Annotated in this window: 26 protein-coding genes and 4 pseudogenes (1 of these 30 only partly in view); 13 read left to right on the forward strand and 17 right to left on the reverse strand. The window is 71.7% G+C overall.

Annotated elements, in window-relative coordinates; genetic code table 11:
• Window positions 1-124 precede the first annotated feature (124 nt).
• Window positions 125-616 (reverse strand): MarR family winged helix-turn-helix transcriptional regulator, encoded by a 492-nt coding sequence (locus ACH4U7_RS01840; RefSeq protein WP_398526058.1) that lies wholly within the window; start codon window positions 614-616, stop codon window positions 125-127.
• 195 nt (window positions 617-811) lie between these two features.
• Between ACH4U7_RS01840 and ACH4U7_RS01845 the strand changes: the two genes are divergently transcribed.
• The 3 genes from ACH4U7_RS01845 (at window position 812) to ACH4U7_RS01855 (ending at window position 5,674) form a co-directional block, all read left to right on the forward strand.
• Window positions 812-2,107, forward strand: coding sequence for an amidohydrolase family protein (locus ACH4U7_RS01845; RefSeq protein ID WP_398526059.1), 1,296 nt, complete (start codon window positions 812-814; stop codon window positions 2,105-2,107).
• 125 nt (window positions 2,108-2,232) lie between these two features.
• A complete protein-coding gene (locus ACH4U7_RS01850) occupies window positions 2,233-4,752 on the forward strand; it encodes a tetratricopeptide repeat protein (protein ID WP_398526060.1) in 2,520 nt (839 codons plus the stop codon).
• A 100-nt stretch (window positions 4,753-4,852) separates the two neighbouring features.
• Entirely contained in the window at window positions 4,853-5,674 is an 822-nt protein-coding gene (locus ACH4U7_RS01855) for an APH(3'') family aminoglycoside O-phosphotransferase (protein ID WP_398526061.1), read from the forward strand.
• Window positions 5,675-5,808: 134 nt separating this feature from the next.
• Here the strand turns inward: ACH4U7_RS01855 and ACH4U7_RS01860 are convergent, their stop codons facing one another.
• A complete protein-coding gene (locus ACH4U7_RS01860; protein WP_398526440.1) occupies window positions 5,809-7,140 on the reverse strand; it encodes a phosphatase PAP2 family protein in 1,332 nt (443 codons plus the stop codon).
• Between the two features lie 522 nt (window positions 7,141-7,662).
• A complete protein-coding gene (locus ACH4U7_RS01865) occupies window positions 7,663-8,196 on the reverse strand; it encodes a hypothetical protein (protein WP_398526062.1) in 534 nt (177 codons plus the stop codon).
• Window positions 8,197-8,246: 50 nt separating this feature from the next.
• Here ACH4U7_RS01865 and ACH4U7_RS01870 point away from each other — a divergent pair, with 50 nt between their 5' ends.
• Window positions 8,247-8,600 carry a hypothetical protein gene (locus tag ACH4U7_RS01870; protein WP_398526459.1) on the forward strand — a complete coding sequence of 118 codons (354 nt, stop codon included), beginning with the start codon at window positions 8,247-8,249 and terminating at the stop codon, window positions 8,598-8,600.
• Between the two features lie 176 nt (window positions 8,601-8,776).
• Here ACH4U7_RS01870 and ACH4U7_RS01875 read toward each other — a convergent pair.
• Together ACH4U7_RS01875 and ACH4U7_RS01880 are read right to left on the reverse strand one after the other, a co-directional pair.
• Window positions 8,777-8,980 (reverse strand): annotated as a pseudogene (locus ACH4U7_RS01875) (3-hydroxyacyl-CoA dehydrogenase); the annotation flags it as partial.
• An 87-nt stretch (window positions 8,981-9,067) separates the two neighbouring features.
• Complete coding sequence (locus ACH4U7_RS01880; protein ID WP_398526063.1) at window positions 9,068-10,567, reverse strand: tryptophan 7-halogenase; 1,500 nt, start codon at window positions 10,565-10,567, stop codon at window positions 9,068-9,070.
• A 145-nt stretch (window positions 10,568-10,712) separates the two neighbouring features.
• Here ACH4U7_RS01880 and ACH4U7_RS01885 point away from each other — a divergent pair.
• Together ACH4U7_RS01885 and ACH4U7_RS01890 are read left to right on the forward strand one after the other, a co-directional pair.
• A pseudogene (locus tag ACH4U7_RS01885) lies at window positions 10,713-10,967 on the forward strand (acyl-CoA dehydrogenase family protein); the annotation flags it as partial.
• Window positions 10,968-10,994: 27 nt separating this feature from the next.
• Window positions 10,995-11,827 (forward strand): annotated as a pseudogene (locus ACH4U7_RS01890) (hypothetical protein); the annotation flags it as partial.
• Here ACH4U7_RS01890 and ACH4U7_RS01895 read toward each other — a convergent pair.
• Window positions 11,802-12,432 (reverse strand): annotated as a pseudogene (locus ACH4U7_RS01895) (O-methyltransferase). The pseudogenes ACH4U7_RS01890 and ACH4U7_RS01895 sit on opposite strands and share 26 nt — an antisense overlap.
• A 162-nt stretch (window positions 12,433-12,594) precedes the next feature.
• Here ACH4U7_RS01895 and ACH4U7_RS01900 point away from each other — a divergent pair.
• The 3 genes from ACH4U7_RS01900 to ACH4U7_RS01910 all read left to right on the forward strand — a co-directional run bounded on the left by ACH4U7_RS01900 (window position 12,595) and on the right by ACH4U7_RS01910 (window position 15,226).
• Window positions 12,595-12,951, forward strand: coding sequence for a hypothetical protein (locus ACH4U7_RS01900; RefSeq protein ID WP_398526064.1), 357 nt, complete (start codon window positions 12,595-12,597; stop codon window positions 12,949-12,951).
• Between the two features lie 131 nt (window positions 12,952-13,082).
• Window positions 13,083-13,247, forward strand: coding sequence for a hypothetical protein (locus ACH4U7_RS01905; protein ID WP_398526065.1), 165 nt, complete (start codon window positions 13,083-13,085; stop codon window positions 13,245-13,247).
• Window positions 13,244-15,226 (forward strand): HEXXH motif domain-containing protein, encoded by a 1,983-nt coding sequence (locus tag ACH4U7_RS01910; protein ID WP_398526066.1) that lies wholly within the window; start codon window positions 13,244-13,246, stop codon window positions 15,224-15,226. Before ACH4U7_RS01905 ends, ACH4U7_RS01910 begins: the two co-directional genes overlap by 4 nt.
• 29 nt (window positions 15,227-15,255) lie before the next feature.
• On the opposite strand, the gene fxsT is transcribed toward ACH4U7_RS01910, so the two are convergent.
• From fxsT to ACH4U7_RS01950, 8 genes are all read right to left on the reverse strand, one after another.
• Window positions 15,256-19,761: an FxSxx-COOH system tetratricopeptide repeat protein gene (fxsT, locus tag ACH4U7_RS01915; RefSeq protein WP_398526067.1), complete on the reverse strand. Its 4,506-nt coding sequence runs from the start codon at window positions 19,759-19,761 to the stop codon at window positions 15,256-15,258.
• Complete coding sequence (locus ACH4U7_RS01920) at window positions 19,754-20,899, reverse strand: AAA family ATPase (protein WP_398526068.1); 1,146 nt, start codon at window positions 20,897-20,899, stop codon at window positions 19,754-19,756. The genes fxsT and ACH4U7_RS01920 overlap by 8 nt, the downstream gene beginning before the upstream one ends.
• The gene (locus ACH4U7_RS01925) at window positions 20,896-22,440 is read right to left on the reverse strand and encodes a hypothetical protein (RefSeq protein WP_398526069.1); all 1,545 of its coding nucleotides are present in this window, start codon (window positions 22,438-22,440) and stop codon (window positions 20,896-20,898) included. Before ACH4U7_RS01925 ends, ACH4U7_RS01920 begins: the two co-directional genes overlap by 4 nt.
• Window positions 22,441-22,611: 171 nt before the next feature.
• The gene (locus ACH4U7_RS01930; RefSeq protein WP_398526441.1) at window positions 22,612-23,346 is read right to left on the reverse strand and encodes a thioesterase II family protein; all 735 of its coding nucleotides are present in this window, start codon (window positions 23,344-23,346) and stop codon (window positions 22,612-22,614) included.
• Window positions 23,347-23,407: 61 nt separating this feature from the next.
• Window positions 23,408-25,768, reverse strand: coding sequence for an SDR family NAD(P)-dependent oxidoreductase (locus tag ACH4U7_RS01935; RefSeq protein ID WP_398526070.1), 2,361 nt, complete (start codon window positions 25,766-25,768; stop codon window positions 23,408-23,410).
• Window positions 25,762-27,075 (reverse strand): class I SAM-dependent methyltransferase, encoded by a 1,314-nt coding sequence (locus ACH4U7_RS01940; protein ID WP_398526071.1) that lies wholly within the window; start codon window positions 27,073-27,075, stop codon window positions 25,762-25,764. Before ACH4U7_RS01940 ends, ACH4U7_RS01935 begins: the two co-directional genes overlap by 7 nt.
• Window positions 27,041-27,361 (reverse strand): alcohol dehydrogenase catalytic domain-containing protein, encoded by a 321-nt coding sequence (locus ACH4U7_RS01945; RefSeq protein WP_398526072.1) that lies wholly within the window; start codon window positions 27,359-27,361, stop codon window positions 27,041-27,043. Before ACH4U7_RS01945 ends, ACH4U7_RS01940 begins: the two co-directional genes overlap by 35 nt.
• Before the next feature lie 231 nt (window positions 27,362-27,592).
• Window positions 27,593-28,195 (reverse strand): LuxR C-terminal-related transcriptional regulator, encoded by a 603-nt coding sequence (locus ACH4U7_RS01950; RefSeq protein WP_398526073.1) that lies wholly within the window; start codon window positions 28,193-28,195, stop codon window positions 27,593-27,595.
• Between the two features lie 768 nt (window positions 28,196-28,963).
• Between ACH4U7_RS01950 and ACH4U7_RS01955 the strand changes: the two genes are divergently transcribed.
• Window positions 28,964-30,001, forward strand: coding sequence for a GDP-mannose 4,6-dehydratase (locus ACH4U7_RS01955; protein ID WP_398526074.1), 1,038 nt, complete (start codon window positions 28,964-28,966; stop codon window positions 29,999-30,001).
• Between the two features lie 386 nt (window positions 30,002-30,387).
• Window positions 30,388-59,331 carry a type I polyketide synthase gene (locus ACH4U7_RS01960; protein WP_398526075.1) on the forward strand — a complete coding sequence of 9,648 codons (28,944 nt, stop codon included), beginning with the start codon at window positions 30,388-30,390 and terminating at the stop codon, window positions 59,329-59,331.
• 221 nt (window positions 59,332-59,552) lie between these two features.
• Here ACH4U7_RS01960 and ACH4U7_RS01965 read toward each other — a convergent pair whose 3' ends face one another.
• From ACH4U7_RS01965 to ACH4U7_RS01975, 3 genes are all read right to left on the reverse strand, one after another.
• Window positions 59,553-59,744: a ferredoxin gene (locus ACH4U7_RS01965; protein ID WP_398526076.1), complete on the reverse strand. Its 192-nt coding sequence runs from the start codon at window positions 59,742-59,744 to the stop codon at window positions 59,553-59,555.
• Between the two features lie 20 nt (window positions 59,745-59,764).
• Window positions 59,765-60,940, reverse strand: a complete 1,176-nt coding sequence (locus tag ACH4U7_RS01970; protein WP_398526077.1) for a cytochrome P450 — start codon at window positions 60,938-60,940, stop codon at window positions 59,765-59,767.
• 67 nt (window positions 60,941-61,007) lie between these two features.
• Window positions 61,008-62,369: a glycosyltransferase gene (locus tag ACH4U7_RS01975; protein ID WP_398526078.1), complete on the reverse strand. Its 1,362-nt coding sequence runs from the start codon at window positions 62,367-62,369 to the stop codon at window positions 61,008-61,010.
• Between the two features lie 341 nt (window positions 62,370-62,710).
• On the opposite strand from ACH4U7_RS01975, the gene ACH4U7_RS01980 reads away from it, so the two are divergent.
• A complete protein-coding gene (locus ACH4U7_RS01980) occupies window positions 62,711-85,258 on the forward strand; it encodes a type I polyketide synthase (protein WP_398526079.1) in 22,548 nt (7,515 codons plus the stop codon).
• 42 nt (window positions 85,259-85,300) lie between these two features.
• Window positions 85,301-115,343 carry the 5' portion of a type I polyketide synthase gene (locus ACH4U7_RS01985; RefSeq protein WP_398526080.1) on the forward strand. Its footprint extends 2,567 nt past the window's final position, so 30,043 of the gene's 32,610 nt are visible here — the first part of the coding sequence; the start codon lies at window positions 85,301-85,303; its stop codon lies beyond the right edge, outside the window.

The following is a 115,343-nucleotide window of genomic DNA, read 5'->3' on the forward strand; positions in this document are numbered from 1 at the left end:
CCTTCGGCGCCCCCCACACGCCGGTCCTGTCAGCTGCATCGCTCCGTATCCGGGCCGGTTGACGGGCAGGTCGCCGCCGGGGCAGAAGATTCCGGGCTCGGTCCGCAGCCTTCGGCAACACTCGTCAGGCGGCGTCGTTGCCGGTGTTCTCGCTGCGGCGCGGCGGCTCGATGCGGTTGATCGTCTGCTCGCTCCAGGCTCGGACAGCCGCGGTCTGCTCGGGCGTGAGCGGGTCGAGGAAGTGACGGCGGATGTTGCCGGCGTGTACGAGGATGGCGCTCTGCGCGGCGCGGCGGCCCTTGGCGGTCAGTCCGATTCCGGTGCGGCGGCCGCTGGCCCCGCATTGGGTCCGCTCCACGAAGCCGCGGTTCTCCATACGTGTCAGCTGGTGTGAGACGCGGCTCTTCTCCCAGTCGAGCGATTCGGAGAGCTCGCCGACGCGCATCTCGTGCCCGGGCGTCTGCCACAGGGTCACGAGCACGCTGAACTCGGCCTTTGAGATACCGCAGTCGCGCTGCAGACCACGATCAAGCTCCCGGGCGAGCAGGCGCTGCGCGCGCATCCAGGTGTCCCAGAGCTCCCACTCCTCGGGTTCCAGCGCAGGGGTCTCGGTCATGGCGCGAATCATACGGTGCAAGGGAGTTGACGCGTCAACTTCGCACCCCTAGGGTCCTTGTCGCACGGTGTTGACACGTCAACTTCTTCGAAGGAACGCCATGGCACTTCGCATCGACATCATCCTCAGCAGCAGGCGCCCCGGACGACGGGGCGAACGCATCGCCTCCTGGGCAGTCGAGGAGGCGCTGACCCGATGAGGACGCTGTTGCGTGGCGGCATGGTGGTCAGCGTGGATCCGACCGTCGGCGATCTCCCGCAGGGCGATGTGCTGATCGAGGGCGGCCGGATCGCCGCGGTCGCCGCCACCGTCGACGCGGCCGACGCCGAGGTCGTGGACGCCACGGGCAAGATCGTGATGCCCGGCTTCGTGGATACCCACCGGCACACCTGGCAGACCGCGTTCCGCGGCATCGGCGCGGACTGGACGTTCGACCAGTACCGCGTCGCCATGCACGGCACGCTCCGGCCGCACTACCAGCCGGAAGATGTGTATCTGGGCAACCTGCTCGGCCGGATCGAAGCCCTCAGCTCGGGCGTCACGACCATGCTCGACTGGTTCCATTGCTCTGACCGCCCGGAGAACGCCGACGCCGCGATTCAGGCGCTGCGTGAGGCGCCCGGCCACTCGGTGTTCTGCTACTGCGCGGGCGCCGCTGATGAGCCGGACATCGCACCGGAGATCAGGCGCGTGCGGGCGCAACTGCCCGACGACGGCATGGCGCTGGGCCTGCGCGGGCCGCAGCTGACCACCATGGACACCACCGCCACCGATGTCGCGCTGGCGCGGGAACTCGGCCTGCGGGTGAGCGTGCATGTGCACGGCGCCACCGGTTGGCCTCGTGGTAGCCGCCCGATCGCGGAGATGCGTGACCGCGGGCTGCTCGACGACCGTACGACCTTCGTGCACTGCAACGGCATCTCCGACGACCAGGTGGCGATGATGGCCGATGCGGGCTGCTCGGTGTCGATCAGCCCGGACGTCGAGCTGAAGATGGGTTTCGGCCGGCCCGAGACCGGCCGGATGCTGGCCGCCGGAATCCGCCCGTCACTGTCGATCGACGACAGCCCGTCCGCGGGCGGGGACATGTTCGCCACCATGCGTACGGCGTTCGCCGTGCAGCGCGGTCTGGACGGTGGCCTCACGGCGCGCGACTTCGTCGAGTTCGCCACAGTGGACGGCGCCCGAGCGTGCGGACTTGACGCCCGTACGGGCAGCATCACCGTCGGCAAAGACGCCGACCTGATCCTTCTCGACGCCGAGGATCCCTCGGTCTTCCCGGTCAGCAACCCTGTCGGCACGGTCGTGGCGGCCGGCCACCCCGGCCTGGTGGACAGCGTCTTCGTCGCCGGAAGGGCGGTCAAACGGGACGGTCGGCTGCTCGGGGTGGACCTGCCGACGTTGCGCGCACGGCTGCTGGAGTCGCGCGACCGGATCGCCGCGGCCGCCGGCATCGCGGTCGACGGATCGTGGGTGCCCCCGACACAGTGAGTGCGTGGAGGCGGTGATCAGGCCGCGATCGGGGCCGCACCGAGCGTCGTTGTCAGATACGACACGGCCGCACGACCGCATCCCGGGCTGGCCGCGGGGTGTTGTGGTGCGCTAGAAATTCCGTCATGGGGGATGCCCGCGACGAGTTCAGCGGAACGGATTTCGGCCCGGTCGTTCAGACGGGCGGCATCAGCAGTGTTCTCGTCACCGCCTTCCCGGCTTCTTCCCGGGAGGCTGACGGCCTGCCGCCCGGGCCGGATGTTTTCGTCGGCCGCGCACACGAACTTGAGGCGCTGCTGGCGGACCTCAGCCCCCGAAAAGCTCCTAAGGCTCCTAAGGCCCCCAAGGCCCCGAGAATGCCTCCGCATGTGCGTACCACGCGCGCGGCCAGGCGGCAGGCGCAGCGGGCCTGGGCGGCAGAACACAGCGTGCTGGTGTTGTCCGGTCCGGCCGGGGTGGGGAAGACGGCGCTGGCGCTGCGTGCTGCCGGGGAGGCGGTCCGGCGCCACTGGTACGTCAAGGGCATCTACGTGGATCTCGGCCGCGCCGCGGAAACTTCGGCGGAGACCGCCGTGTTCACCGCGCTGGGCGGCCTGCTGCACTCGCTGGGAGTGTCTGCGTCGCAGCTCGCGGCGGCGGCCGACGGTCGCGTGGCCCAGTACCGGTCCGCGGTGAGCGCGCTGGCCAAGCGGGGCAAGCCGGTGCTGGTGGTGCTGGACAACGTTTCCTCGCCGGCCGAGGCGGAGCCGTTGCTGCCGCCGCATCCGCGTAACTGCGCGGTCGTCCTCGGCCGACACCGGCTGACGGGCGGCGCGTTTGCGGGGGCGTGCCATCACGCTCTGGGCCTGCTGGAGCCCTTGGAGGCCGTCGAGTTCGTGGAGCGTGCGCTGGCGGCCGCGGACGAGCACGACCGTCGGGCGGCCGCCGACCCGGAGGCGGTCCGCGCGCTGTCAATGGCCTGCGGCCGGCTCCCGCTCGCCCTGGACCTGGCCGTTGGCCAACTGGTGACGGACCGACGGTTGCCGGTGCCAACGCCGGCCGACCGGCTGCAGGACACCCCGCGACTGTCGGCGCCGGATCTGCAGGCGGATCCTGTCCGACCGGTATTCGCATGGTGCTACAGCCGACTGCAGACCGGACCGGCCCGGCTGTTCCGGCTGTTGTCGCTGTACCCCGGTGCGCACTTCGGAGCTGAGGAGGCCGCGGCGCTCGGTGGACTGCCGGTTGCCGAGGCGGCGGACGGGCTCATGGAACTGTCCCGGGCCCGCATGCTGGCGGCAAGCGGGCCGAGGTTCGGTGGTTACCGCATCCAGGGCCTGCTGTCGTCCTACGCCACCGATCTGGCCCAAACCGAGGAGTCCTGCATACAGCGCAAGGACGCCGTCGAGCGGCTGCTGCGGCTCCACGTAGCGGCCACCGCCGAGGCCGATACGTGGCTGGACCCGGCCGCCGCACCCGCGGAGGGCGACCGTTTCACGGGCGTTGGGGAAGCCGTCCGATGGCTGGACGAACACCGCCCGATCCTGATCGAGTCGGTGCGGACCGCGATGGCCCTGGGATCACACGGCTTGGCCGTACAGCTGGCCCTCGGGCTGACGAGGTATCTGGAGCTGCGCGGTCGCGCAGCCGACCGGATGGCCGTCCTGGAGCCGGCCGCGTCCGCGGCGCACTCGGCGGGGGACCGGGGCGCGGAGGCGGAATGCCGGCGTCGGCTGGGCCATATCCACGCCCAGTCGTTCAGTGTTTCGTCCGCCCTGCCGTACTACGGCAACGCCATGACGCTCTTCCTGCTGGCCGGTGACGCCAGCGGGGCCACAGCGGTGGTCGGCGACGTGCTCGCGCTCCTCGACCGATACCGTGCGCGCGAGCGGGACACCGCCACTTTGATCATCCGGTACGAATCGGGGCTGGCCATCTGCCGACGCGGCGGCGATCCGGCCGCGGTCGCCACCATCCTCGACACCCTGGGCAACCTCCACCAGCGCACAGGCGCTCACCACCGGGCGGCCGGCTGCCACGCCGAAGCCCTGGGGCTCCGCGAGCAGACGCACGACCCGGGCGGTGTCGCCGAGTCGCTGGCGAACCTCGCCGACGCGCAGCGCGCCGGTGGCGACGAACAGAACGCCGCGGCGAGTTACGAGCGGGTGGCCGGGCTGTTCCGCGACCTGGGAGACAGCCGCCGGGAGGCCCAGTCCTGGGAGAACCTTGGCCTGGTGCATCTGCAGGCGGGTCGCATTCGGCCCGCGCGGCAGGCGTTCGAGCAGGCTGCTGAGGCATTCGACCGGGGAGGTCTGGTGCAGGACGCCGCGCGGGTACGCGGCCGCCTGCACCAGCTCCGCGGCTGGGGCTCTCGCCGCCGGGCCGTCGATGCGGCCCGGAGGCAGACCGCCCATGCGCCTGACAGCCAGGGGGTGTGGCGCGCGAGTGGTGAGGGTGGCCACCATGGGGCCGCGGGTACGGGTGGCCGGCGCCCGGACCACGCCGACGCCGATGTGTCCGATGTCCCTGATACGGATGGTGTCATCGACTTCGCCGTGCTGTGGACCGTAGCGGACTTCGGGCTGGACTACGGCGACGACACTTTCGACGACGGACTCGGCGATGACTTCGACGACTCCGACGACTTCGGCTTCGACGACGACTAGGCCGTTTCGCACGGAACACGCCATGCCGCACGCCGGATACGTGGCAGGAGCGGAAAATATGGCCGACGGCTGGGATGCCGGGCTGGTTAGAGTGGCCGCTATGAGTGATCACTCCGGATCCCAGGTCGTATCGCCGGTGCTGCTCGGCGTGGATGGCGGCGACTGGTTGCCTGTCACCGCGGGCGAGTCGGGAGCCTCCGTCTTTCGCAGTGCGGACGCCACCCGGTACGCCAAGTGCGTACCCGCTGCGGATGCGGCCGGCCTGGGGGCCGAGCGCGACCGGATCGCGTGGCTCAGCGGTCAGGGCGTACCGGGCCCGCGGGTGCTCGAGTGGTACTCCGGTGACGCGGGCGCCTGCTTGGTGACCAGTGCCGTCTCCGGTATACCTGCCGATCAGGTATCCGCTGGGGATCTGCGAGTCTCCTGGGGACGTATCGCGGACGCGGTCCGGCGACTGCACGGGCTGCCCGTGCCGGAGTGCCCATTCCGCCGGGGCCTGGACGCCATGGTCGCCGTGGCGAGCGACGTCGTGGCCCGTGACGCCGTAAACCCGGAGTTTCTTCCAGTCGAGCAGCAGCACACGCCCGCCGCGGAGTTGCTGATCCGTGTTACCCAGCAGGTACCCCGCCGACGGGAACAGGAGGCCGCCGACACGGTCGTGTGCCATGGGGACCTGTGCCTGCCGAACATCATCCTCGACCCGCAGACCCTGGACGTGTCGGGCTTCATCGACCTGGGCCGCCTCGGACTAGCCGACCGCTACGCCGACTTGGCACTGCTGCTCGCCAATGCGCGGGAGACATGGACGGACGAGGAGCAGGCACGGGCAGCGGACGTGGCGTTCGCCGAGAGGTACGGCATCGCGCTGGACCACGACCGCCTGCGCTTCTACCTTCATCTCGACCCGCTCACCTGGGGCTGAACGATCCCTGAGGAGCCTCGCGTGGGCCACCTCCCTACGGTTCGCATTTTCGGCCGTCTGCCGGAAAGCGGGCTGGTCACGTCCTTCCGGGCGTGACCAGCGAGATTCATCTGGCCTGCGACGGGCAACACGATTCAGACCAGTTCGGGTTGCCGTTCCGGTTGCGGCGCTGGTGTGGCCTTAGTTTCCCACCGTTTGGTGGTCCGTACGTAGCCGTAGATCACTGAGGTCATCGCCAGAATGAGAAGTGGCCCGAACACCCACGGATATTCGGCCATCTCCATCGGCAGATAGCGATACGACAGCAATAGCGCGGCGAAGACCGTTGTGCCATAAGCGACCAGCTGGATTCCTGACCGGTCCCAGCCGCGTTCGTGCGAGCGCAGAGCTGCCTCGATTGTGAGCGTGAACACCACGCCGGCAATGAGGTCCACGCCGTAGTGGTAGCCGAAGCCCAGCGTTGCGCCGAGCGTGGCAATCAGCCAGAAGGTGCCCGCGAATCGCAGAATTCGTGGGCCCTTGCGGGAGTGAATGAAGATGGCGGTGGCCCACGCTGTGTGCAGGCTGGGCATGCAGTTACGAGGGGTGATCGCGTCGTATGGCACCGGGTGCGGGGTAGCGATCGGCGGCGGCGTGTCCGGCCACAGATCGGCCACCGCCCAGTGCAGGCCGCCGGTGCCGTAGGCGCCCGGGCCATAGGCGAAGATCGGCCCGACCACCGGGAAGATCATGTAGATGGCCGGTCCGACGAGGCCGATCACCAGAAAGGTGCGCACCAGATAGTGGCTCGGGAAGCGGCGCTCGACCGCCACATGGCGCAGTTGGTACAGCGAGACGACGACCGCGGCCACCGCAAGCTGTATGTAGACCCAGTCGAGAAGGTGGGTGCCGATCGGGTCGGTGGCCCTGACAATCCGGCCTACCACCCACGACGGGTTGCTCAGCGCGTGATCGGCGGTTGCCACGTACTCGTCGAGCACGTTCGGGCGGGTCTTCGACGTGATGAGGAGCCAGGTGTCGCCGGTCTTGCGGCCGGCCACCAGCAGCAGCCCGAGCCCGACGCCCTTCAGCAGCAGGGCACGTTCCCGGCCGGTGCGGCGCGTGACAGCGATGACTCCGTAGCCCAAAATCACCCACAACGCGCCGTTGCCGAAGGGGTGGCCCTCAGTGATCTTGGCGCCGACCGCCCACCGCACCAGCACGAAGACGATGTCGATGCCGATCGCGACACCAGCCGCGATGAACCGTTGCCGCCAGGTGAGCACCACCATCATCAATGCCATACTGGCGTACAACAGCGGCCCCGATTTGGGGGCGAATATCACCTCTTGCGCCTGGGTGGTCATCGGCCCCGGTAGGCCGTAGTGACGCGCGGCGATCTCCAGCGTGATGAGGAATCCGAGGGTCACCACGCCCGCCGTGGCCCACAGTATCGCCCGTGGTTGACGCAACGCGGTGAACGTAATTCTGCTGTTTATTCGCGAAAATATCCGCGATGATGTCGATATCAATTGTTTGGCCGATTTGATAGGTTTTGGTTGAGTAGGTGACTCATCGTGCTGGATGGTGTGGTTTTCCGGTGCAGGACGGGCGATGAGGGGATCGTCGTAAGCCCGAACATGCTACCGGAGCGGTACGCCTGGGTTTCGCTGGTCACGGGTGGCGCGAAGGGCGAAGTGTCAGGGGAGCCATGACCGTCGTACGAGACGGACTCCGGGGGGCGGCACGGAGCATGCGCTGCGACGCGGGAACCCGCGGCATTGCCGCACGGCCGCAGTGCACACAGTGTGCCCTTCATCCGCCGAGCATTGCTCATCTCGTGCGTGTGCTTTGTTCGCCGGACTGTCCAGTCTCTCCTGGAACCCATTCCGACGGGGAACACTTCTCTTCGCTCCGAGTCCTCACCAGCTACTAAGGAATTCCGATCCATTTCCAATCCGGCCAGTCAGGATTACACGCCCCCGGAGCTTCGGTCCGATTCCCTGGTTTCAGTCGACGTCTCCGGCGAGATCAGTTGCGATTTCTTGAAGGTGCTCGTCGTGGAGCGGGGTAATTTCCTTCCGGGTGAGCCGGAGAACTCCCAGCCGACCGAGATGTATATCAAGGGCCGGTACGAGAACGCGGGTTACTGGTATGACGGCAGCACGGGTAAACCGTTCGCACCGGGCGTCTATTACTGGGTCGGTGGGAATACCCGCTTCTACGGTGCCATGCGGCCCCGTTTCCGGCGCAGTGACTTCACCGAAGTGGAACACCACGAGGGTGTCTCGCGTGCCTGGCCTTTCAGCTATGACGATCTCAAGCCCTTTTACACCTCCATGGAGCAGCTGCTCCAGGTGCACGGGCAGACCGGCGAGGACCCCTGCAGATGCTGGGCAAGCTGCAGGCCTCATGCTCAAGCCCGTTCGTTCGTGGGAGCCGATGTGGGCCCTGAAGTTCATGTCGGACAGGAGCATCGACATCTGTCTGACGACGGCATTGGGGGTGTTCCTGTCGCAGTATCTGCAGATCAGCCTCGGCAAGTCGCCGACGGTCGCCGGGTTGATGACACTGCCGCTGGAAGGCGTTTCTCGTGGCCGGAGCCGTGCTGATGACCGTCGGGGTGCTGTTGTTCAGCTTCATCGACGCACACACCAACGTGCTGCTCCTGAGCGCCTACATGGTGGTGTTCGGCGCCGGTATCGGCCTGCTCCTCCAGAACCTGGTCCTGGCCGCGCAGAACGAAGTGGCCGCGAGCAACCTGGGCACCGCCACCTCGACCGTGAGCTTCTTCCGCAGCGTGGGCGGCGCGATCGGCGTCAGCGCCCTCGGCGTGGTGCTCGCCAACCGCGTGACCTCGAGTCTGCAGGACCGCTTCGGATCGTCCGTCACGGGAGACTGCACCATGAAGCTCCCCGATCTGGCCCTGCGCATGGCGCCACGGTGATCTGACTCCGTATCCGAGACGGGATGGGATGGGGCCCGGCCGACCGGCCGGGCCCCATCGCAATGCGTCACTGAAGGCGTCCAGGGGGAACGGGCCGTCCTGCCGACGGACTTGACGGCGTTGCCGGTCCCGGCGCAGTTCACCGCGATACGCAGCGTGCCCAGGCTCGCGGCGAGCTCGATCGCGGCGACATCCTCTTCCCTGATCACATCGCCGGGAACACCAACGCGCTCACCCAGCTCCGCCGCGATGTCCTTGCCCCGTGCGGATCGGGCGAGGATGACCACCGACGCGACCCGGTCGTGCAGGTTGCGTACTGTCGCCAGGCCAAGTTCGGACGCACGGCCGATGACCAGCGCGACACTTCCCCCGATCCGCACGTGTCACTCCAGTTCTGTGTTGTGGCCGTTGCTCTGCCGAAGTTGTCGTGCCGGTCGTACTGGTCGTGCCGTGGCGGTGTCGTACGGTCACTGGGTCGGTGCGTGTACCCAGCTCAGCCCGTCGGGCGAGGGGATCAGGCCGCCCTCGAACAGCGGAGCCTCGTCCTCGGCGTCCTCGCCGAGCAGCGCCTGTATCTGGACCTTGGAGCCCTCGACCATCGCCTCGCGGACGACCGACGAGTTCACCAGGTTTCCCCAGCCGCCACCGTTGGTGCCGCCCATCTGGTCGACCGCGTCGGAGAATTCCTTGGTGTGCGACTGCATGCGCTCCGCCAGCGCGTCGGCCGAGGTCAGCGCGGCCTCCCCGGAGGAGACACCGCCCACCAGGTCGACGAACGACTCCAGCTCGGGGCGGGTGGCGTTGGTGACCTTCTTCGCCTGCCAGAAGTAGGAGTTCTCGTCGCGGTGCATGTCGTAGAAGGAGACCAGGAACTCGTAGAACACGCTGTACTCGCGGCGGTAGCGCGCCTCGAACTCCTGCATCGCGGCCTTCTCCTCGACCACGCCGTCCAACACGCTGTTGATCGACCGGGCGGCCAGCATGCTGCTGTACGTGGCCAGGTGTACGCCCGAGGAGAACACCGGGTCGACGAAACAGGCCGCGTCACCGACGAGCATCATGCCCGGGCGCCAGAACGTCGTGTTGTGGTACGAGTAGTCCTTGCGGACCCGGATCTGCCCGTACTGGCCCTCGGTGACCCGCTTGGCGGGGGAGAGGAAGTCGGAGATCTTCGGGCACTCGTCGATCAGCGCCTGGAGCGCCTTCTCCGGGTCGCCCTGTATCTTCTCGGCCATCTCCCGGCGGACCACGGCGCCGACGCTGGTCAGCGTGTCGCTCAGCGGGATGTACCAGAACCAGCCGCTCTCGAAGGCGACGCAGAGGATGTTGTAGCGGGTGGGCTCGGGCAGCCGCTTACCGCCCTCGAAGTAGCCGAACAGCGCCAGGCTGCGGAAGAACTCCGAGTACTCACGCTTGCCGCCGGCCCGCTTGTACAGGCGGCTCTTGTTGCCGGAGGCGTCCACGACGAACTTGGCCACCGCGTGTCGCTCCACGCCCTGGCTGTCGGTGTACCGCACGCCGCTGACCCGGTCGCCGTCCTCGACGACGTCGATGACGTCGCACTCCTCACGCACCTGCGCGCCGACGCGGCGGGCGTTTTTGAGCAGGATCTCATCGAACTTCGAGCGCTCGACCTGGTAGGCGGTGGACGTCGGACCCGCCATCTTCGGCGACACCGAGAACGAGAACGTCCACGGCTCCGGGTTGGCCCCCCAACGGAACGTGCCACCACGCTTGAGCGGGAAACCCGCCTTCGCCAGCTCGTCCGCGGCGCCGGTCAGCCGACAGATGCCGTGGATCGTCGACGGCAGCAGCGACTCCCCGATCTGGTACCTCGGGAAGGACTCCTTCTCCAGGACGAGCACCGAATGGCCCTTTTTGGCCACGAGCGCGGCCAGTGTCGAACCGGCTGGGCCGCCACCCACCACCACTACGTCGAATTCTTCGAAATTATCCGCGTTATCCATGTTGTCGGCGCTATCCGTGTCTTCTGCGTGACCCACGTGCTTTCCCCCTGGTTCTCTCGCTGAGCATGGCGATGTCGTATACGGAGGGCGGTGTCGGGATTAAGTCTGCTGCTCCGATCTCATAATGCCGGAAGGGCAGACGGAAGAGCACGCCAGCGCCTGCTGGAACGCCGGGTCGCCGGACATGGCGGTCGCGACCGTGCTGGCCAAGCACGTCGCCGCGACCAAAGCCGCCACCTCCGCCGCCTCGGCAGTGCAGGTGCTGGCGTCGGCGGCCGCCCGCGACGGACATGTGGTCGCCCGCGCCTACCGGGACGCGAAGCTCATGGAGATCATCGAGGGCAGCAATGAGATGTGCCAGCTGATGCTGGCCCAGCACGCCCTCGCCACGGCGGATTGAACGAATCGGGGAGGATCCGTGCAGGACGACCTGGCCTGGGCCAAGCTGGAGGAACTCGGCGTCGCCGAGTACTTCGTACGGCCCCGGATCGGTTGGGGCCCCACGCCGGAGTCCGTGCGCGCGATCGCCGACCGGCTGCGGTTCGCGCACCGCGTGGTCGCCTTCGTCGACCGGTGGACGCCCGGCGGCGCCGCCAGATGTACCAGGCCGGCTTCGAACGGCAGGCGGCCCAGTCCTCGTTCACCGGCCCGACGGAGGAATTCCTGCGCTCGCTCGACCTGCGGATGCGGATCGAGCGGGCGACCGACGAGCAACCGCTCCGGGTCGAGGAGCTGACGCTGCGCACCAGCCGGATGAACGCCACCGGGGTGCACTACTCCGACGCCGCGCTGCGCGGGCTGATCGCCGACCCGCACACGAGGTCCTGGTCGCCTCGCTGACCGACCGCTCCGGGCCGCATGGCGCGATCGGCGTGATGCTGCCGGCGACCCACCCGGGCGCCTGGCATCTGAAACGTGCCGGGTGGTCTCGTTCGGCGCCGGGGCGGCGATCATCAACGGGCCACCGACCAGGCGGCGCGCGCCGGGGCGCACCTGGTCGCGGCCTTCCGGCCGACCGATCGGAACCGCATGGTGGAGATCGCCTACCGGTTCGCCGGCTTCGGCGACGAGAGCTGCGACTGCCTGGGCGTGCTGCCCGAGACGGACGTCGACGGCCCGCGGCGGCTCCACCTGGCCGCGGACCGGCGGGAGCCGCAGGCGACGATCGACCTGACCGCCCCGGACCTGACCGCGGAGCGCATGGCCCCCGCGGACGGCCGGGCGGCGGCGGACGTCAGGGCCGCTTCCGCACCAGCGTGATGCCGTCGGCCATCGGCAGCAAGGAGATGTCGGCGCGGTCGTCGTCCCGCAGCGCGGAGTTCAGCTCGCGGACGGCGACCGTGTCGGGGTCCTGAGCGGCAGCGTCGACGACCCGCCCGAAGAAAAGCGTGTTGTCGGCCACGATGAGACCACCGGGCCGAAGCAGTTCGAAACACTTCGCGTAATAGGCGCGGTAATTCGCTTTGTCGGCTTCTATGAGAGCGAGGTCGAAGGCGCCGGCTCCGCCCTCGTCGAGCAATGTCGTGAGCGTTTCCGTGGCGTCGCCGATACGGACCTCGATTCGATCGGCTACGCCGGCCCGCTTCCAGTACTCGGTGCCGATGTCGGGCCATTTGGTGCTGATGTCACAGGTGACCAGACGCCGCCGGAGGGCAGGGTGCGCGCCATGCACAGCAAGCTGTAGCCGGTGAAAGTCCCGATCTCCAGCACCTCGCGGGCTCCAGTGATCCCGACCAACAAGCCGAGGAGCTGACCTTCTTCGGCCATGACCTGCATCGCCCGCCCCATGGGCAGTCCGTCGGTCAGCTCGCGCAATTCACGAGAACGTCGTCCTCGCGCAGCGACACTTCCCGGATATGGGACATCAATTCCGATGGGAACTTCACCTGATCTGCCGCGACTTCACGCTAACGGAACCGTTCGGCGGTGTTGCTGAAAAGTACGACAACGGATCGGTTCGTGAAATCGTTGTTGGGCTTCGTCATCGGCGATAGAGTCCATTTCCGGGCGTCGAAGGGGGCGAACGGATGCCGGAGCGAGGACACGGCGGGGGTCAGGGCCCACAGCCGCCCGCGAGGCCGGGCGCCCGGCCCGGCCTCGAGCAGCGCAAGCGACTGGTTCTGGCGCTGGAGGCGGTCCCGGTGATGTCCGATCCGGCCGCACGCGCCCAGGTCCTCGGACTGCTCCCACCCGAGATCCACGGCAGTCTGCCCCGATCGCCGATCACCCGGGTGGACCTGGTGGGCGTGGTGGAGACCTGTTTGGCCTTTCCCGGCGGTCTCACCCTGCTGTGGCAGGCCGTCGAGATGGTGGACTCCGGGTCGTACGCGCTGGGCGAGTTGGCCGAGTTGCTGGCCGAAATGCCGGGTTTCGATGCTGGTTGAGTATGTGGCCCTGGTGAAAAGGTGTCCGAGACGCGGCTACCCGTCGCTCCCGCGCTGGGACATGATGGGCGGACGGGAGAGGTCAGGCCCGGAATCGGGGAGGTCAGCACGGGATGGATCGGCCTGGGACCGTGATCGAGTCGGAACTGCTCGATCTGACGGGTGTCAGTTTTGAGAACCTACGCGCACATCGTGGTCTGGAGTGGGATCAGATCGAAGCGCAACTGCTGCGGAAGCTGTGCGGTTCGGGCGCTTTCGTTGCCGCTGACACCAAGACCCCCAATTGGACCATGTGACGCCAGTCGGCAGCGGCGGCGAAGATCCTTTCCGGCGGCACCGTCCTCCGACTTCGGCGCGCGCTCCGCGGCATGGGCTTCCCCCGCGCCACTTCGACGCCCTGGCCGCCGGTGGCGGTGGGGCTGCGGTCATCGCCCACCTCTGGGACGCGGAGCGCAGCCATCGGCTGCTTCTGCTGGGACTGCTCATGACCATGGCGGCCGACCGCCCGGATGCCATCGGCGCCCTGGAACACCTCGACCACGCATGGGAACTGCTCAGCCGGACCGAGCGGCTGAGCCGCGCGGTGACCGACGACCTCCTGCTGCTGCCGGAGACCGGCGTCTGGCTCCAGCACACGCTGCGCCGATTACGTGAGGATGGGGTTCCGCCGGACGAGGATCCGCCCCTGTGGGTGGACACCGGGCAACTGCATCTCATCGCCGCGGCTTCCGCGATACGGACCGGCCTGTCCTTCTCCCTCCACCTCCCCTCGCGTTCAGGGACGGTCTGGCTGCCCTCGCTGGGCCGCGCCACCCTCCCCGGCTCAGCGGGTCCGGGGGCCGTACAGGCGGACTTCGACGGCACTGCGCTGACGCTCCGCCACGGCGGCGAAACGCTCCACGTGGCCTTTCCCTGCCGACAGGCCGCCCCCGGATGGCAGCCGCCGACCACGTTCGTACTCGAACTCCCCGAAGGGCCGAAAGAGGTTCACCTCAGCGACTTCGGCCCGTTTCGCATCTTCCCCGCGGACCCCGCCGCGGAGCATTCGCCGTCTCCGGGCGAGAAGGCCGACCGGTGGGGTGAACTGCTGCATCGTGCCTGGCGGTTGCTGGGGCGTGCGGATCCGCAGGCGGCCGAGGACGTCGCCGCCTGCCTCCGCTCCATCGAGCCGCTGCCCGCGTCGACGCCCTTCCGCTGGCACAGCGCCACCATGGGCGGCGGCATGGGTGGCCTCGCCGCCTCGGAACCGACGGCGGTGGAGCCCGCTGCCGCGGCTCAGTTCGCGGCGATCCTCACGCATGAGACCCAGCACAGCAAACTCAGCGCCTTGTTGCATATGTACTCCCTGCACACACAGGAGAACCGGCCGCGGCTGTACGCGCCGTGGCGGGACGACCCGCGGCCACTCAACGGGATGTTGCACGGGGTCTACGCCTTCTCCGCCGTGGCCCGGTTCTGGCGCGGGTATGTGCTCGGCGGTGGTGCGCCGCCGGACGAGGCGGCGCTGGCCCAATTCGAGTTCGCCCTGCGCAGGGAGCAGTTGCTGCGGGTGCTGCCTCCGTTGGGCAAGGATCGGGAGCTGACCCGGCTCGGCCGCCGATTCCTGGGGCAGCTGGCCGAGACCGTGTCGGACTGGGCGGACGCCCCCGTCCCCAAGGCGCTTGTGGGCGAGGCCGAGCGGGTGGCCGAGGACCACGCCGTGAGCTGGCGGCTGCACCATCTCGCACCGGATCCCTCGCTGGTGGCAGAGCTGGTCGAGCACTGGACCACGGGCGGCCACACCGGCCGCCCGTTTCCGCGGGTCATCCCCTGGCAAGGCTGCCCGGCGCCGCGCCTGGTGCCGGACCTCACCGCCAGGAACCTGGACGCCCGGGCCGTCCTCACCCGGATGCGGCTCATGGAACCCGCACTCGCGAAGCTCCGAGCAGATCCCGAGCGCCTTGCCGCGACCGTCGAGGGAGCCAGGCCCGCCGATCTCCTCCTGGTCACCGGGGACGCCACCGCCGCGAGGGAGCTGTACGCGCGGGAGATCAGCGCCGGGCCGGGCCCGGCGCCCGGCGGCGGGGCGGTCTTCCACTCCACCGCCGGCGCCTGGGCGGGGCTGCGGGTCGCACTGGACTCTTCCGGCGGGCACGGGGCGGCCGGCCTGGCGCTGCTTCGGTGCCCGGAACTGGTCCGTGCGGTGCACCGGGCGATCGGGGACACGACGGGAGAGCCCGCGGACCCCGTCGCGGTCGCCGCATGGATCGGCCGTGCGTCCGAGTCGCCGGCCTGAGGCCGACGCCCGGCTCGCGGCCGGTGACCTCAGAGCGGCATGGGGTCGGCATCGCAGTTGCCGCGCCGCCAGGCCGCCGTGTCGGCACAGGCGGGGTGGTTCTCGCCGAGTTTGGCCTGGAGCTCCTTGACCGCCGTGGCATGCAGGGTCTCGGCTTTGTCGTTCCGGCGCAGCGCCCTGAGATCACAGGCCAGGTTGCCCATCACAACCAGTGCCGTCGGATGTGTCTCACCCAGGGTGGCATTGATCACCTCAAGGTTTTCCCGGTCGAGTTCGGCGGCCGCGGCGGCATCACCTTGCGCAAACATGTCACTGGCCAGATTGGCGGAGGCGATCAGCACATAGGGGTGGGTGTCGCCAAGGGCCTCGCGGGCCCGCCGGAGCGCCGACTCGTTGATGGCACGCGCGGTGTCCACCTCGTTGAGCAACCGCAGGGTGATGGCCAGGTCCACATCGGCCGCGGCGGTATCCGGGTGGTCCTCGCCGAAGACCTCCGCGTAAAGCTCCCCGGTCGACTGCCCCAGCCGCATGGCCTCGTCGAGGGTTCCCGTCTGCCGTAGATCCACGGAGAGATTGAGAGAGGAGATCAAGGAGTCCGGGCTCCGCCTGCCGTAGCGCTCGGTGAGGGCCTTGCGCACCGGCCTGCTGAGCTCCAGCGCTCCGGGGTGATCCCCTGCCTTGCGCCGGGAGACCGCCAGCCGTCCTACGGTGCGCAGTGTGTTCGGGTTCATCTCGCCGAAGAGTCTGCGAAACTTGTCGACCAGTTCCTCGAACATCCGGGCCGCCATGGCGTATTCGCCGGCCTCCCTCCGGTCGAGCGCCAGGCCCGTTTCCGAGAGCAGGCTGTCGTAGCTCTCCTCGCCGTAGAGCAGCACATTGCGCCGATAGGTCTCCTGGTCAAGCTCCAGGGCGCGTTGGTACTGGCCGAAAGTCCGCCGCGCCACGGCCATGTTGTGGGTGTGGATCAGCGTCAGCGGGTCCTCGTCGCCGTACGCCCGCACGGCTCGCCCGTACACCTCCTCGGAGATCTCCAGCGACCCCCGGAAGTCACCCTGGGCACGGCGGTCGGCGGCCACTTGGCCGAGGGTGGAGAGCAGTTCCTCCTCCGCGTCGGTGCCGAGCTCCCGCACCTGTGCCAGCATGCGCTCGCTCAGGTCCGCGGCCTCCTGGTAGCGGCCCATCCGCCACAGCACATACCACAGATCGCGGCAGAGCAGCAGGGTGTGCTGATCGCCCTCCCCGTACTTCTCCCGCCAGATGTCGTACGCATGCTGGCCGAAGTCGCGTGCGGCCTCGTGGTCGCCCCAGAAGTAGAGGTACTGCGCGAGGTTGATGACCATCTGCCGCACGTTCCGGGAGTCGGACTCCACGGCCCTGGAGACCACCACATGCGGATACAGATCGGCGAACCGCGCCCAGTGCTCGGGGTCCCGTGGGTCGCGCGGAGCGTTGGCGGCGAGCAGCATATGTGCGCCGCGCCGCATCCGTTCACGCTGTTCCTCGGTCATCCGGGCGATCAGCACGGACTGCACCAGTCGGTGCATCTGGATGGAGTTGTTGCGGTGGTCGATCTTGGCCAGGGAGTAGCGGTTGATCTCCCGGATGGCGCGGCCCAGCCGCAGCGGGTCGGTCAGCGCCCGGTCCAGGTCCGGGGCGATGGGCTCGACGGCGGCGCCGGAGAACAGCGACCGGGCCACCGGCTCGGAGGCGAAGTAGGCACAGATCTGCAGCAGTTGCAGCGCCGCCGGGTTCTTGCTCGCCAGGTGGTCCAGCGAGACGTTCCACGCGGTGGCCACCGTCTGCTCGTAGTGGGTCGGCGGGGACACCGACATCAGTTCGGCCCGCTTCTCCTCGAAGAGCCGCAGATATTCCGCCGCCGGCATTCCGGTCTCCGCCCGCCAGGCCGATGCCTGCTCGACCGCCAGCGGCAGATCGCCAAGGACCTCCGCGAGCTGGTCCGCCTCGACGTCGGGGAGGTCGGGGTTGCGACGCTGCAGGAGCTGAATGCTCTCGGAGCGTTTGAACACATCCACCTCCAGCGGATGGGCCAAGGTGTTCCACTGGGGGTTGCGGGAGGTGACCAGAATGGATCCGGAGGGGCCGCCTGCCGGGCTGCTCGGGAAGAACTCCTGCACCGATTCCGGACTTTCCGCGTTGTCGAACACCAGCAGCCAATTTCCGTAAGGGTTCCCGGTCCGCAGCGCCTCCAGGACGGCAGGCACCGCGGTGATGGCCTCAGCGGTCACCGGCAGGTGCAGCCGCTGGGCGAGTTCCACCAGCGCCTGGGCGATCTGGGTGGGTCGCTCGGCCGGAATCCACCAGACGACGTCGTATCGGGCGGCATGTCGATAAACGTATTCCAGGGCCAGTTGGGACTTTCCGACACCGCCCATGCCGTGCAGCGCATGCGGAAGCACCGCGGTCGGGCCGTCACGGAGATCACGTTCCAAACGCTCGAGCAGTGCCTCGCGCCCGGTGAAAACGAGGTTCCGCGGCGGCATGTTCCCCCAGACGGCGGGGCGTGTCGAGGGTCCGGAGGAGCCTCGCTCGAGCGACGCGCCCGAATCCGGCGTCGTCGCGCCCCGGGAAACCGCGGTCAAATTCGTACCTCCTCGAAGTGCGCCGTCGCCGCCTACACCTCCCTGCTGTGAGGGGACAGGCGTCTCGGGCGTTCCTGGAATATTCACTGTGACAGGGCCTTCGTTGTGTTCGGCAGGGTTGCTCTCTCCGCGCGCCGTTGGGGCAATCCTTTGATCCGATGAAGCGCGGGTGGTGCGGATGACGTGCTGGATTCGGCGAGCCCGACGCAAATGGGCCCCGGACAGCGCCTCCAGTACGACATGTTCTATTTCTCGGAAACGGAGGTTGTCCCCGGTGACCTCGGGATCCGGTGGAACGTCCCCACCGCTGAGGTGGATCAGCAGCTCACGGGCCGCACCGCTGTGTGGTGCCAGGAACTCCGCGGCGATCCTTGACGCCATTTCCGTCGCCTGCCGGGTGCTCGAGGCAAGCAGCTCCTCACGTACTCCCTGGCCGAAGAGAAAAGAATTTCCGCCGCTCTCGGGCACGGGTTCGACAAGACCGCTCATAAAGAATTCAGCCAGATGGGCCGGGCCCGTTCGAGGTGGGGTGCGGCGCTGAACGGCGTACATGACGGGAAGGTCGAGCGGGACAGCGGCCAGCCGGGTGGCGAGCGAGAAGGCCTCCGGTGAGGCCCACACCCGGAAGCGGGCGACGCGCTCCGCGGCGCCGGCGGGGGACCTGGTGCGCTCCGGCCGCGGCGCGGGGGCCTCGGATCGGCCCTGGGACACGAGAAGCGCGGCCACCTCGGTCCAGCGCGGCCCCTCGCCGCCGATGAACCGGGCCCAGGGGGCGATCCACTCGTCGGCGACCTCCAGGACGGGCACCGGGACCGGGCGCCGACCGCGAGGCGCTTCCGCGGCCGACTCCGCGAGAGGGGCCTCGGTGAACTCCCAGTCCATTCGCGCGCTCCCGGCCCAGGGGCCGGAGGCGCGCAGCCGGACCCGCCGTGGGTCGAGGGCGGTGCGGTGCCACAGCCGCTGCGGGAGCGTCGCGAGTACCGCCACGGGCTGATGCCGGCCCCAGATGGCCAGCGCCTCCTGGACGGCGCCCGCGCGCCAGGCGGGGGCGAGGCCGTCGGTGAGGACGAGCACGATCCGGCGCCCGGAGGGATCGGCCAGGCTCCTCGGTGGCTGGGGCCTCGACCGGCGGTTCGGGCCCCGCAGCACGACCTCGCCCGGGCGGTCGGAGTGGGTGTCCATGAAGCGCAGCCGCAGATCGCGGAAGCCGCCGTGGTGGCGCAGCGCCGCCATGAGGCGCCGGGCGAGGGCGGCCCAGAGCGTCATCTGCGGGCCCGCGTCCACCACCAGCACCGCGTCCCAGTGGCGTTCGTTTCCCGGGCCCATCGCCGGGGGCAGCCCGGGGGCCTCGGCCAGCCGCTCGGCGGTCGCCTCCTCGTCCAGCTCCTGGTGGTGCGTCGAACGCGTCCACTGGCGCAGGGGGCGTAACGCGGACGCCACCTCGGCCGTGGGGAGGCCGTCGGCGGCGCCGGGGCGCGGTGAAGGCCACCGCCGGACGGCATGGGCGTCGGATAAGCGGGCCGATCGCGCGGGGGCAGGGTCATCGGCGGGAAGGACCACGGGGGATGGCGGCGGCTCGGGCTGTGGAAGGCCCTCCGGTAACCGCCCTTGTGGTTCGCTGCCGCCGCCCGTGGGCGGCGTGGAGCGCCCAGCGGCCGGAGGCGGGATCTCGGGCTCCGGTGTCGGCATGGCGGGCGGCGTCGGCATGGCGGGCCGCGGCTCCCCGGGCGCCGGTGGCTCGTCGGCCGGCGGCTGAGCGTCGGAGTGCGACGGCCCGGCCAGCTCCGGGTGGTGGCGGGCCAGCCACAGCGCGTCCGCGACCTCCCACCACCGCAGCCCGCCGACCGGCAGACGTCCGTGGCCCGGGGAGGTGGCAGGGCCGTCAGCCGCACCGTCCGCCCCGGGCCGCTCGGGAACCGGCGGACGTTCAGGCACGCGGTTCCGCCCCGTCGGCGCGTACGTCGGTACTCAGCGGGTGCCAGATGGCGCTGAGCAGGGCCTGCCACTCGGCATCGTCGCCCTCGGCAGGCGTATACGCGCCGGAGGTCGCCAGATGGGCGGCGTTGAGCAGTTGATCGGCGGCCAGGCCGTGCACCTGCTCGCTGCGTGTCATGAAGTCCCGGACCAGCCTGTCGTGCATATCGCCCAACTGGTCGGCGAAGTGAGCGGCGACCAGCTCGCCCAGTGCCTCCGGGCCCGGGTCCGGTATATCGAATCGGAGGCTGCGACGCATAAACGCCTCCGGGAACTCACGCTCCCCGTTCGAGGTCATGATGATCAGAGGGAATGATCGAGTGGTGACAAGGCCGTCCACAATGGGGGCGGTTCCGCCCGGATCCGCGGTGTGGACGATCACTTCGGGGGACCGGCGCTTCACCCGGACGAGTGGGGGCACGGCGTACCAGCCGTCCTCGAAGAGCGTGAGCAGATCGTTCGGCAGGTCGGCGTCGCCCTTGTCGAGCTCGTCGATGAGCAGGACCCTCGGTAAGCGGTGGGGGAGCAGCGCGGTGCCCAGCGGGCCGAGCTGGATGAACTCGCCGATGTCCACGCGGGCTTCGTCACCGGAAGCCGGGTCGCCGCCCCCGTCCGGGCCGTCCGCCGGGCCGCTGTGCTGCCGCGCCGCGTACCAGGCCTGGCCCGCCTGGGCGCGGCCGATCACATCGTATTCGAACAGACCCGAGGCGAGGGTCGTCCGGGAGGTGATCGGCCACTGAAGCACCCTGCCCAGCCGCAGCTCACGGGCGATGCGATAGGCGAGGGTGGACTTGCCCACGCCGGGGCGGCCGGTGACCAGCAGTGGACGCCGCAGCAGAATCGCCGCGTTGACCAGGCGGACCTCCTCCGCCGAGGGCCTGCGCACCGCGCCGATGGGGCCGAGCCGCCGGTCGGCCTCGTCGTCGTCGGGCGGCTGAGGCAGACAGGGTCCGCCCTGGAAGGTCCGCCAGCGCGGCCCGTCCGGCCACTGGCGCTCCTCGTACGGGACGTCGGGCAGCACCGCTCCCGTCCCCTGGTACCGGACTGCGGCGGTGGCGGCCGGCCCGTCCGCCCCTCCGGTTCTCTCGGACGTGTTCAATCGATCCCCCCTACGAAGGTGGCGGGAGCACACGGCCCACCGTCCAGGAGCAGTTCGGGGTTGTCCCAGATCACGCTGAGATCCCTGACCGGGTCATCCTGCGAACCGATGCCACCTGCGGCGCAGTCGCTCTTCCACTGTCTCGCACGCTCGGGAAGCTTCGACAGACCGTCCTCGGCCAGTCCTTCGCGGACCACGCTGCGGAAGGCCTCCGACAAGCTGTCCGCACGATGGTGGATCAGCACGGGGACCCCGAGATCGAGCCCGAGCCGCAGCTCGCGCAGCCCCAGCCCGCTTCTCGGCCTCGGGGGCTCGCTGAGCACCATCGCCACCACCTCGTCCCGCCGCCCGATCCGCGCGTCCAGCAAGGCGAGGTGTTCATCGGTCGAGCGCCCCTCGGCGTCGCACCAGTGGACGTCCGCCTGCTCGGGCCGACTCCGCCACCGGGCCCAGCGCATACGCCAGGCGTGATGGAGCTCGCGCCGCTGCACTCGCTCGAGGCTGTGGATGAATATCTCGTGGTACTTGCTCAAGAGGGGGTTGGCATAGCCTAGTTGGGGGTTCCGATTCCACCACTCGACGGGTTCGTTCAGCAGTTCCGTGGGCAAAAAGAACTCCAACACCACGTCTTCGGCACGCGACTGCCACAGCTCCGCCATCCGCGTCAGCAGCTCCGCGACCGCGACGGGGATCCTGCTCCGTGTCACCAGTTCGCCCGGCTCGCCCTGCGGCTCCCGGTGCAGCCCGGAGGACTCCGCGTAGCGCACCCGGGCGGCGAGCGTGTAACGCGCCTCTCGGCGGCCCTGCTTTCTCCCCTTGGCGTCCACCGGGGTCAGATCGGGCGCCACCTTGACGTACAGCCTGATCACCGGGCGCTCCGGTTCGGCATCCAGCCCGTCCACGCCTCGGACACCAGGGCCGCCGCAGGGCAGAACATCAGCCGTACGGCCACCGGCCAGGCCCGCGCGCATCGCGATCAGCCCTTCCTCGCCGTCGGCGAGATCCCACTCATGGGCGAAGTGCTCATTCCAGGCGTATAGCTCGCCGACCGAGGCCGCCAGATCGGCGTGCAGGGCAAGGTGCTCCAGCAGCACCATGCTGGGCGGCAGACCCCCGGGCGGGGTGTTGCGGCAGGCCAGATGGAGAAAGGCATGCCAGGCGGTGGTGCAGTGGGGAGGGAGGCGGAACCGGTCCCCGCAGACCTCGGCGACGATCGCGTTCAACTCCGGTATGCCGATGTCGAGCGCCTGCCGCAGCGCCGACCAGTCGCGCCCCCGGTACAGATCGGCCGCGTCCCACTCGTCGACCAGGGGCAGCAGCCGATGGGGGAGTGCCGGGGCCACGAAGCCGGTGATCTCCACCAGCGTCTCAAGGCCCCCGGGGCGCTCGCCGCAGGCGCGCACCGCCTCGAAGAACTCCTGATGAGCGGTCGGATAGGGCTCCAGTTCCAGCCCGCCGAACGCCTCGGACAGCTCACGCCGCCACTGATGCCGCCCCCGGGCGTCGGCCAGTGCCGCCGAGTCTCCTAAGACATTCACCATCTCCCCCAGTACCCGGCGCCGCGCACGGTTTTCCGCGAACCGCTCCGACACGTGCGTCCCCCCTCGCACCCGACAAACGCGTTCGTGCATCGCGCTTGTTCGGCATACCCATCGTCACGAGCGTTTAGCGTAGAGGCACAATCGGCTGGCTGGGCACGATCCGCGCATGAATCACACGGACCCCGGACGCTGAGCCGGATTCCGGTACGCGGCGAGCAGGTCCTGCGTGAGCTGAGCGACCACCTCGGGGATTTGGGTGCGCAGGTAGTGGTGGCCTCCGGGATAACGGTGGACCCGGGTGCCGGCCGTCGTACACGCGCTCCATTCGTACAGCGACTCGGGGTCGACCATCGGGTCGTCATTTCCGCCGAAGACGCTCAGCCGCGCGCGCAGCGTCGGCCAGATCTGCCGTGTGTGTTGCAGCAGGGCGACCGCATCCGCCAGGAAGGGGGTGTAGACGGTCCGGGTGAGCGCGTCGTCGGTCGGCTCCTCCCAGCCCATGATCTCGGTGATGGCGGCGATTCCGGAGCCGAGGTTGCGCGCGATGTGGTCGTCGAGACCGTCGTGGTTCGGCGGTGGAACGGCGGACAGCGCGAGCAGATCCGGTTCGGTGCGCAGGTCCGCCCTGAGCCGGTGGGTGGCCTCGAAGGCGAGCAGCGCGCCGAAGCTGTGGCCGAAGACCGCGTAGAAACCGTCGGCGGGTGGCCGATGGCTCAGGTCCGCGGCCATCGCTTCCGCGATGCCTGCGGTGGCCCAGTTGATATCGGTGATCGACGGTTCCCCGACGCGGTTGCCGCGGCCGGGCAGTTGGACGGCGACCAGGTCGATCAGCTGGGAGAATTCGGCGACCCAGGGCAGGAAGAACTCCGAGCCCGCACCGGACGGCGGAACGCAGTACAGCCGGATCCGAGCTGTCTGCCGGTCGGTGAGGCGGTTGAGGTCGACGGTGGGAAAGGCGGGGGCATGGTCACGCGCCCCGCCTGATACGTCCGAGAATGCGCGGGGCGAGCTGCCGTACGCCGGCCGCGGTGGCCAGCTCCATCGCCGGGACGACGCAGCCCAGCCTGCGCTGCAGTACGGAACTCAGCTCGGCCGCCATCAGCGACTCCAGGCCGAGCTGGTCGAGCCGGGTGTCCGGATCGATCCGCTCCGATGTGGTTTGCAGCACCGTGGCCAGTGCCGAGACCAGCACATCGGTGACGAGGCCCAGCGCCTCCGGCTCGGCCAGCGAACGCACCAGCTCCGGTATGTTCCCGTCGGCATCATGGGAGTTGTCGTCGTGCGCGGGCAGCACCTCGGCGAAGCGCGGCGCGGCGACGGTGGGCAGGAGTTTCGCGGTCTGCGCCCAGTCCGTGTTGCCCACCATGATGACGTCCACATCGGGATCGGTGATCAGCTCGCCGAGCACCCGGGTGGCGGTGACGGAGTCGAGCTCCCCGAAACCGGCTTGTCGCATGGTCCCGACCATCCCGGCGCGGTCCGCGTAGCCGGTGTCGGAAATGGCGCACCACTGCACGGCGAGTCCTGGCAGCCCCGCGGCCCGGCGCTGTCGGACGACCGCCTCGCCCGCCAGATTGCCGGCGGCGTAGGTGCTCTGCCGGAGATTGCCGGCGAGCGCCGAGATCGAACTGTAGAACACGAAGAAGTCCAGGGGCAGTTCGCGGGTGAGCCGGTCCAGGTGTGCCGTCCCGGCGAGTTTGGGGCTCACCACCGCGCGGGTCCGCTCATCGTCGAGCTCCACCGCGGTGGCGTCGTCGAGGACGTCGTCGAGCACCATGGCGGCGTTGACGACACCCCGCAGCGGATGGCCGGTGGCCTCGATCGCGTCCAGCAGATCGCGGGTGGCCGCGGGGTCGGTGATATCGGTGGCGTAGGCGGTCGCCGTCGCCCCCTCCTCGGCGACGCGGTCGAGCACGGTACGGGCCTCCGGGTGGGCGGCGCCGCTGCGGGAGGCCAGCGCCAGGTGCCGGGCCCCGCACCGGGCCAGCCAGCGGGCGGTGGCCGCGCCGAAACCGCCCAGCCCGCCGGTGACGAGGTACGTCGCCTCGGGGTCCAGGGCGACCGGTGGCCGCGGACCGCGGACCGGAACCGGTTCCGTGGGGTCGAAGGTGATGACGATCTTGCCGATGTGCCGGAAGTCCCGCAGCAGTGCCATCGCCTCGGCGATCTGCTGCGCCGGGTAGGTGACATGCGGCAGCGGCCGGTAGACCCCGGACCCGACGCGCTCGGTCAGTTCGGCGACCATCTGCTCGGCCACCGGGCTGTCGCCCTGGAGCAGACTGGTGAGGTCGACACCGAAGAAGGAGAGGTCACGGGAGAACGGACGCAGGGCGAGCGCGTTGTCGGCGAGAATGTCGCGCTTTCCGAGCTCCACGAACCTCCCGTGCGGGCGCAGCAACTCCATTCCGCGGCCCAGCGCTTCTCCCGCCACCGAGTTGAGCACCACGTCCACCCCGCGCCCCGCGGTGATCTCGCGGACCTCGTCGGCGAAGCCGAGGCTGCGCGAGTCCAGCACATACCGGTAGCCGAGCAGGCGCAGCAGCTGGCGCTTGGCGGGGCTGCCCGCGGTGGCGACGACGGTGGCCCCGACGTGTTCGGCGTACCGCAGCGCGGCCAGCCCCACCCCGCCGGCGGCCCCGTGTACGAGGACCGTCTCGCCCGCGCGGAGCCGGGCCAGATAGTCGAGGCCGTAGTGCACGGTGGCGAACACCGTCGGGATGGTGGCCGCCTCGGTGAACGGCATGCCCTCGGGGATCGGGATGGTGAGCCGGGCCGGGCAGCGCAGATGTGAGGTGAGGCTCCCGGAGTGCGCGACCATCACCCGGTCGCCGACGGCCCGGTCGGTCACACCGGCGCCGACGCGGCTCACCACTCCGGCGCATTCGAGGCCCAACAGGGGAATTCCCGTGTCCGGAGCCTCGGCCATGGGCGGCACCAGCCCCCGGGAGACCATCACATCGGCGTAGTTGAGCGCCGCCGCCCGTACCTCGACGACCACCTCTCCCGGTTCCGGTGCGGGCACGGTCACCGCCGTCCAGGCCGGTCCGTCGTCCGCCACGGCCAGCGCGAAGGGGTGGCCGTGGCGGGTGGCGGGGCGGCGCTCGGTCATCCGCGGTACGAAGCGTCCGCCCGCGGTGAGCACCACCTCGTCCTCGTCGGTCTCGGCGAGCAGCTCCGCGCACACGTCCGCTTCGGTCGCCCCGCGGGCCACCGCGACCCTGCGGACCCTCAGCAGAGGGTTCTCGCTGGTCAGGGTGCGCGCCTGGGCCCAGGCGGCGGCCGGTACGGGGTGTTCGGGGACCGCGGTGCGCTCGCCGCCGGTCAGCACCCAGGCGCCCGCACCTCACGGCTCTCCGGCAACGCCTGGCAGGCGGTGACCATCGCCCTGAGGACCGCCGCCTGCCGGACCACCGGATCGACGGCGCGGGCCGCGTCCCCATTGGCCTGCTCGCCCAGCATGACCACGATCCCCACGCTCTCCTCGGTGCCGCTGAGCGCGGCGCCCCAGCGCGCGGAGTCGGTGGCGGCGTCGACGCGGCTCACCGAGCGGCCCAGTGTGCGCAGCCGCGCCACCACGGCGTCGGGCAGGCCCTCGACGCCATCCGCGGCGACGAGGAAGTGACCGGGAGCCGCGTCCGAGGGTGTCGGTGGGTGTTGTTCTCGCTCGCCCCGGTCGGCGAACAGCACCGAACAGGCCGGCTCCTCGCCGAGCTGGACCACGCTGGTGAACCCACCGGAGCGCAGCACCTCGGGCCACTGCTCACGGGCGAGCAGGGTGTCCTCGCGCAGCTCCGTGTCGGTGAAGCCGGAGGCCGACCCGAGCAGCCCGTAGCAGGGGGCGAAGAGGTCGTTGTCGTGGAACTCCACGGCGAGCAGCCGGCCACCGCTGTCCAGGAGTTCGGCGACGTGGCCGACGGCGCGGCGCACATCGGTGGTGGCGTGCAGGACGTTGGCGGCGATCACCAGATCGAAGGAAGCGGCGGCGAAGCCCTGTTCGGCGGGGTCGCGGTCCAGATCCAGCGTCCGGTAGTCGAGGTACCGGTATGCGGCGAACCGGTGGCGGGCTCGGGGGAAGAACGCGCTGGAGACGTCCGTGTAGGCGTAGGTGGTGCGATCGGCGGGCAACCGGGGCAGCAGCCAGGCGGTGGTGGACCCGGTACCCGCGCCGACCTCCAGAATCCGCAGTGGCCGGTCCGCGGGCCAGGCATCGACCAGCCCGGTGAGCAGTTCCCTGGCCATCCGGTTCAGATACTGGTGTGCCACGGAGGTCGTGTAGTGCAGCTCGGCCAGCCGCTCGGTGTCCGAGAACAGCAACTGCATCGGATCCACGTCCCCGGTGAGCACCCCGGCCAGTTGCGGACCGCACCGGGCGTACAGCAGCAGCTCCGGCGCCATGGCGGGGAAATCCCGCAGCAACTCGGCGAGCAGTCGGCCCGGTTCCGGTGTCCGGCCCGGCACACCTTCCCGCTCGGCGAGCGCCCGCAGCTTCTCGTACAGCCGCCGGTTGCCCGGCCGTGCGCCGCTCGCCTTCAGCTCGGCGACCGCGGCCGCCACGAAGTGGCCGGTCAGATGGGCGACGCGGCGGACGAACGAGGGGCTGTCATAGCGGCGGGCCGCCGCGGTCAGCGCCGCCACCTCCCCGGCCCGCGCTGCGGCGAGCTCGGTGGCGGTCGGCAGCCCGGTCGGGCCGGTGGCCCCGGGCAGCGGAGCCGCCCGGAGGGTGCTGACGATGCGGTCGACGCCGCTCCCCGCCGCCTTGTTCCTGCGTACGCGGACAGACGACGCCGGCGGCCTCGTAGCCGAGCGAGGAGGGGAAGGTCGGCTCGTAGAAGTAGCCGCCCTCGCGGAACATGACCTCGGCCCGGTTGAGGCCGATCGCGTCCACGCGAATGCGAAGCTCACCGGCGCCGGGAGCGCCCACTTCGACATTGCGCAGGGTCAGGACCTCGGGGCCGCGAACTGTACGGGCTTTGCCATGGGTGCTGCTGCCGCCGCTCCTCAACGTGATGGTTTGCTCACGGTGGGTTTCGGTTGTGTATGGGCGATGGGTCCCCCGGCTTCGGTTCGCCGGGGGCGTCGGCGCCAGGTTCGGCGAAGGTGTCGCCTGTCCCGTCCCAGGGGATGACTGACAAAGTCCGTCCCGGAGGTTGCCCTACTTCACGAAGTCCGAGACGACCCGGGCCGGCCAGGTGCCCACGGTGAGCATGCCGGCCGCGTATGCGCGGGATATCAGGGCCGCGCGGTTACGGGCCTTCATCTTCCGGAGCATCGAGCCCACGTGGTATTCGACGCCCTGCCTGCTGAGATAGAGGTTGGAGGCCATCTGGATGGTCGAGGCGCCGGTGGCCACGCCTTCCAGGATCCGGGCCTCCAGGGGTGAGAGCAACAGGCGGCGCTGGGTGCCGGGTTCGTCCTCTGGTGTGTGGTTGTCCGGTTTGACGAGGACGACGATGGCGGGCAGTCCGTCCGATGAGCCCTGGACGGCGGTGGCGGTCAGTACGCCCGAGAACGGGTGTCCGCTTGAACGGTGCCCCACGACCCGTTCGCTGAAGCGGGTCCGCCGGCCGTCGTGCAGCCTCAGGAAGTGTTCCCGGAGGACTGCGGGCGAGCTGGGACGCAGCAGCTCGAACAGGTTCCGCCCACACAGCTCGGCCGAGGATCCGGCGAAGCAGCGGAAGAAGTCGTCGTTGCCCGCCTGGACCCGCAGGTCCGAGTCGAGGGTGGCCATGCCCGTGCCGTGCTCGGTCGTGGACACGCGGGTCCGGATCCCGTTGTCACTCTGACCGGAGGTCGAGGAAGTCACCGGGATGGTGTGGGAGAGAGCCAAGAGGAGTCACCTCTTTCGGTCGTTTCAACGACGACGCGAGGGGTGTCGCCCGTGAATTGATCAGGGCGCTGACCTGATAATCAGCCTCGACGACGTCAATTGTCCATGCTTTAAGTCGGCTTTCCGTGACAGCTGTGCGGTCACGTTTCGTGCTGCCCCCGTGAGCGTCAAACTGGTCGTACCGAAAAGGAGCACAGTGACGGGTGTTAGGTTCAGTTCCAAGTGTATATCGGAACCGTGCCCTCTTTCGCTGCCCGTATGCCACGTTGTGGTGACCGTTCTTGCCCGATTGCCCGCGTCGGTCACCCGTACGGGCCCCTTGTTCATGGGGTGTTGAGTGTAAGAGGAGGGCATGATCGCGGTGTGCCGGGAGTCTCGGTGCGTGGACCTGATCACGATCACTTACGGGCCTTGAACTGGCCGGTACCCCCTCGCTGCCTGCAAGGACGCGGATAGTGGCGAACCCGGCGACGCGCCCCAAGTCTCGGAAATCCCCTAGCGTATTCGCGCTTCCTTGACATCATTCCGGAGCGGCTGTGAAGGTTGAGCTAGACAACCTCGCATTCGGATCCGGGCAGCCGACCCATGGCCATTGCGGGTGCGCCTCAAGCAGTGGAATGCGTCGAATTCCCTGTGCCGCCCACTGCGTGAAAAAACCACTCGACGGTCTTTCCGTGGTCGTGGAAGGGATCCTTTATGTCCAAGTGTGCGTTGATCACCGGAATTACCGGCCAGGACGGCTCGTATCTGGCCGAGCACCTCCTTGCGCAAGGGTATCGAGTCTGGGGATTGATCAGAGGCCAGGCCAATCCCAGAAAGCTGCGGATCAGCCGGCTGGCCTCGGACGTCACCTTTGTCGACGGCGATCTGATGGACCAGGCGAGCCTGGTGGCGGCCCTCGACGCGGTGCAGCCGGACGAGGTGTACAACCTCGGCGCCATCTCGTTCGTACCGATGTCCTGGCAGCAGTCCGAACTGGTCACCGAGGTCAACGCCATGGGCGTGCTGCGGATGCTGGAGGCGATCCGCATGGTGAGCGGGCTGGACAAGTCCCGCGGTGGCGGCGGTGGCAGCGGAGGGATCCGCTTCTATCAGGCGTCGTCGTCGGAGATGTTCGGCAAGGTCACCGAGACACCGCAGCGGGAGACCACGATCTTCCATCCCCGCAGCCCGTACGGCGCGGCCAAGGCGTACGGCCACTTCATCACCCGCAACTACCGTGAGTCCTTCGGGATGTACGCCGTCTCCGGGATGTTGTTCAACCATGAATCGCCGCGCCGTGGCGCGGAGTTCGTGACCCGGAAGATCTCGCTGGCGGTGGCCCAGATCAAGCTCGGGCTCCAGGACAAGCTCTTCCTGGGCAACCTGGACGCGGTACGCGACTGGGGCTTCGCCGGCGACTACGTCCGTGCGATGCATCTGATGCTCCAGCAGGACGAGCCATCCGACTATGTGGTGGGCACCGGCCGCATCCATTCGGTACGCGACGCCGTGCGCATGGCCTTCGAGTCCGTGGACCTGGACTGGGAGGACTACGTGGCCATCGACCCGACCCTGGTCCGCCCCGCCGAGGTGGAGACGCTGTGTGCCGACAGCACACGGGCCCGCACCGAGCTGGGCTGGGAGCCGACCGTGGACTTCCGTGAACTGATGAGCATGATGGTGGAGTCCGACCTCCGCCAGGCCTCCCGTGAACGCGACTACGGCGATCTCCTCTCGGCCACGAGCTGGTGAATGCCGCCGCATAGGTTGCCCGGTGGTGTGTCCAAACGCCACCGGGCATTGTCGTGTTCCCCCGTGTTCCCCTCGCAATCCCAGGTATTCCCTGGTGTTCTCGCGCGTTCCATCGGTTCCCCGGTCACTGGGGACGAGGAACTAGGGGTTTCCTCGCGGGCCCGTGATGACACTGGGCGAGGGGAGCCCTTGACCGCCATCACATGCGGCCACCCCGAGGGGCCGCCGACCGCCGTTTCCCGAGTGGGGGGAAACGGCCGGTCGCGGCCCCGGTCGGTGGCCCCGGCGCCACCCCGGCCGCGTATGTCCGGTGGGTTCGGTCGCGACGAATCCCTCCCCTGCCTGTGCGGATTGCCTGCCGCCAGCGTCGAGACGGGTTGAGTGAGATGGACAACGAACAGAAGCTCAGGGACTATCTCAAGCGGGCGAGCGCCGATCTGCGGCGGACCCGACGCCGGCTGGGCGAGATCGAGGCCGCGGCACAGGAGCCGATCGCCATCGTCGGCATGAGCTGCCGCTACCCGGGCGGGGTGAATGGCCCGGAGGACCTGTGGCACATGGTCGAGTCCGGTGCGGACGGCATCACCGCCCTGCCGACCGACCGGGGCTGGGATCCTCGCGAGCTGGCCGGGACGGCCGTCTCCGGCGGATTCCTGGACTCAGCTACTGAGTTCGACGCGGACTTCTTCGGCATCTCGCCGCGCGAGGCGCTGGCGATGGACCCGCAGCAGCGGGTGCTGCTGGAGGCCGCCTGGGAGGCGTTCGAGCGGGCCGGAATCGAACCGGGCACCCTCCGCTCCAGCCGGACCGGCATGTTCGTGGGCGCGATGGCGCAGGACTACCGGGTGGGCCCGGCCGACGGTGTGGAGGGTTTCCAGCTCACCGGCAACACCACGAGCGTCATGTCCGGCAGGCTCTCGTACACCTTCGGTGTCGTCGGACCGGCCGTCACCGTGGACACGGCGTGTTCGTCGTCGCTGGTGGCCCTGCATCTGGCCACCCAGTCGCTGCGCGCGGGGGAGTGCTCGCTGGCCCTCGCGGGCGGCATCACCATCATGTCGAGCCCGGCCACCTTCATCGAGTTCGGCCGCCAGGGCGGGCTGTCGGCCGACGGCCGCTGCCGTTCGTTCGCCGACACCGCGGACGGCACCGGCTGGGCCGAAGGCGTCGGCGTACTCGTCCTGGAACGGCTGTCGGACGCCCAGCGCAACGGACACGAGGTGCTGGCGGTGGTGCGGGGCACGGCCGTCAACCAGGACGGCGCGTCCAACGGCCTGACCGCGCCCAACGGCCCTTCGCAGCAGCGGGTGATCGAGCAGGCGCTGATCAACGCACGGCTGTCCGCCGATCAGATCGACGCGGTGGAGGCGCATGGCACCGGTACGACGCTGGGCGACCCGGTCGAAGCCCAGGCGCTGCTGGCCACGTACGGTCAGAGCCGCGGCGACCGGGGGCCGTTGCTGCTCGGATCGGTGAAGTCGAACCTCGGGCACACCCAGGCCGCGGCCGGTGTCGCGGGCATCATCAAGATGGTCATGGCGATGCGGCACGGGGTGCTGCCGCGCACTCTGCACATCGACCGGCCCTCGACCCATGTGGACTGGGAGTCGGGCGCCGTGGAACTGCTGACCGAGCCGACCGCCTGGCCGGTCACCGGCGAGCCGCGCCGGGCCGGGGTCTCCTCGTTCGGCATCAGCGGCACCAACGCACACACCATCATCGAACAGGCCCCCACCGAGGCACCGGCTGAGGACGAGCCGACCGGGTCCGACGGCGCCGCGGCTGGGCCGGGCGGCGCCGCGGGCGGGCCGGGCGGCGCCGCGGCTGGGCCGGATGGCGTTGCGGCCGGGCCCGGCCCGGATGCCGACCCCGCCGAGGTGCCCGAACCCGTCGTGACCGTCGGCCCGGGCGTGGTGCCGCTGCCGGTGTCGGGCCGGACCCCCGAGGCGCTGCGCGAGCAGGCCGCCCGGCTCCACGCCCACCTGGACGCCCGCCCCGGGCTCGGCCTCGCCGACCTCGCCTTCTCGCTGGCCACCACCCGCGCGGGCTTCGAACACCGCGCCGTCGTCACCGCGGGCGACCGCGCCACGGCGGCCGCCGCGCTGTCCGCACTGGCCTTGGGCGATTCCCCCGCCGGCCTGGTCAGGGGCACCGCACGAACCACACGGAAGCTGGCTTTCCTGTTCGCCGGGCAGGGCAGCCAGCGGCTGCGCATGGGGCGCGAGCTGGCGGAGCGTTTCCCGGTGTTCGCCCAGGCGCTGGACGCGACCGTCGCCGCGCTGGACACGTGGCTCGACCGCCCGCTGCGCGACATACTCTTCGCCGCCGAGGGCACCCCGGAAGCCGCCCTGCTGGACCGCACCGCATACGCCCAGCCCGCGCTGTTCGCCGTCGAGGTCGCCCTGTTCCGGCTGGTCGAGTCCTGGGGCATCACCCCCGACTTCCTGGCCGGGCACTCCATCGGGGAAATCGCCGCCGCCCACGCCGCCGAGGTGTTCTCGCTGGCCGACGCGGCGCGGCTGGTCGTGGCGCGCGGCCGGCTGATGGAGGAGCTGCCGTCCGGCGGGGCGATGGTGTCCGTACAGGCCACCGAGTCCGAAGTGGCGCCGCTGCTGACCGGGCGCGCCGACCACGTCTCCATCGCGGCGGTCAACGGCCCCTCGGCCGTCGTGGTGGCGGGCGACGAGGACGCGGTGGCCGAGATCGAGGCGCACTTCGCGGGCGAGGGCCGAAAGACCAAGCGGCTGCGGGTCAGCCACGCCTTCCACTCGCCCCGCATGGAGCCGATGCTCGAGGAGTTCCGCGCCGTGGTCGCGGAGCTGTCGCCGCGGGCGCCGGCGGTGCCGGTCGTATCGAACCTGACCGGCGCCCAGGCCACCGTGCAGGAGCTGACGTCCGCCGACTACTGGGTGGGCCACGTACGCCAGGCGGTGCGGTTCGCCGACGGCATCGGCTGGCTGCACGGACACGGCGTCGACACCTACCTGGAGCTGGGCCCCGACGGCGTCCTGTCCGCGCTGACCCGGACCTGTCTCGACAACACCGCCACCGACGGGGACCTGGCCGAGGACGCTGAGGGTCCCGGCGCCGCCGTACCGCTGCTGCGGCCGGGCCGCCCCGAGCCGGTGGCCGTCACCACCGCGCTGGCCGTGCTCCACGTACGCGGCGTGCCGGTCGACTGGGACCGCTACTTCGCCGGGACCGGCGTCCGGCGGGTGGACCTGCCGACCTATCCGTTCCAGCGCCGGCGGTACTGGCCCAAGGGCCTCGCCACTCCGGCGGGCGACATGCGGGCCGCGGGCATGGGCGCCGCGCACCACCCCCTGCTGGCCGCCGCCGTGTCCCTGGCGGACTCCGACGGCTTCCTGCTCACCGGCAGGCTCTCCCTGCGGACCCACCCCTGGCTGGCCGACCACGCCGTGCGCGGCACCGTCATCCTGCCCGCGACCGCCTTCCTGGAGCTGGCCATCCGCGCGGGTGACGAGGTCGGCTGCGACCGGGTCGAGGACCTGACCCTCGCCGCGCCGCTGGCACTGCCCGAACACGGCGGCGTCCAGGTGCAGATGTGGGTCGGCGGTCCGGACGAGTCCGGCCGGCGGACCCTGAACCTCTACTCCCGGCCCGACGGCGAGGGCGAGGGCACCGACGAGCTGCCGTGGACCCGGCACGCCACGGGCGTGCTCACCACCGGCGGGCACGACATCGCCTTCGACACCGCCCAGTGGCCGCCGGCCGATGCGCAACCCCTCCCGCTCGACGGCCTCTACGACCGGCTGGCGGCGGACGGCCTCGAGTACGGGCCGCTCTTCCAGGGGCTGCGGGCCGCCTGGAGACGCGGTGCGGACACGTTCGCGGAGGTGGCGCTGGAGCCTGCGGCCCAGGCCCCCGACGGCTCGTTCGGACTGCACCCCGCGCTGCTCGACGCCGCCCTCCACGCGATGCTCGCCGACCCCGGCCGGGACCCGGACCCCGACGGCGGGGGCACCGCCCTGCCGTTCTCCTGGGAGGGCGTGTCCCTGCACGCGACCGGCGCGTCCGAGATACGCGTACGGATGTCCCGAGCCGCCGACGGCACCCTGTCGATCGCGGTCGCGGATCCCTCCGGCCAACCCGTCGCCTCCGTCGAGGCGCTGACGCTGCGCGCCCTGCCGGCCGGCGGCCCCGGAGAGGGGACAGTGGCCGGGCGGGACTCGCTGTTCCGCGTGGACTGGACACCGCTGCCTGCCTCGGCGACGGACGGGACAGCGGCGGTGGCCGCGTCCGGGCCCGTGGTGGTGCTCGGCCCGGATGTCCTGGGCCTCGCCGAGACGCTACGGGCCGCCGGCACCGAGGCGCGGGTCCATGACGACCCGGCTGACCCGGCTGACCCGGCCGTGCTGACCGGGCCGGATGGCGTATCGCCCGGTGCGGTGCTGGTTCCGATGCTCGCCGACACCGCCGGGGAGATGGCCGACGCGGTCCGTACGCTGACGTCACGGGCGCTGGACCTGCTGCGCGTCTGGTCGGCCGAGGAGGGGCCCGCGGGCACCCGGCTGGTCTTCGTGACCCGTGGGGCGGTGGCTGCCGACGGCGGAGCAGCCACGTCCGGGGAATCTCGCGGCGAAGAAGCGAGCGCGCCCGTCGACCTCGCCGCGGCGGCCGTCTGGGGCCTGGCGCGCTCCGCGCAGGCCGAGGCGCCCGGCCGGTTCACCCTGGTGGACCTGGACCCCGAGGACCCCTCGACCGTCCTTCCCGCGTCGGCCCTGACGGCAGACGAGCCCCAACTGGCCGTCCGCCAGGGCACCGTGCTGGCCCCGCGGCTCGCCCGGGTCACCGCCCCCGTGCCGGACGCGGCGGACACGGGCAACGCGGCGGATCCGGAGCCGGGCTGGAACACCGACGGCACGGTCCTGATCACCGGCGGCACCGGCGGGTTGGGCGCCCTGGTCGCCCGGCATCTGGCCGCCGAACGCGGCGTACGCCATCTGCTGCTGCTCAGCCGCCGCGGCGACGCGGCCGAGGGCGCCGCCGACCTGGTCGCCGACCTCGCCGACCACGGGGCGGACGCGACCGTCGTGGCCTGTGACGTGGCCGACGCCGCCGCCTTGGCCGCCGTACTGGCGGGGATCCCGGCCGAGCATCCGCTGACCGCGGTCGTGCATGCGGCCGGAGTGCTCGACGACGCCATGATCGGCTCGCTGACGGCCGAGCGTATGGACGCCGTGCTGCGGCCCAAGGTCGACGCGGTCTGGGCCCTGCACCGGGCGACCGACGGGCTGGAGCTGTCCGCGTTCATCGTCTTCTCGTCGCTGGCCGGCACCGTCGGCACCGCCGGCCAGGGCAACTACGCGGCGGCCAACGCGTTCCTGGACGCGCTCGCCCGCCACCGCAGGTCCCAGGGCCTGCCGGCCCAGTCCCTCGCCTGGGGGCCCTGGGCCCTGTCGGACGGGATGACCGGCGCCCTGACCGAGACCGACCTGCGGCGGCTGGCCCGTATGGGCACCCCCGCCCTCTCGCCCGAGCAGGGCCTCGCCCTGTTCGACGCCGCGGTTTCCAGCGGCCACCCCGTCCTGCTTCCGGTACGGCTCGACCTGGCGGCGCTGCGCGCCTCCGCCGACGTACCGCATCTGCTGCGCGGACTGGTCCGCAAGGCCCACCGCCGGACGGTGGTGGCGGGCTCGGGGACCGCCTCGGGGCTGGCGCAGCGGCTGGCCCGGCTCGACGGCGACCAGCGCACCCGGGCCGTGGTGGACGTGGTCCGGGCCCAGGTCGCCGCCGTGCTCGGGCACGCGGGTCCCGAGGCCGTGGACCCGGACCGCCCCTTCCAGGACCTGGGGTTCGACTCGCTGACCGCGATCGAGCTGCGCAACCGGCTGAGCGCGGCCACCGGGCTGCGCACCTCGGCCACCGCCGTCTTCGACTACCCCACGGTCACCGCGCTCGCCGTCCATGTAGTCGGCGTATTCGATGAACTCCTCGGCAGCCGTGCCGCGGCAGCCCCCGACCCGGCACGGCCGAATCCCGTCACGGCTGTCGAGGACCCCATCGTGATCGTGGGCATGGGCTGCCGCTATCCGGGCGGCGTCGGCTCGCCCGAGGAGCTGTGGCGGCTGGTCAGCGAGGGCACCGACGCGATCTCCGGGCTGCCCGCCAACCGCGGCTGGGACCTGGAGACGCTGTACGACCCGGACCCCGACCACCACGGCACCACGTACACCCGTGGTGGCGGATTCCTCCACGACGCGGGCGAGTTCGACGCCGCCTTCTTCAATATGAGCCCGCGCGAGGCGCTGGCCACCGACACCCAGCAGCGGCTGCTGCTGGAAACCTCCTGGGAGGCGGTCGAACGGGCCGGGATCGACCCGGTGTCGCTGCGCTCCAGCCGGACCGGCGTGTTCACCGGAGTGATGTACAACGACTACGGCACCGTGCTCGCGGGCGGCGGCGACTTCGAGGGCTTCCTGGGCAGCGGCACGTCCCCGAGCGTGGCCTCGGGCCGGGTGTCGTACACGCTGGGCCTGGAGGGCCCGGCGGTGACCGTGGACACCGCGTGTTCTTCTTCGCTGGTGGCCATGCACCTGGCGGCGCAGGCGCTGCGGGAAGGCGAATGCTCGCTCGCGCTCGCCGGCGGCGTCACGGTGATGTCGACACCCGCGTCGTTGATCGAGTTCTCGCGGCAGCGGGGGTTGTCGCCGGACGGGCGGTGCAAGGCGTTCTCGGAGTCGGCCGACGGTGTGGGCTGGTCCGAGGGCGTGGGCGTGGTGGTGCTGGAGCGGCTGTCGGACGCGCGCCGTAATGGTCACGAAGTGCTCGCCGTGGTGCGGGGCTCGGCGGTCAACCAGGACGGCGCGTCCAATGGTCTGACGGCGCCGAACGGCCCGTCCCAGCAGCGGGTGATCCGTCAGGCGCTGGCCACTGCCGGTCTGTCGGCCGCGGACGTGGACGCGGTGGAGGCGCACGGCACGGGCACCACGCTGGGCGACCCCATCGAGGCGCAGGCGCTGCTGGCCACGTACGGGCAGGATCGCGAACGACCCCTGTGGCTCGGGTCGGTGAAGTCGAACATCGGGCACACCCAGGCCGCGGCGGGCGTGGCGGGCGTGATCAAGATGGTGATGGCGATGCGGCACGGTGTGCTTCCGGGCACGCTGCATGTGGACGCGCCGTCGTCGCATGTGGACTGGGAGGCTGGAGAGGTCGAACTGCTCACCCGGGCGGTGGAGTGGCCGTCGACCGGCCGGGTGCGCAGGGCGGGTGTGTCCTCGTTCGGGATCAGCGGCACGAACGCCCACCTGATCGTCGAACAGCCCGCGCCGTCGGACCCCGAGCCCGAGGAGGCCGCACCCCGGGGTAGCAACGGCTCCGTCGTCTGGCTGCTCTCCGGTCGTGGCCGCGCGGCGCTGCGGGCCCAGGCCGCCCGCCTGGCGGCCCGCGTGGACACCGACCCTGGGCTGGACGCCGCCGATGTCGCGCTCTCGCTCGCCACCACCCGCTCGGCCTTCGAGCAGCGCGCCGCCGTGGTCGCGCCGGACCGGGACGGGCTGCTGCGCGCGCTGGCCGCGCTCGCCGAGGGTCGTCCCGACCCCGCCGTGATCGAGGGAGAGTCGGGCGGCACGGACAAGCTGGCGCTGCTCTTCTCCGGCCAGGGCAGCCAGCGGGCCCGGGCGGGCCGGGAGTTGTACGCGGACTTCCCGGTGTTCGGCCGGGCGCTGGACGAGGTCTGCGCCCAGCTGGACCCGTACCTGGACCGCCCCCTGCGCGAGGTGCTGTTTGCCGACGAGGGCACGCCCGAGGCCGAGCTGCTGGACCTGACCGGCTGGACGCAACCCGCGCTGTTCGCCGTCGAAGTGGCGCTCTTCAGGCTCATGCTCTCGTGGGGCATCCAACCCGACTACGTCGCCGGCCACTCGATCGGCGAACTGGCGGCGGCCCACGCCGCCGGTGTGCTGTCCCTCCAGGACGCCTGCGCCCTGGTGGCCGCGCGGGCCCGGCTGATGCAGGCCCTGCCCGCCGGCGGGGCGATGGTGTCCGTACAGGCCACCGAGGACGAGGTGGCGCCGCTGCTGGCCGGCCGGGACCACGAGCTGGCGGTCGCCGCCGTGAACGGCCCGTCCGCGCTGGTCCTCTCCGGTGACGAGGAGGCGGTTCTCGAGGCCGCGGCACACTTCCGCGACCTGGGCCGCAAGACCAAGCGGCTGCGGGTCAGCCACGCCTTCCACTCGCCCCGCATGGACGCCATGCTCGACGGCTTCCGCGAGGTGGCACAGGGCCTGGTCTACGCGGCGCCGACCATCCCGATCGTCTCGAACGTGACCGGCGAGATCGTCACCGAGGAGCAGATCTGCTCCCCGGACTACTGGGTGGAACACGTCCGCGGGACGGTCCGCTTCGCCGACGGCGTACGCACCCTGCGCGACGCGGGCGCGACCACCTTCCTCGAACTCGGCCCGGACGGCGTCCTGTCCGCGATGGCCGAGGACACGCTCGGCGAGGAGTCCACGGCCGAGGCGGTGCCCGCCCTGCGGGCCGACCGCGCCGAGGAGCTGACTGTCGCGGCGGCTCTGGCCAAGCTGCACGTCCGCGGGGTGCGCGTGGACTGGCCCGGGTACTTCGGCGGCAGCGGGGCACGCCGTGTCGATCTGCCGACGTACGCCTTCCAGCACGACTTCTACTGGCCCGACACCGCCACCGCCGCGCCCACGGGCCCGGAGGCGGTGGCGGATCCGGCGGACGAGCGGCTGTGGAGCGCGGTCGAGCGCAGGGACGCGGCGGAACTGGCCACCGTGCTGGGACTGGAGGACGAACACCACGCGTCGCTCTACGCCCTGCTGCCCGCGCTCTCCTCCTGGCGCCAGAACCGGCATGAGAAGGCCGTGCTGGACTCCTGGCGGTACCAGGTGGAGTGGCAGCCGTTGCGGGTGTCCACGGCACCGGTGGCGGCCGGCACCTGGCTGGTCGTCACCGCGGACGGCACGCCCGGCGACCCGTTCCAGGACGATGTGGTGAACGCGCTGCGCGGGCACGGCGCCCGCGTCCACCGGGTGGTGCTGGACGACACGTGCGCCGACCGTGCCGTCCTGGCCGCACGGCTCGGGGACGTTCAGCCAGATGTTCAGGGGGACGCCGAGGAAGGGGTACGCCTCGACGAGGTGTCCGGAGTGCTCTCGCTGCTGGCCGTCGCCGAGCAGCCCGCCCCCGCCCATCCGAACGTGCCCGCCGGACTGGCGCTCACCGTCGCCCTGGTGCAGGCGCTCGGCGACCTCGGCGTCACCGCCCCGCTGTGGAATGCCACGCGGGGCGCCGTGTCCACCGGGCCGTCCGATCCGGTCATCAGCCCGCTCCAGGCGGCCATCTGGGGCCTGGGACGGGCCGCCGCCCTGGAACACCCCGGGCGGTGGGGCGGACTGGTCGACCTGCCCGAGGTGGTCGACCGGCCCGCTGCCCAGCGGCTCATGAGCGTGCTGGCCGGATCCACCGAGCCCGCCTCAGCGCACCACGACGAGGACCAGGTGGCGATCCGCGCCACCGGAGTGTCCGCGCGCCGACTGGCCCACCGTACGGTGGACGATCTGCCCGCCGCCCGCGACTTCACCGCGCGCGGCACCGTCCTGGTCACCGGTGGCACCGGCGCCCTGGGGGCCGAGGTCGCCCGGTGGCTGGCGCGCGCCGGCGCCGAACACCTGGTGCTGACCAGCCGCCGGGGCGCACAGGCCCCCGGCGCGGATGAGTTGCGCGCCGAACTGGAGGCCCTGGGGGCCGGGGTGCGCATCGTGGCCTGCGACGCCGCCGACCGCGACGCGCTGGCCGCCGCCCTCGCGGACCTCCCCGCCGACTCCCCGCTCACCGGGGTCGTGCACACCGCGGGCATCGCCTCCGCCGCGCCCCTGGAGGGCATGGCGCCCGCGGAGTTCGAGGAGGCGGTCGCGGCGAAACTGGCCGGGGCCGCCCACCTCGACGCCCTGCTGGGCGACCGCGACCTGGAGCTGTTCGTCATGTTCGGCTCCATCGCGGGCGTATGGGGCAGCGGCGGCCAGAGCGCCTACGGCGCGGCGAACGCCTACCTGGACGCGCTGGCGGAACACCGCCGCGCCCGCGGACTCGCCGCCACCTCCGTGGCCTTCGGCCCGTGGGCCGAGTCCGGTATGGCCACCCACGACGCGATGGCGGACGGCCTCAAACGGCGCGGCCTGCGCTTCCTGGCGCCCGAGCGGGCCATGGCCGAACTGCGCCGCGCCGTGGTGCACGGCGACACCACCGTGACCGTCGCCGACGTCGACTGGGACCAGTACCTCCCCGTCTTCACCTCCGTACGGCCGAGCCCGCTGCTCGGCGACCTGCCCGAGGCCCGGGAACAGGCGCGGCCACAGGCGGGTCAGCGGTCCGCGTCCGAGGCCGCGGACGGCGCGTCGGAGCTGGCCCGGCGGCTGCACGGGCGCACCGAGGCCGAGCAGGAGCGGCTGCTGACGAGCCTGGTACGCGCCGAGGCCGCCGCCGTACTCGGGCACGCCTCCGCCGACGGCGTACCCGAAGAGCGCGCCTTCCGCGACCTGGGGTTCGACTCGCTGACCGCCGTCGAGCTGCGCAAACGCCTGGTCACCCTGACCGGCCTGAGCCTGCCGAACACCACGGCCTTCGATTACCCGAGCCCCCTGGCCCTGGCCCGGCATCTGCGCACGCTGATCCTCGGCACCGGGGCGGCCGGCACCGGGCCCGTGGCGCTCTCCTCGGCCCACGACGACGAGCCGATCGCCATCATCGGGATGAGCTGCCGCTTCCCCGGCGGCGTACGCTCCCCCGAGGAGCTGTGGCGGCTCGTGGTCGACGGGGCCGACGCCATCTCGGAGTTCCCCGCCGACCGCGGCTGGGACACCGCCGCGCTGTACGACCCCGACCCCGACCGGGCGGGCAGGACGTACTCGACACTGGGCGGTTTCCTGGACTCGGCTGGCGAGTTCGACCCGGCGTTCTTCGGGATCTCGCCGCGTGAGGCGCTGTCCATGGACCCGCAGCAGCGGCTGCTGCTGGAGACGGCCTGGGAGAGTTTCGAACGGGCTGGCATCGACCCGCGGTCGCTGCGCTCCAGCCTCACCGGCACCTTCATCGGATCGACCTACCAGGACTACGGCACCGGGGTCGCGGACGGCACCGAGGGCCACATGGTCACCGGGAGCAGCCCCAGCGTGCTCTCCGGCCGGCTGTCCTATGTGTTCGGCCTCGAAGGCCCCGCCGTCACCGTGGACACCGCGTGTTCGTCGTCGCTGGTGGCCCTGCACCTGGCGTGCCGGTCGCTGCGCGAAGGGGAGAGCTCGCTCGCCCTGGTGGGCGGCGCGACCGTGATGGCCACACCCGCCTCGTACCTCGCCTTCAGCCGCCAGCGGGCGCTGGCCGCGGACGGCCGGTGCAAGGCCTTCTCCGATGCCGCCGACGGCATGACCCTGGCCGAGGGAGTCGGCATCCTGCTGGTCGAACGGCTCTCGGACGCCCAGCGCCACGGCCACCCGGTGCTCGCGCTGGTCCGCGGTTCGGCGGTCAACCAGGACGGTGCCTCGAATGGTTTGACAGCGCCGAACGGACCGTCCCAGCAACGCGTCATCCGGCAGGCCCTGGCCAACGCGCGCCTGTCGGCGGGCGACGTGGACGCCCTCGACGCGCATGGCACCGGCACAGCGCTGGGCGACCCGATCGAGGTCCAGGCGCTGCAGGCGGTCTACGGTGACGACCGCGCCCCGGACCGACCGCTGCTGCTGGGCTCGGTGAAGTCCAACATCGGGCACACACAGTCGGCGGCCGGTGTGGCAAGCGTGATCAAGATGGTCATGGCGATGCGCCACGGGCTGCTGCCCAAAACCCTGCACGTCGAGCAACCGTCGTCGCACATCGACTGGTCACCCGGCACGGTGGCGTTGCTGTCCGACCCCGTCGCATGGCCGGACACCGGAGAACCGCGCCGCTGTGCCGTCTCCTCGTTCGGTGTCAGCGGCACCAACGCGCACGCGTTGCTCGAGCAGGCGCCCGAGGCCGTGCCGCGGACCCCCGTCGAGGAGCCGGGCCAGGCGGGGCCGGGGGCCCTTCCGTGGGTGCTGTCGGCCCGCGGCGCCGCCGCGCTGCGCGAACAGGCCGCCAACCTGCTCTCCCATCTCGACGGCCACCCCGAGACCACACCGGCCGACATCGGGTATTCGCTGGTCACTTCGCGGTCGCTGTTCGAAGACCGGGCTGTGGTCGTCGGCGAGCACATCGAGGACTTCCGGCGGGAACTGGAGGCGCTGTCGAAGGGCACCTCGTCGGCCGCGGTGGTGTGTGGGGTTGCCGATGTGGAGGGGAGGTCGGTGTTTGTCTTCCCGGGGCAGGGTTCGCAGTGGGCGGGTATGGGTGCCCGTTTGTTGGACGAGTCCCCGGTGTTCGCGGAGCGGTTGGGGGAGTGTGCCGCGGCTCTGGCGCCGTTCATCGACTGGTCGTTGATGGATGTCGTGCGGCAGGTCGAGGGTGCGCCGTCGTTGGAGCGGGTTGATGTGGTGCAGCCGGTGTCGTGGGCGGTGATGGTGTCGCTCGCGGCCATGTGGCGTTCGCATGGAGTGGAGCCGGATGCGGTGGTGGGTCACTCGCAGGGTGAGATCGCCGCCGCGTGTGTGGCGGGTGCGTTGTCGCTGGAGGACGGCGCGCGGGTGGTGGCGCTGCGCAGCCAGGCGATCGCGCGCCAACTCGCCGGTGCTGGTGGTATGGCGTCGGTGCCGTTGCCGGTCGCCGAGGTCGGGGCGCGGCTGGAGCGGTGGGGCGGCCGGGTGTCGGTCGCCGCGGTCAACGGGCCCCGCTCGGTGGTCGTGTCCGGTGACCGGGAGGCGCTGGACGAGCTGGTCGAGGAGCTGACGGGCGAGGAGGTGCGTATCCGCCGGATCGCCGTGGACTACGCCTCGCACTCCGCGCACGTCGAGGAGGTTCACGAAGAGCTGCTGGACCGGCTGGCACCGCTGTCTCCGCGCACCGCAGAGGTGCCGTTCTTCTCCACGGTGACCGGTGACTGGCTCGACACCACGGGCATGGACGCGGACTACTGGTACCGCAATCTGCGGCAGACGGTGGGTTTCGAACCGGCGATCCGCGCCCTTCTGGCCCAGGAACACCGGGCGTTCATCGAGGTCAGCTCCCACCCCGTACTCACCGTCGGGGTCCAGGAGACGGTGGACGACAGCGACTGCCAGGCCGTCGTCTGCGGCACGTTGCGCCGCGACCACGGCGGTCTCGACCGGTTCCTCACCTCGCTGGCCCAGGCGTTTGTGCGCGGTGTGCCGGTCGACTGGGCGGGGATGTTCGCGGACTTCGACGCCCACCATGTGGAGCTGCCCACCTACGCGTTCCAGCGGGAGCACTTCTGGGCCCTGCCCGCCGGGCCGGATCCGGACGGCCGGGCCGACCCGGAGGACACCCGTTTCTGGACCGCGGTCGAGCAACAGGACATCGCGTCCCTGACCTCCGCCCTGCATATCGACGAGACCTCGCTGGCCGCGGTGTTGCCCGCGCTGTCGTCCTGGCGCCGGCGTCGCCAGGACCGGGCCACCGTGGACGGCTGGCGCTACCGGGTGGCCTGGCGCCCGCTGCGCGGAGTCCCCACCGCGTCCCTGTCCGGCACCTGGCTGTTCGTCACCGCCGAGGGCGTCGCGGACGGCGAGGTGACCGCGGCTCTCGCGGAACACGGCGCGGACGTGCGCCGACTGACGCTGGACGAATCCTGCGCCGACCGTGCCGTGCTGGCGGCGCGCCTCGACGAGGTCACATCACCCTCTGAGGACGGCTCCCCGGGCCTCGCCGGGGTCGTCTCCCTGCTCGCCGCAGCCGAGGAACCGCACAGCGACCACCCCGCGCTGGCCACCGGCCTCGCCCTGACCGTGGCCCTGGTCCAGGCGCTCGGTGACGCTCGTATCGAGGCGCCGCTGTGGTGCCTCACCCGAGGCGCGGTGTCCACCGGACGCTCCGACCGTGTGATGAGCCCCGTCCAGGCCCAGGTGCACGGCGTCGGCTGGACGGCCGCGCTCGAGCACCCCGACCGCTGGGGCGGTCTGGTCGATCTGCCCGAGACCTTCGATCAGCGCGCCGCGCAGCGGCTGGCGGCTGTGCTGGCGGGGGCCACCGGCGAGGACCAACTCGCGATCCGTGCCTCCGGCGTGCTCGCCCGGCGTGTCGTACGCGCGTCCGCGGGCGACGCCGAACCGGACCGGCCCTGGACCCCGCGCGGGACCACGCTGATCACCGGCGGCACCGGGACACTGGCGCCGCATCTGGCCCGCTGGCTCGCCGGGCAGGGCGCCGAGCACATCGTGCTGACCAGCAGGCGCGGCATGGCCGCGCCCGGCGCGCCCGCGCTCGTGGCCGAACTGGCCGAGCTGGGCGTCGAGGCCGAGGCCGTGGCGTGTGATGTCACCGACCGCGCGGCGCTCGCCGCCCTGCTGGCGCGGCTCAAGGAAGACGGCCGTACGGTCCGTACCGCCGTGCACACGGCCGCGAGCATCGCGCTGCACAGCCTGGACGAGACCACCATGACCGAGTTCGCCGAGGTCATCAACGCCAAGGTGGCCGGCGCCCGGCACCTGGACGAACTGCTCGACGGCGATGAACTCGACGCCCTCGTCCTCTACTCGTCCACGGCCGGGACCTGGGGCAGCGGCCGCCACGCGGCCTATGTGGCGGGCAACGCCTTCCTCGGCGCGCTCGCCGACCACCGCCGCGCCCGCGGACTGCCCGCCACCTCGCTGGCCTGGGGCATCTGGTCCGATGACACCCGGCTGGGCCGGGTCGACCCAGAGCAGATCCGCCGCAGCGGCCTGGTCTTCATGGACCCCGAACCGGCCCTGGCCGGGCTGCGGCAGGCCCTGGACGACGACGAGACCGCGCTGGTCGTCGCCGATGTCGACTGGGAGCGCTACTACCCGGTCTTCACCTCGGTGCGGCCGACGCGCCTGTTCGACGAGGTGCCCGAGGTACAGCGGCGGGCGGAGGCCGCCGAGCCGTCCGGTGGCGCCGAGGGTGAGTTCGCGGCGAGGCTGCTGTCCCTGCCCGGCGCCGAGCGCGACCGGCTGCTGCTTGAGCTGGTCCGTACCGAGGCGGCCGCGGTCCTGGGGCATGGCTCGCCGGAGGCGCTTACGGAGGAACGGGCCTTCCGCGACATCGGGTTCGACTCGCTGACCGCGGTGGATCTGCGCAACCGGCTCGCCGCCGCCACCGGCCTGACCCTGCCGACCACCTTGGTCTTCGACCACCCGAGCCCGGCCGCCCTGGCCGCGTATCTACGGGTCCGGATTGCCGCCGACCGGGACGCCCCGGCCGGGTCCGGCCCCGCGCCCGCCGCCGCGGTCGCCGACGACGAGCCCATCGCCATCGTCGGCATGAGCTGCCGTTACCCAGGAGGCGTGGCCTCCCCCGAGGAGCTGTGGGATCTCGTCGTCGGCGGAGGGGACGCCATCACCGGCTTCCCGGCGGACCGCGGCTGGGACGCCGATGCCCTCTACGATCCGGACCCGGACCGCAAGGGCAGGACGTACTCCACCCAGGGCGGTTTCCTGCACGACGTGGCCGACTTCGACGCCGCGTTCTTCGGGATCTCGCCGCGCGAGGCCCTGGCGATGGACCCGCAGCAGCGGCTGCTGCTGGAGACCGCGTGGGAGGCGTTCGAACGCGCCGGTGTCGACCCGGCCACGCTGCGCGGAAGCAACACCGGGACGTTCATCGGCGCCAGCTACCAGGACTACACCACGGGTGTGCGGGGGGCCGCCGAGGGCTCCGAGGGCCATATGATCACCGGCACTCTGTCCAGTGTGCTGTCGGGCCGGGTGTCCTATGTGTTCGGGCTCGAGGGCCCCGCGGTCACCCTCGACACGGCGTGCTCGTCCTCGCTGGTGGCGCTGCATCTGGCCTGTCAGTCGCTGCGTGACGGGGAGAGCTCCCTCGCCCTGGCGGGCGGTGTCAGCGTGATGGCCACCCCCAGCGCGTTCGTGGGCTTCAGCAGGCAGCGGGCGATGGCCGCCGACGGCCGGTGCAAGGCGTACTCCGACGCGGCCGACGGCATGAGCCTGGCCGAGGGCGTCGGGCTCGTCCTGATCGAGCGGCTGTCCGACGCGCTGCGCAACGGCCACCCGGTCCTCGCGCTGGTCCGCGGCTCCGCGATCAACCAGGACGGCGCGTCGAACGGGCTGACCGCCCCCAACGGCCCGGCGCAGCAGCGGGTGATCCGGCAGGCCCTGGCCAACGCCCGGCTGACCGCGGGGGAGATCGACGCGATCGAGGGCCACGGCACGGGCACCGCGCTCGGCGACCCGATCGAGGCCCAGGCGCTGCTGGCCACCTACGGGCAGGACCGCGAACGCCCGCTGCTGCTCGGCTCGGTCAAGTCCAACATCGGCCACACCCAGATGGCCTCCGGCATGGCCGGTGTGATCAAGATGGTCATGGCCATGCGCCGGGGACTGCTGCCGCCCACCCTCCATGTCGATCAGCCCTCCTCCCATGTGGACTGGTCGGCCGGCGCCATCGAGCTGCTGACCGAACCGGCCGAGTGGCCTGCCACCGGGCGCCCCCGGCGGGCGGCCGTCTCCTCCTTCGGCCTCAGCGGCACCAACGCCCACACCGTGCTCGAACAGGCACCCGGGGTGGCGGAGCCCGCCGAGGACGGCACCCTCGCCGCCCCGGTGCCCGTCACCCTCTCCGCCCGCGGCGACGAGGCCCTGCGCGCCCAGGCGGCCCGGCTGCTGTCGCTGCTGGAGACACGGCCCGAACTGCCCCTGAAGGATGTGGCTTTCTCCCTGGCCACCACCCGCTCCGCGCTGGAGCGGCGCGCCTCGGTCGTGGCGGCGGACCGGGCGGAGCTGCTGAGCGGCCTTACCGCGCTGCGCGACGGAGCCCCGCACGGCGCCCTCGTCCAGGGAGGCGTGGCCGGTGGCCGGACCGCGTTCCTCTTCTCGGGCCAGGGCAGCCAGCGGGCCGGGATGGGCCGGGAGCTGTACGAGGCGTTCCCGGTGTTCGCCGAGGCCCTGGACGAGATGTGCGCCCATCTGGACGGCCACCTCGAACGGCCGCTGCGCGACGTGCTGTTCGCCGAGGAGGGCTCGGCGGAAGCGGAGCTTGTGGACCGTACGGGCTGGACGCAGCCCGCCCTGTTCGCCGTCGAGGTGGCGCTGTACCGCCTCGTCGAATCCTGGGGGATCACGGCCGACTATCTGGCGGGTCATTCGATCGGTGAGATCGCCGCCGCGCATGTGGCGGGGGTGCTGTCGCAGGCCGATGCGTGCGCACTGGTGGCGGCTCGGGCCCGGCTGATGCAGGAGCTGCCTCCGGGCGGGTGCATGGTGGCGATCGAGGCGGCGGAGGACGAGGTCGTCCCCGAGCTGGGCGAGGGGGTGTCGATCGCGGCGGTGAACGGGCCGCGTTCGGTGGTGGTGGCCGGCGAGGAGTCCGCGGTCGAGCGGATCGCCGCGCGGTTCGCCCAGGAGGGCCGCAAGACCCGGCGGCTGACCGTTAGCCACGCCTTCCACTCGCCGCTGATGGAGCCGATGCTGGCCGAGTTCCGGCAGGTCGCGGAGGGGCTTTCGTACGAGGCCCCGCGTATCGCCCTGGGCTCGAACCTGACCGGAGGGCCGGCCTCGGCCGAGGAGGTGTGCTCGCCGGAGTACTGGGTGGAGCATGTGCGCCGCACCGTGCGGTTCGCCGACGGGGTGGAGTGGCTGGCCGGGCAGGGCGTCACCGCCTTCCTGGAGCTGGGCCCCGACGGGGTGCTGAGCGCGATGGCCCAGGAGAGCCTGGCGGACCGGCCGCGGACGGCTCTGCTCCCGGTGCTGCGCAAGGGCCGTGCCGAGGTGCCCGCGCTCGTCTCCGCGCTGGCGCGGTTGCACACCCATGGCGTCGGCGTGGACTGGACCGCCTTCTTCGCCGGATCCGGGGCGCACCGCGTCGACCTGCCCACCTACGCGTTCCAGCGCCGCCGCTTCTGGCCCGAGACCGTCGCCGGGGCGGACGGCGACGGTGTGCTGGACGCGGCGCGGGCCGAGGACACCGAGTTCTGGTCGGCCGTGGAACGGGCCGACCTGGAAACCCTGGGCACGGCCCTCGACCTGGACGACGGTGTGCTCACCGCGATGGTGCCCGCGCTGTCGACCTGGCGCAAACAGCGCCGCGACCGGTCCGCCACCGACAGCTGGCGCTACCGCGTCACCTGGAAACCCGTCACCGGCAACACGTCCAGTGCCCCCGCGCTCTCGGGGCGCTGGCTGGTCGTGGCGCCGCCCGGCGCGGCCGACGACGCGTGGGCGCGCGCAGTCCTCGACGGCCTCGGTGTGCCGACCGTACTGGTCGAGTCCGCGGCCGAGGACCGGGCCACGCTGGCCGAGCTACTGGGTCGAACGGACACCGAGGGCACGGGGTTCTCCGGCGTCCTGGCGGTGCCCGCGCACCACACACCCGGCGACGAGGGCGATCCGGCCACCGCCGCGGCACGGGCCGCCACCGTGGTCCAGGCCTTGGGCGACGCGGGCATCGAGGCCCCGCTGTGGTGCCTCACCCGGGGCGCCGTGTCGATCGGCCGCTCCGAGCCGGTTCTCGATCCGGCGCAGGCCGCGGTGTGGGGACTTGGCCGGGTGGCCGCCCTCGAACACCCGGAGCGCTGGGGCGGACTTGTCGACCTGCCCGCGGACCACGACCCGAAGGCCGTACGCCGACTCGCCGGGGTGCTGGAGCGGACCGGCGGCGAGGACCAAGTGGCGGTGCGCGCGTCTGGCGCCTACGTACGGCGGCTGACCCACATCCCGGCCGAACCGGCCGTGGAATCAGGGGAGTTCACCCCGACCGGCACCGTACTGATCACCGGCGGCACCGGTGCGCTCGGCGGGCACCTCGCCCGCTGGCTGGCCGCCGAGGGCGCCGCGCATCTGGTGCTCCTCAGCCGCCGGGGGCCGAGCGCGCCGGGTACCGACGACCTCGTCCGGGAGCTGACCGAGCTCGGCGCCCGAGTGACCGTCGAGGCCTGCGACGCCGCGGACCGTGACGCCCTGGCCGCCGTGCTGGACCGGATCCCCGCCGACACCCCGCTGACGGCCGTGATCCACACCGCCGGCGTCCTGGACGACGGGGTGGTGGACGCCCTCACCTTGGACCGGTTCACCGCCGTGATGCGGTCGAAGGCGCAGGCCGCCCGCAACCTCGACGAGCTGACCGAGGACCACGACCTCGCCGCGTTCGTCCTGTTCTCCTCGGTCGCGGGCACCATAGGCGCCCCGGGGCAGGGCAACTACGCCGCGGCCAACGCCTATCTGGACGCCCTGGCCCAGCGCCGCCGGGACCGCGGTCTGACCGCCACGTCTCTCGCCTGGGGACCGTGGGCCGAGGCCGGGATGGTGGCCGACGGCGCGGCGCTGGAGGGCCGCGTACGCCGGGGCGGCTATACGCCGATGCCCCCGCGGCTGGCCGTCGCCGCGCTCCGACAGGCCCTCGAACGCGACGAGCGGGTGCTGACCGTCGCCGACATCGACTGGGACCGCTTCCTCGACGCGTTCGCCACGGCGCGGCCCGCGCCCCTGGTGGCCGACCTGCCCGAGGTACGGCGCGCCCGGGAGGCGACGGACACCGGCCGCGGCGGCGCGCCGTCGGACGGGCAGGGGCTGCGCGGCCGGCTGACCGACCTGCCCGAGGCCGAGCGCGGCGCGTACGTACTGGACCTGGTGCGCGGCCGGGTGGCCGCCGTACTCGGACACGGCGACACCACGGCCATCGCCCCCGACCAGGCATTCCGGGATCTGGGCTTCGACTCGCTCACCACGGTCGAGCTGCGCAACGCGCTGTCGGCGGAGACCGGGCTGGCCCTGCCGTCCTCCCTGGTCTACGACTACCCCACGCCGTACGCGCTGGCGGACTTCCTGCTCGCCGAAGTGCTCGGCGCGGCGGCGGACACCGCCCTGGCCCCGACGGCTGCGGCGGCGCTCTCCGCGGCCGACGACCCGATCGCCATCGTCGGCGTCAGCTGCCGGTTCCCCGGCGGCGTGGCGTCGCCCGAGGACCTGTGGCGGCTGCTCGCCGACGGTGGCGACGGCATCACACCGTTCCCCACCGACCGGGGATGGGACCTCGACGCGCTCGCGGGCGGCGCCTCCGCCACACGGGAGGGCGGTTTCCTGCCCGGCGCGGGCGACTTCGACGCCGCGTTCTTCGGGATCTCCCCGCGCGAGGCCCTGGCCATGGACCCCCAGCAGCGGCTGCTGCTGGAAACCTCCTGGGAGGCGCTGGAGCGGGCCGGGATCGACCCCGCCACCCTCCGGGGCAGCGACACAGGCGTGTTCGTGGGCACCAACGGGCAGGACTACGCGGGTGTGCTGCGCAAGGCAACCGCCGATGTGCGTGGCCACGTGGCCACCGGCAACACGGCCAGCGTCATGTCCGGCCGGCTGTCGTACACCCTGGGGCTCGAAGGCCCGGCGGTCACGGTCGACACCGCCTGCTCGTCCTCGCTGGTGTCGCTGCACTGGGCGGCCCAGGCGCTGCGGCGCGGTGAGTGCTCGCTCGTCCTGGCCGGTGGCGTGTCGGTGATGTCGAGCCCGGACTCGTTCACCGAGTTCAGCGTGCAGGGCGGACTGGCCCCGGACGGCCGGTGCAAGGCGTTCGCCGACGCCGCCGACGGCACCGCCTGGTCCGAGGGCGTCGGGGTGCTGGTCCTGGAGCGGCTGTCGGACGCCGTACGCAACGGGCACGAGGTCTGGGGCGTGGTGCGCGGCACCGCGGTCAACCAGGACGGCGCGTCCAACGGGCTGACGGCGCCCAATGGTCCCGCGCAGCAGCGGGTGATCCGGCAGGCCCTCTCCGACGCGCGGCTGACGCCGGCCGACGTCGACGCGGTCGAGGCGCACGGCACCGGCACCACTCTGGGCGACCCCATCGAGGCGCACGCCCTGCTCGCCACCTACGGCCGGGAGCGCCCGGAACCGCTGCTGCTGGGCACCGTGAAGTCCAACATCGGCCACACCCAGGCCGCGGCCGGGGTGGCGGGTGTCATCAAGATGGTCATGGCGATGCGACACGGTGTGCTGCCCAGGACCCTGCATGTGGACATGCCGTCCTCGCATGTGGACTGGGCATCGGGCGCGGTGTCGCTGCTGCGCGAGGCCACGCCGTGGCCGCGGACGGGCCGGCCGTGGCGGGCCGGTGTGTCGGCCTTCGGCGTCAGTGGCACCAACGCCCATGTGATCGTCGAACAGGCGCCGACGGCCGAACCTTCCGAGCCGTACGAGCCCGAACAGATCCCGGCCGTGGTGCCATGGGTGGTCTCGGGCCGCGGCCCCGAGGGCTTGAGCGCGCAGCTCGACGGGCTCACCTCTTTCATTGAAAGGAGCGATCCGTCGCCGTCCCCCGTGGCCGTGGGGTACACACTGGCCACCGGCCGCCCGGCGTTCGACCACCGCGCGGTGCTGCTGGCCACCGGCGACGGAGTCACGGAAGCGGCCCGCGGGGTGATACGCGCACCCGGCGGCAGGACGGCGTTCCTCTTCTCGGGCCAGGGCAGCCAGCGGCCCGGTATGGGACGGCAGCTCTACGACCGCTACCCGGCCTTCGCCGAGGCGCTGGACGACGTACTGGCCCATCTGGACGTGGAGCTGGACCGCCCGCTGCGGGAGGTGTTCTTCGCCGACGCCGGGACGGCCGGGGCCGAGCTGCTGGACCGTACGGGATACACCCAGCCGGCCCTGTTCGCCGTCGAAGTGGCCCTGTTCCGGCTGCTGGAGTCGTGGGGGGTACGGCCGGACCTGCTGGCCGGACACTCCATCGGGGAATTGGCGGCGGCCCACGTCGCCGGGGTGTTCTCGCTCGCCGACGCGTGCCGGCTGGTGGCGGCGCGGGCGCGGCTGATGGAGGCGCTGCCGTCCGGTGGCGCGATGGTCTCGCTGGAGGCCGCCGAGGACGAGGTCGCTCCGCTGCTGGCCGGACACGGCGAGCTGGTGTCCATCGCGGCGGTCAACGGCCCCACCGCGACAGTGATCGCCGGTGACGAGGAGGCGGTGGCGCGGATCGCCGCGCGGCTGGAGTCCCGCGGGCGCAGGACCAGGCGGCTGCGGGTCTCGCACGCCTTCCACTCGCCGCTGATGGAGCCGATGCTCGACCCGTTCGCCACGGTGGCCGGACACCTGGCGTACCAGGAGCCGCGGATCCCCGTCGTCTCCACCCTGACCGGCCGCCTCGCCACGGCCGAGGAGCTGTGCTCACCCGCGTACTGGGTGCGCCAGGTGCGGGAGACCGTACGGTTCGCCGACGGCGTACGCACCCTGCGGGACGCGGGCGCGACCGCCTTCGTCGAGCTGGGCCCGGACCGGGTGCTGGCCGCGATGACCCGGCACACGCTGGCCGACGAGCGGCCCGAACCGCTGGTGACCCCGCTGCTGCGCGCGGACCGCGACGAGGAGACCGAGATCACGGCGGCGCTGGGCGCGCTGCATGTGCACGGGGTGCCGGTGGACTGGTCGGCGTACTTCGGCGGCACCGGCGCGCACCTGACCACCCTGCCGACGTACGCCTTCCAGCGCGAGCGCTTCTGGCCCGAGTTGGAGCCGGGCGCGGCGGAGAACGCGGCGGCCGATCCGGTGGACGCGGAGTTCTGGTCGGCCGTGGAACGGGAGGACCTGGAGTCGCTGGCGTCCACGCTGGAGGTGGACGGCGACTCGCTGACCGCGGTGGTGCCCGCGCTGTCGTCCTGGCGCCGGTCCCGCCACGATGAGTCCGTCGTGGACGGCTGGCGCTACGAGGCGAGCTGGACACCGCTGACCGGCCCGGCCTTCGCCGGAACGCCGACCGGCGCCCTGGAAGGCACCTGGCTGCTGATCGTCCCCGCCCCCGACGAGGCCAGGGTGGTCGACGAAGAGTGGTTGGCGGCCGTCGCCGAGGCGTTGGGTCAGGGGGAATCGGGCACCGTACGCATCGAAGTGGCGGACGCAGACCGGGCCGCCCTGACCGCACGGCTGGGAGAAGTGTGCGTCGGCGACGGCCCGTTCGCGGGTGTGCTGTCCCTGCTCGCCCTCGGGCGGACCGGGCCCGAGTCCACCGCGCTGACCTGCGCCTTGATCCAGGCATTGGGCGACGCGGACATCGAGGCACCGCTGTGGTGTGCCACCGTGGGCGCGGTCCGCGTGGGCCGCGGCGACGGCCCGGCGGATCCGGGGCAGGCCGCGGTGTGGGGCCTGGGCCGGGTGGCCGCGCTGGAACACCCGGAGCGCTGGGGCGGCCTCGTCGACCTGCCCGGCTCTCTCGACCAGCGGGCCCGTGCCCGGCTCACGGCCGTACTGGCAGGCGGCGCGGGCGACCCCGCGGAGGACCAGCTCGCGGTACGCGTCGGCGGGGTGTTCGGCCGACGTCTGGTGCGGGCCGCGGCGCCCGCCCCCGACGGGCGGTGGCGGCCACGGGGCACCGTCTGGGTCACCGGTGGCACGGGCGCCACGGCCGGACAGCTCGCCCGGTGGCTGGCCGCGGAGGGGGCCGAGCATCTGGTGCTGACCGGTCCGCCGGACCCCGACGCGCCCGACATCGCAGAACTGGCCGCCGAACTCGCCGAGTCGGGCGTCCGGGTGACCGCGCGGGCGTGTGAACCGGCCGACCGCGACGCCCTGGCGGCGCTGCTCGACGAGTTGCCGCCGGACGCGGTCGTGCACGCCGGACAGCCCGACCTGTCGCCCGTCGCGCCCGGCGCCACGGACCGTATCGACGCGTTCGGGCCCGCCCCGCTCGCGGCGGCGGTGGCGGACCGGATCGCGGCGGCGGCACACCTCGACGAACTGCTGGGCGACCGGCCCCTGGACGCTTTCGTGCTGCTCACCTCGGTCGCGGGGGTCTGGGGCGTGGCGGGGCGGGCCGCCGACGCGGCCGTGGACGCCGCGCTCGAAGCGCTGGCCCGCCGGCGCCGGGCGCGCGGGGCCCCGGCCACCTCGGTGGCCTGGAGCGCCTGGGCCACGTCACCCACCGACACCCCCGACGGGATGGCGGCACATCTGCGGCTCAGCGGACTGCCCGCCCTGCCGCCTCGGCTGGCGGTGACCGCGCTGGGCCGGGCGGTGGACGGCGAGCTGGACGCGGTGACGATCGCGGACGTGGCCTGGGACCGGTTCGCCCCGGCGTTCACCGCCGTACGTCCGAGCGCGCTGTTCGCCGCGCTGCCCGAGGCCCGTACGGCGCCGGCAGCCGCGGCGGCCGGGCGGGACACCGACGTTGCCGGCGCCACGGGCACGGCGGCCGAGCTGCGGACCCGGCTGCTGGGTCTGCCCGGCGTCCAGCGCTCCCACGTCCTGCTGGACTTGGTGCGCGGCGAGGTCGCCGAGGTGCTGGGCCATGGGGGCGCCGAGGCGATCGAGGCCGACCGGGCCTTCTCGGACCTCGGATTCGACTCGCTGACCGCGGTGGACCTGCGCAACCAGCTGACCCGGGCCACCGGTCTGCCCCTGCCCACCACCCTCGCCTTCGACCACCCGACCCCGGTGGCGCTCGCCGACCACCTGTACGCCGAACTGCTCGGGCAGGACGACGCCGACGACACGGCGGCGCTGCCCGCCCGCACCGCCGACGACCCGATCGTGATCGTCGGCATGAGCTGCCGCTACCCCGGCGGTGTGCGCTCGCCCGAAGACCTGTGGCAGCTGGTCGTGGACGAGGCCGACGCCATCGGACAGCTGCCCACCGACCGCGGCTGGGACCTGGACACGCTGAGCGGCGGCGCCCGGGACGGCCGCGGGCGCAGCACGGCCCAGTCGGGCGGGTTCCTCTACGACGCCGCCGACTTCGACCCGGGCTTCTTCGGAATCGCGCCGCGCGAGGCCATGGTGATGGACCCGCAGCAGCGGCTGGTGCTGGAGGCAGCGTGGGAGGCGCTGGAGCGGGCCGGTGTCGACCCGCATACGCTGCGCGGTGGCGATACGGGCGTCTTCGTCGGCGCCACCAGCGGCGACTATCGCCCGCCCGCCGACCAGCGTGGCCACGCCCAGACCGCGCAGGCGGCCAGCCTGATCTCCGGCCGCCTCTCCTACAGCTTCGGCCTGGAGGGCCCGGCGGTGACCGTGGACACCGCCTGCTCCTCGTCGCTGGTGGCGCTGCATCTGGCCGCCCAGGCGCTGCGCTCGGGCGAGTGCTCGCTGGCGCTGGCCGGTGGTGTGACGGTGATGTCCACGCCCGTGGGTTTCGTGGAGTTCAGCGACATGGGCGCCCTGTCCCCGGACGGCCGGTGCAAGGCGTTCGCCGAGGCCGCGGACGGCACCGGCTGGTCCGAGGGCGTCGGTATGCTCGTGGTGGAGCGGATGTCCGACGCCCGGCGCAACGGCCACCGCGTCCTGGCGGTCCTGCGCGGCTCGGCGGTCAACCAGGACGGCGCCTCGAACGGGCTGACCGCCCCCAACGGCCCCTCGCAGCGCCGGGTCATCCGCCGCGCCCTCGCGAACGCCGGACTGTCCCCCGCGGACGTGGACGTGGTCGAGGCCCATGGCACCGGCACCACGCTCGGCGACCCGATCGAGGCCCAGGCGCTGCTGGCCACCTACGGCCAGGACCGCGACCCCGACCAGCCCTTGCTGCTCGGCTCGGTCAAGTCCAACATCGGGCATACGCAGTCGGCGGCGGGCGTCGCGGGCGTGATCAAGACGGTCATGGCGATGCGCCACGGCGTGGTGCCCAGGACCCTCCATCTGGACGCCCCCAGCTCGCATGTGGACTGGTCCGCGGGCGCCGTGGAGCTGGCCGCCGAGGCCACCGCGTGGCCGGGGACCGGGCGGCCGCGCCGGGCCGGGATCTCCTCGTTCGGCGCCAGTGGCACCAATGCCCACGCGATCATCGAGCAGGCGCCCGACGACGAGCCCGCCCGCACCCCGGCCGCGCCGCGGCGTGACGGCGCGGCGTGGCCCGTCGCCCTGTCGGCCCGTACCCCCCAGGCGCTGCGCGACCAGGCCCGGCTGATGCTCCACCATGTCACCGCGGACCCGGATCTCGGCCTCGCCGACCTGGCATTCTCGCTGGCCGCCACCCGGTCGGCCTTCGAGGAGCGGGCCGCGGTGCTGAGCGCGGACCGCGACGAGTTGATCGAGGGCTTGGCGGCGGTGGCGGACGGACGCCCGTCCCCACGGGTGATCGAGGACACCGCGGCCGGTGGCCGGACCGCCTTCCTCTTCTCGGGCCAGGGCAGTCAGCGGGCCGGGATGGGCCGGGAGCTGTACGAGACCTTCCCGGTGTTCGCCGAGGCGTTCGACGCGGTGTGCGCGCATCTGGACGCCCACCTCGACCGGCCGCTGTCCGAGGTGGTGTTCGCGGAGCCCGGTTCGGCCGAGGCTGAGGCGCTGGACGAGACACGGTGGACCCAGCCCGCGCTGTTCGCGGTGGAGGTGGCGCTGTTCCGGCTGCTGGAGTCCTGGGGGATCGTCCCGGACTATCTGGCGGGGCATTCGATCGGCGAGATCGCGGCCGCCCATGTGGCGGGGGTGTTCTCGCTGCCGGACGCGTGTGCCCTGGTGGCCGCGCGCGGCCGGCTGATGCAGGAGCTGCCGCCCGGGGGAGCGATGGTGGCGTTGCAGGCCACCGAGGAGGAGGTGGCTCCCCATCTGGGCGAGCGGGTCTCGGTCGCGGCCGTGAACGGTCCGCGGTCGGTGGTCGTGGCGGGAGACGAGGCCGCCGTACTGGATGTGGCGGCCCGGTTCGAGGAGCAGGGCCGCAAGACCAGGCGGCTGACGGTCAGCCATGCCTTCCACTCCGCGCTGATGGAGCCGGTGCTGGCGAAGTTCGGGCGGGTCGTACACGGCCTGTCGTTCGAGGCGCCACGGATCGCGCTGGTGTCCAATCTGACGGGCGACGTGGCGTCGGCCGAGCGGGTGTGCGCGCCGGAGTACTGGGTGGAACACATCCGCCGTACGGTGCGGTTCGCCGACGGCGTCAGCCGGCTCGCCGCCGAGGGCGTCACCACCTTCCTGGAGGTGGGGCCCGACGCCGTACTGACCGCCATGGCGCAGGAAACCCTCGGCGAACGGTCGTCCGAAGCCCTGCTCGTCCCCGCGCTGCGCAGGACGCGTGGCGAGGAGGCCACCCTGGTGGCTGCCGTGGCCCGGCTGCACACCCACGGCGTGGGCGTCGACTGGGCGGGCTTCTTCGCCTCCTCCGGCGCCCGACCGGTCGACCTGCCCACCTACCCCTTCCAGCACCAGCGCTTCTGGCCCGAGAACCCCGAGGACGCCGTCGGTCAGGAAGCCACGGCCCCCGATACGGCGGACGCGGACTTCTGGGCCACCGTGGAACGGGCCGACCAGGCGGACATCGCCTCGCTGGCGACGACGCTCGACGTCGACGACGAGGCGTTGACGATGGTCCTGCCCGCGCTCTCGTCCTGGCGCCGCCGACGCCACGAGCAGTCGGTGGTCGACAGCTGGCGCTACCGGATCGGCTGGAAGCCGCTCACCGGCCCGGCCCCGGCCACCCCCTCGGGGACCTGGCTCGCCGTGGTCCCGGCCGGACACGCCGAGGACCCCTGGGTGAACGCGGTGGTCGAGGCGCTGGGCACCGACATGGTACGGCTGGAGGTCACTGGACCGGACCGCGCGGCGCTGGCCGAGCGGCTGCGGGCACGGATGGCCGAGGGGCCCCGGCCCGTCGGTGTGGTGTCGCTGCTGGCCGTGGCCGACACCACGGGGCCGGTCGTCCCGCCGGGACTCGCGCTGACCGCCGTGCTGGTGCAGGCCCTGGGCGACGCCGAGGTCGAGGCCCCGCTGTGGTGTGTCACCCGGGGCGCGGTGTCGGTCGGCCGTACGGAGCGGGTGGCCGACCCGCGGCAGGCCGCGGTGTGGGGGCTCGGCCGGGTGGCCGCGCTCGAACACCCGCAGCGCTGGGGCGGGTTGGTCGATCTGCCCGAGGAGCTGGACGGGCGGATCGCCGCTCGGTTCGCCGCGGTGCTGGGCAAGACCGGCGGCACGGAGCCGGCCGAGGACCAGGTCGCGGTGCGCGCGTCGGGCGTGTTCGGCCGCCGACTGCGACGGCCGGTCGGCGCCCTGCCGGAGGACGGCTGGCGGCCCTCGGGCACGGTGCTGGTCACCGGCGGCACCGGGACACTGGGCGGCCATGTCGCCCGGTGGCTGGCCCGCAGTGGCGCCGAGCACATCCTGCTGGCCAGCCGCAGCGGCCCCGAGGCCGAAGGGGCCGAGGAGCTGCGGTCCGAGCTGGCCGGGACGGGAGTTCGGGTGTCCATCGTGGCCTGCGACGTGGCGGACCGCCGACAGGTGGCGGACCTGCTGGCGGACATCCCCGGCGACTGCCCGCTGACCGCCGTGGTGCACGCGGCGGGGGTGCTGGACGACGGGGTCCTCGACGGTCTGTCGCCCCAGCGGTTCGAGACGGTGTTCCGGTCCAAGGTGGAGTCGGCGACCGTCCTGGACGAGCTGACGCGGGACCTGGACCTGACGGCCTTCGTGCTGTTCTCCTCCGCGTCCGGGGCCGTGGGCAACGCCGGCCAGGCCAACTACGCCGCCGCCAACGCGGTGCTGGACGCGCTGGCCGAGCGCCGCCGGGACCAGGGCCTGCCCGCCACCTCCGTGGCCTGGGGCGCCTGGGCCGGTGGCGGCATGGCGGCGAGCGCCCGCGCCGAGGAGACGTCACACCGCACCGGCGTGGCCGCGATGGCCCCGGAGGCGGCGCTGTCGGCCATGCGCAGCGCGGTGGGCTCCGCTGAACCCACCTCCGTGGTCGCCGATATCGACCAGGCCCGGTTCATCCACGCCTTCACCACCCTGCGGCCCAGCCCGCTGCTGCGGGAGCTGCCCCGGTACGCCGAGCTGACCGGGGGCGCCACCGTCTCCCCGCACGACCAGGCGTCGGCCGCGGCCGAGCTGCGGGAGCGGGTGCTCGGGCGGGCGGCGGCGGAGCGGCCCCGAGTGGTGCTGGACCTGGTCCGCGCCCAGGTCGCCGGGGTGCTGGGGTATGCGGGGCCCGAGGCCGTCGGCGCCGACCGGGCGTTCAAGGACCTCGGCTTCGACTCGCTGGCCGCGATCGAGCTGCGCAACCAGCTCACCGCGACCACCGGGCTGAGCCTGCCCGCCACGCTCGTCTTCGACCACCCCACGCCCATCGCCCTCGCAGAGCATGTGCTGCGGGAGCTCGTACCCGAAACGGCCGGTGGTTCGCCCGCCGACGAGCGGGAGAACGAGATCCGGGCGCTGCTGACCTCCGTACCCCTCGCCCGGCTGCGGGAGGTCGGGCTGCTGGAGCCCCTGCTCCAGCTGGCGGGCCATCCGGCGGCGACGGCGGAGCAGGCGCCGGGGGACTCGATCGACGCGATGGACCTGGACGACCTGGTCAGGGCCGCGCTCGACGGCAACGAGCACTGACCGCAAGCCGGGGGCCTCTCGTATGCCGCCGGGAACCCGGACAGGCCACGGCCACCGGTGTCCCCCGGACACGCCACCGCCGCCGGCGGGCCAGGGACATGGCAAACGGCCCGGACGACGGCTACCAGCGGGGCTGGAGCGCGTCATCCGGGCCGCGGGTCCGATCAGCAGCCGTCCGGGTCAGGAGCCGTGGCGAGACACCCAGGAAGGCAACGGGGCCATCACCCCTCCTCCAGGGTGATGGCCCCGGACGGGCAGAGGTGGGCGGCCTCCCGGGCCGCGTCCTTGGTGGCCGCGCCGGGCTCCGCGAGCACCGTGACGGTGCCGTCATCGTCCTGGTCGAACAGGTCCGGCGCGGCGAGTACACACTGGCCCGCCCCGACACAGCGGTCGGCGTCCGCGTTGATTCGCAACGTATTCACCTCCGTCGGAACTACCAGGTGACCGGCAGTTCATGCAGGCCGAACAGGATCCCTTCGTCCTTGAACGGCAGTTCCTCGGGCGGCACCGCGAGCCGCAGGGTCGGAATCCGCTCGAACAGCGTCCGGTAGGCGATCCCCATTTCGGACCTGACCAGGTGCTGGCCGAGACACTGATGCACGCCGTAGCCGAACGCCACATGGTGGCGCGCGGTTCGGCCGGGATCGAACTGGTCAGCGCGCTCGAAGGCGTTCTCGTCATGGTTGGCCGCCGCGCCCAGGGGCACGATGCCCTCCCCGGCCTTGATCAGCTGACCGCCGATCTCGACGTCCTCGACCGCCACCCGCAACGCCACCCGGTCGGCGACCGACAGATAGCGCAGCGCCTCCTCGACCGCGCGCGGATCCCCGATCCACTCCCGGTTCAGCAGCAGCATGACCACACCGAGGGCGATGTTGTTGGCCGTGGTCTCATGGCCGGCGATCAGCAGCAGCAGCGCGATGCCGGAGACCTCCTGGGCGGTCAGCGTCTCGTTCTTCAGCAATCCGCTGATCAGATCGTTGCCGGGGAACTTGTGCTTGATGGAGATCAGCTTGGTCAGATAGGTGATGAGCTCCTTGGCCGCGCTCTCCCGCTGCTCGTCGGTCGAGGTGAACGTGACCAGGACGCGAGTGCGGGACTCGAAGTACTCATGGTCGGAGTACGGCACCCCCAGCAGCTCACAGATGACCAGGGACGGCACGGGCAGCGCGAACTGGGCCACCAGATCCGCGGAGTTTCCGCCCTCGAGCAGGGCGTCGATGAGCTTGTCCACGATGCGCTGGATGGCCGGCTGCATCTCCTTGATGCGCCGCACCGTGAACTCCGGGATGAGCGCCTTGCGGAACCGGCCGTGTTCCGGCGGGTCGTACGCGACGAACCAGCCGGGCACCTGGTCGGGCGGCGGCACCGTGCCGTTCTTTCCCATGCTGGGGAAGCCCTCGTGCAGCGGGTTGGAGCTGATCCGGGGATCGGTGAGCACACTGCGTACGTCTTCGTGGCGGGTGACGAGCCACACCGTGCTGCCGTTGGGCAGTGAGGACTTGACCAGCCCCTCCTGCGAGCGCAGCCCGGCGTACTCCGCCGGCGGGGAGAGACGGCCTGGCTGCCGCCTCGGAAACTCGATCGGAATTGCGTCAGCGGTTGCCATCTTCACGCTTCCCACGTAGGTGGTGTTCGGACAAGGAGAGTCGGCCGGTCGTCACTTCAGCGCTTCGCTACTTCAGCGCGGGGGAACCGAGGATCAGATCGGCCGCGGTGTTCAAACCGCCGGCCTCCCGCTGCACCTGGGCGAAGTGGCGGGCCCGCTCGTGGAACGAGGCCTCGTTCAGCACCCGCGTCAGCTTGTCGACCACATCGTCGACGTCGAAGGTCTGCGGCCGGTCCAGCGTCAGACTGACCCCGCTGTCCGCGCCGCGGACGGCCTGGTCGTAGCAGTCGATCCACAGCGGCCGGACCACCAGCGGTTTGCCGAAGTAGATGCCCTCGTGGAAGCCGTTGCCCCCGCCGTGGGTGAAGAACACCTTGACGTTCGGGTGGGCCAGCACATCGAGCTGGGACGGCACCCAGCTCTCGATCCGCAGATTGCCCGGCAGTTCGCCGTCCGGCGGCAGAAACTGCTGCTGGTCCTTGGGCAGCTTCCACAGCACATCGTGGCGCCCCTCAAGCCGGCGGACCACCTCCACCAGGGAGCGCACCTGGTCGGCGGTCAGCCGGGTGACCGTACCGAAGCCCATGTAGACCACCGAGTCCCGGGCGTCGAGCCACCGGGACAGTCCGCCGTCGTCCGGCGCCTCGGGCAGTGGCGGCACGATAGCGCCCAGCAGGCGCATGTTGTCGGGGAACGGGAACGGATACTCCAGGCCGGTGACCGAGAAGCACAGGATCTGTTCGGCCAGGTCGGTCCGCGCGGTCATCTTGGCCGCCTCGGGGGCGATGCCGAGGTCCTTGCGCACCTGGTTGAAGGCGCCGAGCGTCTTGAGCATGCTCGGCTTGAAGAACATCGCCACCTTGCGGATTTTGAACCAGCGATTGGCCATCCGCTGTGCGAAGGACATGTGGAGCGACAGACCGGAGTGTGCCGAGGGGAAGTTGGAGCGCAGGCTGGTCATGAAGAGGTTGCTGGGCAGGAAGGGAACGCTCAGCATGAACGGAATCTTCCTGGTGATGGCCACCTCGACACCGAAGAACGACACGCTGTCGATGATCATCAGCGCGGGCTTGACCTCATCCACCACCGCGTCCAGAGCGCGGTACTTGGGGACCCGCAGCTGCGGTTTGAAGGTGTGCTCCACGAGCGCGCGGTGGGCCTTCCACCGCGACGGCTGAGTGACACGCCGATACGTCTCGTCGTCCCAGGTGGGGGAGGAGAACTCGGGCACCACCTCGCCCAGGGAGGCAAAGCGCACCGGGCTGTCCTCGTTGATGCCCTCGATGTCCGCACGCCGCTTCTCGTCGGTGGCGAACCACAGATCCGGCACCCCCCGCCGCGACAACTCGGTGGCGATGGTGAACAGCGAGTTGAACAACCCGCTCTCCGGTGAACTCACAAACAGGATCGGCCGTCGGGACGAGGTCACGATCAACACCTCCGCGGGTGCGGGCTGGATGACGGGAGGCATGCCGAGCGCGCTCGCGCGTTGCGGCGCGCGAACAAGGCGATCGGTACTCGATCGGCAGCCAGACTTCTTTGCTACCGGCACACGGTCAAAGAAATCCCCAGTAGTTGGCCGACACCGGGGCGCTGAGCTGCTGGCTGACGCGCGCTGCGGCAATGACTAGGGGATTGCCAGTGGCTCGTCGCTTTCACTTCGAAACCAGGGACGCCGATTGGTTCGACGGCGCGCACTGGGAAACCGCGCACGCGGCGCTGCGCCCGTGAGCGATGTCCACGGATCCATGCCGAACTACGGAGTTGATCATGGCTACGCCCAGCGACAAGGTCGTCGAAGCGCTCCGAGCCTCCATGAAGGAGACCGAGCGGCTGCGTCGGCAGAACCAGACGCTCGTTGCCGCGGCAACGGAGCCGATCGCGATCGTGGCAATGAGCTGCCGGTTCCCGGGCGGGGTGGGTTCCCCGGAGGAGCTGTGGGAACTGGTCGCCGACGGCCGCGAGGCGATCTCCGGTTTCCCCGTCGACCGCGGCTGGGACCTGGACGCGCTGGACGCGGGTGACGGCCGTCCGGGCGCCAGCGCCACCCTGGAGGGCGGTTTCCTCGACGGTGTCGCCGACTTCGACCCCGGCTTCTTCGGGATCTCGCCACGCGAGGCGCTGTCCATGGATCCGCAGCAGCGGCTGCTGCTGGAAACCTCCTGGGAGGCGGTGGAGCGCGCCGGGATCGACCCGATGCGGCTGAAGGGCTCCCGCACCGGGGTCTTCGTCGGCATGAGCGGCCAGGACTACTCGTATCTGACCGTGAACTCCCTGACCGACCTGGAAGGCAACGTCGGCACCGGCATGGGCGCCGGCGCCGCCTCCGGACGGCTCTCCTACACGCTCGGCCTCGAAGGCCCCGCCGTCACGGTGGACACCGCCTGCTCCTCCTCGCTGGTGGCCCTGCACCTCGCCACCCAGGCGCTGCGGTCGGGGGAGTGCTCGCTGGCGCTGGTCGGCGGTGTGACCGTGATGTCCACTCCGGGCTCGTTCATCGAGTTCAGCCGCCAGGGCGGGCTGGCCGCCGACGGCCGGTGCAAGTCGTTCGCCGAGGCGGCGGACGGTACGGGCTGGGCCGAGGGCGTCGGCGTACTGGTGGTGGAGCGGCTGACGGACGCCCGCCGCAACGGACATCAGGTGCTCGCCCTGGTACGGGGCTCGGCGATCAACCAGGACGGTGCGTCCAACGGCTTCACCGCGCCGAACGGTCCGTCGCAGCAGCGGGTGATCCGGCAGGCGCTGGAGAACGCGGGGCTGTCCACCGCGGATGTGGACGCGGTGGAGGCACACGGCACGGGCACGAAGCTGGGCGATCCCATCGAGGCGCAGGCGCTGCTGGCCACCTACGGCCAGGAGCGCGAACAGCCCCTGTGGCTGGGGTCGGTGAAGTCGAACATCGGGCATACGCAGGCGGCGGCGGGTGTGGCCGGTGTCATCAAGATGGTCATGGCGATGCGGCACGGGGTGCTCCCGGCCACTTTGCATGTGGCGGCCCCCTCTTCGCATGTGGACTGGTCGGCCGGCGCCGTCGAGTTGCTGACCGAGGCGGTGGCCTGGCCGGACGGGGAGCGCCCACGCCGCGCCGGGATCTCCTCGTTCGGGGTCAGCGGCACCAACGCGCACACCATCCTGGAGCAGGCCCCACCGGTCGAGTCCGAGCCCGAGATCGCATCCGCCGGGTGCCCCGCCGTGGTGCCGTGGGTGCTGTCCGGCAGAACCGAACCCGCGCTGCGCGCCCAGGCGGCCCGCCTCGTGTCCTTCCTCGACGGCGGCACGTCCAGCGCGCCGCGGACGGACGCGCTGGACGTGGCGCTGTCGCTGGCCACCACCCGGTCGGGCTTCGAGCACCGGCTGGCGGTGCTGGCCGAGGACGCTGCGGGCCTCCGTTCGTCGCTGAGCTCCTGGCTCTCCGGGCGGCCCACGGCGGGTGCGCTCCAGGGGGTGGCCCGGCCGGACGGCGGGCTCGGGGTGCTTTTCTCCGGCCAGGGTGCCCAACGGCCCGGCATGGGAGGGGAGTTGTACGCACGCTTCCCGGTGTTCGCCGAGGCGTTCGACGCGGTGTGCGAGCACCTGGACGAGCGGTTGGAGCGCCCGTTGCGGGAGGTGGTGTTCGCCGAGCCCGGGTCGCCGGAGGCGGCGCTGCTGGACGAGACGGGGTGGACGCAGCCCGCGCTGTTCGCCATCGAGGTGGCGCTGTTCCGGCTGGTCGAGACGTGGGGTGTCCGGCCGGACACTCTGGCGGGTCATTCGATCGGTGAGATCGCGGCGGCGCATGTGGCCGGGGTGTTCTCGCTGGCGGACGCGTGTGCGCTGGTGGCGGCGCGGGCCCGGCTGATGCAGGAGTTGCCGTCGGGTGGGGCGATGGTGTCGCTCCAGGCAGCCGAGGACGAGGTCGTCCCGTATCTGGGTGAGCGGGTGTCGATCGCCGCGCTCAACGGACCGCGCTCGGTGGTGATCGCCGGAGATGAGACCGCGGTGCTGGAGATCGTGGCCCGGTTCGAGGAGCGGGGCCGCAAGACCCGCCGCCTGCGGGTGTCGCATGCGTTCCATTCGCCGTTGATGGACCCGATGCTGGCCGACTACGACGAGGTCGCGCGTGGGATCTCGTACGAGGCGCCACAGATCCCGTTCGTATCGAACGTGACCGGTGAGCCGGCCACGGCCGAGCTGGTGTGTTCCCCCGAGTACTGGGTGCGGCACGTCCGGGAGCCGGTGCGGTTCGCCGACGCGGTGAGGGTGATGAGCGCGGCCGGTGCGTCCGCCTTCCTCGAGGTCGGCCCCGACGGCGTGCTGTCCGCCATGGCCCAGGAGACACTGGGTGACCAGCCCACCGCCCCGGTCCTCGTCCCCGCGCTCCGCAAGGGCCGGACCGAAGAGGAGGCTCTCACCGAGGCGGTGGCCCGGCTGCACATCGCCGGGGCTCGTCTGGACTGGACGGCGTTCTTCGCCGGGTCCGGGGCGCGGCGCGTGGATCTGCCGACCTACGCGTTTCAGCACCAGCGGTACTGGCCCGAGGCCGCCGTGGCAGCACCGGGCGGTGCGGCGGATCCGGTGGACGCGGAGTTCTGGGCCGCGGTGGAGCGGGAAGACCTCGGCGCGTTGGCCGCCGACCTGGATGTCGACCTGGATGTCGACGGCGCGGCGCTGGAATCCCTGGTACCGGCGTTGTCGTCGTGGCGTCGGCAGCGGCGGGAGCGGTCGGTCGTGGACGGGTGGCGACACCGCGTCACCTGGAAGCCATTGACCGGTGTGCCCGAGGGCGTGGTGTCGGGCACCTGGCTGGCCGTGGTGCCGGAGGGGCTGGCGGAGGACCCGTGGGTGTGCTCGGTGGTCGCCGCGCTGGGTGCCGTGGTGATGCCGCTGGAGGTCGGTGACACGGACCGTACGGCCCTGGCGGCACGGTTGCGCGAGGTCGTGGCGGACGCCGGGGCGCCTGCGGGCGTGGTGTCGCTGCTGGCGCTGCTGGAGTCGGCGACGGCGGAGCGTCCGGCCGTACCCGCGGGCGTTGCGCTGACGACGTCGCTGCTGCAGGCGCTGGGCGACGCGGGCGTTGACGCGCCGGTGTGGGCGGTCACCCGGGGTGCGGTGTCGGTGGGGCGTTCGGAGCGGGTGACGAATGCGGTCCAGGCCGCGGTGTGGGGCCTTGGGCGCGTGGCGGCGTTGGAGTACCCACAGCGCTGGGGCGGTCTGGTCGATCTGCCGGAGGCCATGGACGGCCGGGTGGCATCGCGGTTCGCCGCGGTGCTGGCCGGGTTCGAGGGCGAGGACCAGATCGCGGTCCGGAGGTCCGGAGTGTTCGGCCGCCGACTTGTCGCGGCGGCGGCCGGGACCGGGGCGGGGGCCTGGGAGCCATCGGGCACGGTGCTGGTGACCGGTGGTACGGGGGTGTTGGGCGGCTATGTCGCCCGCTGGCTGGCGCGCAGTGGCGCCGAACACCTGGTGCTGGTCAGTCGAAGCGGCGAAAGAGCTCCGGGCGCCGGTGAGTTGCGGTCCGAGCTGGTGGCCCTGGGCGCGCGGGTCTCGGTGGTGGCGTGCGATGTCGCCGACCGGGACGAGATGGCGGCCGTGCTGGCCGCCGTTCCCGACGACTGCCCGCTGACAGGTGTGGTGCATGCGGCGGGTGTGCTGGACGACGGGGTGTTGGAAGGGCTGACGCCGGAGCGGTTCGAGGCGGTGTTCCGGTCCAAGGTGCGCTCCGCCCTCGTCCTGGACGAGCTGACCCGGGACGTGGATCTCGCGGTGTTCGCACTGTTCTCGTCGGCGGCGGGCGCGCTGGGCAACCCGGGACAGGGGAACTACGCCGCCGCGAACGCGGTGCTGGACGCGCTGGCGGAGCGGCGCCGCGCTCAGGGCCTCCCCGCCACCTCCGTGGCCTGGGGCGCCTGGGCCGGTGGCGGCATGGCGGGCGACGGGCGGGGCGACGCCCTTACGCGGCGTACCGGCACCTCGGCCCTGGAACCCGAGATGGCGATCTCCGCGCTGAGCCGGGCCGTTGTCGGGCAGGACGCGGTGGTCGTCATCGCCGACATCCAGCGACCCGAGTTTCTGCGCGTGTTCGCCGGCGTACGTCCCAGCCCGGTCCTGTCGGACCTGCCCGGCTATCGCGAACTGACCGAGGCGGGAACCGCCGGCAGCCGGGAGACCGCACAGGCCGCGTCCGCCCTCGTGGAGCGGCTGTCCGGGCTGGCGGCGGCGGATCGCCCCGCAGCCGTACTGGACCTGGTCCGTGGCGAGGTCGCCGCGGTGCTCAGGTACTCCGGCGTGGCGGCGATCGAGCCCGACCGGGCGTTCAAGGATCTGGGCTTCGACTCGCTGACCGCGATCGAGCTGCGCAATCAGCTCGCCACCGTGACCGGGCTCAGCCTGCCCGCCACCCTGGTGTTCGACCACCCCACCCCCACCGTCCTCGCGGACTTCCTGGTGGCCGAGTTGACGGGAGACCGCGACGACAGGCCAGGCCCGACGGTCGTCGCGGCCGACGTAGCCGACGACCCGGTCGTGATCGTCGGGATGAGCTGCCGCTTCCCGGGCGATGTGCGCTCCCCCGAGGATCTGTGGCGACTGGTCGCCGAGGGACGGGACGCGATTTCCGGCTTCCCGACCGATCGCGGCTGGGACCTCGACGGACTCTCCGGCGGCGGTTCCGGGAGCAGCGACACCGCCAAGGGAGGCTTCCTCTACGACGCGGCCGGGTTCGACGCCGACTTCTTCGGGATCTCCCCGCGTGAGGCGATGGCCATGGATCCCCAGCAGCGACTGCTGCTGGAGTCCGCGTGGGAGGCGTTCGAGCGCACCGGAGTCGACCCGGTATCGCTCCGCGGCGGCCAGGTCGGGGTGTTCGTCGGGACGAACGGCCAGGACTACTCGGACCTGGTCAGGACGGCGAACTCCGATACGTCGGGGCACACCGGTACGGGCATCGCGGCGAGCGTGGCGTCCGGCCGGCTCTCCTACACACTCGGCCTCGAAGGCCCCGCGATGACGGTCGACACGGCCTGCTCGGCGTCACTGGTGGCGCTGCACCTGGCGGCGCAGGCGCTGCGGTCGGCGGAGTGCTCGCTCGCCCTGGCGGGCGGTGTGACGGTGATGTCCACCCCCGGCGGGTTCGTGGGCTTCAGCGGGCAGAGCGGACTGGCCCCGGATGGTCGCTGCAAGGCGTTCGCGGATGCGGCGGACGGCACGGGGTGGTCCGAGGGCGTGGGGTTGTTGGTGCTGGAGCGGTTGTCGGACGCCCGGCGCAACGGCCACGACGTGCTGGCGGTGGTGCGTGGTTCGGCGGTGAATCAGGACGGTGCCTCGAATGGTTTGACGGCGCCGAACGGTCCGTCGCAGCAGCGGGTGATCCGTGCCGCGCTGGCGAGCGCCGGTCTCTCCCCGGCGGACGTGGACGCGGTGGAGGCGCACGGCACGGGGACCACGCTGGGCGATCCGATCGAGGCGCAGGCGTTGCTGGCCACCTACGGGCAGGGGCGGGAGCGGCCGCTGTGGCTGGGGTCGGTGAAGTCGAACATCGGTCATACGCAGGCGGCGGCGGGTGTGGCCGGTGTGATCAAGATGGTCATGGCGATGCGGCACGGGATGTTGCCGCGCACACTGCATGTGGATGAGCCGTCGTCTCATGTGGACTGGTCGGCGGGGGCGGTGGAACTGCTCCGGGAGCCGGCCGAGTGGCAGGAGGCCGGCGGGCCGCGCCGGGCGGGTGTCTCGTCGTTCGGGATCAGCGGTACCAACGCGCACATCATTCTCGAGCAGGGCCCGGCGCCCGTGGTGTCCGAGACGGTGCCGATGGTCGCGGGTCCGGTGGACGCGGGGCCGGTGCCGTGGCCGGTGTCGGCGAAGAGCGAAGAGGCGCTGGCGGCGCAGCTGGACCGGCTGCGGGAATGGGCCGATGAGAACCCCGGCCCGGCGCCGTTGGACGTGGGCTACTCGCTGGCCACGGGCCGGTCGCTGTTCGAGCACCGCGCCGTGCTGCTGGCGGACATCGGTGATGACGACGGCCCGGTGGAGATCGCTCGTGGCGGGGCGAGGAGCGGCGTCAAACTCGGGGTGCTGTTCTCCGGCCAGGGCAGCCAACGGGCCGGTATGGGCCGGGAGCTGTACGGTCGGTTCCCGGTGTTCGCCGAAGCCCTCGACGCGGTGTGTGCGCATCTGGACCGGGAGCTGGACCGCCCGCTGCGGGACGTGCTGTTCGCCGAGCCCGGTTCGGCCGACGCGGCGCTGCTGGACGAGACGGGATGGACACAGCCCGCGCTGTTCGCGGTCGAGGTGGCGCTGTTCCGGCTGCTGGAGTCCTGGGGAATCACACCCGACTATCTCGCCGGGCATTCGATCGGCGAGGTCGTGGCCGCGCATGTGGCGGGGGTGTTCTCGCTGGCGGAGGCCTGCACGCTGGTGGCCGCCCGGGCCCGGCTGATGCAGGAGCTGCCGTACGGCGGGGCGATGGTGTCCGTACAGGCGACCGAGGACGAGGTCGTCCCGTATCTGGACGAGCGGGTGTCGATCGCCGCGCTCAACGGACCGCGCTCGGTGGTGATCGCCGGTGAAGAGTCCGAGGTGCTTCAGGCCTCGGCCGACCTCGAGGCCGAGGGCCGCAAGACCAAGCGGCTGGCCGTCAGCCACGCCTTCCACTCCCCTTTGATGGACCCGATGCTGGCGGACTTCCGGCATGTGGTGGCACGTCTGTCGCCCCAGGAGCCGGCCATCCCCGTCGTGTCCAATCTGACCGGCCGCCTCGCCACGGCGGAGGAGCTGCTGTCGCCGGAGTACTGGGTCCGGCACGTACGAGAGTCGGTGCGGTTCGCCGACGGCCTGCGGACGCTGACCGAGGAAGGTGTTTCCGTACTGGTCGAACTGGGCCCGGACGGCGTGCTGTCGGCGATGGCCCAGGAGTCGGTGCCCGAGGACGCCGTGGTGGTCCCGGCGCTGCGCAAGGACCGGGATGAGCGGTCCGCCATGGTGGCGGCGCTGGCCCGGCTGCATGTGACGGGCGTCGGCGTGGAGTGGTCCGCGTTCTTCGCCGGAACCGGTGCGCGCCGGGTCGACCTGCCCACCTACGCCTTCCAGCACGAGCGGTTCTGGCCGTCCGCCTCGGTGAGCGCGGCGGACCTGACCGGTGCGGGACTGGAGCCGGCCGGGCACCCGCTGCTGGGGGCCGCCATGACGGTGGCGGCCTCCGAGGAGCTGGTGCTGACCGGCACACTGTCCCTGTCCACCCACCCCTGGCTGGCGGACTACGTGCTGGGCGGGCAGGTGTGCTTCCCCGGCACCGGCGTCCTGGAACTGGTGGTCCGCGCCGCCGACCAGGCCGGATGCGATCGGGTCGAGGACCTGTCCCTGACCACCCCCCTGGCGCTGCCCGAGCGGGGCGCGGTGCGGGTGCAGCTCTGGGTGGGGAGCCGGGACAACCTCGGACACCGGGAACTGCGGTTCCACTCGTGCCCCGCCGACGGCCCCGGGCAGGAGTGGACCCTGCACGCCACGGGAGTCCTCACGGAAGGCGCGGAGGTCGCCGACTTCGATACGACGGCATGGCCGCCGCACGGGACGACCACGATGGACCTGGACGGCCTGTACGAACACCACGAACGGGCCGGGCTGGACTATGGACCGGCCTTCCGCGGACTGCGGGCGGTCTGGACGCGCGGTGCGGAGGTCTTCGCCGAAGTCGCCGTGCCCGAGGAAGTACGGGACGCGGAAACCTTCGGTGTGCACCCGGCGCTGCTCGACGCCGCACTCCACGCGGCCGTGTTCACGGACGCCGACGGCGACGAGCCGGGCCTGCTGCCGTCCACCTGGAGCGGGGTGTCGCTGCACGCCTCGGGGGCATCGACGCTGCGGGTCAGGCTGACCAGGAGCGGCCCGGACACGGTCGCGCTGACAGCCGTCGATGTGCAGGGCGCACCGGTGATCTCGGTGGGCTCGCTGGCGCTGCGGCCGGCATCGACTCGGGCGGCCGCGACGACGGGCCGCGACGAGCTGAACTCGCTGTTCCGGGTCGAGTGGGTGCCCCGGCAACTGGACGGCGCGGCCGGGGCCGCCGAGTGGGCGGTGCTCGGCACGGACGCGTGGGATCTGGCCGCGGTGCTGGAGTCCGCGGGCGTCACCCGGGACACCACGCCGGTACGGGCGTTGGCCGACCTCGCCGGGCCCGAAGGCGCCGCGGTCCCCCAGGTCGTGGTCGCCCCGCTCATGGGCGAACCGCTCATGGGCGACGACCCTGCTCGTGGCCCCGATTCGGTGCGCGAACTGACACACCGCGCGCTGGAGCTGTTGCGGGACTGGCTGGCCGAGGAGCGATTCGCCCGGTCGCGCCTGGTGTTCGTCACCCGAGGAGCGGTGGCCGACGCGGACCAGGACATCACCGACCTGGCGGCCGCGGCGGTGTGGGGCCTCGTACGGTCCGCCCAGTCGGAGAACCCCGGCCGGTTCCTGCTGGTGGACCTGGACGACTCGGCGGAGTCCGTGGCCGTGCTGCCCGCACTCCCCGGGCTGCTGGACGCCGAGGAGCCGCAGGCAGTCGTCCGCGCGGGCGCGGTACGTGTCGCGCGTATGACGCAGCTGGCCTCGTCCGACAGCCTGGTGCCGCCGACCGGTGCGCCGTGGCGGCTGGACACCCGCGAGATGGGCGGCCTGGACACCCACGCGAAGGGCGGCCTGGACGGGCTGAGGCTCGCCGCGTGCCCGGAGACGCTCGAGCCACTGACGGGCCGCGAGGTGCGGGTGGCCATACGCGCCGCCGGGGTGAACTTCCGCGACGTCCTGGGCGCGCTCGGCAGGTATCCGGGCGAAGCCGGGCCGCTCGGCTCCGAGGCCGCCGGCATGGTCGAGGCGATCGGCCCCGAGGTGACCGGGCTCCGGCCGGGCGACCGGGTGATGGGCCTGCTCTCCGGGGGATTCGGCCCCGTGGGGGTGACGGACGAACGGCTCCTCATCCGCGTACCCGACGGCTGGACGTGGGAGACCGCCGCCTCGGTGCCGCTGGCGTTCCTGACCGCGTACTACGCACTGGTGGAACTCGCCGGTCTGCGAGCCGGGGAGAAGGCGCTGATTCACGCGGGCGCGGGTGGCGTCGGCATGGCGGCGATCCAACTGGCCCGCCATCTGGGCGCGGACGTGTTCGCCACCGCGAGCGAGGGCAAGTGGGACACCCTGCGCTCGCTGGGCGTGGCGGAGGAACACATCGCCTCCTCGCGCACCACGGAGTTCGAGCCGAGGTTCGCCGCTGCCACGGACGGCGGCGGGGTCGATGTCGTACTCAACGCCCTGTCGGGGGAGTACGTCGACGCCTCGCTGCGCCTGCTGGCGCCGGGCGGCCGGTTCCTGGAGCTGGACAAGCTGAACAACGCAGACATCCGCGACCCACAGGCGCTGCCGGAGTGCCACTACCAGCCGTTCGACCTGGGGCTGGTGGAACACGAGCACATCCAGCGGATGCTCGTCGAGTTGGTGCGGCTGTTCGACGACGGTTCTCTGCGGCCGCTTCCGGTGCGTACCTGGGATGTGCGCCGGGCCCGCGAGGCGTTCCGGCACATGAGCCTGGCCCGGCACATCGGCAAAGTCGTCCTGACCACGCCCCGCCGCTGGGACGCCGAGGGCACCGTACTGATCACCGGGGGCACCGGCGGGCTCGGTGCCGAACTGGCCCGGCATCTGGTCACCCGACGCGGCCACCGACACCTGCTGCTGGCCGGCAGGCGTGGCCTCGCCGCCCCCGGCGCCGTGGAGCTGCGGGACGAGCTGATCGCCTACGGCGCCGAGGTCACCGTGGCCGCCTGTGACCTCTCCGAACGAGCCGCCACCGCCGAACTGCTCGCCGCCGTCCCGGCCGGACACCCGCTCACCGCGGTGGTACACACCGCGGGCGTACTGGACGACGGAGTCATCGGATCGCTGACCCCGGAACGACTGGACACGGTGCTGCGACCCAAGGTCGACGCCGCATGGCATCTGCACGAACTCACGCGTGACCTCGACTTGGCCGCATTCGTCTGCTACTCCTCGGTGTCCGGTGTGATGGGCACCGCGGGTCAGGCCAACTACGCGGCGGGCAACGTCTTCCTGGACGCCCTGGCCCAGCACCGGCGTGCCCACGGCCTCCCCGCGATCTCCCTCGCCTGGGGAGCCTGGGCGCAGGGCACGGGCATGACCAGCACCCTGAGCGACGACGAGATGCGCCGGATCAGCGATGCGGGCATGCCACCGCTCTCGGTCGAGCGCGGACTGGCGTTGTTCGACGCCGCCACCGCCTGTGACGAGGCACTGGTCCTGCCGCTCGGGATCGGAAACGGCGCGTTGCGGCTGCCCGGCGGTGTCCCCGCCATCCTGCGCGGACTGGTACGGCCCGGTCGTCGTAAGGCCGCGGGCGGTGTCGCGGAGTTGTCCCGGGCGGGGCTCGCCGAGCGGCTGGCCGCGCTGCCGGAGGACGAGCGGTCGCGGTTCCTGGTCGACCTGGTGCGTACGGAGGTCGCCCAGGTGCTGCGGTACTCCAGGGCGGCGGCCATCGGCGCCGACCGCGCGTTCAAGGACCTGGGCTTCGACTCATTGACCGCGATCGAGCTGCGCAATCAGCTCGCGGCGACGACCGGTCTGAGCCTGCCGTCCACGTTGGTGTTCGACCACCCGACGCCCGCGGCGCTGGCACAGCTCCTGCTGACCGAGCTCATGGGCACGGGGACCCAGACCGCTCTCCCGACGTTGCCGGCCGTCCCCATGGACGACCCGATCGTCATCGTCGGGATGAGCTGCCGGTTCCCCGGCGGTGTGCGCTCTCCCGAGCAGCTGTGGGACCTGGTCGCCGACGGCCGCGACGCGATCTCGGCCTTCCCCACCGACCGAGGCTGGGACCTCGGCATACTCGCCGACGACCCCGATGGGCGGGGCGGCGGGGCCGTCCGCGAGGGCGGGTTCGTCTACGACGCGGCGGAGTTCGACGCGGGCTTCTTCGGGATTTCGCCGCGTGAGGCGCTGGCGATGGATCCGCAGCAGCGGCTGTTGCTGGAGGCCGCGTGGGAGGCGTTCGAGCGCACCGGGATCGACCCCGTGTCGCTCCGGTCCAGCCGGACCGGTGTGTTCGTCGGTACGAACGGCCAGGACTATTCGACTCTGGTCATGAACGCCGGGGAGGAGCTGGCCGGGCACGCCGGGACAGGGCTCGCCGCGAGCGTGGCGTCCGGACGTCTGTCGTACACGCTGGCCCTGGAAGGCCCGGCGATGACGGTGGACACCGCATGTTCTTCCTCGCTGGTGGCGTTGCACCTGGCGGCCCAGGCGCTGCGGTCGGGGGAGTGTTCACTGGCTCTGGCGGGCGGTGTGACGGTGATGTCCACCTCGGTGGGATTCGCCGGGTTCAGCCGCCAGGGTGGGCTGGCACCGGACGGCCGGTGCAAGGCATTCGCCGATGCGGCGGACGGTACGGGCTGGTCCGAGGGTGTCGGCATGCTCGTGGTGGAGCGGCTGTCGGACGCCCGGCGCAACGGCCACGAGGTGCTGGCGGTGGTGCGGGGCTCGGCGATCAACCAGGACGGCGCGTCCAATGGACTCACGGCGCCGAACGGTCCGTCGCAGCAGCGGGTGATCCGGCAGGCGCTGGCGAGCGCGGGGCTGTCCACGCCGGATGTGGACGCGGTGGAGGCGCACGGTACGGGGACCCGGCTCGGCGATCCGATCGAGGCGCAGGCGCTGCTGGCCACGTACGGCCAGGAGCGCGAACAGCCGCTGTGGCTGGGGTCGGTGAAGTCGAACCTCGGGCATACGCAGGCGGCGGCGGGTGTGGCCGGTGTGATCAAGATGGTCATGGCGATGCGGCACGGGGTGCTGCCTCCGACGCTGCATGTGGATGCGCCGACTTCGCATGTGGACTGGTCCGCCGGCGCGGTCGAGCTGCTGGCCGAGCCCACCCCGTGGCCGGAGGCCGGTCGGCCGCGTCGGGCGGGTGTCTCGTCGTTCGGGATCAGCGGCACCAACGCCCACATCATCCTTGAGCAAGGACCGGCACCCGCGGCGCCCGAGGGCTCGGCCGCGGCTCCCGGCCTGGTGCCGTGGCTGGTGTCGGGCAAGAACGAGCCCGCGTTGCGAGCCCAGACCGACCAGCTCATGTCGTTCGTCGACACGAACCCCGGTCTGGCGCCGGTGGATGTGGGCTACTCGCTGGCGACGAGCCGGTCGGTGTTCGAGCACCGTGCCGTGCTGCTGGCCGACGGGGAAGGCGTGGCGGCGGTCGCCGAGGGCGCCGCCGACACCGAGCCCACGGTGGCGTTCCTGTTCTCGGGACAGGGCAGTCAGCGGCTGGGGATGGGCCGGGAGCTGTACGAGCGGTTCCCGGTGTTCGCCGACGCGCTGGACGGGGTGTGTGCGCAGCTGGACGCGCACATGGACCGGCCGCTGCGCGATGTGCTGTTCGCGGAGACGGGGTCGGCCGACGCAGAGTTGCTTGACCAGACGGCGTTCACACAGCCCGCGTTGTTCGCGGTCGAGGTGGCGTTGTTCCGGCTGGTGGAGTCGTGGGGTGTCCGGCCGGACTATCTGGCGGGTCATTCGATCGGTGAGATCGCGGCGGCGCATGTGGCGGGGGTGTTCTCGCTGGCGGACGCGTGCACGTTGGTGGCGGCGCGGGCCCGGTTGATGCAGGAGTTGCCGTCGGGCGGGGCGATGGTGTCGCTTCAGGCCACCGAGGATGAGGTCGCTCCGTATCTGACGGCCGGGGTGTCGATCGCCGCGGTCAATGGACCGCGTTCGGTGGTGATCGCCGGGGACGAGACCGCGGTGTCGGAGGTCGTGGCCCGGTTCGAGGAGGAGGGGCACAGGACCAGGCGGCTGCGGGTGTCGCATGCGTTTCACTCGCCGTTGATGGAGCCGATGCTGGACGGGTTCCGGCGGGTGGTGGAGGAGCTGTCCATCGCGGCTCCGCGGATCCCGCTGGTGTCGAATGTGACGGGTGAGATGGCGTCGGCGGAGTCGGTGTGCTCGCCGGAGTACTGGGTGCGCCATGTGCGCGAGGCGGTGCGGTTCGCCGACGGGTTGGCCGCACTCAGCGCGGCCGGGGTGACCGCGTTCCTGGAGGTCGGCCCCGACGGAGTGCTGTCCGCCATGGCACAGGACAGCCTGCCCGAGCCGTCCGCCGACACCGTCGTGATCCCGGCGCTGCGCAAGGATCAGGAAGAGGAGAGGGCGCTGCTCACCGCGCTGGCCCGACTGCACGTCATCGGTGTGCGGGTCGACTGGCAGGCGCTGTTCGCCGGAACGGGTGCTCGACGGGTGGACCTGCCCACCTACGCCTTCCAGCGCCGGCGCTACTGGCCGGCGACCTCGCTCCGTACGGGAGACGCCTCGGGTCTTGGCCTGGTCTCCGCGCTCCATCCCCTGTTGGGCGCGGCGGTGGAGCTGGCCGATTCCAGCGGTCTGCTGTTCACTGGTCGCCTGTCGGTGGCCACCCACCCGTGGCTGGCCGATCACGCGGCCGGCGGTGTGGTGCTGTTCCCCGGCACCGGCTTCCTGGAACTGGCGATTCGCGCCGGTGACCAGGTCGGCTGCGGTTCGGTGGAGGAGCTCACCCTGGCGACGCCTTTGGTGGTGCCCGAGCGGGATGCGGTGGCGGTACAGCTGCGGGTGGGCGAACCGGACGACTCGGGACGCCGCAGTCTGACTGTGTACTCCCGTCCCGCCGATGTCGCGGAGGGACCCTGGGTACGCCATGCCACGGGCGTGCTCGCGGCCGGGGAGCGCCGGGCGGAGTCCCGTGGCGCGGTGTGGCCGCCTGAGGGGGCGACCGAGGTCGATCTTGAGGGGTTCTACGAGCGGTTCGCGGAGGGCGGTTTCGCCTACGGGCCGGTGTTCCAGGGGCTGCGGGCGGTGTGGCGGCGCGGGGACGAGGTCTTCGCCGAGGTCGCCCTGGACGAGCAAGGGACCGATGCCGAATCCTTCGGCGTGCATCCCGCCCTGCTGGACGCCGCGCTGCACGCGGCGTTGTTCGTGGACCTGGACGCGAGCGCGGCCGGCCGGTTGCCGTTCTCCTGGAACGGGGTCTGTCTGCACGCCGGTGGCGCGTCGACGCTGCGCGTACGGCTGACCAAGGCCGGTCCGGAATCGGTGTCGCTGATGGCGCTCGACACGGCCGGGGACCCGGTTGTGACGGTCGATTCGCTCGTCCTGCGGGCGGTGTCCACTGAACACATGGCCGCCGCTTCCGCGCGTCGGCACGAAGCGCTGTTCCAGTTGCAATGGACACCCGTGCCGACGCCCAGGTCCCTCCATGGCACCGAGGGTGTGCGGTGGGCCGTACTCGGAGCGGACGAGTTCGCGCTCGGAGCGGCACTCACGGCGCCGCAAACCTCCGTCACGACGTACCAGGACCTGGGGGCCCTGGGCGAGACGCCCGGCGACGATCCCGCTGTTGTGCTGGTCCCGCTCAGCGGAGGTGCCCACGGCGGCGAGGGCGGCGCGGACATGGTGGCCGACACGGCGCGAGCACTCACCTCCACGGCGCTGCGGCTGATCCAGGACTGGACGGCCGACGACCGGTCGGCCCGGTCCCGCCTGGTGTTCGTGACCCGGGGCGCGGTCGCGGCGGAAGACGGGGACGAGGTCCTCGACCTTGGCGCCGCCGCGGTGTGGGGTCTGGTGCGGGCGGCGCAGGTGGAGAACCCTGACCAATTCGTGCTGATCGATCTCGACGAGAAGGACAACGCCGCCGCGGCGATCCCCGCCGTGCTCGCTTCCGGAGAGCCGCAGGCGGTCATCCGTGACGGCGCCGTCCGGGTCGGACGGCTGGGCCGCCCGGTCACCGGGGAGCTCGAGCCGCGACAGTGGGATCCGGCCGGGACGGTCCTGATCACTGGGGGTACGGGCGGTCTGGGGCGCCTGCTCGCACGGCACCTGGTGGCCGAGCACGGTGTGCGGCATCTGCTGCTGGCCAGCAGGCGCGGTGGCGAGAGCGACGCGGTCGTGGAGATGGTCGCCGAACTGACCGCGCACGGAGCCGAGGTCCGGGTCGTCGCATGCGATGTCGCGAACCGGGCCGCCGTAGCGGAATTGCTCGCGGGGATCCCCGAGGAGCATCCGCTCTCCGCGGTCGTCCACACCGCCGGTGTCCTGGACGACGGTGTGATCGGTTCGCTGACACCGGACCGGCTGGACACCGTCTTCCGGCCCAAGGTGGACGCGGCGTGGCAGCTGCACGATCTCACCCGGGACATGGACCTCGCGGCGTTCGTGGTGTTCTCGTCGGTCACGGGCATCGTCGGCGGCGCCGGGCAGGCCAACTACGCCGCGGCGAACAGTTTCCTGGACGGCCTGGCTCAATACCGGCGAGCACACGGTCTCGCCGCGACGTCCTTGGCGTGGGGCCCATGGGAACAGAGCGCGGGAATGACCGGCGAGCTCGGCGAAGCGGACGTCAAACGGATGGCGCGGGGCGGGATGTCGCCGCTGCCCGCCGAGCAGGGACTGGCGCTGTTCGACACCGCGTGCTCGCTGGGCCACGCGCTGCTGGTGCCCGCCCGCGTCGATGTGGCCGCGCTGCGGGCCCGGCGTGAGGTGCCATGGCTGGTACGCTCCGACGCCGACCGGACCCCGCGCCGCCACGCCGCCGCAAGCGACCCGGCCGCAGCGGCCACGCTCACCCAGCGGCTGACGGAGCTGCGCCCGGCGGACCGGGTCCGTGCCGTGGTGGACCTGGTGAGCACCGAGGTGGCCTCGGTTCTCGGGCATGAGTCGCCGGAAGCGGTGGAAGTCCGACATGAGTTCCGTGAGCTGGGCTTCGACTCGCTGACCGCGGTGGAGCTGCGTAACCAGCTGGCCAACGCCACCGGACTGCGCCTGCCGTCCACCCTCGTGTTCGACTACCCCACACCGCTGGCGCTGGCCGAACACCTGGTGGCGGAACTGTTCGGCACCGACAGCGGCCCGCTCGCGCCGGCGCCGCGCCGTACGCCCGTGGACGACGACCCGATCGCGATCGTGTCCATGGCCTGCCGCTACCCCGGTGGTGTGGATTCCGCGGAGGGCCTGTGGCAGCTGGTGAGTGACGAACTGGACGGCATCTCCGGATTCCCGACCACCCGGGGATGGGATCTGGACGCGCTCTACGACCCGGATCGGAACACTCGCGGCAACACGAGCTATGTGCGTGAGGGTGGGTTCCTGCACGAGGCGGGCGAGTTCGACGCGGGCTTCTTCGGGATTTCGCCGCGTGAGGCGCTGGCGATGGATCCGCAGCAGCGGTTGCTGCTGGAGACCTCGTGGGAGGCGATCGAGCGGGCCGGAATCGACCCGCTGACGCTGCGCGGCAGCCGGACCGGTGTCTTCGCCGGAGTGATGTACCACGACTACGGCTCCGGCGCGGAATTCCCGGAGGAGGTGATGAGCTTCGTCGGGACCGGCACCGCGGGCAGCGTGATGTCGGGCCGGGTCGCCTACGCCCTCGGCCTGGAGGGGCCGGCGGTGACGGTCGATACCGCGTGCTCCTCGTCGCTGGTGGCCATGCACTGGGCGGCTCAGGCGCTGCGGGCCGGCGAATGCGCCCTGGCGCTGGCCGGTGGTGTGACGGTCATGGCCACTCCGGGGCCCTTTGTGGACTTCAGCGCGCAGGGCGGCCTGGCGGCCGATGGCCGGTGCAAGTCCTTCTCCGAGAGTGCTGACGGGGTGGGCTGGTCCGAGGGCGTCGGCATGCTGGTGCTGGAGCGGCTGTCGGACGCCCAGCGCAATGGCCATGAGGTGCTGGCCATCTTGCGGGGCTCGGCGGTGAACCAGGACGGTGCCTCGAACGGGCTCACGGCGCCGAACGGCCCGTCCCAACAGCGAGTGATCCAGCAGGCCCTGGCCGACGCCGGTCTCTCGCCCATCGATATCGACGCAGTGGAAGGACACGGCACCGGCACCACGCTGGGCGACCCCATCGAAGCCGAAGCGCTAATGGCGACGTATGGCCGGGATCGGGATGCGGAGCGTCCGTTGTGGCTGGGGTCGGTGAAGTCGAATATCGGGCATACGCAGGCGGCGGCGGGTGTGGCCGGGGTGATCAAGATGGTCATGGCGCTGCGGTACGGCATGCTGCCCGCCACCCTGCACCTCGATGAGCCGACCTCGCATGTGGACTGGTCGTCCGGCGCTGTCAGGCTGCTGACCGCACCGGTGGAGTGGCCGGAGGGCAGCCGCCCCAGGCGAGCGGCGGTGTCGTCGTTCGGGATCAGCGGCACCAACGCGCACACCATCTTGGAGCAGGCGCCGCCGGCGGCTGCCGGAGCCGAGGACGACACACCGGATGCGGTGCCCGGCGTCATGCCGGCGCCCGGCGTCGTGCCGGTGGCGGTGTCGGGCAAGACGGCGGAGGCGCTGCGGGCCCAGGCGGCGCGGATGCTGTCGTACCTGGAGTGGAATCCGGGGCTGCCCCCTGCCGACCTCGCACTGTCCTTGCTGACCACGCGGTCGGCGTTCGAGCGGCGCGGTGTGGTGTTGTCCGGGGACCGTGGTGAGGCCATGGAGGGGTTGCGTGCCCTCGCCGTGGGCGGTGCGGCTGCCGGTGTGGTGCAGGACGTGGCCCGGGAGGACCGGGTGGTGGCGTTCCTGTTCTCGGGGCAGGGCAGCCAGCGGGCGGGGATGGGCCGAGTGTTGTACGGGCGGTTCCCGGTGTTCGCGGAGGCTCTGGATGAGGTGTGTGCGCAGCTGGACCGGGAGTTGGACCGGCCGTTGCGGGAGGTGATGTTCGCCGAGCCCGGGTCGGTCGAGGCGGAGCTGTTGGACGAGACGGGGTGGACGCAGCCCGCGTTGTTCGCGGTCGAGGTGGCGTTGTTCCGGCTGGTGGAGTCGTGGGGTGTCCGGCCGGACTATCTGGCGGGTCATTCGATCGGTGAGATCGCGGCGGCGCATGTGGCGGGGGTGTTCTCGCTGGCGGACGCGTGCACGTTGGTGGCGGCGCGGGCCCGGTTGATGCAGGAGTTGCCGTCGGGCGGGGCGATGGTGTCGCTGCAGGCCACCGAGGACGAGGTCGCTCCGTATCTGACGGCCGGGGTGTCGATCGCCGCGGTCAACGGGCCGAGTTCGGTGGTGATCGCCGGGGACGAAACCGCGGTGTCGGAGGTCGTGGCCCGGTTCGAGGAGTTGGGGCGGAAGACTAGGCGTTTGCGAGTCTCGCATGCGTTTCACTCAGTCTTGATGGATGCGATGGTGGCGGAGTTCGGGCGGGTGGCCCGGGACATCTCGTATGAGGCCCCGGCGATTCCGTTCGTCTCGAATCTGACAGGTGAGTTGGCCGGCCCGGAGCTGGTGTGCTCGGCCGAGTACTGGGTGCGCCATGTTCGGGAGACGGTCCGTTTCGCCGCTGGCATGCGGTGGCTGGACGAGCGTGGGGTGACCACGTATCTGGAGCTGGGCCCGGATGGGGTGCTCTCCGCGATGGCACAGGAGAGCCTGTCCGAGAAGTCGGCCGCCAGCGCTGTTCTCGTCCCGGCCCTGCGCAAGGATCTGGACGAGGAGCGGGCGCTGGTCACGGCGCTGGCCCGGTTGCACTCTCATGGCGTGGCTGTCGAGTGGCAGCGGTTCTTCGCCGGGACCGGAGCCCGTCGGGTCGAGCTGCCGACCTACGCCTTCCAGCACGAGCTGTACTGGCCGGCCCCCGCGGCCCGCACCGGGGACGTGACCGCCGCTGGGCTGGGGGCGCCGGAGCATCCCCTGCTGGGTGCCGCGGTGGAGCTGGCGGACGCCGGCGGTCTGCTGTTCACCGGCCGGCTGTCGCTGCGGTCGCATCCGTGGCTTGCCGACCATGCCGTGGGCGGTGTGGTGCTGTTCCCGGGGACCGGTTTCCTGGAGCTGGCGATCCGCGCCGGGGATCAGGTCGGCTGTGACCGCGTCGATGAACTCACGCTCGCCGCACCGCTGGTGCTGGAGGAGCGAGACGCGGTGGCCATCCAGCTCTGGGTGGCCGAACCGGACGAGTCCGGCCGCCGCGGCGTGAACCTGTACTCCCGGCCCGCTGACGCCACGGACCAGCCCTGGGTCCGCCATGCCACGGGTGTGCTGGCCGCTGGGCAGGGACCCGCCGAACCCACCATGCCGACCTGGCCCCCCACGGAGGCCAACCCGGTCGAACTGGACGGCTTCTACAAGCGGTTCGCCGAGGGCGGGTTCGGCTACGGCCCGCTGTTCCAGGGGCTGCGAGCCGTCTGGCAGCGCGGCGAAGAGATCTTCGCCGAGGTGGCGCTGCCGGAGCAGGGGAGCGACGCCGAGTCGTTCGGGATCCATCCCGCGCTGCTGGACGCGGCCCTGCACGCGGTGTCCTTCGTGGACCTCGGAGAGTCGGACCGGGGACGGCTGCCGTTCGCGTGGAGCGGGGTGTCCCTGCACGCCGGCGGAGCCTCCGTGCTACGGGTACGGATCGCGAAGGCCGGGGCCGAGTCGGTGTCGCTGACGGCGGTCGACATGGCGGGTGCGGTGGTCCTGTCGGCGGAATCGCTGACCTTGCGGCCACACTCCGCCGAGCAGCGGGCCGGAACACATCGCGGCGAGCGGGACGAGCTGTTCCGGCTGGAGTGGGTGCCCGCCCCGGCCGACCCGGTGGCCGGCACCGGTCTGGACACGGTCGAGCTGACCGCCGACGAGGCCGCGGACCTGACGGTGCTGGAGACAGTGCCGGAGGTGGTGACGGTCGCGGCCGGGTCGGCCGGCGCCCACGATGTGGTCACGTCGGTGCACGAGGAGACCGCGCGGGTACTCGGCCTGATCCAGGAATGGGCGGCCGACGACCGGTTCGCGCACTCCCGTCTGGCGTTCGTCACGCGAGGAGCCATCGCGGTCGACGAGGGCACACCGGTGAGGGATCTGGCCGGAGCGGCGGTATGGGGGCTGGTGCGCTCGGCCCAGGCCGAGCACCCGGACAGGTTCCTGCTCGTCGATGTGGATGAGCGGGAGGCATCCATGTCCGCGCTGCCGGTGGCGCTCGCCTCCGGTGAGCCGCAGGTCGTGGTGCGTGACGGAGCCGTACGCGTCGGCCGACTGGCCCGGGTGTCCACCGCAACGGACCTGGTGCCCCCGGCAGACGTGGCATGGCGCCTGGACAGCAGGCAGAAGGACAGGCTGGACAACCTCTCGCTGGTGGAGTTCCCGGAAGCCACCGAACCGCTGCGGGCCGATGAGGTCCGGCTCTCGGTACGGGCGGCGGGGATGAATTTCCGCGATGTGCTCAACGCGCTGGGCATGTACCCCGGAGACGCCGGATGGATGGGTTGCGAGGCCGCCGGTGTGGTCCTCGAGACCGGCTCCGAGGTCACCGCTTTTGGAGTCGGTGACCGGGTGCTCGGAATGGTGCAGGGCGCGTTCGGCCCGGTCGCCGTGGCCGATCGGCGTGCGCTGGTGAAGGTCCCCGACGAGTGGTCGTTTGAGGATGCCGCGGCGGTGCCGCTGGTGTTCCTCACCGCGTATTACGGGTTGGTGGATTTGGCGGGGTTGTCGTCGGGTGAGTCGGTGCTGGTGCATGCGGGTGCCGGTGGTGTGGGGATGGCGGCCGTCCAGCTGGCGCGGCTTCTGGGCGCCGAGGTGTTCGCCACCGCGAGTGAGTCGAAGTGGGACACGTTGCGCTCGCTGGGGATACCCGAGGATCACATCGCCTCGTCCCGTTCGACGGACTTCGAGGAGCGGTTCCTTGAGGTGACCGGTGGGCGGGGTGTGGATGTGGTGCTGAACTCGCTGGCGGGTGAGTTCGTCGACGCGTCGGTGCGGCTGCTGCGGTCGGGTGGCCGGTTCCTGGAGATGGGCAAGACCGACATCCGCGAGGCGGAAGCAGTGGAGGGCGATTACCTGCCCTTCGATCTGGCGGACGCCGGTCTGGACCGGACGCAGGAAATGCTGGTCGAGCTGATGGAGCTGTTCGGCGCGGGTGTGTTGCGTCCGTTGCCGGTGACGGCGTGGGATGTGCGGCGGGCGCGGGACGCCTTCCGGTTCATGAGCCAGGCGAGGCACACGGGCAAGATCGTGCTGACCATGCCGCCTCGCTGGGACCCCGAGGGCACCGTGCTGATCACCGGTGGCACAGGCGGTCTGGGAAGTGAGTTGGCTCGGCATGTGGTGGCCGAGCACGGTGCGCGGCGTCTGTTGCTGACGAGCCGGCGTGGGCTGGATGCTCCGGGCGCCGTGGAGTTGCAGGCGGAGTTGATCGCGCATGGTGCCGAGGTCTCGGTGGTGGCGTGTGATGCGTCGGACCGGGATGCGGTGGCCGGATTGCTGGCCGGGATTCCGGTGGACCATCCGCTGACGGCGGTGGTGCATACGGCCGGTGTCCTGGACGACGGCGTGGTGGGGGCGCTGACGCCGGAGCGGGTGAGCAGGGTGTTGCGGCCGAAGGTGGACGCGGCGTGGCATCTGCATGAGCTGACCCGCGACCTGGACCTCGCCGCCTTCGTGGTGTTCTCGTCCGTGGCGGGCTCGATGGGTGCCCCGGGGCAGGCGAACTACGCCGCGGCCAACTCGTTCCTGGACGCGTTGATGGTGCGCCGCCGGGCCGAGGGTGTCGCGGGGCAGTCGCTGGTGTGGGGGCCGTGGGCGCAGGACAGCGGCATGACCCGCGGGCTCACCGAGACCGACATCCAGCGGATGAGCGCCGCCGGAATGCCGCCCATCAGCACCGAGCAGGGCATGGCCCTCTTCGACGCGGCGACCACCCTGCGACACCCCGTTGTGCTCACGGCCCAACTCAACCTCGCCGCACTCCGCGCCCAGGGCGCACCGGCCCCGGTGCTCCGCGGCCTGCTCGGCGCCGGGCCTCGTCCGGTGGCGCGGTCCACCGTCGTGGAGACGTCCGAGTCACTGCGGGACCGGCTGCTGAACCTGCGGGCCGACGAGCGCGCCGAGCACATGGTCCGTCTGGTGCAGGAGCAGTCGGCCATGGTCCTGGGGTATGCGTCGGCCGAAAAGATCGACCCGGCACACCGGTTCAGCGATCTGGGATTCGACTCGCTGACCGCGGTCGAGCTGCGCAACCGGCTGAGCTCCGGCACCGGGCTGCGCCTGCTGTCCACCCTCATCTTCGACTACCCGACACCGGCTGTACTGGCCGGATATCTGGTGAACGAACTCGTTCCCGCGGACGCCCCCGATCCGACGCCGTCCTGGATGGCGGATCTGGACCGGCTGGACGCCGCGCTGTCGGACGGCTTCTCCGACGAGATCACCCGGACCGGTGTCGCCATCCGGCTCCGGCAGCTGCTCACGAAGGTGACCAAGGCCGAGGCGGAGAGCGACGGTCCCGGCGCCACCGACCGGCTCGAATCGGCCAGTGCCGACGAGATTCTCGACTTCATCGACAACGAACTGGGCCGAATGAACGACCGGTGACCCCGGCGCCCAGCCTTCAGCCAAACACGGAGGATCACTTCCATGCCTGACGACCGGAAGCTCGTCGACTATCTCAAGTGGGTCACCGCCGATCTGCACCAGACCCGTCAGCGGCTCCAGGAGGTCGAGGCGGGCAAGCAGGAACCCATCGCGATCGTATCGATGGCCTGCCGCTACCCGGGCGGGGTGGCGTCGCCCGAAGACCTGTGGAGACTCGTCATCGGCGAAGGTGACGGCATCTCCGGATTCCCCACCTCCCGCGGCTGGGACCTGGACACGCTGTACGCCCCCGACCGGGACCCCCGCGGGAACACGAGCTATGTGCGTGAGGGTGGGTTCCTGCACGAGGCGGGGGAGTTCGACCCGGGGTTCTTCGGGATTTCGCCGCGTGAGGCGCTGGCGATGGATCCGCAGCAGCGGCTGTTGCTGGAGACCTCGTGGGAAGCGATCGAGCGGGCCGGGATCGACCCGCTCACGCTCCAGGGCAGCAGGACCGGTGTCTTCGCCGGAGTGATGTACCACGACTACGGCTCCGGCGCGGAGTTCCCCCAGGAGACGATGGCATTCCTGGGCACCGGCACCGCGGGCAGCGTGATGTCGGGCCGGATCTCCTACACCCTGGGGCTCGAAGGCCCCACGGTGACGCTGGACACCGCGTGTTCGTCGTCGCTGGTGGCGCTGCATCTGGCGGCCCAGGCGCTGCGCGGCGGCGAATGCAGCCTGGCGCTGGCCGGTGGTGTGACGGTCATGGCCACTCCGGGGCCTTTTGTGGACTTCAGCGCGCAGGGCGGCCTGGCGGCCGATGGCCGGTGCAAGTCCTTCTCCGAGAGCGCTGATGGGGTGGGCTGGTCCGAGGGCGTCGGCATGCTGATGCTGGAGCGGCTGTCGGACGCCCAGCGCAATGGCCATGAGGTGCTGGCCATCTTGCGGGGCTCGGCGGTGAACCAGGACGGTGCCTCGAACGGGCTCACGGCGCCGAACGGCCCGGCCCAGCAGCGCGTCATCAAGCAGGCCCTGGCCGGCGCCGGGCTGTCCGCCACGGACATCGACGTCGTCGAGGCGCATGGCACCGGTACCACGCTGGGCGATCCCATCGAAGCACAGGCGCTGCTCGCGACGTACGGTCAGGGCCGGGACGAGCAACACCCGGTCCTGCTGGGCTCGATCAAGTCGAACATCGGCCACACCCAGGCCGCCTCCGGTGTCGCCGGGGTGATCAAGATGGTCATGGCGCTGCGACACGGCATGCTGCCCGCCACCCTGCACCTCGACGAGCCGACCTCGCATGTGGACTGGTCGGCGGGTGCGGCGAAGCTGCTGGCCGAGCGGACCGAGTGGCCGGAGACCGGGCGTCCGCGCCGCGCCGCGGTGTCGTCGTTCGGTATCAGCGGTACGAACGCCCACACCATCATCGAGCAGGCCCCGGCAGTGGAGGCCGGGGACGACACGGCGACGCCGACCGCCGCCCCCGGCGTGCTGCCGGTGGTGGTGTCCGGAAAGACGGTGGGCGCGCTGCGCGCACAGGCGGCGCGCATCGCCGAGCGCCTGGACGAGGATCAGGACGCCCGCTTTGTCGATGTGGTGTTCTCGTTGGCGACCACACGATCGGCGTTCGAGCGTCGGGGCGTGGTGCTGGCCACCGACCGTGCCGGTGCCGTCGAGGGTCTGCGCGCGCTCGCGCACGGCACCTCCGCACCGGGACTGCTCAGCGGGGCAGTGCGGCCGGGCGGTGGGCTCGGGGTGTTCTTCTCGGGGCAGGGCAGTCAGCGGGCGGGGATGGGCCGGGAGTTGTACGGGCGGTTCCCGGTGTTCGCGGAAGCTCTGGATGAGGTGTGTGCGCAGCTGGACCAGGGGCTGGACCGGCCGTTGCGGGAGGTGATGTTCGCCGAGCCCGGGTCGGTCGAGGCGGGGTTGCTGGATGAGACGGGGTGGACGCAGCCCGCGTTGTTCGCCATCGAGGTGGCGCTGTTCCGGCTGGTGGAGTCGTGGGGGATCACGCCGGACCATCTGGCGGGTCATTCGATCGGTGAGATCGCCGCGGCACATGTGGCCGGGGTGTTCTCGCTTGCGGACGCGTGCACGTTGGTGGCGGCGCGGGCCCGGCTGATGCAGGAGTTGCCGTCCGGCGGGGCGATGGTGTCGCTTCAGGCCACCGAGGACGAGGTCGTTCCGTATCTGACGGATGGGGTGTCGGTCGCGGCGGTCAACGGACCGCGCTCGGTGGTGATCGCCGGTGACGAGGCCGCGGTGCTGGAGGTGGCGGCCCGGTTCGAGGCCGAGGGACGTAAGACCAAGCGGCTGACGGTCAGCCACGCCTTCCACTCCCCGTTGATGGACCCGATGCTGGATGAGTTCCGGCGTGTGGTGGAGGGGCTGTCGTTCGCGGAGCCTCAGGTTCCGCTCGTCTCGAATGTGACCGGTGAGGTGGCGTCGGCTGAGCTGGTCTGCACGCCGGACTACTGGGTGCGGCATGTACGGGAGACCGTTCGGTTCGCCGACGGCGTGGCCGCGTTGAGCGCTGCGGGGGTGACCGCGTTTCTGGAGCTCGGACCCGACGGTGTGCTCTCCGCCATGGCGCAGGAAAGCCTGCCCGACCAGTCGGATGACATGGTGGTCATCCCGTCCCTGCGCAAGGGGCGTGAGGACGAGGCAGCCCTGGTCGCGGCGCTGGCCAGGCTGCATATCGCCGGCGTCAAGCTGGACTGGACGGCGTTCTTCGCCGGGACCGGGGCGCAGCGGGTGGACCTGCCCACGTACGCCTTCCAGCATGAACACTACTGGCCGAACGCGCTGGTGAGGACCGGAGACGCCGGCGGGTTGGGACTCATGTCCGCCGAACACCCGCTGCTCGGCGCGGCCATCGGCCTGGCGGACTCGGGCGGCGTACTGTTCACCGGCCGGCTGTCGCTGCGGTCGCACCCGTGGCTTGCCGACCACGCCGTGGGCGGTGTGGTGCTGTTCCCGGGGACCGGTTTCCTGGAGCTGGCGATCCGCGCCGGGGACCAGGTCGGCTGCGCACGGATCGAGGAATTCACCCTGGCCGAGCCGCTGGTGCTGGGTGAGCGGGACGCGGTCGCCGTCCAGCTGTGGGTGGGCCCGGCCGATGACTCGGGCCACCGGAACATACACCTGTACTCACGTCCCGCCGACGCGGTGGAGCAACCGTGGGTGGAACACGCCTCCGGCGTCCTGGGCGCGGAGGAGCGCACCCCGGACTTCGACGCGTCCGTATGGCCGCCCGAGGGAGCTGCCGCGCTGGACCTCGACGGCTTCTACGAGCGGTTCGCCGAGGGTGGGTTCGGTTACGGACCGCTGTTCCAGGGGCTCCGGGGAGCCTGGGAGCGCGGCGACGAGGTGTTCGCGGAGGTGGCGCTGGAGGAGCAGGCAGCGGACGCGGAGTCGTTCGGTGTGCATCCCGCACTGCTGGACGCGGCCTTGCACGCCGTCTCGTTCGTGGATCTCGGGGAGCCGGGGCGCGGACTGCTGCCGTTCTCATGGAACGGTGTGTCCCTGCACTCAGGAGGGGCCTCCGTATTGCGGGTGCGGTTGGCCAGGTCCGGCGCCGAATCGGTGTCCCTGACCGCCGCCGATGGGGTCGGCGCGCCGGTCATCTCGGTCGAGTCGCTGGCGCTGCGCCCGGTGACAGCCGATCAGCTGGCCGGCTCCGGTACGGCGCGACAGGACTCGCTGTACCGCCTGGAGTGGGTGCCGGCACCCGCGCTGACCTCCCCCATGGACGCGGTCGCCGCCTTGGACGTGGCCGAGCTGAGCACCGATGTGGCGTCCCTGGAAGGCAGCCCCGACCTGGTCGTCGTGGCACTCGACCCCGTTGATTCGATCGCCACCCCCGACGCCGTGCACGAGATCACGGCACGGGTGCTCGGCCTGATCCAGGAGTGGCTGGCCGACGACCGGTTCGCCGACTCCCGTCTGCTCTTCGTCACCCGGGGAGCCATCGCGGCCGACGACGGTGCGACGGTGACCGACCTGGGCGGGGCCGCGGCATGGGGGCTGGTGCGCTCGGCCCAGTCCGAGCACCCGGGCAGGTTCCTGCTCGTCGACGTGGACGAGCGGGAGACCTCCATGTCCGCGCTGCCCGCGGCACTCGCCTCGGGCGAGCCCCAGGTCGTGGTGCGCGACGGCGTCGTACGCACCGGCCGGCTCGCCCGAATGGTTACGGGCACCAACCTGATGCCCCCGGCGGGTGCGCCGTGGCGGCTGGACAGCGGGCAGCGGGACCGGCTGGACAACCTCGCCCTGCAGACCGCCCCGGAGGCCACCAGGCCGCTGGTGGCCGGTGAGGTCCGGCTGTCCGTACGCGCCGCCGGACTCAACTTCCGCGATGTGCTCAGCGCCCTGGGCATGTATCCCGGAGAGGCCGCGCCCATGGGCGGTGAGGCGGCCGGAGTGGTCGTCGAGACCGGCCCCGAGGTGACCGGGCTACGCGTCGGCGACCGGGTGATGGGCCTGGTGGCCGGCTCCTTCACCCCCCGCATCGCCGTGGACCAGCGCGCGCTGGTGAAGGTCCCCGACGAGTGGTCGTTGGAGGATGCCGCGGCGGTGCCGCTGGTGTTCCTCACCGCGTATTACGGTCTGGCGGATCTGGCGGGGTTGTCGTCGGGTGAGTCGGTGCTGGTGCATGCGGGTGCCGGTGGTGTGGGGATGGCGGCGGTTCAGCTGGCGCGGCATCTGGGTGCGGAAGTGTTCGCGACGGCGAGTGAGGGCAAGTGGGATGCGTTGCGGTCGCTGGGGATCCCGGACGACCACATCGCTTCCTCCCGTACGACGGACTTCGCGGAGCGGTTCCTCGAGGTGACCGGTGGGCGGGGCGTCGATGTGGTGCTGAACTCACTCGCGGGTGAGTTCATCGACGCGTCGGTGTGGCTGCTGCGCCCGGGTGGCCGCTTCCTGGAGATGGGCAAGACCGACATCCGCGACGCGGAAACGGTGAACGGCGAATACCTCCCCTTCGACCTGGCGGACGTGGAGCTCGACCGGACACAGCGGATGCTGGTCGAGCTGATGGAGCTGTTCGAGACGGGTGCGCTGCGGCCGCTTCCGGTGACGGCGTGGGACGTGCGGCGGGCGCGGGACGCTTTCCGGTTCATGAGCCAGGCCAAGCACACGGGCAAGATCGTGCTGACCATGCCGCGTGAATGGGACCCCGAGGGCACCGTGCTGATCACCGGGGGTACGGGTGGTCTGGGCAGTGTGCTCGCGCGGCATGTGGTGGGTGTGCGTGGGGCGAGGCATGTGCTGTTGACGAGCCGCCGTGGGCTGGATGCTCCGGGTGCGGTGGAGCTGCGGGCGGAGTTGGCGGAGCTCGGCGCCGAGGTGTCGGTGGTGGCGTGTGACGTGGCGGATCGTGACGCGGTGGCGGATGTGCTGGCGTCGGTTCCGGCAGAGCATCCGCTCACCGCCGTGGTGCATACGGCCGGTGTGCTGGACGACGGTGTGGTGGGGGCGCTGACACCGGACCGGTTGAGCGCGGTACTGCGCCCGAAGGTGGACGCGGCGTGGCATCTGCATGAGCTGACGCGCGAGCTGGATCTGGCGGCGTTTGTGGTGTTCTCGTCGGTGGCCGGATCAATGGGCGCACCGGGGCAGGCGAATTACGCGGCGGGCAATGCGTTCCTGGATGCGCTGATGATGCGTCGGCGGGCAGAGGGGTGCGCCGGGCAGTCGCTGGTGTGGGGGCCGTGGGCCCAGGACAGCGGGATGACCGGCGGTTTGAACGAGGCCGACCTGCACCGGATGAGCACCGCCGGACTCCCGGCCATCAGCACCGAGCAGGGCATGGCCCTCTTCGACGCCGCCACCGCGCTGCACGACGCGATGGTCGTCCCCGTACCGCTCGACCTCACGGCCCTGCGGTCGCTCGGCGAGATACCGGGCCTGCTGCGTGGGCTCGTCCGGCCGACACGGCGTACGGCGGCCGCGGCGCTGCCCGCCTCCGGCGCCGCCGCCGAGCTCACCCGGCGCCTGGCGGGGCTGCGGGGCGCCGACCGGGTCCAGATCCTGGTGGACCTGGTGCGCGCCGAGGTCGCGTCCGTCCTGGGATACGCATCGCCGGACGCGGTGGAGATCCGGCGGGAGTTCCGCGAGCTCGGATTCGACTCGCTGACCGCGGTCGAGCTGCGCAACCGGCTGAACACGGCCACCGGGCTGCGCCTGCCGTCCACGCTTGTCTTCGACTACCCGACGCCGGCCGTGCTGGCCGACTTCCTGGTGGCGGAACTGGTGGGAACCGACAGCGCCGTCGCGGCCCCCGTGGCCGGGGCGGTCCGTACGGACGACGACCCCGTGGTCATCGTGTCCATGGCCTGCCGCTACCCGGGCGGGGTCCTCTCACCGGAGGATCTGTGGAACCTGGTGCTCGCCGAGGGCGACGGCATCTCGGAGTTTCCGACGTCTCGTGGGTGGGACCTGGAGTCGCTGTACGACCCGAACCGTGCGCGCCGCGGCACCAGCTATGTACGAGCGGGAGGGTTCCTGCACGAGGCGGGGGAGTTCGACCCGGGGTTCTTCGGCATCTCGCCGCGTGAGGCGCTGGCGATGGACCCGCAGCAGCGGCTGCTGCTGGAAGTGTCCTGGGAGGCCATCGAGCGAGCCGGAATCGCTCCCACCTCACTGCGCGGTAGCCAGACCGGTGTCTTCGTCGGATCGCTGCACCACGACTACGCGTCGGGGCGCCTGGAATTCCCGCAGGACGTGCGTGCCTTCCTCGGCACCGGGACGGCCGGCAGTGTGATGTCGGGCCGGGTCTCCTACACGCTGGGCCTGGAGGGTCCGGCGGTCACGGTCGATACGGCATGTTCGTCATCCCTGGTGGCCATGCACCTCGGGGTACAGGCCCTGCGGTCGGGAGAGTGCTCCCTCGCGCTGGCCGGCGGCGTCACCGTCATGGCGACCCCCGGGCCGTTCATCGACTTCAGCGCTCAGGGCGGGCTCGCCGGCGACGGCCGGTGCAAGGCGTTCGCGGAGGGTGCCGACGGGACCGGCTGGTCGGAGGGTGTCGGCCTGGTGGTGCTTGAGCGGCTGTCGGATGCGCGGCGCAACGGGCATGAGGTGCTCGCGGTGGTGCGGGGTTCGGCGGTGAATCAGGATGGTGCGTCGAATGGTCTGACGGCGCCGAATGGTCCGTCGCAGCAGCGGGTGATCCGTCAGGCGCTGGCCAACGCGGGTCTGTCTCCGGCGGAGGTGGACGCGGTGGAGGCGCATGGCACCGGCACCACGCTGGGCGACCCCATCGAGGCGCAGGGGCTTCTCGCCACCTACGGGCAGGACCGCGAACACCCACTGCTGCTCGGGTCGATCAAGTCCAACATCGGGCACACCCAGGCGGCGGCCGGTGTGGCCGGTGTGATCAAGATGGTGATGGCGATGCGCCACGGTGTGCTGCCCAAGACGCTGCACGTGGACACGCCGTCCACGCATGTGGACTGGTCGATGGGGGACATCCAACTGCTCACCGAGTCCGTGGAGTGGCCGGAGCACAGCCGTCCGCGCCGGGCCGCGGTCTCGTCCTTCGGCCTCAGCGGCACCAACGCCCACACCATCATCGAACAGGCCCCGCTGCCCGAGGAGCCGCCTTCCGCCGACACGCGGCCCGGGCGCGCCGTGGCCCCTGCTGCCCTGCCGTGGGTGGTGTCGGCGAGGACGGCCGAGGCGTTGCGTGGGCAGGCGGTCAGTCTGCTGGCGCGGGTGGACAGCGACCCCGAGGCCATGCCGGTCGATATCGGCTACTCGCTGGTGTCCACGCGTTCGGTGTTGGAGCACCGGGCGGTGGTGGTCGGTGGTGACCGTGAGGAGTTGCTGTCCGGTCTGCGTGCTCTGGGTGCTGACGATCCCGCGGTGGGTGTGGTGTGTGGGGTTGCCGATGTGGAGGGGAGGTCGGTGTTCGTCTTCCCGGGGCAGGGTTCGCAGTGGGCGGGTATGGGTGCCCGCTTGTTGGACGAGTCCCCGGTGTTCGCCGAGCGGTTGGGGGAGTGTGCCGCGGCTCTGGCGCCGTTCATCGACTGGTCGTTGATGGATGTCGTGCGGCAGCTTGAGGGTGCGCCGTCGTTGGAGCGGGTTGATGTGGTGCAGCCGGTGTCGTGGGCGGTGATGGTGTCGCTCGCGGCCATGTGGCGTTCGCATGGAGTGGAGCCGGATGCGGTGGTGGGTCACTCGCAGGGTGAGATCGCCGCCGCGTGTGTGGCGGGTGCGTTGTCGCTGGAGGACGGCGCCCGGGTGGTTGCGTTGCGCAGCCAGGCCATCGCGCGCCGGCTTGCCGGTGCTGGTGGTATGGCGTCGGTGCCGTTGCCGGTCGCCGAGGTCGAGGCGCGGCTGGAGCGGTGGGGCGGCCGGGTGTCGGTTGCCGCGGTCAACGGGCCCCGGTCGGTGGTCGTCTCGGGTGACCGGGAGGCGCTGGACGAGCTGGTCGAGGAGCTGACGGGCGAGGAGGTGCGTATCCGCCGTATCGCCGTGGACTACGCCTCCCACTCCGCGCACGTCGAGGGGATCCACGAGGAACTGCTGGCGGAGCTCGCGCCGGTTGCTCCGCGCGCGGTGGAGGTTCCGTTCCTGTCCACGGTGACCGGTGAGTGGCTTGAGGGTGGTGAGCTGGGCGCGGACTACTGGTACCGCAATCTGCGGCAGACGGTGGGCTTCGAGCCCGCCGTACGGGAGCTGCTGGCACAGCGTCATCGGGCGTTCATCGAGATCAGCGCGCATCCCGTACTGACGGTCGGGGTCCAGGAGACCATCGACGACGTCGATGTGGCGGCGGTGGTCGCTGGTACGCTGCGCCGGGACGAGGGCGGACTCGGCCGCTTCCTGACCTCGCTGGCGGAGGTCTTCGTCCGTGGTGGCGCCGTCGACTGGGCGAGTGTGTTCGCGGACACCGGCGCCCACCACGTCGACCTGCCCACCTACGCCTTCCAGCACGAGCTGTACTGGCCGAACGCCTCCATGCGGGTGGGCAACGTCACCGGCCTGGGCCAGGTGGCCGCCGGGCATCCGCTGCTCGGCGCCGCGGTCGAGCTGGCCGATGCGGGCGGGGTGCTGTTCACCGGCCGGCTGTCGCTGCGGTCGCACCCCTGGCTGGCGGATCACGCCGTGGGCGGTGTGGTGCTGTTCCCGGGGACCGGTTTCCTGGAGCTGGCGATCCGCGCCGGCGATCAGGTGGGCTGTGACCTGGTCGACGAGCTCACCCTGCTCGCGCCCCTGGTGCTGGGGGAGCGCGATGCCGTCGCCATCCAGCTGTGGGTGGGGGCGCCGGACGAGACCGGCCGCCGCACCGTGAACATGTACTCGCGCGCCGCCGAAGCCGCCGAGCAGCCGTGGACGCACCATGCCACCGGTATGCTCGCCCAGGGGGAGCGTACGGCGCGGTTCGACGGAGCCGTATGGCCGCCCGAAGGCGCGGTCGTCGCCGATATGGAGGACTTCTACGCGCGGCTCGCCGACGGCGGGTTCGCGTATGGACCGCTCTTCCAGGGGCTGCGGGCGGTGTGGCAGCGCGGCGACGAGGTGTTCGCCGAGGTGGCACTCCCCGAGCAGACAGGCGGCGACGCCGAGTCGTTCGCGATGCATCCGGCCCTGCTGGACGCGGCCTTGCACGCCGTGTCGTTCGTGAACCTCGAAGCCGCCGAGGGCGGACGCCTACCCTTCTCCTGGAGCGGTGTGTCCCTGCACGCCACGGGCGCCTCCATGCTGCGCGTACGCCTGACCCGGCGCGACGCGGAGTCGGTCTCGCTGGCGGCCGTGGACACCGATGGCGCGCCGGTGGTCTCGGCAGACTCGCTGGTGCTGCGCCCGGTGTCGGCCGAACAGCTGGCAGGTGCCCGAGCCGGTGAGCAGGATTCGCTGTTCCGGCTGGAATGGGTCCCCGTCCAGGTCGATACGGCGGCGCCCGGCGCACTCGACATCGTGGAACTGACCGCGGACCAGGCCACGGACCCGGCGTCGTTGGCCACGGTGCTGGAGGTGGCGACGGTCACCTGGGAGTCGGCCGACTCCTCCTCGGCGGCCGAAGCGGTGCACGAGGAGACCGCGCGGGCGCTTCGGCTCATCCAGAACTGGCTGGCCGACGAACGGCTCCAGGGCTCCCGGCTGGTCTTCGTCCTGCGCGACGCCGTCGCCGTCGAGTCGCCTGACATGGTGGCCGCGGCGGTCTGGGGGCTGGTGTCCAGCGCCCAGAGCGAGAACCCCGGACGGTTTGTGCTCGTGGACGCCGCTTCCCCGGACGAGGTGCGGACAGCGCTGGCGTCCGGCGAGCCGCAGGTCGTGGTGCGCGACGGCGGGGTATGCGTCGGCCGACTCGCCTCCGTAACCTCGCGCGGCTCGCTGCTGCCGCCGACCGGCGGAACGCCGTGGCGGCTGGACAGCCGGCAGAAGGGCAGTCTGGACAACCTCGAACTGCTCAGCTTCCCGGAGGCTGCCGAACCGCTGGCCCCCGGACAGATCCGGGTGGCCGTACGGGCCGCCGGCCTCAACTTCCGGGATCTTCTCAACGGCCTCAACGCACTGGGCGCCTTCCAGGACAAGGTGGGGCCACTCGGCAGCGAGGCGTCCGGTGTGGTCGTGGAGACCGGCCCCGAGGTGACCGGGCTGCGCGTCGGCGACCGGGTGGTCGGACTGGTCGACAACTCCTTCGGGCCCCTTGCGGTGGCCGCTGAGCGGGCGGTGACCCGGATTCCAGAGGGCTGGCGGTTCGAGGATGCCGCATCCGTCCCGGTCGCGTATCTGACCGCGTATTACGGTCTGGTGGATTTGGCGGGGTTGTCGTCGGGTGAGTCGGTACTGGTGCATGCGGGTGCCGGTGGTGTGGGGATGGCGGCCATCCAGCTGGCCCAGCATCTGGGCGCCGAGGTGTTTGCCACCGCGAGTGAGAGCAAGTGGGATGCGTTGCGTTCGCTGGGGATCCCGGATGACCACATCGCCTCCTCGCGTACGACGGACTTCGAGGAGCGGTTCCTCGAGGTGACCGGTGGGCGGGGCGTCGATGTGGTGCTGAACTCGCTCGCGGGTGAGTTCATCGACGCGTCCGCGCGGCTCCTGCGCCCGGGTGGCCGGTTCGTCGAGATGGGCAAGCTGGACATCCGCGACGCCGACAGCTTCACCGACGCGACGTACATCTGGTTCGACCTGCTCGACGCGGGCCCCGATCGTCTACAGAGCATGCTGGTCGAACTGATGGAGCTGTTCGAGGCGGGTGCGCTGCGGCCGCTTCCGGTGACGACCTGGGACGTGCGGCGGGCGCGGGACGCTTTCCGGTTCATGAGCCAGGCCAAGCACACGGGCAAGATCGTGCTGACCATGCCGCGTGAATGGGACCCCGAGGGCACCGTGCTGATCACCGGGGGTACGGGTGGTCTGGGCAGTGTGCTCGCGCGGCATGTGGTGACCGGGCACGGAGTGCGTCGACTGCTGCTCACCAGCCGCCGTGGGCTGGATGCCCCGGGCGCGGCCGAGATGCGGGCGGAGTTGGCGGAGCTGGGTGCCGAGGTGTCGGTGGTGGCGTGTGATGTGGCGGACCGGGACGCGGTGGCGGGTGTGCTGGCATCGATTCCGCCGGAGCATCCCCTCACGGCCGTGGTCCATGCGGCGGGTGTGCTGGACGACGGTGTGGTGGGGGCGCTGACGCCGGAGCGGCTGAGCGCCGTACTGCGGCCGAAGGTGGATGCGGCGTGGCATCTGCACGAGCTCACCCGCGACCTGGACCTGGCCGCCTTCGTGATGTTCTCCTCGCTCGCCGGGGTGATGGGCAACGCGGGGCAGGGCAACTACGCCGCCGCCAACGCAGCCCTCGACGCCCTGGCTCGCGGGCGCCGGGCGGCGGGGTTGGCCGGCCAGTCCCTCGTATGGGGCCTGTGGGCCCATGAAAGCGGCATGACCGGCAAGCTCACCGACGCCGACATCCAGCGTATGAGCGCCGCCGGCCTCCCGCCGATCAACGGCGAGGAGGGCATGGCCCTCTTCGACGCGGCGCTGTCCTGCGACGAGCCGGTGGTGGCACCCGTACGTCTGGACCTCGCCGCGTTCCGTGCGCAGCCCGAGGTGCCGAGCCTGCTGCGCGGGCTGGTCCGCACCACCCGCCGGGCGGCGGCAGCGGCAGCGGTGCCCGCGTCGGGCGCGGCGGCCGCGCTCACCCGGCAGCTGGCGGGAGTGGCGGAGTCCGAGCGCGCACCGGTCCTGGTGGACCTCATCCGTGGCCAGGCGGCCGCGGTCCTCGGACATGCCTCGGCCGAGGCCGTCGAGGCGCGCAAGGAGTTCCGCGAGCTGGGCTTCGACTCGCTGACCGCTATCGAGCTGCGCAACCGGCTGAACACGGCCACCGGGCTGCGCCTGCCGTCCACACTCGTCTTCGACTACCCCACCCCGATCGTCCTCGCGGAGCATCTGCTCTCGGAGCTCGTGGGCCAACGCGGCGAGGTGGTCTTGCCGACGGCCGTCACCTCGGGGCTTGCGGACGACCCGATCGTGATCGTCGGGATGAGCTGCCGCTACCCGGGCGGGGTTCGTTCGCCGGAGGACCTGTGGCGGCTGGTCGCCGAGGGCCGGGACGCCATCGCCGAACTCCCCACGGACCGCGGCTGGCAGGTCTACGGGGACCTCGCCTTCGAGGGCGGCTTCCTCTACGACGTCGCCGAGTTCGACGCGGGCTTCTTCGGGATTTCGCCGCGTGAGGCGCTGGCGATGGATCCGCAGCAGCGGCTGCTGCTGGAGACCTCGTGGGAGGTCTTCGAGCGCGCGGGCATCGACCCGGCCGACCTCCGCGGCACCGACACCGGTGTCTTCATCGGCGCAGGCAACGGTGGCTACGTGCCGCCGGAGGAGTCCCGCGGCCATCAGATGACCGGCCTGCTGACCAGCGTCGCGTCCGGGCGGCTGTCCTACACCTTCGGTCTCGAAGGCCCGGCACTGACGGTGGACAGCGCGTGTTCGTCGTCGCTGGTCACCATTCACCTCGCGGCGCAGTCGCTGCGCTCGGGCGAATGCTCCTTGGCGCTGGCGGGCGGTGTCACGGTCATGGCCACCCCGGCGGCCTTCGGAGAGTTCGACCAGCACGGCGGGCTCTCACCGGACAGCCGGTGCCGCCCGTTCGCCGATTCGGCCGCCGGAACTGGCTGGTCGGAGGGCGTGGGCCTGGTGGTGCTCGAGCGGTTGTCGGACGCCGTACGCAACGGGCATGAGGTGCTTGCGGTGGTGCGGGGTTCGGCGGTGAATCAGGATGGTGCGTCGAATGGTTTGACGGCGCCGAATGGTCCGTCGCAGCAGCGGGTGATCCGTCAGGCGCTGGCGAACGCCGGTCTGGCTCCGGCGGAGGTGGACGCGGTCGAGGCGCATGGCACCGGCACCACGCTGGGTGACCCGATCGAGGCGCAGGCGCTGCTCGCCACGTATGGGCAGGACCGTGAGCTGCCGCTGAGGCTGGGTTCCATCAAGTCCAACATGGGGCACACCCAGCTGGCGGCCGGTGTGGCCGGTGTGATCAAGATGGTCATGGCGCTGCGGAACGGTGTGCTGCCCAAGACGCTGCACGTGGACACGCCGTCCACGCATGTGGACTGGTCGGCGGGCGCGGTGGAGCTGTTGACCGAGTCGGTGGAGTGGCCGGAGACCGGGCGTCCGCGCCGGGCCGGTGTCTCCGCGTTCGGCGTCAGCGGCACCAATGTGCACGCCATCCTGGAGCAGGCGCCACAGCCTGCCGAGCCGATCCCGGGTGACCAGGACGGCTCTGCCGTGGCCCCTGCTGCCCTGCCCTGGGTGGTGTCGGCGAAGACGGCTGCGGCGTTGCGTGGGCAGGCGGCCGGTCTGCTGGCGCGGGTTGAGGCCGACCCGGAGCTGGAGCCCGTGGATGTGGGCTATTCGCTGGTGTCCACGCGGTCGGTGTTGGAGCACCGGGCGGTGGTGGTCGGTGGTGACCGTGAGGAGTTGCTGTCGGGCCTGCGTGCTCTGGGCGATGACGATCCCGCGGTGGGTGTGGTGTGTGGGGTTGCCGATGTGGAGGGGAGGTCGGTGTTCGTCTTCCCGGGGCAGGGTTCGCAGTGGGCGGGTATGGGTGCCCGGTTGTTGGACGAGTCCCCGGTGTTCGCGGAACGGCTGGGCGAATGTGCCGCGGCTCTGGCGCCGTTCATCGACTGGTCGTTGATGGACGTCGTACGGCAGGTTGAGGGTGCGCCGTCGTTGGAGCGGGTTGATGTGGTGCAGCCGGTGTCGTGGGCGGTGATGGTGTCGCTCGCGGCCATGTGGCGTTCGCATGGAGTGGAGCCGGATGCGGTGGTGGGGCACTCGCAGGGTGAGATCGCGGCGGCGTGTGTCGCGGGCGCGTTGTCGCTGGAGGACGGCGCACGTGTGGTGGCGCTGCGGAGCCAGGCGATCGCGCGTCGGCTTGCGGGTGCTGGTGGTATGGCGTCGGTGCCGTTGCCGGTCGCCGAGGTCGGGGCGCGGCTGGAGCGGTGGGGCGGCCGGGTGTCGGTTGCCGCGGTCAACGGGCCCCGGTCGGTGGTCGTGTCCGGTGACCGGGAGGCGCTGGACGAGCTGGTCGAGGAGTTGACCAGCGAGGAGGTGCGTATCCGCCGTATCGCCGTGGACTACGCCTCGCACTCGGCTCATGTCGAGGAGCTTCATGAGGAGTTGCTGGCGGAGCTCGCGCCGGTCGTGCCGCGCGCGGTGGAGGTGCCGTTCTTCTCCACGGTGACCGGTGAGTGGCTTGAGGGTGGTGAGCTGGGCGCGGACTACTGGTACCGCAATCTGCGGCAGACGGTGGGCTTCGAGCCCGCCGTACGGGAGCTGCTGGCCCGGCGCCATCGGGCGTTCATCGAGATCAGCGCGCATCCCGTACTGACGGTCGGGGTCCAGGAGACGGTCGACGACGTCGATGTGACTGCTGTGGTCGTGGGCACTTTGCGCCGGGACCAGGGTGGCAGTGACCGGTTCCTGGCCTCGCTGGCGGAGGTCTTCGTCCGTGGTGGCGCTGCCGACTGGGCGAGTGTGTTCGCGGACACCGGCGCCCACCGCGTCGACCTGCCCACGTACGCCTTCCAGCGGCAGCGCTACTGGCCCTCCGAGTCCACGCAGGCAGGCGATGTGACCGCCGCCGGTCTGGTGTCCCCGGAGCATCCGCTGCTCGGCGCCGCCGTGGAACTGGCGGACTCCGAGGGCCTGCTGTTCACCGGTAGTCTGTCACTGCGGTCGCATCCGTGGCTGGCGGATCACGCCGTGGGCGGTGTGGTGCTGTTCCCGGGCACCGGTTTCCTGGAGCTGGCGATCCGCGCCGGCGACCAGGTGGGCTGCGACCTGGTCGATGAACTCACACTCGCGGCCCCCCTGGTGGTGCCGGAGCGCGACGCGGTCGCGGTCCAGCTGCGGGTGGGGGCGCCCGATCCCTCCGGCCACCGCAGCCTCAGCGTGTACTCACGGCCTGCGGACGCGGCCGAGCAGCCGTGGTTGCAGCACGCCACCGGTGTGCTGGCGCACGGTGAGCGGACGGCCGACTTCGACGCCACCGTATGGCCGCCCACCGGCGCGGTCGTCGCCGACATGGAAGGTTTCTACGAGCGGTTCGCCGAGGGCGGCGTCGGCTACGGTCCGGTGTTCCAGGGGCTGCGCGCGGTGTGGCGGACCGAGGACGAGGTGTTCGCCGAGGTCGCGCTGCCGGAGCAGGTGAACGACGCCAAGTCGTACGGAATCCATCCGGCCCTGCTGGACGCGGCGCTGCACGCCGTATCGTTCACCGATCTCCCGGGGGCGGACCCGGAGTCCGAGCGGGGCCGGCTGCTGTTCTCGCTGAGCGGTGTCTCCTTGCACGCCAACGGGGCGTCCGTGCTGCGGGTGCGGCTGGCCCACGACGCCGCCGGGTCGCTGACCCTGGCAGCGGCCGACTCGGCTGGTGCCCCCGTCATCTCGGTCGAGTCCGTGGCGATCCGCCCGGTGTCCGCGGAGCAACTGGCCGCCGGGAACACTGCGGGCCAGGCCCACGATTCGCTCTATCGACTGGACTGGGTGGCGGCCCCGGCTGCCTCGCAGTCCGCGGACGGGCCGGAGACGGCCGAGCTGTCCACGGACGCGCTCGCGCACCTGGCGTCGCTGGAAACGGTGCCGGACGTGGTCATGGTCGAGGTCGGGGCGCTCGGCGCCACCGGCCCCATAGGACACACCGAGGCCCCGGACGGGGCGGGGGCGACGCACCAGGTGACGGCCCGGGTGCTGGAGCTGGTCCAGCACTGGGCGGCCGACGAGCGGTACGCGGACTCCCGCCTGGTGTTCATCACGCGCGGCGCCATCGCGGCGAGGAGCGGCGACACCGTCGCGGATCCGCGCGCAGCGGCCGTATGGGGCTTGCTGCGCTCGGCGCAGACGGAGTACCCGGGACACTTCCTCCTGGCCGATCTCGAAGATCGGCAGGAGGCCGCCGAGGTGCTGGCCGACGTTATCGCGTCCGGTGAGCCGCAGGTCGTGGTCCGGGACGGCGTCGTACTCGTCGGCCGGCTGGCCTCCGTCGCCTCGTCTGCCGGGCTGCTGCCCCCACCCGGCGGGGTGCCGTGGCGGCTGGAGAGCCGGCGCAAGGGCAGCCTGGACGCCCTCGAACTGATCACCGAAGCGCCCCAGGCGCAGCTTGCCACCGGTCAGGTACGGATGGCCGTACACGCCGCCGGGCTCAACTTCCGCGATGTGCTGGGCGCACTGGACATGTACCCGGGCGACCCCGGCCTGATGGGCAGCGAGGCCGCTGGTGTGGTCGTCGAGACCGGCTCCGGTGTGACCGGACTCCGTGTCGGGGACAGGGTCCTTGGTGTCGTGGCCGGCGGCTTCGGCCCGCTCGCGGCTGTCGATCAGCGCATGCTCGTCAAGATCCCTGATGGGTGGTCGTTTGAGGATGCCGCGGCGGTGCCGGTGGCGTTCCTCACCGCGTATTACGGGTTGGTGGATTTGGCGGGGTTGTCGTCGGGTGAGTCGGTGCTGGTGCATGCGGGTGCCGGTGGTGTGGGGATGGCGGCCGTCCAGCTGGCGCGGCTTCTGGGCGCCGAGGTGTTCGCCACCGCGAGTGAGTCGAAGTGGGACACGTTGCGCTCGCTGGGGATACCCGAGGATCACATCGCCTCGTCCCGTTCGACGGACTTCGAGGAGCGGTTCCTTGAGGTGACCGGTGGGCGGGGTGTGGATGTGGTGCTGAACTCGCTGGCGGGTGAGTTCGTCGACGCGTCGGTGCGGCTGCTGCGGTCGGGTGGCCGGTTCCTGGAGATGGGCAAGACCGACATCCGCGAGGCGGAAGCAGTGGAGGGCGATTACCTGCCCTTCGATCTGGCGGACGCCGGTCTGGACCGGACGCAGGAAATGCTGGTCGAGCTGATGGAGCTGTTCGGCGCGGGTGTGTTGCGTCCCTTGCCGGTGACGGCGTGGGATGTGCGGCGGGCGCGGGACGCCTTCCGGTTCATGAGCCAGGCGAGGCACACGGGCAAGATCGTGCTGACCATGCCGCCTCGCTGGGACCCCGAGGGCACCGTGCTGATCACCGGTGGCACAGGCGGTCTGGGCAGCAGGCTCGCTCGCCATCTCGCCGCCGAATGGGGGATGAAGCACCTGCTGCTGGTCAGCCGCCGCGGGCCGGACGCGCCCGGCGCGCCCGAACTGCGGGAGGAGCTGAGCGCCCACGGTGCCGATGTCACCATCGCCGCATGCGACGTGGCGGACCGCGACGCGCTGACCGCGCTGCTCGCCGGGGTTCCCGCGGAGCATCCGCTGACCGCGGTCGTCCACACCGCGGCCGCGCTCGACGACGGTGTGATCGCCTCGCTGACTCCCGAGCGGCTGGCCACGGTCTTCGGCCCGAAGGCGGACGCGGCCTGGCATCTGCATGAGCTGACCCGCGACCTGGACCTGGCCGCGTTCGTGACGTACTCGTCGGTCGCGGGCCAGCTCGGCGGCGCGGGTCTCGGCAGCTACGCCGCGGCCAACGCCTTCCTCGACGCGCTGGCCAACCACCGCAGGGCCGAGGGCCTGCCCGGCCAGTCGCTGTTGTGGGGGCCGTGGGCCCAGGACGGCGGTATGACCAGCGAGCTCACCGACACGGACATCCACCGGCTCAGCGCGGCCGGAATGCCGCTGCTGACCGAGGAACAGGGCGTCGCGCTGTTCGACGCGGCGGCCACCTGCGACGAACCAGTGGTGGCCCCCGTGCGCCTCAATCTCGCCGCGCTCCGTGCGCAGGGCGAGGTCCCGGGGCTGCTGCGCGGTCTGGTCCGTACGGCCCGCAGGACGGCGGGCGGCGCCTCCGCCTCCGAGTCCGGCGCGGCCGCCGCGCTGACCCAGCGGCTCGCCGGGCTGCGCGAGGCCGACCGTCTGCGCCTGCTGATCGATCTCGTACGCGGCCAGGCGGCAGCCGTACTGGGACACCCGTCGCCGGACGCGGTGGAGGTCCGGCGGGAGTTCCGAGAGCTGGGCTTCGACTCGCTGACCGCGGTCGAGCTGCGCAACCGGCTCGGCGGCGCGACCGGACTTCGACTGCCCGCCACCTTGGTGTTCGACTACCCCACGCCGACCGCGCTGGCCGAGTTCCTGCTGCGTGAGCTGCTGGGCGAGCACGGCGAGGTGATCCTGCCGACGGCCGTCACCTCGGGGCTCGCGGACGACCCGATCGTGATCGTCGGGATGAGCTGCCGCTACCCGGGCGGGGTCCGTTCGCCGGAAGACCTGTGGCGGCTGGTCGCCGAAGGGCGCGACGCCATCGCCGAACTGCCCACCGACCGCGGCTGGCGACTGGACCCGGGCGCCGGCTACGAGGGCGGTTTCCTCTACGACGCCGCGGAGTTCGACGCGGGCTTCTTCGGTATCTCGCCGCGCGAGGCGCTGGCGATGGACCCGCAGCAGCGGCTGCTGCTGGAGACCGCCTGGGAGGTGTTCGAGCGCACGGGCATCGACCCCGCCTCGGTCCGCGGGACGGACGCGGGCGTCTTCGTCGGCGCGACCGGCTTCGGCTACCTTCCGCCGCAGGAATCCCGCGGCCACCATATGACGGGCCAGGCCACCAGTGTGATCTCGGGGCGGCTGTCCTACACCTTCGGCCTCGAGGGCCCGGCCGTCACCGTGGACACCGCGTGTTCCTCCTCGCTGGTGGCGATGCACCTCGCCGCCCAGGCGCTGCGCACCGGCGAGTGCTCGCTGGCGCTGGCGGGCGGTGTCACGGTGATGTCGACGCCGATCGGTTTCGGCGAGTTCAACGAGCAGGGCGGGATGGCACCGGACGGCCGCTGTCACTCGTTCGCCGACTCTGCCGCAGGAACGAGCTGGTCGGAGGGTGTCGGCCTGGTCGTGCTCGAGCGGCTGTCGGACGCCGTACGCAACGGGCATGAGGTGCTTGCGGTGGTGCGGGGTTCGGCGGTGAATCAGGATGGTGCGTCGAATGGTTTGACGGCGCCGAACGGTCCGTCGCAGCAGCGGGTGATCCGTCAGGCGCTGGCGAACGCCGGTCTGGCTCCGGTGGATGTGGACGCGGTCGAGGCGCACGGTACGGGCACCACGCTGGGTGACCCGATCGAGGCCCAGGCGCTGCTCGCCACCTACGGGCAGGACCGGGAGCTGCCCCTGCGGCTCGGCTCCATCAAGTCCAACATGGGACACACTCAGGTCGCGGCCGGTATGGCCGGTGTGATCAAGATGGTCATGGCGCTGCGGAACGGAGTGCTGCCCAAGACGCTGCACGTGGACACGCCGTCCACGCATGTGGACTGGTCGGCGGGCGCGGTGGAGCTGTTGACCGAGTCGGTGGAGTGGCCGGAGACCGGGCGTCCGCGCCGGGCCGGTGTCTCGGCGTTCGGCGTCAGCGGCACCAATGTGCACACCATCCTGGAGCAGGCCCCGCTGCCCGCCGGGCCCAAGCCGGACGACCAAGAGATCCCCGCGGTGACCCCTGCCGCCCTGCCGTGGGTGGTGTCGGCGAAGTCGGCCGAGGCGTTGCGTGAGCAAGCCGCCAACCTGGCCTCGCATATGGAGAGTCACCCCGAGGCGACGCCGGCTGACATCGGACACTCGCTGGTGTCCACGCGGTCGGTGTTGGAGCACCGGGCGGTGGTGGTCGGTGGTGACCGCGAGGAGTTGTTGTCAGGTCTGACCGCCCTGGGTGCTGACGGCCCGGCGGTGGGTGTGGTGCGTGGGGTTGCCGATGTCGAGGGGAGGTCGGTGTTCGTCTTCCCGGGGCAGGGTTCGCAGTGGGCGGGTATGGGTGCCCGACTCATGGACGAGTCCCCGGCGTTCGCGGAACGGCTGGCCGAGTGTGCCGCGGCTCTGGCGCCGTTTACCCACTGGTCGCTGATGGATGTCGTACGGCAGGTTGAGGGTGCGCCGTCGCTGGAGCGGGTTGATGTGGTGCAGCCGGTGTCGTGGGCGGTGATGGTGTCGCTCGCGGCCCTGTGGCGTTCGTATGGTGTGGAGCCGGATGCGGTGGTGGGGCACTCGCAGGGTGAGATCGCGGCGGCGTGTGTCGCGGGCGCGTTGTCGCTGGAGGACGGCGCACGTGTGGTCGCACTGCGGAGCCAGGCGATCGCGCGTCGGCTTGCGGGTGCTGGTGGTATGGCGTCGGTGCCGCTGCCGGTCGCCGAGGTCGAGGCGCGGCTGGAGCGCTGGGATGGCCGGGTGTCGATCGCGGCGGTCAACGGCCCCCGCTCGGTCGTCGTGTCCGGCGACTCGGAAGCGCTGGACCAGCTGGTCGAGGAGTTGACCGGCGAGGAGGTGCGTATCCGCCGTATCGCCGTGGACTACGCCTCCCACTCCGCGCATGTCGAGGAGCTCCACGAGGAGCTGTTGGCCGAGCTCGCGCCGGTTGCTCCGCGCACCGCAGAGGTGCCGTTCTTCTCCACGGTGACCGGTGACTGGCTCGACACCACGGGCATGGATGCGGACTACTGGTACCGCAATCTGCGGCAGACGGTGGGCTTCGAACCGGCCATCCGCGCCCTCCTGGCGCAGGAACACCGGGCGTTCATCGAGGTCAGCTCCCACTCCGTACTCACGATGGCGGTCCAGGAGACCATCGACGCCACCGGCGACCACGCCGCCACGGCCGGCACGCTGCGCCGGGACGAGGGCGGTCTCGGCCGCTTCCTGACCTCGCTGGCCGAGGTCTTCGTACGCGGTGTCGACGTCGCCTGGGCGGGCATGTTCGCCGACACCGGTGCCCACCGTGTCGACCTGCCGACCTACGCGTTCCAGCGCGAGCGCTACTGGCCGGACGAGGCCAGGACCGGTGCCCCGGCCGCGGAGGCCGATACGGCGGATGCGGAGTTCTGGTCCGCCGTCGAACAGGAAGACCTGGAATCCCTCGCCGACTGGCTGGAGATCGACGGAGGCTCGCTGGGCGCCGTGCTGCCCGCGCTCTCCGCCTGGCGGGGCAGGCGCCGTGAGGAGTCCACCGTGGACTCCTGGCGCTACCGGACCGAGTGGCGGCCGCTGCGAATGTCCTCGGTGCCGGTGCTGACCGGGACCTGGCTGGTCGTGACCGCCGACGGCATCGCGGACGGCGAGGTGACCGCGGCCCTCGCCGGGCATGGCGCACAGGTCCGGCGGCTGGAGCTGGACGAGTCGTGTGTCGACCGCGCCGAACTCGCGTCCAGGCTCCAAGGCGTGGACGGCATCGAGGACATCCGCGGCATGGTGTCGGTCCTGGCCTTCGCCGAGCAGCCGAGCGCCAGCTACCCGGCGCTGCCCTCCGGGCTCGCGTTGAGCCTCGCGCTGGTGCAGGCGCTGGACGACATCGGCGCCGACGCGCGGCTGTGGTGCCTCACCCGCGGAGCCGTGTCGACCGGCCGTTCCGACCGGCTGACCAGCCCGGTGCAGGCACAGGTCCTCGGCCTGGGCCGGACGGCCGCGCTGGAGCACCCGCGCCGCTGGGGCGGCCTGGTGGACCTGCCCGCCGAGCTCGACCAGCGCGCCGCGCAGCGGCTGGCCGGCGCGCTCGCCGGGACGGAAGGCGAGGACGGCGAGGGCGAGTTCGCGATCCGGCCCTCCGGCGTGTTCGTACGGCGCGTGGTGCGCACACCCGCCGACGACTCCGCCCCCAAGGGCCGTTGGCAGCCGCGCGGCACCACTCTTATCACCGGCGGCACCGGTGTGCTCGGCCAGTATCTGGCCCGGTGGCTCGCGCACAACGGGGCCGAAGACCTGGTGCTGACCAGCCGTCGCGGTATGGCCGCGGCCGGCGCCGCCGAGCTGGTGGCCGAGCTGGCCGAGCTGGGTACGACCGTGGAGGTCGTGGCCTGCGATGTGGCGGACCGGGACGCGGTGGCCGCGATGATCAGCCGGCTCACGGGCGAGGGACGGGTCATCCGCACCGCCGTCCATGTGGCCGCCTACATCGATCTGGTCTCGCTGTCCGCCACCGACCACGACACGTTCGCCGCGATCGTCGACGCCAAGGTCGCGGGCGCCCGCCATCTGCACGAGCTGCTGGACGACGAACAACTCGACGCCGTCGTGTACTACTCGTCGATCGCGGGCATCTGGGGCAGCGGCGACCACGGCGCGTACGGGGCGGCCAACTCCTACCTGGAGGCGCTGGCGGAACACCGGCGCGCCCACGGTCTGCGCGCCACCTCGATCGCATGGGGCATCTGGCGCGACGATCAGGTACGGGTCGACCCGCGGCAGATCCTCGGCAGCGGTCTGCGCTATATGCAGCCCGAGCTCGCCCACACCGGTCTGCGGCGCGCACTGGACGACGACGAGACGCTGCTGACGATCGCCGACATCGACTGGGATCGCTACTACCCGGTCTACACCTCGGTGCGCCCCAGCCCGCTGTTCAGCGAGGTGCCCGAGGTACGCGGGATTCTCCAGCGGGCCGAGGACACCGTCGCCGCCTCCGCGGACGGCGAGTTCGCCGCGCGTATCCGCGGCCTGTCCGCCGCCGAGGGGGAGCGTGCGCTGCTGGACCTGGTGCGCGCCGAGGCGGCGGCCGTCCTGGGACACGCCTCCCCGGACGCGATCGCGGAGCGCCGGGCGTTCCGCGACGTCGGGTTCGACTCGCTGACCGCGGTCGACCTGCGCAACCGGGTGGCCAGGGCCACCGGTCTGACACTCCCGAGCACCCTGGTCTTCGACTACCCGAGCCCGGTGGCCCTGGTGGAGTTCCTGCGGTCGCGGATCGTGGGCTCGGCCGTGGCGACGCGGCCGGGCACGCCCGCCCCCACGGTCTCCACGGCCTCCGAGGAGCCGATCGCGATCATCGGTATGGCCTGCCGCTTCCCCGGCGGGATCGGCTCGCCGGAGCAGCTGTGGGAGGTGGTCGCGGGCGGACAGGACGTCATCTCCGAGTTTCCCGCCGACCGTGGCTGGGATGCCGAGCGGCTGTACGACCCGGACCCGGACAAGCCCGGTAAGACGTACTCGACGCGCGGTGGCTTCCTGCACGACGCCGCGGAGTTCGACGCGGGCTTCTTCGGTATCTCGCCGCGTGAGGCGCTGGCCATGGACCCGCAGCAGCGGCTGCTGCTGGAGACCTCCTGGGAGGCGTTCGAGCGGGCCGGTATCGACCCCGCGTCGGTCAGGGGCAGCCTGACGGGCACGTTCATCGGCTCCAGCTACCAGGACTACGGCTTCGGCCCGCACACCGGTTCGGAGGGGTCGGAGGGCTATATGCTCACCAGTTCGGTGCCGAGCGTGCTGTCGGGCCGCATCTCGTATCTGTTCGGCCTCGAGGGCCCGGCGGTCACCCTGGACACCGCGTGCTCCTCGTCGCTGGTGGCGCTGCACCTCGCGTGCCAGTCGCTGCGCAACGGCGAGAGCACGCTGGCGCTGGCCGGTGGTGTCACGGTGATGACCACCCCCGGCTCGTTCCTGGCCTTCAGCCGCCAGCGCGGGATGGCCGCGGACGGCCGCTGCAAGGCGTTCGCCGAATCGGCCGACGGGATGAGCCTGTCCGAGGGCGTGGGGCTGCTCCTGGTGGAGCGGCTGTCGGACGCCCGGCGCAACGGCCACCCCGTGCTTGCGGTGGTACGCGGCTCGGCGATCAACCAGGACGGAGCGTCGAACGGTCTGACCGCGCCCAACGGCCCCTCGCAGCAGCGGGTGATCGGCCAGGCGCTGACCAACGCCCAGCTGACCGCGAACGACATCGACGCGGTCGAGGCGCACGGCACGGGGACCACCCTGGGCGACCCGATCGAGGCCCAGGCCCTGCTCGCCACCTACGGACAGGAGCGCGAACGGCCCCTGCTGCTCGGCTCGGTCAAGTCCAACCTCGGCCACACCCAGCTGGCCGCCGGCGCCGCGAGCGTGATCAAGATGGTCATGGCGATGCGGTACGGCGTACTGCCCAAGACGCTGCACATCGACGAGCCGACGTCGCATGTGGACTGGTCGTCCGGTGCGGTGGAGCTGCTGACCGAGCAGGCCGCGTGGCCGGAGACGGGGCACCCGCGCCGGGTCGGCATCTCGGCGTTCGGCATCAGCGGCACCAATGCCCACGCCATCCTGGAGCAGGGCCCGCGGCCGGAGGCCGACGACGGCCCGGTGACATCTCCCGTGCCCGCTCGGGCGCCGGGTGTCGTACCGGTGGTGGTGTCGGGCAAGTCGGAGGAGGCGCTGCGGGCGCAGGCGGCGCGGGTGGTCGCCCATGTCGAGGAGGAGCCGTCCGGTCTCGGGCTGGTGGATCTGGCGTATTCGCTGGCGACGACGCGCTCCGGATTCGAGCGCCGTGGTGTGGTGCTCGCGGGGGCGCGGCCTGAGGCCGTGGCGGGTCTGCGGGCCGTGGCGTGCGGCGAGTCCGATGTGAATCTGGTGCAGGGCGCGGCCCGTGAGGATCGCGTGGTCGCGTTCCTGTTCTCGGGCCAGGGCAGTCAGCGGGCCGGGATGGGCCGCGAGCTGTACGAGGACTTCCCGGTGTTCGCCGAGGCGTTGGACGAGGTGTGCGCGCACCTGGACGCCCATCTGGACCGTCCGCTGCGTGAGGTGCTGTTCGCGGAGGCGGGTTCGGCCGAGGCGGAGCTGCTGGATGAGACGGCCTGGACCCAGCCGGCGCTGTTCGCGGTGGAAGTGGCGCTGTTCCGGCTGGTGGAGTCCTGGGGAGTGCGGCCGGACTACGTGGCCGGGCATTCGGTCGGGGAGATCGCCGCGGCGCATGTGGCCGGGGTGTTCTCGCTGGCGGACGCGTGCACGCTGGTGGCGGCGCGGGCCCGGCTGATGGGCGAGCTGCCGTCGGGCGGGGCGATGGTGTCCCTCCAGGCGACCGAGGATGAGGTCACTCCGTACCTCGGGGAGAGGGTGTCGATCGCCGCGGTGAACGGGCCGCGTTCGGTGGTGATCTCCGGCGAAGAGGCTCCCGTGCTGGACATCGCCACCCGGTTTGCGGAAGAGGGCCGTAAGACTAGGCGTTTGCGGGTCTCGCATGCGTTTCACTCGGTTCTGATGGACGGGATGGTGGCGGAATTCGGGCGGGTGGCCCGGGGCCTGGCCTATGGCGCCCCGGTGGTGCCACTGGTATCCGGCCTGACCGGTGAGCCGGTCACGGCGGAGCTGGTGGGTGCGCCGGAGTACTGGGTGCGGCAGGTGCGCGAGGCCGTGCGGTTCGCCGATGGGGTGCGCTGGCTGGATGGGCGTGGCGTGAGCGCGTATCTGGAGATCGGCCCCGATGGTGTGCTGTCGGCGATGGCTCAGGAAAGCCTCTCGGCGCAGTCCCCGGCCGCCACCGTGGTGGCCTCCGCGCTGCGGAAGGGTGCGGAGGAGGAGCGGGCGGTGGTCACCGCGCTGGCCCGGCTGTACGCCCACGGGGTGGAGGTCGACTGGCCGGCGTTCTTCGCGGGCACCGGTGCCCACCGGATCGACCTCCCGACCTACGCCTTCCAGCACCAGCGCTACTGGCCGGAGGTTCTGGCACCGGCACCCGCCGCTGACGCCGACCTCACGGACGCGGACGCGGACTTCTGGGCCGTGGTCGAGGGGGAGGACCTGGAGTTGCTGGCCTCGCGGCTGGAGGTCGACGGCGACTCGCTCGGCGCGGTGCTTCCCGCGCTGACCACTTGGCGCCGCCGCCGGCGTGAGCAGTCGGTCGTGGACGCCTGGCGCTACCGGGTCAGCTGGACACCGCTGGCCGACCCGACCCCCCAGGCCCAGCGCGGCAGCTGGCTCGTGGTCGTCCCGGCCGACCAGGCGGACGACGCATGGGTGACCTCCGTGGCCGAGGCCACGCCCACCCCGGCGGTACGTGTCGAGATCACCGAGCCGGACCGCGCCGCACTGGCCGACCGGCTGCGTGAGGTGGCGGCGGAATCGGGCCCGTTCGCGGGCGTACTCTCCCTGCTCGGAGCGTACGAGCACGCCGTCGACGGATACTCGGGCGTACCGGCGGGCGTGGCCCTGACGACCACTTTGGTGCAGGCGCTGGGCGACGCGGGCATCGAGTCGCCGCTGTGGGCCGCCACCCGGGGCGCGGTGTCGGTGAGCCGCTCGGACACCGCACCGAGCCCGGCCCAGGCCGCCGTCTGGGGCCTCGGCCGGGTCGCGGCGCTGGAGTACCCGGGGCGCTGGGGCGGGCTCATCGACCTGCCCGGCACCCTGGACCGGCCCGTCGGCCGACGGCTGGCCGCCGTGCTGTCCGGCGCCGGTGACGAGGATCAGATCGCGGTGCGGTCCTCCGGCCTCTTCGGTCGGCGCGTCGTCCCCTGCCCGGCTGAACTGGACGTGGACGAGACCGGCTTCACCGCCACCGGAACGGTCCTGATCACCGGTGGCACCGGCGGTCTGGGCGGCCATGTGGCCCGCTGGCTCGCCCGCTGCGGTGCCGAGCACCTGGTGCTGACCAGCCGTCGTGGCCCCGACGCCCCCGGCGCCCGCGAACTGCGCCATGAACTCAACGAGTTGGGCGCACGGGTCACGATCGCCGCCTGCGACGTGTCCGACCGGGAGGCGCTGGCGGCCGTGCTGGCCGGCATCCCCGACGACAGCCCCCTGACAGGCGTCGTACACACCGCGGGCATCGCCCAGGCCGCCGCGCCGCTGGACGGCGCGAGCGACGCCGAGACGGCCGAGGTGATGACCGCCAAGGTCGTCGGCGCGGCCAATCTCGACTCGCTGCTCGGCGACCGTGACCTGGACTTCTTCGTGCTCTTCTCCTCGGTCGCCGCCACCTGGGGCAGCGGCGGACAGGGCGCGTACGGCGCGGCCAACGCCTATCTGGACGCGCTGGCCGAGGCTCGTACGGCCCGGAGGCTGACGGCGACATCCGTGGCCTGGGGCGCGTGGGCCGACGGCGGAATGGCGGCGGCCGACGGTGCCCAGGACTATCTGGCGCGCCGCGGACTGATCCTCATGGCAGCGGAGACCGCCATCGCCGGGCTGAGCAGCGCCCTGCGGAACCGGGACGTGACCGTCGCGGTCGCCGACGTCGACTGGGACCAGTTCGCCCCCGCCTTCACCCTGGCCCGGCCGAGCGCGCTGCTGCGCGACCTGCCCGCGGTACGCCGCGCGCTCACCGCGGACGTGCCCACGCGGTACGACGACGCGTCGCTGGCCTCGCTGCGCGGACGGCTGCGGGCCATGGCGGACGACGACGAACGGCTCGACGCGCTGCTCGGCGTCGTCCGGGAGCAGGTGGCCCTGGTGCTCGGCCACTCGGGCGGGGACGCCATCGAGGCGGACCGGGCCTTCAAGGACCTCGGCTTCGACTCGCTGACGGCGGTGGAACTGCGCAATCGGCTCGCCACCGCGACCGGCCTGCCCCTGCCCACCACCCTGGTCTTCGACTACCCGTCCCCGGCAGCGCTCGTCGACCACCTCCGCGCCGAACTGCTCGGGGAGCGGCCCGACCCGGGCGGCGCGGCCCTCCCCGCCGCCTCCATCGGTATCGTGGACGACCCGATCGCGATCGTCGGGATGAGCTGCCGCTACCCGGGCGGCGTCCGGTCGCCCGAGGACCTGTGGCGCCTGGTGACCGAGGGGCGCGACGCGATCTCGCCGTTCCCGGCCGACCGGGGCTGGAACCTCGACGCGGACACCGCTTTCGAGGGCGGATTCGTCCACGACGCCACCGAGTTCGACGCCCGGTTCTTCGGCATCTCACCGCGTGAGGCGCTGGCGATGGACCCGCAGCAGCGGCTGCTGCTGGAGTCCGCGTGGGAGGTGTTCGAGCGGGCCGGAATCGACCCGGCGGGGCTGCGCGGCAGCGACGCGGGCGTCTTCATCGGCGCCACCGGCGGCGGCTATGTCGCCCCCCAGGAGTCGCTTGGCCACATGATGACCGGCCAGGCGACGAGCGTGGTGTCCGGCCGGCTGTCGTACACCTTCGGCCTGGAGGGCCCGGCGGTCACGGTGGACACCGCGTGCTCCTCCTCCCTGGTGGCGATGCATATGGCGATGCAGGCGCTGCGTGGCGGCGAATGCTCCCTGGCCCTGGCCGGTGGTGTGACGGTGATGTCCAGCCCGGCCGGGTTCGCGGAGTTCCGGCAGCAGGGCGGACTGGCGCAGGACGGCCGGTGCAAGTCCTTCGCGGAGGGTGCCGACGGGACCGGCTGGTCGGAGGGTGTCGGCCTGGTGGTGCTTGAGCGGCTGTCGGATGCGCGGCGCAACGGGCATGAGGTGCTTGCGGTGGTGCGGGGTTCGGCGGTGAATCAGGACGGTGCGTCGAATGGTCTGACGGCGCCGAACGGTCCGTCGCAGCAGCGGGTGATCCGTCAGGCGCTGGCCAACGCCGGTCTGGCCCCGGCGGAGGTGGACGCGGTCGAGGCGCACGGTACGGGCACCACGCTGGGTGACCCGATCGAGGCCCAGGCGCTGCTCGCCACCTACGGACGGGACCGTGAGCTGCCCCTGCGGCTCGGCTCCATCAAGTCGAACATAGGCCACACCCAGTCCGCTTCGGGCGTCGCCGGTGTGATCAAGATGGTGATGGCGATGCGTCACGGGACGCTCCCCAAGACGCTCCACGTGGACGCGCCGTCCACGCATGTGGACTGGGCCAGTGGTGCGGTTGAGCTGCTGACCGAGGCCGTGGAGTGGCCGGAGCACGGGCGTCCGCGCCGGGCCGGTGTCTCCTCCTTCGGCATGAGCGGCACCAACGCCCACGCCATCCTGGAGCAGGCGCCCGAGGACGCGGTGGCCGCCGAGAGCGCGGACGACGACGCTCCCGCCGTCGACGCGGTAACGGTGCCGTGGGTGGTGTCGGCGAGGACGGCCGAGGCGCTGCGTGGACAGGCGATCAGCCTGCTGTCCCACGCGGAGAGCCACCCCGAGGCGACGCCGACCGACATCGGCCACTCGCTGCTCTCCACCCGGTCGGTGTTGGAGCACCGGGCGGTGGTGGTCGGTGGTGACCGTGAGGAGTTGCTGTCGGGCCTGCGTGCTCTGGGCGATGACGATCCCGCGGTGGGTGTGGTGCGTGGGGTTGCCGACGTCGAGGGGAAGTCGGTGTTCGTCTTCCCGGGGCAGGGTTCGCAGTGGGCGGGTATGGGTGCCCGGTTGTTGGACGAGTCCCCGGTGTTCGCGGAACGGCTGGCCGAGTGTGCTGCGGCTCTGGCGCCGTTCATCGACTGGTCGCTGATGGACGTCGTACGGCAGGTTGAGGGTGCGCCGTCGCTGGAGCGGGTTGATGTGGTGCAGCCGGTGTCGTGGGCGGTGATGGTCTCGCTCGCGGCCATGTGGCGTTCGCATGGAGTGGAGCCGGACGCGGTGGTGGGGCACTCGCAGGGTGAGATCGCCGCCGCGTGTGTCGCGGGTGCGCTGTCGCTGGAGGACGGCGCCCGGGTGGTCGCACTGCGCAGCCAGGCCATCGCGCGCCGGCTTGCCGGTGCCGGTGGTATGGCGTCGGTGCCGCTGCCGGTCGCCGAGGTCGAGGCGCGGCTGGAGCGCTGGGACGGCCGGGTGTCGATCGCGGCCGTGAACGGCCCCCAGTCGGTCGTGGTGTCGGGTGACCAGCAGGCCCTGGATGAGCTGGTCGAGGAGCTGACGGGCGAGGAGGTACGTATCCGGCGGATCGCCGTGGACTACGCCTCCCACTCCGCCCACGTCGAGGAGCTTCACGAGGAGCTGCTGGCGGAGCTCGCGCCGGTCGCTCCGCGCACAGCGGAGGTCCCGTTCCTGTCCACGGTGACCGGACAGTGGCTCGAAGGTGGTGAGC

The organism is Streptomyces sp. NPDC020845 (assembly GCF_044334165.1).
Lineage (GTDB): Bacteria > Actinomycetota > Actinomycetes > Streptomycetales > Streptomycetaceae > Streptomyces.

Excerpts from the sequence above, each read along its gene's own strand:
- ACH4U7_RS01980 (WP_398526079.1), top strand. The coding sequence starts at position 62,711 with ATGGCTACGCCCAGCGACAAGGTCGTCGAAGCGCTCCGAGCCTCCATG.
- ACH4U7_RS01960 (WP_398526075.1), top strand. The coding sequence starts at position 30,388 with ATGGACAACGAACAGAAGCTCAGGGACTATCTCAAGCGGGCGAGCGCC.
- ACH4U7_RS01845 (WP_398526059.1), top strand. The coding sequence starts at position 812 with ATGAGGACGCTGTTGCGTGGCGGCATGGTGGTCAGCGTGGATCCGACC.
- ACH4U7_RS01855 (WP_398526061.1), top strand. The coding sequence starts at position 4,853 with ATGAGTGATCACTCCGGATCCCAGGTCGTATCGCCGGTGCTGCTCGGC.
- ACH4U7_RS01970 (WP_398526077.1), bottom strand. The coding sequence starts at position 60,940 with ATGGCAACCGCTGACGCAATTCCGATCGAGTTTCCGAGGCGGCAGCCA.
- ACH4U7_RS01840 (WP_398526058.1), bottom strand. The coding sequence starts at position 616 with ATGACCGAGACCCCTGCGCTGGAACCCGAGGAGTGGGAGCTCTGGGAC.
- ACH4U7_RS01900 (WP_398526064.1), top strand. The coding sequence starts at position 12,595 with ATGCCGGAGCGAGGACACGGCGGGGGTCAGGGCCCACAGCCGCCCGCG.
- ACH4U7_RS01925 (WP_398526069.1), bottom strand. The coding sequence starts at position 22,440 with ATGGTGAATGTCTTAGGAGACTCGGCGGCACTGGCCGACGCCCGGGGG.
- ACH4U7_RS01955 (WP_398526074.1), top strand. The coding sequence starts at position 28,964 with ATGTCCAAGTGTGCGTTGATCACCGGAATTACCGGCCAGGACGGCTCG.
- ACH4U7_RS01850 (WP_398526060.1), top strand. The coding sequence starts at position 2,233 with ATGGGGGATGCCCGCGACGAGTTCAGCGGAACGGATTTCGGCCCGGTC.
- ACH4U7_RS01880 (WP_398526063.1), bottom strand. The coding sequence starts at position 10,567 with ATGGATAACGCGGATAATTTCGAAGAATTCGACGTAGTGGTGGTGGGT.